This window comes from Priestia flexa (assembly GCF_021441905.1).
Taxonomy (GTDB): Bacteria; Bacillota; Bacilli; order Bacillales; family Bacillaceae_H; genus Priestia; species Priestia flexa.
Genome location: NZ_CP090431.1, coordinates 1,956,331 through 2,071,673, shown reverse-complemented (window position 1 = coordinate 2,071,673; position 115,343 = coordinate 1,956,331). Strand labels below are relative to the sequence as shown.

Annotated in this window: 110 protein-coding genes, 1 pseudogene and 2 riboswitches (2 of these 113 only partly in view); of the genes and pseudogenes, 91 read left to right on the top strand and 20 right to left on the bottom strand. The window is 38.6% G+C overall.

The genetic code is table 11. The features are described from left to right. Window positions 1-383 carry the end of a polysaccharide biosynthesis protein gene (locus LZP85_RS10630; protein WP_061786638.1) on the top strand. Its footprint begins 949 nt before the window's first position, so 383 of the gene's 1,332 nt are visible here — the last part of the coding sequence; its start codon lies beyond the left edge, outside the window; its stop codon occupies window positions 381-383. Between the two features lie 316 nt (window positions 384-699). Here LZP85_RS10630 and LZP85_RS10625 read toward each other — a convergent pair whose 3' ends face one another. Beyond that, window positions 700-2,484 carry a transglycosylase domain-containing protein gene (locus LZP85_RS10625; RefSeq protein ID WP_119543421.1) on the bottom strand — a complete coding sequence of 595 codons (1,785 nt, stop codon included), beginning with the start codon at window positions 2,482-2,484 and terminating at the stop codon, window positions 700-702. 783 nt (window positions 2,485-3,267) lie between these two features. On the opposite strand from LZP85_RS10625, the gene LZP85_RS10620 reads away from it, so the two are divergent. The 24 genes from LZP85_RS10620 to LZP85_RS10505 all read left to right on the top strand — a co-directional run bounded on the left by LZP85_RS10620 (window position 3,268) and on the right by LZP85_RS10505 (window position 24,379). Continuing rightward, window positions 3,268-3,882 (top strand): alpha/beta hydrolase, encoded by a 615-nt coding sequence (locus LZP85_RS10620; protein WP_119543420.1) that lies wholly within the window; start codon window positions 3,268-3,270, stop codon window positions 3,880-3,882. A 243-nt stretch (window positions 3,883-4,125) separates the two neighbouring features. Beyond that, a complete protein-coding gene (locus LZP85_RS10615) occupies window positions 4,126-4,860 on the top strand; it encodes a polysaccharide deacetylase family protein (protein WP_206782712.1) in 735 nt (244 codons plus the stop codon). After that, window positions 4,851-5,447 (top strand): DedA family protein, encoded by a 597-nt coding sequence (locus LZP85_RS10610; RefSeq protein ID WP_119543418.1) that lies wholly within the window; start codon window positions 4,851-4,853, stop codon window positions 5,445-5,447. Before LZP85_RS10615 ends, LZP85_RS10610 begins: the two co-directional genes overlap by 10 nt. After that, a complete protein-coding gene (locus LZP85_RS10605; protein WP_119543417.1) occupies window positions 5,444-6,574 on the top strand; it encodes an MGDG synthase family glycosyltransferase in 1,131 nt (376 codons plus the stop codon). Before LZP85_RS10610 ends, LZP85_RS10605 begins: the two co-directional genes overlap by 4 nt. A 79-nt stretch (window positions 6,575-6,653) precedes the next feature. Then, window positions 6,654-7,403: an oxygen-insensitive NADPH nitroreductase gene (nfsA, locus tag LZP85_RS10600; RefSeq protein ID WP_025910051.1), complete on the top strand. Its 750-nt coding sequence runs from the start codon at window positions 6,654-6,656 to the stop codon at window positions 7,401-7,403. Window positions 7,404-7,683: 280 nt separating this feature from the next. Further along, window positions 7,684-8,550: a 3D domain-containing protein gene (locus LZP85_RS10595; RefSeq protein WP_025910052.1), complete on the top strand. Its 867-nt coding sequence runs from the start codon at window positions 7,684-7,686 to the stop codon at window positions 8,548-8,550. 332 nt (window positions 8,551-8,882) lie between these two features. Then, window positions 8,883-10,124: an urea ABC transporter substrate-binding protein gene (gene urtA / locus LZP85_RS10590; protein WP_025910053.1), complete on the top strand. Its 1,242-nt coding sequence runs from the start codon at window positions 8,883-8,885 to the stop codon at window positions 10,122-10,124. Between the two features lie 76 nt (window positions 10,125-10,200). Further along, window positions 10,201-11,103 (top strand): urea ABC transporter permease subunit UrtB, encoded by a 903-nt coding sequence (gene urtB / locus LZP85_RS10585; RefSeq protein ID WP_100347947.1) that lies wholly within the window; start codon window positions 10,201-10,203, stop codon window positions 11,101-11,103. Window positions 11,104-11,116: 13 nt separating this feature from the next. Next, entirely contained in the window at window positions 11,117-12,187 is a 1,071-nt protein-coding gene (urtC, locus tag LZP85_RS10580; RefSeq protein WP_206782710.1) for an urea ABC transporter permease subunit UrtC, read from the top strand. After that, window positions 12,162-12,914 (top strand): urea ABC transporter ATP-binding protein UrtD, encoded by a 753-nt coding sequence (gene urtD, locus LZP85_RS10575; RefSeq protein ID WP_119543415.1) that lies wholly within the window; start codon window positions 12,162-12,164, stop codon window positions 12,912-12,914. Before urtC ends, urtD begins: the two co-directional genes overlap by 26 nt. After that, a complete protein-coding gene (gene urtE, locus LZP85_RS10570; protein WP_025910058.1) occupies window positions 12,908-13,609 on the top strand; it encodes an urea ABC transporter ATP-binding subunit UrtE in 702 nt (233 codons plus the stop codon). The genes urtD and urtE overlap by 7 nt, the downstream gene beginning before the upstream one ends. A 14-nt stretch (window positions 13,610-13,623) precedes the next feature. Further along, window positions 13,624-13,926 (top strand): urease subunit gamma, encoded by a 303-nt coding sequence (locus LZP85_RS10565; RefSeq protein ID WP_076512394.1) that lies wholly within the window; start codon window positions 13,624-13,626, stop codon window positions 13,924-13,926. A 12-nt stretch (window positions 13,927-13,938) separates the two neighbouring features. Continuing rightward, the gene (locus LZP85_RS10560; RefSeq protein ID WP_078989606.1) at window positions 13,939-14,262 is read left to right on the top strand and encodes an urease subunit beta; all 324 of its coding nucleotides are present in this window, start codon (window positions 13,939-13,941) and stop codon (window positions 14,260-14,262) included. Between the two features lie 7 nt (window positions 14,263-14,269). Continuing rightward, a complete protein-coding gene (gene ureC / locus LZP85_RS10555) occupies window positions 14,270-15,979 on the top strand; it encodes an urease subunit alpha (RefSeq protein ID WP_025910061.1) in 1,710 nt (569 codons plus the stop codon). A 14-nt stretch (window positions 15,980-15,993) separates the two neighbouring features. Next, window positions 15,994-16,440: an urease accessory protein UreE gene (ureE, locus tag LZP85_RS10550; RefSeq protein ID WP_025910062.1), complete on the top strand. Its 447-nt coding sequence runs from the start codon at window positions 15,994-15,996 to the stop codon at window positions 16,438-16,440. Continuing rightward, window positions 16,433-17,119: an urease accessory protein UreF gene (locus LZP85_RS10545; RefSeq protein ID WP_119543412.1), complete on the top strand. Its 687-nt coding sequence runs from the start codon at window positions 16,433-16,435 to the stop codon at window positions 17,117-17,119. Before ureE ends, LZP85_RS10545 begins: the two co-directional genes overlap by 8 nt. A gap of 47 nt (window positions 17,120-17,166) precedes the next feature. After that, window positions 17,167-17,781 (top strand): urease accessory protein UreG, encoded by a 615-nt coding sequence (gene ureG, locus LZP85_RS10540; protein WP_025910064.1) that lies wholly within the window; start codon window positions 17,167-17,169, stop codon window positions 17,779-17,781. Between the two features lie 35 nt (window positions 17,782-17,816). Next, complete coding sequence (locus LZP85_RS10535) at window positions 17,817-18,593, top strand: urease accessory protein UreD (RefSeq protein ID WP_224840330.1); 777 nt, start codon at window positions 17,817-17,819, stop codon at window positions 18,591-18,593. 175 nt (window positions 18,594-18,768) lie between these two features. Further along, complete coding sequence (locus LZP85_RS10530; RefSeq protein WP_025910067.1) at window positions 18,769-19,233, top strand: hypothetical protein; 465 nt, start codon at window positions 18,769-18,771, stop codon at window positions 19,231-19,233. Between the two features lie 263 nt (window positions 19,234-19,496). Next, a complete protein-coding gene (locus LZP85_RS10525) occupies window positions 19,497-20,261 on the top strand; it encodes a carotenoid biosynthesis protein (RefSeq protein WP_224840325.1) in 765 nt (254 codons plus the stop codon). Next, on the top strand, window positions 20,258-20,971 hold the full coding sequence (locus tag LZP85_RS10520) for a lysophospholipid acyltransferase family protein (RefSeq protein ID WP_206782709.1): 714 nt from the start codon (window positions 20,258-20,260) through the stop codon (window positions 20,969-20,971). The genes LZP85_RS10525 and LZP85_RS10520 overlap by 4 nt, the downstream gene beginning before the upstream one ends. Next, on the top strand, window positions 20,947-22,074 hold the full coding sequence (locus LZP85_RS10515) for a glycosyltransferase family 2 protein (RefSeq protein WP_234561719.1): 1,128 nt from the start codon (window positions 20,947-20,949) through the stop codon (window positions 22,072-22,074). Before LZP85_RS10520 ends, LZP85_RS10515 begins: the two co-directional genes overlap by 25 nt. Beyond that, window positions 22,071-23,516, top strand: a complete 1,446-nt coding sequence (locus tag LZP85_RS10510) for a phytoene desaturase family protein (RefSeq protein ID WP_234561717.1) — start codon at window positions 22,071-22,073, stop codon at window positions 23,514-23,516. Before LZP85_RS10515 ends, LZP85_RS10510 begins: the two co-directional genes overlap by 4 nt. 140 nt (window positions 23,517-23,656) lie before the next feature. Continuing rightward, window positions 23,657-24,379, top strand: a complete 723-nt coding sequence (locus tag LZP85_RS10505) for a hypothetical protein (RefSeq protein ID WP_025910069.1) — start codon at window positions 23,657-23,659, stop codon at window positions 24,377-24,379. Window positions 24,380-24,704: 325 nt separating this feature from the next. Here the strand turns inward: LZP85_RS10505 and LZP85_RS10500 are convergent, their stop codons facing one another. After that, window positions 24,705-25,511 carry an ABC transporter permease subunit gene (locus LZP85_RS10500; protein WP_206782706.1) on the bottom strand — a complete coding sequence of 269 codons (807 nt, stop codon included), beginning with the start codon at window positions 25,509-25,511 and terminating at the stop codon, window positions 24,705-24,707. Then, complete coding sequence (locus tag LZP85_RS10495; RefSeq protein ID WP_206782705.1) at window positions 25,508-26,395, bottom strand: ABC transporter ATP-binding protein; 888 nt, start codon at window positions 26,393-26,395, stop codon at window positions 25,508-25,510. Before LZP85_RS10495 ends, LZP85_RS10500 begins: the two co-directional genes overlap by 4 nt. Before the next feature lie 159 nt (window positions 26,396-26,554). Here LZP85_RS10495 and LZP85_RS10490 point away from each other — a divergent pair, with 159 nt between their 5' ends. From LZP85_RS10490 to metE, 5 genes are all read left to right on the top strand, one after another. Continuing rightward, window positions 26,555-27,142 (top strand): TetR/AcrR family transcriptional regulator, encoded by a 588-nt coding sequence (locus LZP85_RS10490; RefSeq protein ID WP_206833756.1) that lies wholly within the window; start codon window positions 26,555-26,557, stop codon window positions 27,140-27,142. A 228-nt stretch (window positions 27,143-27,370) separates the two neighbouring features. Further along, a complete protein-coding gene (locus LZP85_RS10485) occupies window positions 27,371-28,591 on the top strand; it encodes a dicarboxylate/amino acid:cation symporter (RefSeq protein WP_119543506.1) in 1,221 nt (406 codons plus the stop codon). 129 nt (window positions 28,592-28,720) lie between these two features. Continuing rightward, window positions 28,721-29,689, top strand: coding sequence for a DHH family phosphoesterase (locus LZP85_RS10480; RefSeq protein WP_119543507.1), 969 nt, complete (start codon window positions 28,721-28,723; stop codon window positions 29,687-29,689). 24 nt (window positions 29,690-29,713) lie between these two features. Further along, window positions 29,714-30,463: a glucose 1-dehydrogenase gene (locus LZP85_RS10475; protein WP_076512386.1), complete on the top strand. Its 750-nt coding sequence runs from the start codon at window positions 29,714-29,716 to the stop codon at window positions 30,461-30,463. Window positions 30,464-30,640: 177 nt separating this feature from the next. Continuing rightward, window positions 30,641-30,827: riboswitch (cobalamin riboswitch) on the top strand. Window positions 30,828-30,968: 141 nt separating this feature from the next. Then, window positions 30,969-33,245 carry a 5-methyltetrahydropteroyltriglutamate--homocysteine S-methyltransferase gene (gene metE / locus LZP85_RS10470; protein WP_119543509.1) on the top strand — a complete coding sequence of 759 codons (2,277 nt, stop codon included), beginning with the start codon at window positions 30,969-30,971 and terminating at the stop codon, window positions 33,243-33,245. Between the two features lie 47 nt (window positions 33,246-33,292). Here the strand turns inward: metE and LZP85_RS10465 are convergent, their stop codons facing one another. Both LZP85_RS10465 and LZP85_RS10460 read right to left on the bottom strand, forming a co-directional pair. Next, complete coding sequence (locus tag LZP85_RS10465; RefSeq protein WP_025910077.1) at window positions 33,293-33,616, bottom strand: winged helix-turn-helix transcriptional regulator; 324 nt, start codon at window positions 33,614-33,616, stop codon at window positions 33,293-33,295. 176 nt (window positions 33,617-33,792) lie between these two features. After that, a complete protein-coding gene (locus tag LZP85_RS10460) occupies window positions 33,793-34,359 on the bottom strand; it encodes a YdcF family protein (protein ID WP_025910079.1) in 567 nt (188 codons plus the stop codon). Between the two features lie 193 nt (window positions 34,360-34,552). On the opposite strand from LZP85_RS10460, the gene LZP85_RS10455 reads away from it, so the two are divergent. The 5 genes from LZP85_RS10455 (at window position 34,553) to LZP85_RS10435 (ending at window position 40,489) form a co-directional block, all read left to right on the top strand. Then, window positions 34,553-34,831: a YhdT family protein gene (locus LZP85_RS10455; RefSeq protein WP_025910081.1), complete on the top strand. Its 279-nt coding sequence runs from the start codon at window positions 34,553-34,555 to the stop codon at window positions 34,829-34,831. Further along, on the top strand, window positions 34,828-36,288 hold the full coding sequence (panF, locus tag LZP85_RS10450; RefSeq protein ID WP_025910083.1) for a sodium/pantothenate symporter: 1,461 nt from the start codon (window positions 34,828-34,830) through the stop codon (window positions 36,286-36,288). The genes LZP85_RS10455 and panF overlap by 4 nt, the downstream gene beginning before the upstream one ends. Beyond that, a riboswitch (cobalamin riboswitch) is annotated at window positions 36,287-36,471 on the top strand. It overlaps the preceding gene by 2 nt. A gap of 107 nt (window positions 36,472-36,578) precedes the next feature. After that, window positions 36,579-38,069 (top strand): cobyric acid synthase, encoded by a 1,491-nt coding sequence (locus LZP85_RS10445; protein ID WP_175406238.1) that lies wholly within the window; start codon window positions 36,579-36,581, stop codon window positions 38,067-38,069. 99 nt (window positions 38,070-38,168) lie between these two features. Beyond that, window positions 38,169-39,218, top strand: coding sequence for a FecCD family ABC transporter permease (locus LZP85_RS10440; protein WP_119543510.1), 1,050 nt, complete (start codon window positions 38,169-38,171; stop codon window positions 39,216-39,218). Further along, window positions 39,215-40,489: an ABC transporter ATP-binding protein gene (locus tag LZP85_RS10435; protein WP_234561716.1), complete on the top strand. Its 1,275-nt coding sequence runs from the start codon at window positions 39,215-39,217 to the stop codon at window positions 40,487-40,489. Before LZP85_RS10440 ends, LZP85_RS10435 begins: the two co-directional genes overlap by 4 nt. Before the next feature lie 32 nt (window positions 40,490-40,521). Here the strand turns inward: LZP85_RS10435 and LZP85_RS10430 are convergent, their stop codons facing one another. Then, the gene (locus LZP85_RS10430) at window positions 40,522-41,001 is read right to left on the bottom strand and encodes an Hsp20/alpha crystallin family protein (RefSeq protein ID WP_119543512.1); all 480 of its coding nucleotides are present in this window, start codon (window positions 40,999-41,001) and stop codon (window positions 40,522-40,524) included. Window positions 41,002-41,276: 275 nt separating this feature from the next. Here LZP85_RS10430 and LZP85_RS10425 point away from each other — a divergent pair, with 275 nt between their 5' ends. From LZP85_RS10425 to LZP85_RS10415, 3 genes are all read left to right on the top strand, one after another. After that, on the top strand, window positions 41,277-42,419 hold the full coding sequence (locus tag LZP85_RS10425) for an acyl-CoA dehydrogenase family protein (RefSeq protein WP_119543513.1): 1,143 nt from the start codon (window positions 41,277-41,279) through the stop codon (window positions 42,417-42,419). A 189-nt stretch (window positions 42,420-42,608) separates the two neighbouring features. After that, window positions 42,609-42,878, top strand: coding sequence for a hypothetical protein (locus LZP85_RS10420; RefSeq protein WP_119543514.1), 270 nt, complete (start codon window positions 42,609-42,611; stop codon window positions 42,876-42,878). A 20-nt stretch (window positions 42,879-42,898) separates the two neighbouring features. Beyond that, entirely contained in the window at window positions 42,899-43,102 is a 204-nt protein-coding gene (locus tag LZP85_RS10415; RefSeq protein ID WP_119543515.1) for a hypothetical protein, read from the top strand. Window position 43,103: 1 nt separating this feature from the next. Here the strand turns inward: LZP85_RS10415 and LZP85_RS10410 are convergent, their stop codons facing one another. Further along, a complete protein-coding gene (locus LZP85_RS10410; protein ID WP_119543516.1) occupies window positions 43,104-44,351 on the bottom strand; it encodes a glycosyltransferase family 2 protein in 1,248 nt (415 codons plus the stop codon). Window positions 44,352-44,577: 226 nt separating this feature from the next. Here LZP85_RS10410 and wecB point away from each other — a divergent pair, with 226 nt between their 5' ends. From wecB to LZP85_RS10385, 5 genes are all read left to right on the top strand, one after another. Continuing rightward, window positions 44,578-45,669, top strand: coding sequence for a non-hydrolyzing UDP-N-acetylglucosamine 2-epimerase (gene wecB, locus LZP85_RS10405; RefSeq protein WP_119543517.1), 1,092 nt, complete (start codon window positions 44,578-44,580; stop codon window positions 45,667-45,669). Beyond that, complete coding sequence (locus tag LZP85_RS10400) at window positions 45,662-46,648, top strand: polysaccharide biosynthesis protein (protein ID WP_119543518.1); 987 nt, start codon at window positions 45,662-45,664, stop codon at window positions 46,646-46,648. The genes wecB and LZP85_RS10400 overlap by 8 nt, the downstream gene beginning before the upstream one ends. Continuing rightward, window positions 46,649-47,476 carry a dTDP-4-dehydrorhamnose reductase family protein gene (locus LZP85_RS10395; protein ID WP_025910098.1) on the top strand — a complete coding sequence of 276 codons (828 nt, stop codon included), beginning with the start codon at window positions 46,649-46,651 and terminating at the stop codon, window positions 47,474-47,476. After that, window positions 47,458-48,363 carry an NAD-dependent epimerase/dehydratase family protein gene (locus LZP85_RS10390; protein ID WP_206833754.1) on the top strand — a complete coding sequence of 302 codons (906 nt, stop codon included), beginning with the start codon at window positions 47,458-47,460 and terminating at the stop codon, window positions 48,361-48,363. Before LZP85_RS10395 ends, LZP85_RS10390 begins: the two co-directional genes overlap by 19 nt. A gap of 76 nt (window positions 48,364-48,439) precedes the next feature. Then, on the top strand, window positions 48,440-49,159 hold the full coding sequence (locus LZP85_RS10385) for a sulfotransferase family 2 domain-containing protein (protein WP_206782692.1): 720 nt from the start codon (window positions 48,440-48,442) through the stop codon (window positions 49,157-49,159). 11 nt (window positions 49,160-49,170) lie between these two features. Here the strand turns inward: LZP85_RS10385 and LZP85_RS10380 are convergent, their stop codons facing one another. Continuing rightward, window positions 49,171-50,967, bottom strand: a complete 1,797-nt coding sequence (locus tag LZP85_RS10380; protein WP_224840323.1) for a glycosyltransferase — start codon at window positions 50,965-50,967, stop codon at window positions 49,171-49,173. A gap of 155 nt (window positions 50,968-51,122) precedes the next feature. Here LZP85_RS10380 and LZP85_RS10375 point away from each other — a divergent pair, with 155 nt between their 5' ends. Beyond that, the gene (locus tag LZP85_RS10375; protein ID WP_119542700.1) at window positions 51,123-51,533 is read left to right on the top strand and encodes a hypothetical protein; all 411 of its coding nucleotides are present in this window, start codon (window positions 51,123-51,125) and stop codon (window positions 51,531-51,533) included. Window positions 51,534-51,580: 47 nt separating this feature from the next. On the opposite strand, the gene LZP85_RS20825 is transcribed toward LZP85_RS10375, so the two are convergent. After that, window positions 51,581-53,308, bottom strand: a complete 1,728-nt coding sequence (locus tag LZP85_RS20825) for a glycosyltransferase (protein WP_119542699.1) — start codon at window positions 53,306-53,308, stop codon at window positions 51,581-51,583. 175 nt (window positions 53,309-53,483) lie between these two features. Here LZP85_RS20825 and LZP85_RS10360 point away from each other — a divergent pair, with 175 nt between their 5' ends. Further along, window positions 53,484-54,197 (top strand): glycosyltransferase, encoded by a 714-nt coding sequence (locus LZP85_RS10360; protein WP_226638929.1) that lies wholly within the window; start codon window positions 53,484-53,486, stop codon window positions 54,195-54,197. A 43-nt stretch (window positions 54,198-54,240) separates the two neighbouring features. On the opposite strand, the gene LZP85_RS10355 is transcribed toward LZP85_RS10360, so the two are convergent. Then, window positions 54,241-54,882 (bottom strand): BMQ_0737 family morphogenetic spore coat protein, encoded by a 642-nt coding sequence (locus LZP85_RS10355; protein WP_234561714.1) that lies wholly within the window; start codon window positions 54,880-54,882, stop codon window positions 54,241-54,243. A 151-nt stretch (window positions 54,883-55,033) separates the two neighbouring features. Between LZP85_RS10355 and LZP85_RS10350 the strand changes: the two genes are divergently transcribed. The 3 genes from LZP85_RS10350 to LZP85_RS10340 all read left to right on the top strand — a co-directional run bounded on the left by LZP85_RS10350 (window position 55,034) and on the right by LZP85_RS10340 (window position 66,822). After that, window positions 55,034-65,236 carry a tandem-95 repeat protein gene (locus tag LZP85_RS10350; RefSeq protein WP_206782688.1) on the top strand — a complete coding sequence of 3,401 codons (10,203 nt, stop codon included), beginning with the start codon at window positions 55,034-55,036 and terminating at the stop codon, window positions 65,234-65,236. 65 nt (window positions 65,237-65,301) lie between these two features. Continuing rightward, entirely contained in the window at window positions 65,302-65,844 is a 543-nt protein-coding gene (locus LZP85_RS10345) for a GrpB family protein (protein WP_119543112.1), read from the top strand. Window positions 65,845-65,877: 33 nt separating this feature from the next. Then, window positions 65,878-66,822, top strand: a complete 945-nt coding sequence (locus tag LZP85_RS10340) for an alpha/beta hydrolase (RefSeq protein WP_119543113.1) — start codon at window positions 65,878-65,880, stop codon at window positions 66,820-66,822. Between the two features lie 38 nt (window positions 66,823-66,860). Here the strand turns inward: LZP85_RS10340 and LZP85_RS10335 are convergent, their stop codons facing one another. Next, a complete protein-coding gene (locus LZP85_RS10335; RefSeq protein ID WP_076512373.1) occupies window positions 66,861-67,028 on the bottom strand; it encodes a YflJ family protein in 168 nt (55 codons plus the stop codon). 395 nt (window positions 67,029-67,423) lie between these two features. Here LZP85_RS10335 and LZP85_RS10330 point away from each other — a divergent pair, with 395 nt between their 5' ends. Both LZP85_RS10330 and LZP85_RS10325 read left to right on the top strand, forming a co-directional pair. Next, window positions 67,424-67,963: a hypothetical protein gene (locus tag LZP85_RS10330; RefSeq protein ID WP_226638926.1), complete on the top strand. Its 540-nt coding sequence runs from the start codon at window positions 67,424-67,426 to the stop codon at window positions 67,961-67,963. Between the two features lie 66 nt (window positions 67,964-68,029). After that, on the top strand, window positions 68,030-68,317 hold the full coding sequence (locus LZP85_RS10325; protein ID WP_224840319.1) for a hypothetical protein: 288 nt from the start codon (window positions 68,030-68,032) through the stop codon (window positions 68,315-68,317). Window positions 68,318-68,532: 215 nt separating this feature from the next. On the opposite strand, the gene LZP85_RS10320 is transcribed toward LZP85_RS10325, so the two are convergent. After that, a complete protein-coding gene (locus tag LZP85_RS10320; protein ID WP_182840834.1) occupies window positions 68,533-68,937 on the bottom strand; it encodes a GNAT family N-acetyltransferase in 405 nt (134 codons plus the stop codon). Between the two features lie 253 nt (window positions 68,938-69,190). Here LZP85_RS10320 and LZP85_RS10315 point away from each other — a divergent pair, with 253 nt between their 5' ends. Beyond that, window positions 69,191-70,099 (top strand): hypothetical protein, encoded by a 909-nt coding sequence (locus tag LZP85_RS10315; RefSeq protein WP_119543115.1) that lies wholly within the window; start codon window positions 69,191-69,193, stop codon window positions 70,097-70,099. 1 nt (window position 70,100) lies between these two features. On the opposite strand, the gene LZP85_RS10310 is transcribed toward LZP85_RS10315, so the two are convergent. After that, entirely contained in the window at window positions 70,101-70,391 is a 291-nt protein-coding gene (locus LZP85_RS10310; protein ID WP_025910259.1) for a hypothetical protein, read from the bottom strand. 191 nt (window positions 70,392-70,582) lie between these two features. Here LZP85_RS10310 and LZP85_RS10305 point away from each other — a divergent pair, with 191 nt between their 5' ends. Both LZP85_RS10305 and LZP85_RS10300 read left to right on the top strand, forming a co-directional pair. Next, the gene (locus LZP85_RS10305; RefSeq protein WP_061784859.1) at window positions 70,583-71,077 is read left to right on the top strand and encodes a GyrI-like domain-containing protein; all 495 of its coding nucleotides are present in this window, start codon (window positions 70,583-70,585) and stop codon (window positions 71,075-71,077) included. Window positions 71,078-71,106: 29 nt separating this feature from the next. Beyond that, window positions 71,107-71,400 carry a hypothetical protein gene (locus LZP85_RS10300; protein ID WP_025910263.1) on the top strand — a complete coding sequence of 98 codons (294 nt, stop codon included), beginning with the start codon at window positions 71,107-71,109 and terminating at the stop codon, window positions 71,398-71,400. 324 nt (window positions 71,401-71,724) lie between these two features. On the opposite strand, the gene LZP85_RS10295 is transcribed toward LZP85_RS10300, so the two are convergent. Beyond that, window positions 71,725-72,930, bottom strand: a complete 1,206-nt coding sequence (locus LZP85_RS10295) for a DUF418 domain-containing protein (protein ID WP_144593800.1) — start codon at window positions 72,928-72,930, stop codon at window positions 71,725-71,727. A gap of 205 nt (window positions 72,931-73,135) precedes the next feature. Between LZP85_RS10295 and LZP85_RS10290 the strand changes: the two genes are divergently transcribed. The 20 genes from LZP85_RS10290 (at window position 73,136) to LZP85_RS10195 (ending at window position 92,210) form a co-directional block, all read left to right on the top strand. Continuing rightward, the gene (locus LZP85_RS10290) at window positions 73,136-74,032 is read left to right on the top strand and encodes an NAD-dependent epimerase/dehydratase family protein (RefSeq protein WP_025910265.1); all 897 of its coding nucleotides are present in this window, start codon (window positions 73,136-73,138) and stop codon (window positions 74,030-74,032) included. Window positions 74,033-74,137: 105 nt separating this feature from the next. Then, entirely contained in the window at window positions 74,138-74,587 is a 450-nt protein-coding gene (locus tag LZP85_RS10285) for an OsmC family protein (protein ID WP_025910267.1), read from the top strand. Between the two features lie 451 nt (window positions 74,588-75,038). Continuing rightward, window positions 75,039-77,897: a 2-oxoglutarate dehydrogenase E1 component gene (sucA, locus tag LZP85_RS10280; RefSeq protein WP_025910268.1), complete on the top strand. Its 2,859-nt coding sequence runs from the start codon at window positions 75,039-75,041 to the stop codon at window positions 77,895-77,897. Window positions 77,898-77,913: 16 nt separating this feature from the next. After that, window positions 77,914-79,194, top strand: a complete 1,281-nt coding sequence (odhB, locus tag LZP85_RS10275; RefSeq protein WP_025910269.1) for a 2-oxoglutarate dehydrogenase complex dihydrolipoyllysine-residue succinyltransferase — start codon at window positions 77,914-77,916, stop codon at window positions 79,192-79,194. A 235-nt stretch (window positions 79,195-79,429) separates the two neighbouring features. Beyond that, window positions 79,430-80,200: an alpha/beta hydrolase gene (locus LZP85_RS10270; RefSeq protein WP_119543119.1), complete on the top strand. Its 771-nt coding sequence runs from the start codon at window positions 79,430-79,432 to the stop codon at window positions 80,198-80,200. A gap of 47 nt (window positions 80,201-80,247) precedes the next feature. Further along, entirely contained in the window at window positions 80,248-80,448 is a 201-nt protein-coding gene (locus LZP85_RS10265) for a DUF6501 family protein (protein WP_025910272.1), read from the top strand. A 229-nt stretch (window positions 80,449-80,677) separates the two neighbouring features. Continuing rightward, on the top strand, window positions 80,678-80,860 hold the full coding sequence (locus tag LZP85_RS10260) for a DUF8096 family protein (protein ID WP_025910273.1): 183 nt from the start codon (window positions 80,678-80,680) through the stop codon (window positions 80,858-80,860). Between the two features lie 229 nt (window positions 80,861-81,089). Then, window positions 81,090-81,560, top strand: coding sequence for an inner membrane protein YiaA (gene yiaA / locus LZP85_RS10255; protein WP_025910274.1), 471 nt, complete (start codon window positions 81,090-81,092; stop codon window positions 81,558-81,560). Window positions 81,561-81,693: 133 nt separating this feature from the next. Next, window positions 81,694-82,074, top strand: coding sequence for a DUF4181 domain-containing protein (locus tag LZP85_RS10250; protein ID WP_119543120.1), 381 nt, complete (start codon window positions 81,694-81,696; stop codon window positions 82,072-82,074). 147 nt (window positions 82,075-82,221) lie between these two features. Then, window positions 82,222-83,463, top strand: a complete 1,242-nt coding sequence (locus LZP85_RS10245; RefSeq protein ID WP_025910276.1) for a dicarboxylate/amino acid:cation symporter — start codon at window positions 82,222-82,224, stop codon at window positions 83,461-83,463. 127 nt (window positions 83,464-83,590) lie between these two features. Next, a complete protein-coding gene (locus tag LZP85_RS10240; protein WP_025910277.1) occupies window positions 83,591-83,932 on the top strand; it encodes a DUF1033 family protein in 342 nt (113 codons plus the stop codon). Between the two features lie 62 nt (window positions 83,933-83,994). Next, window positions 83,995-84,642: a VC0807 family protein gene (locus tag LZP85_RS10235; protein WP_025910279.1), complete on the top strand. Its 648-nt coding sequence runs from the start codon at window positions 83,995-83,997 to the stop codon at window positions 84,640-84,642. A gap of 131 nt (window positions 84,643-84,773) precedes the next feature. Next, a complete protein-coding gene (locus LZP85_RS10230) occupies window positions 84,774-85,040 on the top strand; it encodes a hypothetical protein (RefSeq protein WP_025910280.1) in 267 nt (88 codons plus the stop codon). Window positions 85,041-85,160: 120 nt separating this feature from the next. Continuing rightward, window positions 85,161-86,108 (top strand): DNA-binding transcriptional repressor DeoR, encoded by a 948-nt coding sequence (locus LZP85_RS10225; RefSeq protein ID WP_206782686.1) that lies wholly within the window; start codon window positions 85,161-85,163, stop codon window positions 86,106-86,108. A 121-nt stretch (window positions 86,109-86,229) separates the two neighbouring features. Continuing rightward, entirely contained in the window at window positions 86,230-87,531 is a 1,302-nt protein-coding gene (locus tag LZP85_RS10220) for a pyrimidine-nucleoside phosphorylase (RefSeq protein WP_076512365.1), read from the top strand. 113 nt (window positions 87,532-87,644) lie between these two features. Further along, window positions 87,645-88,319, top strand: coding sequence for a deoxyribose-phosphate aldolase (gene deoC / locus LZP85_RS10215; protein WP_119543122.1), 675 nt, complete (start codon window positions 87,645-87,647; stop codon window positions 88,317-88,319). Window positions 88,320-88,407: 88 nt separating this feature from the next. Next, a complete protein-coding gene (locus tag LZP85_RS10210) occupies window positions 88,408-88,809 on the top strand; it encodes a cytidine deaminase (RefSeq protein ID WP_076512364.1) in 402 nt (133 codons plus the stop codon). A gap of 99 nt (window positions 88,810-88,908) precedes the next feature. Next, a complete protein-coding gene (locus LZP85_RS10205) occupies window positions 88,909-90,090 on the top strand; it encodes a NupC/NupG family nucleoside CNT transporter (RefSeq protein WP_206782685.1) in 1,182 nt (393 codons plus the stop codon). Between the two features lie 133 nt (window positions 90,091-90,223). After that, the gene (locus tag LZP85_RS10200; RefSeq protein WP_061785876.1) at window positions 90,224-90,835 is read left to right on the top strand and encodes an AmiS/UreI family transporter; all 612 of its coding nucleotides are present in this window, start codon (window positions 90,224-90,226) and stop codon (window positions 90,833-90,835) included. A 142-nt stretch (window positions 90,836-90,977) separates the two neighbouring features. Next, window positions 90,978-92,210 carry an aminopeptidase gene (locus LZP85_RS10195; RefSeq protein ID WP_226638924.1) on the top strand — a complete coding sequence of 411 codons (1,233 nt, stop codon included), beginning with the start codon at window positions 90,978-90,980 and terminating at the stop codon, window positions 92,208-92,210. 56 nt (window positions 92,211-92,266) lie between these two features. Here LZP85_RS10195 and LZP85_RS10190 read toward each other — a convergent pair whose 3' ends face one another. The 3 genes from LZP85_RS10190 to LZP85_RS10180 all read right to left on the bottom strand — a co-directional run bounded on the left by LZP85_RS10190 (window position 92,267) and on the right by LZP85_RS10180 (window position 93,907). Next, window positions 92,267-92,566: a hypothetical protein gene (locus tag LZP85_RS10190; protein WP_226638922.1), complete on the bottom strand. Its 300-nt coding sequence runs from the start codon at window positions 92,564-92,566 to the stop codon at window positions 92,267-92,269. Window position 92,567: 1 nt separating this feature from the next. Further along, window positions 92,568-93,122, bottom strand: coding sequence for a hypothetical protein (locus LZP85_RS10185; RefSeq protein ID WP_119543127.1), 555 nt, complete (start codon window positions 93,120-93,122; stop codon window positions 92,568-92,570). Between the two features lie 290 nt (window positions 93,123-93,412). Continuing rightward, window positions 93,413-93,907: a hypothetical protein gene (locus tag LZP85_RS10180; protein WP_224840216.1), complete on the bottom strand. Its 495-nt coding sequence runs from the start codon at window positions 93,905-93,907 to the stop codon at window positions 93,413-93,415. Between the two features lie 352 nt (window positions 93,908-94,259). On the opposite strand from LZP85_RS10180, the gene LZP85_RS10175 reads away from it, so the two are divergent. The 5 genes from LZP85_RS10175 (at window position 94,260) to brnQ (ending at window position 98,481) form a co-directional block, all read left to right on the top strand. Then, window positions 94,260-94,664 (top strand): hypothetical protein, encoded by a 405-nt coding sequence (locus LZP85_RS10175; RefSeq protein ID WP_025907931.1) that lies wholly within the window; start codon window positions 94,260-94,262, stop codon window positions 94,662-94,664. A gap of 366 nt (window positions 94,665-95,030) precedes the next feature. After that, complete coding sequence (locus LZP85_RS10170) at window positions 95,031-95,369, top strand: PadR family transcriptional regulator (protein ID WP_025907930.1); 339 nt, start codon at window positions 95,031-95,033, stop codon at window positions 95,367-95,369. Between the two features lies 1 nt (window position 95,370). Continuing rightward, entirely contained in the window at window positions 95,371-95,715 is a 345-nt protein-coding gene (locus LZP85_RS10165) for a DUF1048 domain-containing protein (protein ID WP_119543128.1), read from the top strand. Between the two features lie 298 nt (window positions 95,716-96,013). Then, the gene (locus tag LZP85_RS10160; protein ID WP_061786361.1) at window positions 96,014-97,024 is read left to right on the top strand and encodes a glycine-rich domain-containing protein; all 1,011 of its coding nucleotides are present in this window, start codon (window positions 96,014-96,016) and stop codon (window positions 97,022-97,024) included. 152 nt (window positions 97,025-97,176) lie between these two features. Further along, window positions 97,177-98,481 carry a branched-chain amino acid transport system II carrier protein gene (gene brnQ, locus LZP85_RS10155; protein WP_206782683.1) on the top strand — a complete coding sequence of 435 codons (1,305 nt, stop codon included), beginning with the start codon at window positions 97,177-97,179 and terminating at the stop codon, window positions 98,479-98,481. Between the two features lie 81 nt (window positions 98,482-98,562). Here brnQ and LZP85_RS10150 read toward each other — a convergent pair whose 3' ends face one another. Continuing rightward, window positions 98,563-98,895: a helix-turn-helix domain-containing protein gene (locus tag LZP85_RS10150; RefSeq protein ID WP_206782682.1), complete on the bottom strand. Its 333-nt coding sequence runs from the start codon at window positions 98,893-98,895 to the stop codon at window positions 98,563-98,565. A gap of 226 nt (window positions 98,896-99,121) precedes the next feature. On the opposite strand from LZP85_RS10150, the gene LZP85_RS10145 reads away from it, so the two are divergent. The 11 genes and pseudogenes from LZP85_RS10145 (at window position 99,122) to LZP85_RS10095 (ending at window position 112,415) form a co-directional block, all read left to right on the top strand. Beyond that, a complete protein-coding gene (locus tag LZP85_RS10145) occupies window positions 99,122-99,700 on the top strand; it encodes an HAD-IA family hydrolase (protein ID WP_119543895.1) in 579 nt (192 codons plus the stop codon). A 65-nt stretch (window positions 99,701-99,765) separates the two neighbouring features. Beyond that, the gene (locus LZP85_RS10140) at window positions 99,766-100,590 is read left to right on the top strand and encodes a thermonuclease family protein (RefSeq protein WP_061786363.1); all 825 of its coding nucleotides are present in this window, start codon (window positions 99,766-99,768) and stop codon (window positions 100,588-100,590) included. 311 nt (window positions 100,591-100,901) lie between these two features. After that, window positions 100,902-101,021, top strand: a pseudogene (locus LZP85_RS10135) (arsenate reductase); the annotation flags it as partial. 337 nt (window positions 101,022-101,358) lie between these two features. After that, a complete protein-coding gene (locus LZP85_RS10130) occupies window positions 101,359-104,346 on the top strand; it encodes a substrate-binding domain-containing protein (protein WP_234562216.1) in 2,988 nt (995 codons plus the stop codon). Further along, entirely contained in the window at window positions 104,321-105,031 is a 711-nt protein-coding gene (locus tag LZP85_RS10125) for a LytR/AlgR family response regulator transcription factor (protein WP_025907923.1), read from the top strand. Before LZP85_RS10130 ends, LZP85_RS10125 begins: the two co-directional genes overlap by 26 nt. Window positions 105,032-105,224: 193 nt before the next feature. Further along, window positions 105,225-106,226: a LacI family DNA-binding transcriptional regulator gene (locus tag LZP85_RS10120; protein ID WP_025907922.1), complete on the top strand. Its 1,002-nt coding sequence runs from the start codon at window positions 105,225-105,227 to the stop codon at window positions 106,224-106,226. Between the two features lie 317 nt (window positions 106,227-106,543). Beyond that, complete coding sequence (locus LZP85_RS10115) at window positions 106,544-107,365, top strand: sugar phosphate isomerase/epimerase family protein (protein ID WP_025907921.1); 822 nt, start codon at window positions 106,544-106,546, stop codon at window positions 107,363-107,365. A gap of 131 nt (window positions 107,366-107,496) precedes the next feature. Further along, window positions 107,497-108,678 carry a levoglucosan dehydrogenase gene (locus LZP85_RS10110; protein ID WP_025907920.1) on the top strand — a complete coding sequence of 394 codons (1,182 nt, stop codon included), beginning with the start codon at window positions 107,497-107,499 and terminating at the stop codon, window positions 108,676-108,678. Window positions 108,679-108,861: 183 nt separating this feature from the next. Further along, a complete protein-coding gene (locus tag LZP85_RS10105) occupies window positions 108,862-110,040 on the top strand; it encodes a Gfo/Idh/MocA family protein (RefSeq protein WP_119543892.1) in 1,179 nt (392 codons plus the stop codon). Next, window positions 110,037-111,008: a sugar phosphate isomerase/epimerase family protein gene (locus tag LZP85_RS10100; protein WP_119543891.1), complete on the top strand. Its 972-nt coding sequence runs from the start codon at window positions 110,037-110,039 to the stop codon at window positions 111,006-111,008. Before LZP85_RS10105 ends, LZP85_RS10100 begins: the two co-directional genes overlap by 4 nt. 129 nt (window positions 111,009-111,137) lie before the next feature. Next, window positions 111,138-112,415, top strand: a complete 1,278-nt coding sequence (locus LZP85_RS10095; protein WP_025907917.1) for an MFS transporter — start codon at window positions 111,138-111,140, stop codon at window positions 112,413-112,415. A gap of 667 nt (window positions 112,416-113,082) precedes the next feature. Here LZP85_RS10095 and hxlB read toward each other — a convergent pair. Together hxlB and hxlA are read right to left on the bottom strand one after the other, a co-directional pair. After that, window positions 113,083-113,640: a 6-phospho-3-hexuloisomerase gene (hxlB, locus tag LZP85_RS10090; protein WP_206833815.1), complete on the bottom strand. Its 558-nt coding sequence runs from the start codon at window positions 113,638-113,640 to the stop codon at window positions 113,083-113,085. Window positions 113,641-113,647: 7 nt separating this feature from the next. Beyond that, window positions 113,648-114,295: a 3-hexulose-6-phosphate synthase gene (gene hxlA, locus LZP85_RS10085; RefSeq protein WP_224840224.1), complete on the bottom strand. Its 648-nt coding sequence runs from the start codon at window positions 114,293-114,295 to the stop codon at window positions 113,648-113,650. 223 nt (window positions 114,296-114,518) lie between these two features. On the opposite strand from hxlA, the gene LZP85_RS10080 reads away from it, so the two are divergent. Together LZP85_RS10080 and LZP85_RS10075 are read left to right on the top strand one after the other, a co-directional pair. Continuing rightward, complete coding sequence (locus LZP85_RS10080; protein WP_234562214.1) at window positions 114,519-114,881, top strand: transcriptional activator HxlR; 363 nt, start codon at window positions 114,519-114,521, stop codon at window positions 114,879-114,881. A gap of 211 nt (window positions 114,882-115,092) precedes the next feature. After that, a protein-coding gene (locus LZP85_RS10075) for a YitT family protein (protein ID WP_206833630.1) crosses the window boundary here: on the top strand, window positions 115,093-115,343 show its start. It continues 601 nt past the right edge of the window; the window shows 251 of its 852 coding nt (coding positions 1-251); its start codon is at window positions 115,093-115,095; its stop codon lies off the right edge, out of view.

The following is a 115,343-nucleotide window of genomic DNA, read 5'->3' as shown; positions in this document are numbered from 1 at the left end:
TTATTTACGGTATTCCATCTGTTTTGGCTATGTATATTTTTGCGGAGCCATTAACGAGCTTATTCTTTCATTCCACAGAAGCTGTTTTTTATCTGCAGGCACTGTGGCCATATTTTCTGTTTCATTTCTTTGCCATTCCGCTTCAAGCCTACTTAATTGGGTTAGGGTACGTGAAAGATGCGCTATTTCATACGATTTGGTCTCACGTTGTTTCCTTTTCACTTATGTTTGTACTCGGTTCGCAGCCAACGATTGGTATGACAGGAGTTATTATCGGTATGAATGCTGGTATCGTTGTATTGACGCTTTTACACTACGTCACAATCTGTCGAGTCATTAACGTTTCGTTTTTTTCGCTTAAAAAACATAAAACAATTTTATAAAAAATGAGGGTGGGACATAACAAAACAAATTTTCAAAAAAGACGAACAATCCCTTTTCTCACCTCTTTACGTTGTCAGAACACGTTCGTTCCATTGCGCTACGGTCACTCGCTTTCCGCGGGGAGGAACCTGAGCTTGCGGGATCTCAGTTTTCCTTCTGTTTCCCGCAGGAGTCGAGTATCCTACGATCCATTCCACCCTGTTTCCAACATTGTTTGCACAATCAACAAAAAACCTGAACGATTGAAAGTGAGGAGCTCTCAACCGTTCAGGTTTAACATTGGCTGAATTACTGATGTCCCAGCCTCTTTTAGATTTACCAACTATCCATAATAGATTTAAATAATTTAGCAGGGTCTTCGCCACCACCGCTTGTTAATTTCTTTCTTTTCTCATCAGTTTTCTGTTTTTCAAACCCTGTATGAATAGAGATGACAGCTTCGTCCGTATAGCCAACAAACCAAGCGTCTCCATAATCTTGGGTTGTACCAGTTTTACCAGCGGCATCCTTAGAAGAACGAGCGTTAGCTCCTGTACCATAGCTTTTTTCAATAACATCTTCAAGCATGGACGTCATTGTATCCGCGTTTTGTGGACTCATGACTTCTTCTGTTTCAATCTCTGGTTCTTGTTCTTCGCCACCGCGCATTTGAATCTTTTTAATCGCATAAGGCTTCGTCATTTTCCCTTCGTTTGCAAAGACTGAGTAGCCTTGCGCTAATTGAAGAGGAGAGAAAGTCGTTGTGGTTCCTCCTAAAGCTAGCGATAAGTTTCGATCTTTATCAGTTAAAGGAAGTCCAGCTTTTTCCATAAAGCCGAACGAATCTCTAAAGCCAATGTCGTTTAAAAGCGATACGGCTGTTGTATTGACTGAACGAGCAATGGCTTCTCGCATCGGTATTTCTCCAAGATAGCGACCGCTTGCGTTTTGAGGCTTATAGCCATTAAAGTCTACCGGCTCATCCACAAGAGTAGTTGTTGGGCTGTAGTCGCCAGTTTCAAGCGCAGGGCCATAAACAGCAAGTGGCTTAATAGCTGATCCAGGCTGGTAACCGATTGTAGCTCGGTTTAGTCCGTTTGTTTGATAATTTCGCCCACCGTAAATAGCTGATACACCGCCTGTTTTTGGATTGATAGCGGCGATTCCAACTTCTACTTTGTGTGATGCCGTATCGTCTGCAAACACGTGATTAGTTACGGAGCGATTAATGGATTCCTGTAGAAGTGGGTCGAAATCAGTATAAATTTCGTAGCCGCCTTTGTATAAATCTTCTGCCGTAACACCATACGTTTTCTCAGCTTCACGAACAACATAGTCTACGAAAGCTTGATGACTATTTCGTTGCTTAAACGTTACGTCAGGCTTGACAATTCGTTCATTGATAGCTTGATTATACTCATCTTGCGTAATGACTTCTTGGTCTAACATAAGCTGGAGAACGACGTTTCGACGCTTGGTTGCTTCTTCTGTGCTACTAGCAGGTGAGTATGTGCTTGGCGCTTTTGGAAGTCCAGCTAGCAGTGCCGCTTCACCAACACTTAATTGGGATACGTCTTTGTTAAAGTAAAGCTGAGATGCGGCTCCAATACCATATACGCCGCTACCAAAATATATTTGATTCATATATAGTTCTAAAATTTGATCTTTTGAAAACTGCTTTTCAAGTCCGATTGATAAAAACATTTCGTCAAACTTGCGCTTAAACGTTTTATCGTTAGATAGATATAAGTTTCGTGCAAGTTGTTGGGTGATAGTACTTGCACCCTCAGCTTTGCTCATCGTGATGACATTTTTAAACACAGCACGCGCAATTCCCTGCATGTCAATTCCAAAATGGTCATAAAAGCGACGGTCTTCTGTTGCAACAAATGCCATTTTGACATGATCAGGCACTTCGTCAATGGACACATTTTGTCTTGGAACCGTCTTATATAATTCATCAAGTGGTCGATTATTTTTGTCGTAAATGACAGTGCTTTGTACAGCCTGCAGCTTGCTGTATGATAAGCTAGCTGTTTGTTCAAATTGCTTTAACACATAAGTGACACCAAGAAGGATCACTAGAATAACGGTTAAAACAGCGAGAATAAATTTTCTCATGGTTTCTCACTCCACACTAATTAATAATTCCGTGTTCAATAAGATAGAGCTTTAACTTCTATCCTTATGGTAAGTTAGCACATAGAGTGTAAGCTTGAAGAGAAAGGGTTTTTGATAACCTTAATCATGGCATGTCCTTTATGTAGCTTATTGACAACGGTGGTTGTTTGTTTCACTAGAGATGGTTTAACTAGTTACTCTTTTTAATTGTTAAGGTTGGTTTACACTTTTACGCATACTTATTGAAGAGGTTGCCTATACTTATCGGCATAATCTTATTCAATAGTACAGTCTTCTACAACAAAAGAAGTTAAATTTTTCTTGTTTACAACAAACTTAAACAAGACGGATACATCTTGCATTTAGTGTACCCATAAATTTTGGTTTGTCAAATAAAGCAATATCTAACACGCTAGGTATTGCTTCTTCATGCTTTATTTTAAATAGTAAAAGTAATCGTTCAACACTAGGTCATTTACTACTATCGGTACAATATAGAAAATATTAACAAGAGAAAGGGAGTTTATTACAAAAAGCTGTGAAATGTTGAGCAACAGTAAAATTAAAAGATAAGAGAAAACCTTGTAATGAATAATTAGTCATGCGATGTATGGACTATTCAATGCGTAATTGATAAGAATTTGCCGTTTTAAGTGCTTGTTAGTATGTTCAATTTATTTAAGGTTATGCATTGAGCAACACCTTTACATTTATAAGAAGAGTTCGTATAATGATAAATATCTTTAATTCGAGATATTTATATGAAGAGGAGTGAAGAGAGAGATGAAACATATCTTTAAACAAGGAATAAATAGTAAAAAGCCAGTTTTGCTAATGCTTCACGGAACGGGTGGAACAGAAGAGGATTTGTTGCCAATTGCAGAAATGATTGACCCTGAAGCGTCTGTGTTATCGGTTAGAGGGAGCGTATTAGAACAAGGGATGCCGAGATTTTTTAAGCGTTTAAGAGAGGGTGTTTTTGATATAGAAGATTTAGCAGTTCGAACAAAAGAGCTGAATAATTTCTTAGACGAAGCAGCTGAAGAATATGCCTTTGATGGGAAGAATATTATAGCAATCGGTTATTCAAACGGTGCTAATATTGCGGGGAGCTTACTGTTTCACTATGAACAGTCATTAAAAGGTGCAGTGCTTTTCCACCCGATGGTACCAAGAAGAGATATTAAAGTACCTAATGCACAAGGTATTCCGATTTTTATTGGTGCAGGAGTAAACGACCCAATTTGTCCAGCGGACGAAACGAAAGAATTAACAACACTTCTTCAAGGTGCAGGAGCTACTGTCGACGTTCACTGGGAGTCTTTTGGTCATCAGCTTACGCGAACAGAAGTAGAAGCGGCAAAAGCATGGTATAGACGCACTCATGAAAGTAAATAAAAAGAAGCTGAGACATAACTATTTCATTTAATGATAAATCCGAACTAGTAAGAGTTAGCTCTTTTATGGTTCGGATTTTTTGTTGATTCGTCTTTAAGAAGAGCTCATTTAGTTATATCCCATCCTTTTTTTTTGAGTTGCACAGTACTATCAAGCTTGTTAGGATGAAAATGTTTAAAAAATGAAACAAAAGACTTAGAAAAACGTTATAATGAAAGAATATTAAAGATGAGGTAATTTGGAATGATTGTAATAAAATGGTTTTTGATTGTTTCATTAGTAATTGGATTTTGTTGGCTTTTGTATGCAGTATTCCCAACCTATTTATACCGGTGGTTTCATCCAAACGTATATATAAATGTAAAGAGAGCTCAATCATTTGCTTTAACATTTGATGATGGGCCTCACAGAGAATATACGGCTCAGATTTTAAATTTGCTAAAAGAACATGAAATGAAAGCAACTTTTTTTGTAGTAGGGTCAATTGCAGAAGAACAACCCGACCTACTTAAACGAATGGTCATGGAAGGGCATGAAATTGGTATCCATCATTATAATCATGTAAGTGCCTGGTTTTTAACACCAGCTCGATTAAAGAAAGAAATTCAAATGTGTAAAGATGTTATTATAGAAGCAGCTGGAGTAGAGCCCATATTTTATCGTCCGCCATGGGGGCACTTGAATTTATTTAGCATTTGGTGTGCAAGACCTTACCGTACAATTATTTGGTCTAATATATTTGGAGATTGGTCGCTTAAGAAAACAAAAAGAGCATTAGAAGCTGAGATGAAGAGTAAATTAAAACGTGGCGCAGTCTATGTGTTGCATGATAATGGAGAAACAAAAGGAGCAGATGAAAAAGCACCAGAGCATACAATTGGTGCTTTGAGAGAATTCATTCCATATGCCAAGCAGCACAAGATGAATAGTAAGACGCTCTCTGAATTACAAAAGGAAGGAACAAGCACGTGGAATTAACAATGGTGTCGCATTATATTAATGCATTTGGTTATATCACAATATTTTTAATTTTATTTTGCGGGATTGTTGGTATTCCAGCTCCTGAAGAGTCATTCTTAATTATTCTTGGAATGTTTATTGCAAAAGGCCAGCTGTTGTTGTATTCATCAACAATCTATGCCTGCCTAGGTGTTATCGTTGGTATGCTGGTAGCTTATGCGCTGGGTAAATATGCAGGGGTCCCATTCTTTAGTAAGTATGGAAAGTATGTTGGACTAACTGAACCAAAATTAAAAGCTGCTCGTGAGAAGTTTCATAAGCATGGAAAGTGGACAATTTTATTTGGCTTATTTGTTCCTGGCCTTCGGCAAATTAGCCCGTACCTTGCAGGAATTAGTCATTATCCTTTTTTATTATATGTTTGTTTTTCCGTAATAGGCGGAATTGTATGGGTACTATCTTTTTTATTACTAGGCTATTTTGTTGGAGATCAAGTTCATATTTCAATTATTGTCGGGGGAGCCATTTTATTTTTTGTTGTTTACGTTATACTACAGCTGCGAAAAAAGCGAAGCACCCGCTTTAAAGGGAGTGATCATTCATGAAAAAGATTTTATTTTTGCCCTTGTTTAAGATGGCATCTGGACATCATCAGGTAGCGGATGCTGTAATGGAAATAATCGTGGCAAATTATAAGCAAATTTCTGTGAAAAAGATTGATTGCCTAAGTTACTGGAGCAAACCTCTTGAACAGTTAATTTCATCTTTATATATGAAATGGATTTCTATGTTTCCAAAGCAGTTTGAGAAATTTTATCACGAACACGTCTATAAAGTGGAGAATCATACATGTGATGATTTTGTTGTTAAGAGCTGGCCGATTATTGAATACAATATGAAGCGGTTAGTTGAGTCTGAGAAGCCAGACGTTATTGTTTGCACCCACAGCTTTCCTTCGCGTGTCATTAGCGGATTGAAAGAAAAAGGAATCATTGATACACCCCTTGTTAATATCTATACCGACTTTTTAGTAAGCGATGTGTGGGGGAAAAATGGTGTAGATATTCATTGTGTACCTGATAAGGAAACAAAAAACTTTTTAGAAAGTATTCACGATGTGCCTGCTCGTAACATTTATGTGACTGGAATTCCAGTTCATGCTGCTTTTACGAATAAACGAATAGACTCAAAATCTGAAAAGATGATTCTAATAGCTGGAGGGAATGCGGGGCTTGGTAATGTAAAACAAATGCTTAGCTCTGTTCCCTACGATAGTATTTATCAATATGTGGTACTATGCGGAAACAACAAAAAGCTATTTCAAGAGCTCGTAAAGTTAAATCATCCAAGCATTACACCCCTTCCGTATATTGCTTGCAGAAAAAGAATGAATTGCTTATATGAACAAGCTAGTGCAGTTGTGACAAAAGCGGGTGGTGTTACCATTAGTGAAGCTTTACGTAAACGCCTACCGATTTTTATTCATTCTTCACTTCCAGGACAAGAACAAATTAATATTCAAACGTTAAAAAGAAAGGGTTTATTGATGCCTCTTAACAAAGCACAGCTGCTTGAAGATCAGTTGGTGGAAGTGCTTGAAAATGATGTGCAGCGCAACCGGCTACTACGAAGAATGGATGAATATATTGAAAGCATTGAGTACTCGGTTTCTGACGTATTGGCGAACCAGTTTCATCTATATGAATACGAAACAACAAAGAGTCGGTTATAAAGCAGAAAAATATTGAAAAAAGAAAATGTTCGTTATACTAAGAAGCGAATGAATTAAAATGAAAAAGGAGTTCTGAAAAATGAACGAAGTTATTGAAACAATTTTAAGTCATCGCTCTGTTAGAAAATACCAGGATAAACCTTTAACGAATGAGCAAATTCATAAGATCGTAGAAAGTGCCCAAGCAGCGTCCACATCAAGCTATATACAGGCATATTCAATTATTGGAGTTAAAAATCAACAAACCAAGAATCGCTTAGCTGAATTAGCGGGTAATCAACCGTATGTTGCTCAAAATGGTCACTTGCTTATTTTTTGTGCAGACCTGCATAGGCATGATGTTATTGCTCAAATAGAAGGTAAAGATTTATCTGAGTCCCTTGAAAGTGCCGAAAAATTCATGGTTGCTTTAATAGACGCAGCTTTAGCAGCTCAAAATGCTTCGGTTGCTGCGGAGTCAATGGGCCTTGGAATTTGTTATATTGGCGGCCTTCGAAATCAACTTCAAGACGTTCAAGAATTATTAAAGCTACCTGGTCGCGTACTGCCTCTATTCGGTTTAACGATTGGATATCCGGCTGCTGATACGGATAAAAAGCCTCGTTTACCTCAAGCTAATGTGTATCATGAAGAAGTATACGAGCAAGATCAAAATAAGTTTATTGAAGAATTAAAAGCCTATGATGAACAAATTTCTTCTTATTATAATGAGCGTACGAATGGAAAAAGAAACGATACGTGGACTGGCCAAATGGCTCATATGCTATCGAACCCAACGCGTATGTATATGAAAGAGTACGTAGAGAAGCAAGGCTTTAATAAAAAATAAATAACCAGTTATATGCAATTGATGAAATGCACCCTAGTTGTTAGAGATTTCTAGCAATTAGGGTGCATTTTTTATGAATAAAAAGGAATAGGAGGGTTTGTTTGTAAAAAACAACAAATAAATAGAAATTGTTGAAGCATATGGACAAATTATCAGAAATATTACAGTTTCATGTTAAAAAAGCGTTATTTTTGTAATGGAAGTTGAATGTTCCTGTAATGGCTGTGCAATCTCTAGGTGATATCATTCAATCATTGAGTAAATAAGGAGGTATTCGTAAATGAAGAAATTTATATTTACTCTAGGAACAACAGCAATCCTTTCAGCAGGATTTGCAGGTGGAGCATCTGCAAGTGGAAACGACACGTATCAAGTCCAAAAAGGTGATACGTTATGGAGCATCGCTCAAAACCACGATGTGAGCGTTGACGAATTAAAAGATGCAAATAACTTAACATCAACGATTATTCATCCAGAACAAAATTTAAATGTATCAATCATAAAAGAAATTACACATAAAGTTGAGCGCGGCGATACATTATGGTCAATCAGCCAAAAGTATGGCGTAACAGTAGAGCAAATTAAAGCTTGGAACGGATTAGGAAATGATCTTATCATTCCAGGTCAGGTCTTTGCTATTGAAACAAGTGGAGGTTCACAAGCTGTAGCACAACCAGCTCCAGCACCAAAAGCTGAACCAGTGCAAGAAGCTGCGCCGGCGCCTAAAGAAGAACCAGCCGAACAACCGGCACCAGAAGCTGAACAAAAACAAGAGCCAGCTCAGGAAGCTGCTGCACCAGCGCCACAACCTGAGCCAGCTAAAGAAGAACAACCTGCTGAACAATCACAACAGAGCGGTAAGCAGTTAACAGTTGAAGCAACTGCTTATACAGCTAGCTGTGAAGGATGTAGCGGTGTAACTGCTACGGGAGTAGATTTGAAAGCAAATCCAAACCAAAAAGTAATTGCTGTAGATCCTAGCGTAATCCCATTAGGTTCAAAAGTATATGTTGAAGGCTATGGAGAAGCAATCGCTGCTGATACTGGCGGAGCGATTAAAGGTAATAAAATCGACGTATTTGTTCCTGCACAAGCTGATGCAGAGCAATGGGGTCGTAAAACAGTTAACATTACAGTATTAGATTAATAGTGTATAAGAAAAAAGAGATGTCTGATTTCAGGCATCTCTTTTTTTTATGATTACACACAGAAAACGAATAATCTACAAAAAAACACCTTTAATGTTAGCGCTTTCTGGAAAAGGTTTCAAAAAACACCTTGATTTTGTCAGAAAATTTATTATAATTAGAAATATCATCAAATGTGAGGAAAAATAACATGATGATGTGAAGGGAGGGTTATACATAAAAAAGCTTCTCATGGCGGTGAGAAGCTTGAATTGGGCATAACAAATTGGGGTATGTATGCCTAATTCTAATTATAACACAAATAATTAGAATGTGATAAGGAGTGGCACAATTGAAACCAATCAGTTGGAAAACAGTTTTATCAGCTATAGCAGTCTCAACGCTTGTTCTTGCAGGTTGCGGGAAAACAACTAGTACAGAAGGGCAAAAAGCGATGATAGATACATCTGGGGACACTGTGAAAGTGGGGGTTTTACATTCACTAAGTGGAACCATGTCTATTAGTGAAGTTTCATTGCGCGATGCAGAATTGATGGCCATTGATGAAATAAATGCATCAGGAGGAGTGCTTGGTAAAAAAATTGAGCCTGTAATTGAAGATGGAGCTTCTGATTGGCCTACGTTTGCTGAAAAGGCAAAAAAACTTTTGCAAAAAGATCAAGTAGCAACAATCTTTGGAGGATGGACGTCAGCGAGTCGTAAAGCGATGCTGCCTGTAGTTGAACAAAATAACGGCTTGTTATGGTACCCAGTCCAATATGAAGGAATGGAGTCATCACCTAACATATTCTATACGGGCGCCACAACTAACCAGCAAATTGTACCTGCTGTCACATGGTTGCTTGAAAATAAAGGAAAAAAAGTTTTTCTAATAGGTTCAGACTATGTGTTTCCACGAACAGCTAACAAAGTCATTAAATCTCAGTTGAAAGCAGAAGGAGGCGCGTTAGCTGGGGAAGAGTATACACCTCTTGGGCACACAGATTATAGCACGCTAATTAGTAAAATTAAAGACGCGAAGCCTGATGTAATATTCAATACATTAAACGGTGACAGTAATGTTGCTTTCTTTAAACAATTAAAAGATGTTGGTATTACTTCTGCTGATATTCCGGTACTATCTGTAAGCGTAGCAGAAGAAGAGATAAGAGGAATTGGTGCCTCTGTATTAGAGGGGCATTATGCATCTTGGAATTACTATCAAACAACAGACACTCCCGAAAATGAAGAATTTGTAGCAAACTATAAAAAGAAATACGGAGATGACCGCGTAACTGGTGACCCAATAGAAGCTGCCTATACAGCAGTATATTTATGGGCCAAAGCGGTGGAGAAAGCAGGAAGCTTTGAGATTGATAAAGTGAAGAAAGCAGCTGATGGAATTGAATTTAATGCGCCGAGTGGAGTAGTGAAAATAGAAGGAGCTAATCAGCATATCTGGAAAACGGCTCGAATCGGTCAAGTGCAAGCTGACGGTCAGTTTAAAGAAGTATGGAAATCTGGTGAATCGATTAAGCCTGATCCATACCTTGAAAGCTATGAATGGGGAGCTTCACTCAGCAATAAAAAATAGTGATTACTAAGCTTTCAAAAGATAAGATGTGCTAAGTATACATCTTATCTTTTGAAGATGGAGAGGAGTCATTTTATTGTCCATTTTTATTACACAGCTCTTTAATGGATTAAGTTTAGGGTCAATCATGCTTCTTATTGCGTTAGGACTTGCGATTACGTTTGGACTAATGAATGTAATTAATATGGCGCATGGCGAATTAATTATGGTGGGTGCCTACACTACTTATGTGGTACAACAAATTGTTTCTTCATATTTACCTCAGCAAATGCTTGCTTATTATTTTATTCTAGCAATTCCTTTAGCATTTTTAATCAGCGCAGTATTAGGAATAATCATTGAAAAGACCGTCATTCGTTTTTTGTATGATCGTCCGTTAGATAGTTTGCTAGCCACGTGGGGAGTGAGTTTAATTTTACAACAAGCGGCTCGTTCTATATTTGGAGCGCCGAATGTAGCAGTTAAGACACCCGATTGGCTAGACGGTGGATTTAGTATTCTTGGGGCAACTCTTCCGTATAAAAGGCTTTTTATTTTAGCATTAGCTGTTTTTAGCATAGTTGGCCTTTCTTATTTCCTTTATAAAACAGCAGTTGGTCGAAAAATGAAAGCCGTTATGCTTAATCGAGAAATGGCTTCTTGCTTAGGGGTTTCAACCAAGAAGGTAGATAGCTATGCCTTTGCGTTAGGTTCAGGTTTTGCGGGCCTTGCAGGTTGCGCACTCACAGTTATTGGACCAATTGGACCTTCAATTGGTACCAACTATATTATTGATGCGTTTATGATTGTAATATTAGGTGGGATTGGCAAGCTGACAGGAACAGTGATTGGTGCCTTAGGAATTGGGATTTTAAGTACAACGATTGAATATACAACGAGCGCCACTATTGCAAAAGTAATTGTGTTTGCACTAATTATTGCATTTTTACAATGGAAGCCGTCTGGCCTTGTAAGTATGCGAACACGCTCATTGGATTAAAGGAGGATTATCCATGAAATTTAATCGCACATATGCTTTATATATCGTTGTACTTATTGGCTTTCTAGTAGCACCACTTTTCCTGCAAGAGTTTCGTTTGGGTTTATTAGCGAAGTTTTTATGCTATGCCATTGTGGCAATAGGAATTTCTTTAATATGGGGCTATACAGGTATTTTAAGCTTAGGGCATGGCGTGTTTTTTGGACTAGGAGCTTATTGCATGGGCATGTATCTAAAGCTAGAAGGTTCGACTACTGGTCTTCCAGATTTTATGGAGTGGAGTGGCGTTACGACTCTTCCTGCTTTTTGGAAGCCGTTTACGAACCCTGTATTTGCAATTGGTGCAGGGATCATAGTACCAATGCTGTTAGCAACAGTTCTTGGTTACTTTACGTTTAAAAATCGCATCCGTGGGGTTTATTTTTCGTTAATTTCTCAAGCAGTTGTTGTCGTTGTAGTCACTTTATTTATTGGAAAACAAGATTTAACAGGAGGAACAAATGGTCTTACCAGCTTTTATACATTTTTGGGGATGCCATTAGCGGATTCTTTTGTTCAACAAATTCTTTACTTTGTCACAGTAGGTGTATTGGCAATTGTTTTTGCACTTTCCATCTGGCTAACTAAAAGTAGAGCTGGGAAAGTATTAATGGCTATACGAGATGGTGAAAACCGCGTTCGTTTTCTAGGTTTTAATCCAACTTCTTATAAAGTGTTTGTATATTCTTTATCAGCTGCTTTTGCTGGTGTAGCAGGTATGTTGTTTGTTCTTCAGGTAGGGATTATTTCACCTGCAATGATGGGCATAACGCCATCTATCGAAATGGTTTTATGGGTAGCGATTGGAGGGCGACATTCTCTTCTTGGTGCTGTGTTTGGTGCTATCTTTACAAATGGTGCGAAAAGTTTATTTAGCGAGACATACCCAGATATTTGGCTAATCCTTTTAGGTTTATTGTTTATTGTAGTCGTGTTGTTCTTACCGAATGGTATGGCTGGACTTGTTCAATCAATACAGAACAAATTTAAAAAGCTTAAATCTAGAAAGGAGAAATCTCATGAGCCAGATACTATGGTGCGATAATGTTATGGTTGATTTTGATGGATTCAAAGCCTTGCAGGGTGTGGACTTAATGATTGAACCGAATGAAGTGAGGTTTTTAATTGGCCCTAACGGGGCTGGGAAGACAACAATTTTAGATGTCATCTGTGGGAAAACAAAAGCAACATCTGGAAGAGTTTTGTTTGAAGAGGTGGTTAACCTTGGAAGCCTTCAAGAACATAAAATTGTTCAAAAGGGAATTGCAAGAAAGTTTCAAAACCCTTCTATCTTCTCACAGTTAAGTGTGTTTGAAAATTTGGAACTATCAATCAGGCAAAAAAGAAATCTCACCTCTGTTTTATTTGCCAGAATGACTGGAGAGACAAAAAATCATATTGAAAAAGTACTTGAGCAAATTGGTTTGCAAGACTTCGTATACAAGCAAGCTGGAGAGTTATCACATGGGCAAAAGCAATGGCTAGAGATTGGAATGCAGCTCATGCAAAACCCAAGCTTGTTACTTCTAGATGAGCCCATTGCTGGAATGACTGGGAAAGAACGAGAAAAAACGGGTGAATTAATGCATGAGATCTCCGCGTCATGTTCTGTACTTGTAGTGGAGCACGATATGGATTTTGTCAGAAAGTATTCTAAGCAAGTTACGGTCATGCATGAAGGGAAAATACTTTGCGAAGGTAATATGACAGATGTTCAAGAAAATGAGCGCGTTCAAGAAGTATACCTTGGGAGGAGGAAGCAAACATGCTAAATGTAGCAAATCTACAAGCGGGGTATGATGAAACCACGATCTTACGTGATGTTTCAATTAAAGTTGAAAAAGGAAAAATTATTGCAGTTCTTGGGCGTAATGGAGTTGGAAAAACAACGTTAATGAAAACACTAATGGGTTTACTGAAGCCGAGTGCAGGAGATGTTGTTTGGAGAAATCACTCCGTAAAAGGTCTTAGACCAGAGCAGCGAGCAAAAAAAGGGATAGGTTATGTTCCTCAAGGAAGGGATATCTTTTCAACATTAACAGTAGAGGAAAATTTATTGTTAGGTCTTGAAGCGCTTCAAAAAAAACCAAAAAAAGACGTTATTCCATCACATGTGTTTGAGCTGTTTCCAGTTCTTCATGAAATGTTACAGAGGAAAGGAGGTGATTTAAGCGGTGGTCAACAGCAGCAGCTTGCGATTGCCCGTGCTTTAGTAGGGAATCCTGAACTTTTGTTGCTGGATGAACCAATGGAAGGAATACAACCCTCTATTGTTCAGCTTATTGAAAGGGTCATTATTAAAATTGCTAGAGAACAAGGTGTTGGCATCGTTTTAGTAGAGCATAACGTAGATTTAGCACTAGCTTGTTCGGATTTTTTTTACATTTTAGATCATGGTCGAATTGTTGCACAAGGAGATTCAAAAAATGTGAACTTAGAAGCTATTCAAAAGCATTTAGTAGTATAGAAAGGGAGGTTTAAATGAAACTCACACAACGAGAGCAAGAAAAACTTATGGTGGTTGTCGCTGCAGACCTCGCGAGGCGTAGGCAAAAGCGGGGGCTAAAACTGAACTATCCAGAAGCAGTTGCCATTATTACATATGAAATAACAGAAGGCGCCAGAGATGGTCGAACTGTTGCCGAATTAATGCAGCTCGGAACACAAATCTTGTCACGAGATGATGTAATGGAAGGTATTCCTGAAATGATTCATGATATTCAAGTAGAAGCAACGTTTCCAGATGGAACAAAGCTTGTGACGGTACATGATCCAATTCGATAGGGGGGAGAAGAAGTGATTCCCGGAGAATACAAGTTACGTAAAGATGAAATTGTTTGTAACAAAGATAAGGGTATAGTCGAGATGTTAGTAACCAACCGAGGTGATCGTCCTATTCAAGTGGGATCTCATTTTCATTTCTATGAAGTTAATTACGGATTAGAGTTTAACCGCAAAGAAGCGTTTGGCTATCACTTGAATATTCCTGCTGGTACGGCCGTTCGCTTTGAACCAGGTGATCCTAAAAATGTACAGCTTGTACTCTTTTCAGGATCACAGCATGTATATGGATTAAATAATAAAACAAATGGACCCACGGGGCAGCTAAAAGAGGAGTAGGTCGAACATGAGCTTTAAAATGTCAAGAAAACAGTATGCAGATATGTTTGGGCCGACGGTTGGAGATGCTGTAAGGCTAGCGGATACCGACCTTTTTATTGAAATTGAACAGGACTTTACAACCTATGGTGATGAAGTGAAGTTTGGGGGAGGAAAAGTCATCCGTGATGGGATGGGACAGCATCCTCTTGCGACAAGAAGTGAAGCAGCAGATCTTGTTTTTACGAATGCCATCATCATGGATTATACGGGGATATACAAAGCAGATATTGGTGTAAAAGATGGCATGATTCAAACCATTGGAAAAGCGGGAAATCCACTATTAATGGATGATGTTGATCTTGTTATTGGGGCTAGTACAGAAATTATTGCTGCGGAAGGAAAAATTGTGACGGCTGGAGGAATTGATGCGCACATTCACTTTATCTGTCCACAACAAATTGAAACCGCCTTATCGTCTGGAGTAACAACAATGATTGGAGGAGGGACAGGTCCTGCAACGGGAACAAACGCGACGACGTGTACACCTGGAGCGTGGTATATCGAGCGGATGCTAGAAGCAGCTGAGGCTTTTTCCATGAATTTAGGCTTTTTAGGTAAAGGGAATGCATCAGCAAAAACGCCTCTTATCGAACAAATTGAGGCTGGAGCGATTGGCCTTAAGCTTCATGAAGATTGGGGTACCACCGCATCAGCAATCGATACAAGCCTGCAAGTTGCGGATGAATATGATGTACAGATTGCGATTCACACAGATACGCTAAATGAAGGTGGGTTTGTCGAAGATACGATGAGAGCAATTGGAAATCGTGTTATTCATACGTATCATACGGAAGGAGCAGGTGGTGGACATGCACCTGACATTATGAAGATGGCAAGCTTTAAGAACATTCTGCCGTCATCAACGAATCCAACTAGACCGTATACGATTAACACTCTAGAAGAACATTTAGATATGCTGATGGTTTGTCATCACCTAGATCCTTCTGTACCAGAAGATATTGCATTTGCAGATTCCCGTATTCGTAAAGAAACGATTGCAGCTGAAGATATTCTGCATGACCTTGGAGTTTTTAGCATGATCTCTTCTGATTCGCAAGCAATGGGCCGTGTTGGTGAAGTGATTACGAGAACGTGGCAAACAGCAGATAAGATGAAAAAGCAAAGAGGAAAACTAAAAGGTGATAACGGTATTGGTGATAATGAACGGATTAAGCGATATATCGCAAAATATACAATTAATCCAGCTATCACCCACGGCATTTCAGAATACGTAGGTTCAGTAGAAGTTGGTAAGCTTGCAGACTTAGTCGTTTGGGATCCAGCGTTTTTTGGTGTAAAGCCAGAGTTGATTATTAAAGGCGGAATGATTGCTCACAGTCAGATGGGTGATCCTAATGCCTCTATACCTACTCCTCAGCCGGTTCTATATCGCCCGATGTTTGCTTCTTTCGGGAAAGCACGCAGCAAAACGTCGATAACATTTATCTCGCAAGCTGCATATAACCGAGGAGTACATCGAACCTTGGGATTGGAGAAACGGATTAAGCCTGTAAAAGGGATTCGTTCACTAAGTAAAACGGACATGAAGCTAAATGGTGAAATGCCTAAAATTGATGTGGATCCACAAACGTACGAAGTGCGAGTGGATGATGAATTAATTACGTGTGAGCCAGCAGAAGTATTGCCTATGGCACAACGATACTTTTTATTTTGAGGTGAAAACAAACAATGTTAATTGAGCAAATTGTTGGAAATGTCGCTACGCTAGAAAAGAAAGCGCCACATATTGAAAAAGTGTATTTAGAAAGTGATCATCTATTAAAGCGCGTGCAGCGAGTTGTGACCGATCACGGTAAAGAACTAGGAATTCGTTTGAAAGACAATCGTGAGCTTGTAGATGGTGATGTGCTTTATATGGATGAGAAGAATATGATTGTTATTCAAGTAATAGCAGATGACTTATTAACGATTCAACCCACAAGTATTAAGCAGATGGGGGAGATTGCTCATCAGCTTGGAAACCGGCATCTGCCAGCTCAATTTGAAGAAAACGAAATGCTTGTTCAATATGATTATTTAGTCGAAGAGCTTCTTAACGAGCTAAGCATTCCGTATAAGCGTGAAAAAAGAACGGTTCAAAAAGCATTTAGACATATTGGACATAGTCATGACTAATCAACTGCTAGCGCTTGTACAGCTGTGTGATTCAAACTTTCCATCCGGCGCTTTTTCACATTCATTTGGCATGGAAACCTATATTCAAAAAGAGCGAATTATAAATGCCGTTACGTTTTCAGAAGCTCTTAGTACGTATGTTGAAACACAGCTTACTTATACAGATGGGTTAGCTTGCCGACTGGCATATGAATTTGCTTCAGAAGGGCACCTTCAGAAAATAAAGGAATTAGATCAAGAGCTGTATGCACTGGCGCTAGCAAAAGAAACAAGAGAAGGGACAAGGAGAATTGGTCAGAGAATGGTCAAGCTTTGCGTCGATCTGTTTGGTGGGAAGCTTTTAGAATTCTACGAACAAGAGATTCAGCGGAAGGAGTGTTTTGGTCATCCATCAATTGTTTTTGCCATTATAGCTGAGCAATTACAGGTGTGTAAACAAACAGCTGTTTCTACGCATTTGTACGCCACTGTGTCATCGCTTATTCAAAATGCAGTTCGTGGTATCCCAATTGGACAAACAGATGGTCAACGAATTTCGCTTGCTTTTCATGAGAAAATTGACCAGGCAGTAATGAATATTCTTCAAGCGGATTCAAGTGAGCTTGGTGCAATGACGCCCGGTCTTGAAATCGCTCAAATGCAGCATGAACGTCTGCACGTTCGCTTATTTATGTCTTAATACAAAACGATATAAGGGAGGGAAGCCTTTGTGGCGAAGGCGAAAAAATGAATGCAATGAGAATTGGTATTGGAGGTCCTGTAGGGGCGGGGAAAACGATGCTTGTAGAAAGACTAACGAGAGCACTGCAAAGTGAGCTAAGCATGGCCGTTATTACAAATGATATCTATACAAAAGAAGATGCTCAGTTTTTAGTGAAAAATAGCGTATTACCTCAAGAACGCATCATTGGTGTGGAAACAGGAGGTTGTCCGCATACCGCTATTCGAGAAGATGCTTCTATGAACTTTGCGGCAATCGATGAGCTGGTTGAAAGACATCCTGACGTTGAGCTGATCTTTGTGGAAAGCGGTGGAGATAATTTAGCAGCAACGTTTAGTCCAGAACTTGTCGATTTTTCTATTTATATTATTGACGTCGCTCAGGGTGAAAAGATTCCGCGTAAAGGTGGACAAGGAATGATTAAATCAGACTTGTTTATTATTAATAAGACGGATTTAGCTCCGTATGTTGGTGCAAGCTTAGATGTAATGAAAGAAGATACAATTGCAGCCCGAGGTAAGAAGCCTTTTGTATTTACAAATTTGAAAAAGGATCAAGGACTGGATGAAGTAATTCAGTGGATCAAAAAAGAAGTATTGCTTATCGGCATTAAATCATGAGCTATACAGGCTATTTAAAGCTTGAGTCGCACAAGGTGAAAGGTAAGACGGTTGTTTATAACACATATCATGACGGAGCTTTTAAGGTAGCTCGCCCAATTTACATGGAAGAGCATACCCCAACAATCTACCTTCTACATGTAGGAGGTGGATATGTTGGTGGAGACCGTTATAAAGCGTGTATTACGGCTGAAGAGGGTGCACATTTATGCTTGACGACACAGGCTGCAACAAAAGTATACCGAACGCCAAACGCACCTGTAGTTCAGGAAACAGAGCTGCTCTTAAAAAAAGGAGCAGTGATTGAATACCTTCCAGATCCGCTCATTTTATACGAAGATGCGCAGTTTATACAAGAAACAACTGTACATATGGAAGAGAAAGCAACATTTTTTATCTCTGACGTTATTACGCCAGGCTGGTCACCTAATGGAGAGATATTTAAGTATGATTCACTGCGTTCGAAGCTCAAAGTTTATCAAAACAATCAGTTAATGGTGTTTGACCATTTGTTTTTATCGCCTCATGAAGACATCCATGCGATTATGAAAATGGAGGGCTACACACATTTCGGTTCTTTTTTAGCAGTGGCTGAAGGAATTATCGATTCGGTCATTGATGAATTGTATGATGAAGTAATAAGTGAAGAGCAGCATGGATATATAGGGATTTCAAAATTAGCGATTAATGGATGTGCCATTAGAATTTTGGGAAATGATACAAAAACGCTTGAAAGTATTATTAATAGATGTTTTCAGTTCCTGAGAAAGCGCCTGTTAGGCTTAGAGGTGGTTCATCTTCGTAAATATTAAGAGCTCCCTTTGAGTAATGGTTCTAAGTGGCCTTACAGAAAATTACATTTCGGGGTATAAATTTTTCTCCTTTACTAAAACTATTGGTAAATCAATGCGAGGTAGATAAGGATGAAAAAACAATTACCATGCCAAGTGCCCCCCGTACATATTCTAAATTGTGAGAACCAATTTTTTGACTAGGCTAGAAGCAATCCTGTGGAATATTGCCCTACCAGGGTTTAGTCAATTATTAAACAAGCAGTACGTAAAAGGGATTGTGTTTATAGTATTAGAATTTTTAATCAATATGGGCGCACATTTTAACTCTGCAATACAATTAAGTTTTTTAGGTGAAACTGAACAGGCGTTAGCAACTGTAGACATGCAGTGGATTATGTTTTACCCATGCTTGTATTTTTTTGCAATGTGGGATGGTTTTAAAGATGCAGAAGCAGATCCCCCTCCTCTTTACTCGTTTATACCGTTTGCATGCTGTGCTTACTTTGTAACAGTAGGCATCATGTATGCTTCAGTTGTGAAAATTAACGGAGTACTGCTTGGGCCGATTTGGCTACCGATGCTGTCTGTGATTCCAGGACTGATAGTTGGATTGCCGATTCAGCTTTTACTAGCTAAAAAAGCAAATGCTACGCCATAGACATGAAATGAAAGTTGAATTCTTCAGCTTATCTTTCATGTCTATTTTTATGTCAAATATAGATATGGTTGTACATAACATAGTAAAGAACATATTGAAAATAGAGCATAAGAGGTTAAGCATTTATAATAATGAAGTCATAGCATGAAGAAGAGAGTGGGAGGGTATAAAGTACAATAGACGTATCAGAGAGAAAAAGTTTTCTTTAGTAACGACTAGCTACATTCGGTAGTTGGTGAAGAAAGTGAGAGGAGGAAGAAAGATTGACAGAGAAGATTTATCAATTTTTTATTATTTGGTACATATGTGGAGTTGTCCTGCTTGCCTTTGATTGGTTACCAACATGGCTTGAGTGGGCAAACGTAGTATTTTTACATCTAAGTGGCTTAATTGCGTTTATCTATATGGCAAAAACATATCGAATGGTGACCGGAATGCTCGTCGCAAGCTTCGTAATGCTTGCAACAATTGTTATTGAAAGCTTAGGTGTACACTATGATTTTTTATTTGGGTCGTATGACTATGAGAAAGATTTTGGTACCAAAATTTTAGGTGTACCGCTCACAATTGGTTCAGCTTGGCTAATGGTGATTGTGACTAGCCGTGTACTTGCACTTGGTATTATGAAAAGAATGGAATTACCTTATCTTGTAAAAGGGCTAGTATACGCAACGATCTCATCTATATTTGCAGTTATTATGGATTTAGCGATTGATCCAGTAGCTTATGTAGTAAAGCAGTACTGGGTATGGGAAGGAAACAGTTTTTATTATGATATTCCACTTTCTAATTTCTCAGGCTGGTTTATTCTTTCATTTTTTATTCAATTTATCCTCTATTTCTGGCTAGAAGCTTTAGAAAAAAAAGAAGAGCTAAAGTGGGAAAGTCGAATGGTTGTTTTATATAGTTCCATTGTTTTAATGTTTGTCATTGTGGCAACGGTTAACGGCTTGTGGTTAGTCGTATTTATGACGTTGACTCCATACAGCATTCTTTTTGTTTTATACCAAAAGGAGAAAAGAATATGATTTACCCTGAGAAAGATAAGCGATTTGAAAGAGTTCTGCAGTTGTTTGTACATTACCAGTTGAAAAAGCAGTTCTATCGTATTTATATCGATATGGAGGAGGTTGAAAACAACAAACCGGCTCTATTTATTGCCAATCACTCAAGCTGGTGGGACAGTTTAATAAGCTTTTATGTAAATCGAGTGTTACTTAAGCATGACAGCTACGCGATGATGTCTGAAGAAGGTATGAAGTCTTTTCCATTCTTTAAAAAAATTGGAGCATTTTCGGTTAATCAAGCCTCGCCAAAGCATATTATGAAATCGCTCCTGTATGCAAGGGAATTGTTAAGAGAAAAAAAAGGGGTGTGGATTTTTCCACAGGGAAAGGAAGAACATTTAGAGAAGCGACCTCTGCAATTTTCAGACGGCCCATCTTTTATCATGTTAAAAGAAAAGGGTGTACAAGCTATTCCAATTGCATATTACTATAGTTTTCGTCATGATCAGCGTCCAGAGCTATTTATTAAAGTGGGTAAACGTATAGAAGTAAATACAGAAACAAGTCGAAGTGAATTAACTCATAAGCTAGAGCAGGCCGTAACTACTGAGTTAGATAGCATTAAAAGTAAGCTTGTTAGCGAGGACCTTTCAACATTTGACGTGTTTATGACGGGTAGAAAAACGTTGAGCGAGTGGCTAACTTGGTGGAAAGAGAAGGTGAAGCGATGATTTATTATAGTGCTTTATTTATCCTAATGGTAATAGGTACTATTATTAACATATTTGCAATGCCACGTTTAGCGAGCTACCAGCTTAATCAAAACAAAGCTGCTCCACTTGTCTCTATTTTAATTCCTATGCGTAATGAAGAACGAAACGTTGAGCGCATCATTCGTTCATTAAAAGGACTTACCTATCAGCGAGTCGAAGTCATTATTTTAGATGATCAATCAACTGATCGAACTCGACAGCTTTTGGAACAAGAAACAAAAGGCGATAAGAGGTTTTCGATTATAGAAGGAAAATCTTTAAGCGGAGAATGGGTCGGTAAAGTGCATGCTTGTCATCAGCTTTCAAAACGAGCAAGCGGTGACTACTACCTATTTATTGATGCAGATGTTGCTTTAAAGCAGGATACGATTGAACAAGCGTTAGCCTTAGCTAGAAAAAAGAAAGCCAAGCTAGTGACCGGATTTCCAAGGTTTCCGGTAAAGAAGCGGATAGAATCGCTCCTCGTCCCACTTCAGCATGTTGTGGTGTTTTCATATTTACCAATCATCATTGCAAACGGAGGGAAATATCCAGCTGCAACTGCGGCACACGGCGCGTTTATGTTTTTTAAAAAAGAAGCATATGAAAGCATAGGAGGACATGAAGCTGTCAAGAGTTCCCTAGTCGAAGACGTGCATATTGCAAGAGCTCTGAAAGAGAAAGGTGAAAAAGTGATTTTGGCTAACGTGACGTCGCATGTAAACTGCTATATGTATGAAAAAGACGATGAAGTATGGAATGGCTTTGCAAAAAATGTGTATACAGGATTAGGTCGGTCAATCAATAGACTCGTTATTCTTATGGTGTTTTTTACTGTTTACTATATCCTTCCTGTACCGCTATTTTTATATGGCGTTGCATCTGGACACTTACTTTTTCTTTTGCCGTTACTGCTTCTTTTTCTTCAACGATTACTTATTGACCTAGCAGCTAAGCAAAAATGGTATTTGTTTATTGCCATGCCTGTTGCTGCAATTGCTTTACTATTTTTAATGAACCATTCGATGAAACAAAGCATACAGCACAAAGGTTATCAATGGAAAGGAAGGCATTATAAATGAAAAAAATTATCATTGTGGGAGCTGGTTTAGGAGGATTAGCCGCGGGCGTGTTGTTACAAGTAAGAGGGTTTGACGTTACCATTGTCGAAAAGAACGGACACGTAGGTGGGAAGATGATGCCGATGAACCTAGGCGAATATTCCTTTGATTTTGGACCGAACACGATTACAATGCCGCATGTTTTTCAACAGGTGTTTAAAGAGGCAGGAGAAAACCCCGACGATTATATGCGGCTTATTAAGTTAAATAATCATACAAAAAATTGGTTTAATGATGGTTCAACATTTATGATGACAACGAATCGAGATGAGATGATTCACCAGCTGGAACAACTAGATCCTAATGGGGCAAAGAACTATGAACATTATCTTGCCAGCGTTAAAAAGCTTTATACCATTGCACAAGATCAGTTCTTTTATCGAACGTTTTCATCGTGGAAAGATTATATGAACCCGTCTTTGTTTACGAGCCTTCTTAAAGTGAAGCCATTTGAAACAATTGATTCTTTTCACAGGCGTTTTTTTGAAAATGAAAAAGTGATTAACGCATTCAATCGTTACGCCACGTATATAGGCTCTTCACCATACGTTTCACCTGCTACCTTTTCATTAATTGGTCATTTAGAAATGAACGAAGGAGTTTACTATGTTCAGGGGGGGAACTCTAGAATTGCTGAAGGGTTTGCTAAGGTATTTCAAAAAGCAGGAGGAACTTTAGTGCTGAATGAACAAGTAGAAAAAGTGCAGGTGAAGAACAAGAAAGCAGTGGGAATTAAGCTTGAGAGTGGTGAAAAACTGCCCGCAGACTCAATTATTGTTAATGGTGACCTACTGCAAGCCTACCCGTTTCTGGTAGATGAAGCGGACCGCCCGCATTTTACAAATAAGATGGTTAGTAAATTTGAACCCTCTATTTCAGCTTATGTCATTTTAGCTGGAACAAAAAATAGAAACGACTCGCTTATTCATCACCAAGTATACTTTGCAGAAGATTATAAAAGAGAATTCTATGAACTGTTTGAGAAAAAGCAGCTTCCAGCAGATCCAACAATCTACATTTGTAATTCTTCTTATACAGATAGAAGCGTAGCGCCTGGTGATAACTTATTTATTCTTGTCAACGCACCAGCAGGAATGAGTAATGATAATGGGTACGAACAAGTTATCTATGAAAAGCTAAAGAGGTTCGATATCGATATTACATCTACCTTATCATGTCAAAAAATCATTACACCAAGCTGGATTGAAGAGCAATTCGGAGCGTATAAAGGGGCTCTTTACGGTATTAGTGCTAATCGGAAAATGGATAGCTTTCTACGGCCCAGCAACGTGTCCAAAGACGTAAGAGGGCTTTATTTTGTCGGTGGAACAACTCATCCAGGAGGTGGGTCACCAATGGTTACAATCAGTGGTATAAACGTGGCCAACTTAATTTCCACATAATATTTTCATTGTAAATAACTTCATATATTTGATACTATAGGAAAAGGAAATCATTGATAAGAACAGCTGCTTTTTTGTATAAGAAACCATACGGAAAGTTGATTACATAATGAAAAGTGAAAAGGTGATTAAAGCGGTTTATGATTGCATTTACTTGTTTAGTCGTGATCATCAGTATTGTTCGTCCTTATTTTGAAAGTATTATGGTCAGACGAATAATATCTGAAGAGAAAAAAGTTCGATATTATAAAGAACAATCGTTTTTTTATGTTCTTATTTTACTTCTTTACGTAGTCATTATGCTGTACTATGCGCTACCAGTAGAGAAGTGGGGTCTTCAAACGGTATACTTGGATACCATACAGCAAAAGAACATGTTTCCAGCCTGGGTTGAGTACTTATTATTGCTTATCTTTTTAGGGTTTATTGTATTGTCAATTATGCTTCAATGGATGAAAGATCATGGAGAAACGGTATTTATGGAACAGGAGATGCCTACTTCAATTGAGGCAACGGTTCCAAAAACGAAACGAGAACGCAAGTGGTGGCTTACATACAGTGGAACTTCAAGCGTAGTAGAAACGCTGGTATATTTTCCAAGTCTTTATATCTATATTCATGATGTTCTACAAATTCAAAATAGCTGGGTATTAGCCGTTTTAATCGGTTTAGGTTATTTCATGTCACAGTTAGCGTTTCAAAAAGATCGTTTAAGCCTTCAGACATTAGTTGTTGGAGTTGGTTTGGGCGCTATGTATATCATGTCAGATTCGATTGCAATTATTGCATTTTACTACGCATTTAGCTTTTTAGTTTATGACATTTACCAACAAGACCGCAATATACCTATGAAAGCAGGATGAAGAAAGAGGCTGGGACATAAGTAATTCAGCCAATGATAAACCTGAACGATTGAGAGTTTCTCACTTTTAATCGTTCAGGTTTTTTGTTGATTGTGAAAACAATGTTGGAAACAGGGTGGAATGGAGCGTAGGACACTCGACTCCTGCGGGAAAGAGAGGAAAACGTGAGATCCCGCAGCACAGCGAGGAAGCTCAGGTTCCTCCCCGCGGAAAGCGAGTGGCCGTAGCGCAATGGAACGAACGTGTTCAGACAAACCAAAAAGATTGGAACAGCTATTGTTCGTCTCTTAGAAGCAATCATTTTGTTATGTCCCAAACTCTTTTTTTATAGAGGCAGGTCGCGTTTTGAAAATAAGACAGTACCTATTGCATATAGCAGTACACCAGCTATTCCAAATAGCAAGCACGTGACAAAAATATCTTCGTTTCCACGTCCGATTTCGATTGGGTTAAAATAGTAGAAAATCGAAGCGTAACGAAGAGATTCCAGCTTCTCAGATAGCTTACCTACAAGGTCAACTCCGTAAAATAAAAGCGTGATAGCTGTTGGAATGCTCCATGCTTTTTTTGAGTCATTGCATACGCATGAACATAGAAAGCAATAGCTAGAAATAAAGAAAAATAATAAGAAGACAACAATATTCATCTTCATAAAGCCCCATACATCAAAATCGCTGATTGATGTGAAAAACTTTGTGACAATGATTCCGCAAGTTGTTGTTATAAAAATAATAATAAACAACCCAATCACTCCAACAATAGCTTGAGTAAGGACAACGGTCATTCGTGAAGCCGGTGTTGTTAAAAGGTATGCCATAGAACCATTGTCAACAAGCTTTGCAACAAGAGAAGCAGATGTTAGGATACAAAAAATACTTAGCAGCACCAATAATAATAAGCCGTAATACTCTCCAGCTATAAAATCGCTTAAAGACGATAACCCGTTTTCAATGCCAAATGTTTTCAACAAACTTTCTGGCATTGATTTTATAAGGTCGTTTAGTCCTTCTACTTGGGAGATTGAAGGATAAATATAAATGATGAGAAGCAAGTAAAAAGTGGAACCAAATGTGTAGCTAAAGATTGATTTTGATTGACTTCTTAGCATCGTTGTAAATAAGGGTCCGTTCATATTGATTCTCCCCCTTCTTGGTAATAATTCATAAATAAATCTTCTAATCTTTCACTTTTACTTTTAAAGCTTATTACGTCCATTTTAGATAACAGCTGGAATAAATCCTGGAATGAATCCGTCACAACGACTTGTACTTCAAGCTCTCCAAGCTGCGTTGCCTCCAAATGAGAACGAACGATATGCTGTACTTCTTCAGGTGTAGAGACCGTTATACTAAATGTATGGCGCTTGTTTTTTTGAACCTCTTCAATAGGTGCATTTTTTACAATTCTTCCATCTTTAATAATCGCAATTCTATCGCAAACTCTTTCAATCTCTGAAAAAATATGAGAAGACATAAAGATGGTTGTGCCCATCTTTTTATGCTCAATGAGTAAATCAATAAATATTTGCTGCATGAGCGGATCGAGACCAGACGTTGGTTCATCTAGGACTAAAACGTCAGGGCGGTTCATAAAAGCAGTAACAATTCCTACTTTTTGTTTCATACCTTTAGACATTTTTCGAATGGAAACCGTTGGGTCAAATTGAAGAAGCTCAATCAGCTGATTGCGATAGGTAGTGTCTTTTATCCCTTTCATTTTCGTCATTAACTCTAAAAACTGTATGCCACTCATATCGTCTAAAAATGAAATTTCCCCAGGGAGATAACCTACGATTTCTTGCACTTTATTGGCTTCCTTCCATGTATTGAGCCCATTTATAAAAGAACTCCCTTGGTCTGGCTGAATGAATCCCATTAAATGTCGAATGGTAGTAGATTTTCCTGCTCCATTAGGGCCCAAAAAGCCAAACACTTCACCTTGATTTACATGTAGTGAAACATCAAAGATGCCTTTTTGATTTGAAAACTGCTTGGTTAAGCGTTCTAAATGAATCATACATATTAACTCCTTTGTGTGAAAAGTTAATTTTGAAATATTATTAATAAAATATTTCAAAATTATTGTATGCTGAATCGAAATAACTTGCAATACTTTTTGAAATAATTACTTATATATATTTCATATTTTTGATAAAATAAGCTTGGTGATGTAAAGATGAATGGGTTTGAAAGAAGGAAGAAGCAAAAACAGCAAGATATACAAAGCGCGACGCTAAAACTATTTAATCAGTATGGTCCAAGCGGTATGAATATCGCTAAAATTGCTAAAGCAGCAAAGGTATCGCAAGTAACGATTTATAATCATTTTGAAAACAAAGAGCAGCTTATTCGAGAAACAATTAAAGCTTATCTTATGGAGCAGTTTGAATTATATGAACAGCTCCTTTTAAGCAATTCAACGTTTGAAACAAAGCTGAAGAATATTATGTTTGAAAAAGCTAAGTCATTTAAAACAATTAATCCCCAATTTTTGCAAGAGTTGATTTTGCAAGATGAACCGTTGCAAAGATGGTTTCACTCTTTCTATAGTGAACAATCTTTGCCTTTGCTAATTAAGTTTATTAAAACTTCTCAACAAAAAGGAGAAATTAATCCAGAGCTATCCGTTGATACAATCTTATTTTATATCCAGGCTTTAAAGACACAGCTAGATCAGCTAGCTCCTCATGAGATAGCTACATTTGATAAAAATAAGTCGCTGGAAATTTTACATATTTTCTTTAAAGGGATTTCTCCCAATTGATTTTAAAAAAACGAACAAAGATGACTATTCTCATTTTTTTGTTCGTTTTTTTAGTTTTTTGAGGGTTGACACGTGTCTTTATGGAGAATAAGATGGTAGTGTGATAAACGGAATGTGTATAGTATGCAGTGAACAAAATATGTATAAATATGCAAAAAAGGGGAGTTACTGCGTAGCAGTTAAGGCGATGGGATACAGCGGGAATATCATTATGAGGAGAGAACAACTATGAAAAAACCATCGTTACTAACGCAGGTTTTAGTAGCATTCGTCGTAGCTGTTGCGCTCGGACTCATCTTTGGAGACAAGATGTCTGTCGTGCAGCCGCTTGGCGATTTGTTTCTAAGGCTCATTAAGTTTATTATGGCGCCTTTGATTTTAACGACGCTCATTGTAGGCGTAACAAGTTTACAAGATACCAAGCAGCTTTTTAGTATGGGAGGGAGAACGATTGTTTTCTACCTCTTTACAACGTTGATTGCTGTGACGATTGGTATCGTATATGCTGTGATTTTATCACCTGGTACAGGAGCTAACGTGTCGTTACCGCAAGGAGCCACTGCGCCGAGTGGAGAAGCACCAACGCTTACGGAGACGTTGCTAAACATGATTCCGGAAAATCCATTTGCAGCGTTAATGGAAGGGAATATCCTACAAATTATCTTTATGGCAATTGCAATTGGTTTAGGGATTTTATTTGTAGGAGAGCCAGCAAAGCCAATTCAAAAGCTATTTGAATCTTTTTCCACAGTCATGTTTAAAATTACAAGTGGTATCATGGTCATTGCACCAATTGGTATCTTTGGAATGGTAGCACCAATTATTGGTGAGTATGGTTTAGCTGTTTTAGCACCTCTCGCTAAGGTGATTATTGCTGTAGCATTAGGTTGTTTAACGCAGCTTCTCGTTGTGTATTCTCTTGCGGTTAAAGGCTTTGCTGGGATGAGTCCACTTACATTTTTAAAAGGAATAGCACCAGCCGGCCTTGTAGCTTTTAGTACAGCAAGTAGTGGTGCAACGCTACCTGTTTCAATGAAAAACGTTCAGGAAAACCTTGGCGTTTCAAAAGAAACAGCAAGCTTTGTTTTACCGTTAGGTGCCACAATGAATATGGACGGTAGTGCGATTTACCAAGGTGTTGCTGCGCTATTTATTGCACAATTTTATGGAATTGATCTCGGTATGAGTGAAATTTTACTAATCATGTTTACAACTACCATTGCATCAATTGGTACTGCGGGCGTGCCAGGTGCAGGGATGATTATGTTAACAATGGTACTAGCAGCCGTCAACCTTCCAGTTGAAGGAATTGCTTTAATTGCAGCAATCGATCGTATTCTTGATATGTTCCGTACGTCGGTTAATATTGTCGGAGATGCTGCAGCTTCTGTTGTTGTAGACTCATATGAGAAGAAATCAAAAGAAAAAGCGAATCAGCAAGCATCGTGAATTTTTGTGCGTACATCCTTATGAAAGGTGAGGATGTACGCATTTTTTTTCATTCCTTGCTATAATGGAAAAAGATTCACGCATACTAAAGTGAATGAGTAATTGATAACGATTTAAAGGAGTTTTTTGATGACAAAAGTAAAGTTAATTTCACATAATGATTTAGATGGGGTAAGCCCAGCTTTATTAGCTCGCTTAGCATTTGGTGATGAGAACCTTGATTACGACACGGTAGGAATCGGACGCATAAACGATACGGTGCTGCATTTTATAGAAGAAGATAATGATGGACAAGACTTATACATAACGGATATTAGCGTAAATGATGAAGTAGCAGCTAAGCTGGATGAACTTGTGAAAAATGGTCAAAAGGTTACGCTTATTGATCATCATATTTCTGCACTTCCTCTTTCTGAAAAATACGATTGGGTCCATGTGATACCAGAAGATAAGAATGGGACGAAAACAGCAGCTACATCGCTTTTTTATACATATCTACTAGAAAACAAGATGTTGGAACGTACGAAGATGCTGGATGAATACGTAGAGCTTGTACGTTTATTCGATACGTGGGATTGGTTTCACGAGAAAAATGAAAAAGCAAAAAGACTTAATCACCTTTACTACTTAATTTCTCATGAAGAGTTTAAAGATACGGTTTACGAAACGCTACAAGCATCTTATACTGGTGCCAGTCAAAGCTTTGAATTTACAGAAAAGCACGCGATTTTACTTGAAGCTGAAGAGAAGCGAATTGAAAAATATATCTATGACAAACAAAAGCAAATGATGCAAGCAGAAGTAGAGATTGCAGAGCAAAAATACAAGGTAGGGATTGTGTTCGCAGATACATATCAGTCAGAGTTGGGAAATGCATTATGCCTAGAGCATGAAGAAATCGACTTTTCAGTAATGGTTGATATGGGAAGGAAAAAGCTAGGGTTTCGAGCGGTGAAAGATAAGATTAATTTAGCTGAAATCGTGGGTCACATTGGTGGTGGAGGCCATCCAAAAGCATCCGGCTGCAAATTAACGAGCGAAACCTTCAAGCTATTTGTAACCGATCACTTGTTTCAACCAGACGAAAAAAGTGAATAAACTAAGTGTAGAGGAGGGATGACTTTGACATTTGAACGTGAGGTTGTTGTGGTAACTGGTGGCGCAAATGGAATTGGAAAAGGTGTGGCAAGCGCCTATGCCAAAAAAGGTGCCAAAGTGATAATCGCAGATATTGATGAAGAACAAGGGGAGAAGCATGCTAAAACGCTGCGTGAAGCAGGTGCACAGGCAATGTTTATTCACACAGATGTAAGAAAAGAAGAGGATGTTATCAACCTCATGAAAGAAACTGTTTCAGCTTATGGTACGATTACTATTCTGGTTAATAATGCTGGAGTAACAAAGTGGAAGTCTCCGTATGAGTTAACGCTAGATGAATGGGATGATATCATAAATCTTAATTTACGAAGCGTATTTTTATGCTCAAGAGAAGCTGCCAAAGTGATGCGAAATAACAAAATAGGTGGTTCAATTGTAAACTTAGCTTCTACGCGTGCCGTTATGTCAGAGCCACACACCGAAGCATACGCTGCTACAAAAGGTGGCATTGTGGCGCTAACGCATGCTCTTGCCATTTCACTTGGACCAGACAAGATTACCGTCAACGCAATTTCTCCTGGCTGGATTGAAACTCAGCAATATGAGGAGCTTCGAGATGTTGATCATGCTCAGCATCCGTCTAACCGAGTTGGCACTCCAGCAGATATTGCAAAAGCGTGCCTTTACCTGACGCATCCAGACAATGATTTTGTAACGGGGACGAACGTAGTTGTCGATGGTGGAATGACGCGCAAGATGATTTATGAACATTAACTAAAGTAAGCAGGCTATAGGCTATACCTATAGCCTGCTATTTTTATTTTGTATAAAAACACAGTTATATGAAAGCGTATTCTTTTTAAAATTTAGAAAAATCAGACTTGATTTACTTATCGAAATCATGTATCGTTATGTTCAATTCCTAATTGAAAAGGAATTAGTGTATAAAGTGAATATGTTCATGCAAAAGGTGCTAAGACACTTGTTTTAGCTTAAAAGGGAAGATCGGTGAAAATCCGACACGGTCGCGCCACTGTAAGGAGGAGCCTATTATCAGTAAACCACTGTTTATGAAACGGGAAGGTGATAATAGGTGATGATTCTAAGTCAGGAGACCTGCCTGTTGTTTGCACTCACAACCTACGCGTAATAGGGAGAGGTGATTAGCTTGGTATTGAAACAAAAGTATATGTTGTTCAATACTTCTTAAAGCTGTCGTCTAACTCTCTTTCCAGAGAGTTTTTTATTGCAGAAAAATAGACGAAACGAGGAGATTGAAATGACAGTGAATACAGCAACAATTGGGTATCCAAGAATCGGTAGAAACAGAGAATGGAAAAAAGCAATTGAAGCTTATTGGAAGCAGGAAACAACGGAAGCAGAGCTGCACAACCAACTTCATGAGTTGTATGTTAATCAGCTTCGTATTCAAAAAGATAAGGGGATTGATTTTGTTTCAGTAGGTGACTTTAGTTATTACGATCACATGCTTGATACGGCGGTTATGTTTAATATTATTCCAGCTCGTTTCAAAAAGCAAAATCTATCCGCTCTTGATACATATTATGCAATGGCAAGAGGGAACAAAGAAGCAGAGGCATGTGAGATGACTAAGTGGTTTAATACCAACTATCACTACATTGTCCCAGAGTTTACTGACGTAACGCCGGCATTGAATGAAAACAGACCATTAGCATATTGGCAAAAAGCAAAGGACGAATTGGCACTTAACGGTAAGCCTCTTCTAATTGGGCCAGCAACCTTTATCTTATTAGGCAAAGGATTTAAACAAGAAGAAGTATCGAGCTTATTTGCTCAATTAACTCCGCTTTATATTCAAGTGATTAAGGAGTTACATGAAGCGGGAGCAGAGTGGATTCAAATTGATGAACCAATTTTTGTAACGAATAAAGCAGAAGGGTACTGGAAGGAGGTTGAGGCATTTTATCAGCGTATTTCAGAGGAAGTACCTGGTGCTAATCTTATCATCCAAACGTATTTTGAAGCATTAGATAATTACCAATCTGTTGTGAACCTTCCTGTGAATGCTTTTGGGTTGGATTTTGTACATGATGAGAGAAAAAATAGTGAAGCGATAAAAGCACACGGTTTTCCAAAAGGGAAAAAGCTTTTTGCAGGCGTTATTGATGGTCGTAACGTGTGGAAAAGTAACTTAATTGAAAAAGCTGCACTTGTAAGTGAATTGCAAAAATTAGTGGGTAAAGAAGAGGTAATTGTTCAGCCATCTAGTACACTGCTTCATGTCCCTGTAACAGTAGAAACTGAACAAGAGCTAGCAGCTGATATTCGAGCAGGCTTAAGTTTTGCTGAAGAAAAGCTGACTGAGCTAGAACTTTTAAAGGACCTTTTAAAAGGGGATAGCGAAGCAGTAAAAGCACATCAGCAAGAGATTGAGGCATTTTCGAAGGTTGCAAACCGCGTTCACACGAAAACGAGAGCAGAGCTAGAACAGATTGATGATCAAGCCTTATCTCGTGCTTCTGTGGCTGAGCGCCAGCGTTTGCAAAAAGAAAAGTTTGATTTACCGCTTTTACCAACTACAACAATTGGAAGCTTGCCACAAACAGCAGAGGTTCGTTCGAAGCGCTTAAAATGGAAGCAAGGTCAGTTAACGAACGAACAGTATGAAGCGTTTATAAAAGAAGAAACAAAGCGCTGGATTGAGGTTCAAGAAGAAATTGGTATTGATGTGCTGGTTCACGGTGAGTTTGAACGTACGGATATGGTTGAATTTTTTGGTGAGCGCTTAGGCGGAATGTTAACAACGAAAAACGGTTGGGTTCAATCATATGGTTCACGCTGCGTAAGACCACCTGTTGTATACGGAGATGTCTATTTAGTCGAGCCGATGACGGTTAAAGAAATTGTCTATGCACAAAGTTTAACCGAAAAAGTCGTAAAAGGAATGCTGACGGGGCCAATTACCATCTTAAACTGGTCATTCCCACGTACAGACATCTCGAAGTATGAAAGCATGAATCAAATTGCATTAGCCATTCGAAAAGAAGTTAAAGCGCTTGAAGAAGCCGGTGTTCACATGATACAAGTAGATGAACCTGCGCTGCGAGAAGGATTGCCAATTCGAGCTGAAAAGCAAGACGCGTATTTAAATGCTACTGTTGAAGCGTTCCGTCTAGCAACAACGGGTGTAGAAGATACAACGCAAATTCATACGCATATGTGCTATTCGAAATTTGATGACATGATTGACACAATCTCTGCACTAGACGCAGATGTCATTTCAATTGAAGCATCCAGAAGTCATGGCAATATTATTTCTTCATTCGAGCAGTATTCATACGATAAAGAAATCGGGCTTGGCATTTACGACATTCATAGCCCTCGTATTCCAAGCTTTGAAGAAATGACAAATAATCTTGACCGTGCTCTTCGCGTGTTAAACCCAGCACAATTTTGGGTTAATCCAGACTGCGGTTTGAAAACACGAAATGAAAAGCAGGTAATCGATGCTTTAACTCAAATGGTAAACGTTACGAAGAAGTATCGTGAAAAGTTAGCAGCAGTCGCACAATAAAATGAAACAAAGAAAACCCCCTTTTATATGGGGGTTCTTTGTTTACGTTATGACAAATTATCTTGTTCCAACCATTGCTGCGACCATTTTTCAATTTCTATCATAATAGGTTCAAGCGCTTTTCCTTTTTCCGTCAAGGAATACTCGATGCGTACAGGCGTTTCTGGAAAGACCTCACGCTTGACAATCCCTTGTTGTTCAAGGTCTTTCAAGCGTTCTGATAGTACGCGGCCGCTTACTGAAATGGATGATTCGATGGCACAAAAACGCTGGGGTCCAGACAGAAGCTTATAAATAATGAGCCCGGTCCAGCGCTGACTTAAAATCGTCATTGCTTTTTCAAAGCGTGGACATAAGGTTGATTGATTCATTTGTTTCACTCCTATAACACATATTATAGCACAAAGCATTAGGTGCTACACTTCTTAAAACTTCACGACCAAAGAGAAGAACCTTACATAAAGTAAGCGAAAGGAGTATTGAAGTAAAGCTGTTGAGAGAAACTAGTTAATAACCAATTACTTATCTATCTAAAAAACGAAATGGCTTATTCACGATCAAATAGCCAAGTTTTAATAATTGCCGCATACTCACGACCATATGATTGAAGCTTCACGACGTTTGGTGTTTCTGCACCTAATGGGTATACGTTATATCCTTGTCTTTTGGCAATCAGTGATGCGCGGTATAAATGAAACTGGTTGCTGACGAGTACAATATGTTTGTCATTGATATCAATAAGCTTTTTGGTATAGAGAAAGTTTTCATAAGTGGAAGTAGATTGATTTTCTTGTATAATGCGAGCAGAGTCAACGCCGTGATCTACTAAAAAAGTAGACATCGCTTCCGCTTCAGAGATGTCTTCATCATCACCTTGTCCACCTGAGACAATAGCAATTGTTGAAGGATTATCTTCTAAATAACGCAGCGCAGTAATCATGCGCTCTCGTAAACTTAAAGATAGCTCTTTTCCATTTACCTTAGCTCCAAGAATCATAATGTAGTCTGCGTTTTTTGGAGGAGGTGAACTAGCTGCAGAATAAATATGATACGACGCAAACAACACGTATCCAATTAGTAAAGAAGTAAGTACGTAGATAAATTTTCTTTTCATAAGCTACTCCCATCGTTTATTCCTATTTAGTATAATGCAGTAATTGGTATAAAAAGTAGTATTTATTTAATATTTAAGCGGTAAATAGGAAAAAATGTCATGAATTTAGCAAAAGGGATAGCTTCATATGTTTTGGAACGTTATAATCATAATGCACATCTTCTGCAACATTTCAAAGAAGGAGAGAACGAACATGAAGAAAAAAGCCGATTGGCGTTATCGAATCGCACATAAAGAAGCTTTAATCGGTATCGGCCTGGCTCTTTTCCACTTTGCATGGTGGTTTGGTTTTGCGTACGGACTTGGCTCAAAGCCCGTATCAGAGTATACATACATATTGGGGTTTCCGGCCTGGTTTTTTTATAGCTGCATACTTGGAATCCCGCTCATTATTTTACTGGTCTGGATTATTGTTCGCTTTTTCTTTTCAGATCTTCCTTTAGAAGATGAAGAAAGAGGTGAGAGCGAATGAACTGGGCTGTTGTTGTTCCTCTTGTTGTGTTTGTTCTATTAATTTTTGCGATTGGCTTTATCACCGCTAAAAAAACAAGCACGGCAAGTTCATTTATTAATGATTATTTTCTAGGAAGCAGAGAGCTTGGAGGGTTTGTTCTTGCCATGACGATGGTCGCGACGTACGGAAGTGCGAGCAGCTTTATTGGTGGTCCTGGTACAGCATATCAAACCGGACTTGCTTGGGTACTATTGTCCGTGATTCAAGTTGTAACAGGTTACTTTGTTCTCACAACTCTTGGCAAAAAATTCGCCATTGTTTCGCGAAAGATGAATGCCGTTACGCTTGTTGATTTTTTGAAAAAGCGATATGAAAGCAATATTGTTGTGATTGTTTCTGCTGTAAGCATTGTCCTTTTTCTATTTGCTTCTTTAGCTGCTCAGTGGGTTGGAGGAGCTAGATTAATTGAAGGTTTTGTAGGCATTTCATACAAAAGTGCGCTTGTCATCTTTGCAGTCACCGTACTTGTTTATGTATCAATTGGTGGGTTTCGTGCTGTCGTACTAACCGATGCCCTGCAGGGAATTGTAATGCTTGTAGGGACGATTATTTTACTAATTGCTACTATTTATGCTGGCGGCGGTGTCGAAGCAATCATGAAAGACTTAGTGAATGAAAATCCAAATCTTGTGAGCCCGTACGGAGCAGATCGTTCATTAACACCGCTTTATGTGTCATCATTTTGGATTTTAGTTGGAGTAGGAGTTGTGGGACTGCCACAGGTGGCCGTTCGAGCGATGTCTTATAAAAACTCGAAAGCGATGCATCAAGCCATGCTTATCGGTACGGTAGTAGTTGGTGTGATTATGTTAGGGATGCATCTTATTGGTGTGTTTGCTCGTGCTGTAATTCCAGGAATTGAAGTGGGAGACACTGTGATGCCGACGTTAACCCTTGAAGTATTACCACCTTGGTTAGCAGGAGTTGTACTTGCTGCGCCGATGGCAGCCATTATGTCGACGGTAGACTCTATTTTATTAATCATTAGCTCTGCTATTGTAAAAGATTTGTATTTAAACTACGTTAATCCGAAAGCAAAAGAGCAGCAGGTGAAAAGATGGAGCTTCTTAACAACAATGATTATTGGAATTTTAGTATTTTTGTTTGCTATTAACCCACCTGATTTACTCATTTGGTTTAACTTATTTTCATTTGGTGGACTTGAAGCAGTATTTATTTGGCCAATTGTGTTAGGATTATATTGGACAAAAGGAAATAAATATGGAGCAATTTCGGGAATGGTGACGGGGCTTTTAGTGTATATTTTAATTCACACATACGCTCCTAACCCATTTGGCATGCATACGGTTGTGCTTCCCGTTGTTCTGTCTTTATTGGTTTTTGTAACTGCAAGTATAATGACACAATCAAAAACAAAGAACCTACAAGAACAGCTTCGTAAAAAATATTTATAAACGATTATGTTTTAAAAGTGCCTTATGCGTTTAAGGATAATAGGGAAATCGGTGGAAATCCGATGCAGCCCCCGCTACTGTAAGTGTGGATGAACCTGCAACAAACCGCTAGCAATGAGCTAGGAAGGTGCAGAAGTAAAGTGAAGCACAAGCCAGGAGACCTGCTTTTAAACATTAACTCTTATTTTTCGGCGGGGAAAATAGGTGACGTGCACATCAAAAGAATGAAGATGTTGTCATGAAGCCTTGGTTTTTAGCCAAGGCTTTTTGCTATGAAAGGCGTGATACAGATGAAAAAAGCAATTCCTCTTATGATTCAAGGAACGCACTCGGACGCTGGAAAAAGTTTACTTACAACTGCTTTTTGCCGAATTTTTGCAGAAGATGGTTTCAAAACAGCGCCGTTTAAATCACAAAATATGGCACTTAACTCTTATATTACAAAGGATGGAAAAGAGATTGGACGTGCTCAAGGAATTCAAGCTGAAGCTGCTGGAGTGGAAGCAACGACCAATATGAATCCGGTTTTAATCAAACCGACAAGAGAGTATGAGGCGCAGGTCGTCGTTCATGGTGTTCCTTTGCAAAATATGTATGCGTACGAGTATAGGAAAGATTTCTTTGAAACCGGACGTGAGATTATCACCAAAGCGTATGAAGAGCTTGCTTCTGAGTACGAGTATATTGTCATTGAAGGAGCAGGGAGTCCTGCTGAAATTAACTTAAACGACCGTGAACTTGTGAATATGCGAGTAGCTGATATTGCACAGTCTCCCGTTATTTTAGTAGGAGATATCGATAAGGGAGGCGTTTTTGCTAGCTTAGTAGGAACAATTCAGCTGCTTCCAAAAGAGCATAAGTCAAAAGTGGTAGGTGTGATTATTAATAAATTTCGAGGTGACTTGTCGCTGTTGCAACCAGGGCTTGATTGGTTTGAAGAGTATACGGGACTTCCTGTTCTAGGCGTCGTTCCTTATCTGGATGATGTGGAGATTGATGCAGAAGATTCACTTGCTTTAACTACGTACCCTACTCTTCCAAATCCAGCTAAAGAACTTGATGTTGCCGTTATTTCTTATCCTCGCATGTCGAACTTTACAGATCTAGATCCTATTCGTTTTGAAGATGATTGCCACGTAAGGCTTGTGACAAAACCTTCTCAGCTTGGAACGCCTGATTTAATCATTTTACCTGGGAGCAAGAATACGTTAGAAGACGCAAAGTACTTGTATGAAACAGGCTTAGCAGAAGCTATTTTGACAAAGAAGAATAAGGTGGATATTGCTGGAATCTGCGGTGGGTATCAAATTTTAGGTGAAGTGATAAGTGACCCAAATGAAGTGGAATCAACCCAAAAATCTGTTAAAGGGCTAGGTCTTTTACCTATTGAAACTGTAATGAAAACAAAGAAGCGAACAGAACGGGTAACGGGAAGGGCTATTTTACACGATGAGTCCTATCAAATTGAAGGTTACGAAATTCATATGGGCGAAACAACGTCTACCAAGCCAACTGTACATTTTGCTGAGCTAAATGGTATAAAAGAAGGAGCAGTTTTTGGTCGCGTCATTGGTACATACATACATGATGTTTTTCATAATGATGGCTTTCGACGTGCATATTTAAACGACATTCGACAGCAAAAAGGATTAGTGCCGATTAAGAAAACGTTTAATAGTAGGGCGCGAAAGGAAGAGTCTTTTCAAAAGCTGGCTGCACATGTACGAAAAGCAATTGATATGAAACAAATTTATGAAATCATGAGTGAATATAAAAAGTAATTCACTATCAAACGGTTGGGGCGTGCTATCTGTAAAAGATTCTTTACAAAAAGGTTAAAATCCCGGCCCTCGGTTTCCGATAGAGGGAGTTGATGCAAGATGAAAAAAATCGTAAACAAAATTGTCTTATTTTATGTCTTTAGTATAATCCTTGTTTTAACTACAGTTATTACTGGTGTTTTTGTAGGTACCGTGTCTTTAACCGTTACAGACGTTATTAAAATTATTGTTCAAAACATGTCTGGATTATCTTTATATCATGGCCCCAGTAACATGGAGCTCATTATTTGGGAAATTCGATTTCCACGCGTAGTCGTTGCCTTTTTAGTTGGAGCAGCTCTTGCCATTGCGGGGGCAGCTTTTCAAGGCTTGCTTCGAAACTCATTAGCGGACCCGTATACCATCGGGGTGTCTTCTGGAGCCACTCTTGGCACGGTGCTTGCTATCTTTTTTAACTGGCAGCTATTTGGGATGCATACCTATACGCTACCGATTATTGGGATTGTATCTGGCTTTTTAACGCTTTTACTCGTATTTGGTATTACAAAGTTAGCGAGCGGGACATTAGCTAACGAAACTATTATTTTAGCAGGTATTATTTTGTCATCGTTCATGAGCGCTATGATTTCTCTTATGGTTGCATTATCATCAGAGCAAGGAGTGCGTGAAATTTTGTATTGGCTGATGGGAAGTGTGTCAATGAGAGGTTGGGGACATGTTCAGCTTTTACTCCCGTTTTTCATCATCGGTACGGTCGGCTTACTTGCGAATACCCGCGAGCTAAATGGCTTTGCGTTTGGCGATCAGTCTGCACAGTTTATGGGAATTAACGTAAAAAGCAGAAAGCGTATCATTTTGGTATCGGCAGCTATTTTGACAGGTGCATCCGTATCTGTCTCTGGAGCAATCGGCTTTGTTGGACTTGTCATTCCTCACTTAGTAAGGTTGGTGGTAGGTGCAAACCACAAGCATGTGCTTCCTCTTTCTATTCTGATTGGAGGCAGCTATCTTGTGTTGGCAGACCTTGTAGCACGAACCATTCTAAACCCACAGGAGCTTCCAATTGGTGTGGTAACTGCGCTCATCGGCTCACCTATTTTTACGCTGTTGCTTATTAAAGAAAGGATTAGGAAAAGAGGGATTGAATGATTGAGGTTTGTAACGTAACTGGTGGGTATAAAAAGCATAAGCCTACTGTAAAAAGCGTAGCTTTCACCGTGGAAAAAGGCTCATTTTGCACGCTTCTTGGACCAAACGGGAGCGGAAAGACCACGCTCATTCGCTTGATGATGGGCGTGCTACCGCTAACAGCAGGAGAAATTAAGTTAGAACAAAAGTCAATTTCCTCCTATTCAGCTACGCAGTTAGCGCAAAAAATAGCGGTTATGACGCAGGAAAACCAAATCGGTCTAGAGTTTACCGTTCGTGAAATTGTGGCGCTTGGTCGCTATCCTTTCCAAACGAAACGGTTTTTAAATAGTGAATCACCTTATGATAAAGAAGTGATTGAAAGAGTGATGAAAAGAACGGATGTGTGGCGATATTGTCATCACTCATTCAATGCTTTGAGCGGTGGGGAAAAACAGCGTGTTCTTTTAGCTAAAGCTTTAGCGCAAGAACCTGAATATTTGTTGTTAGATGAACCGACAAATCATCTAGACGTAAAGCACGCAATGGAACTGCTGCATTTATTAAAAGAGCTGCAGCGAGAAGAAAACTTAACCATTGTGGCGATTTTACATGATTTAAACATTGCAGCACTATTTGCTGATGACGCCATCTTGTTAAAAGATGGAGAGGTTTATGCAAGAGGTATTGAAGAGATTTTTAGTGACCAGCAAACTCTTCAGCACGTCTATGGAGTTGATTTACACGTACTTTATCATCCTGGAGTCCATAAAAGGCAGCTTGCATATGTCCCCCCGAAAGAAGAGAAGGTACTACAAGCTTTTTCCAACATATATACGCTCATAGAAAATGAACGTTGTCTGTCAGTAAGCTTTGAACATTCCCTGCGCACCCTTTCTACGGGAGATAGCGGAAAGGGTATCCATTGGTGTAAGCAAATCGTTCAGTACACAGACGAAGAGAAAAGCAGCGATTTACTTTCGTGGTCTGGGATCGATCATCGCTTTACACGAATTTCATTTTACGAAGATGGAGTATATACGTGGCTATTCTTGTTTACAAAAAGTAAGGAACAGGTGAACGTCGTAGTTGTTACGGATATGCCTCTTAAAGATGAATCACTTTTAGAAACAGCAATGGAAGTAAGTGCTCAGCTTGGAGGGTTGGGAATCAATCGAGGGAATTTTGCAGCTTGTGCTGTTAGAAATACGGATACAAAAGCAGTAGATGCTAAAAAAATTAAAGCTATTATAAAACGAGAAGTTGATAAATATCAGCTTGTTATGCAATGAAAAAATGCTCGCCGTGTAAACAGCGAGCATTTTTAGTCAAAGCGATGAACATCAATTTCTGTTTCAGGTAAATTTGTATACTTTATGAGCTTCACTTCAAGAATGCCGTTTCTGCACGTAGCTTTACTTCCTTTTCGGCTGACCGTACAAGGGAGTTGACACTCTTCTGTGAAAGGTTCACCATCATACGTACCCGTAATCGTACATGAGTAAGGTGTATAGGCAACCTTGACTTCTTCAATTTTATTAGGTGTTGGAAAAGAAAGTTGGACGATACATTCATCGTGCGTTTGAAAGACGTTTGATGTTAATGAACTTCGCTGTTGCTCAGAAGAAAGCGGCTGATTGTACATTTGATGTGCTTGCTTAAAGAAGTCGTTTTCTTTCATATATTGTGGAAAAGACTGACCCATTGCGTTGGATAACACTTGCTGTACATATTGATCGATATCTTTCATATTCATCTTTCCAAATCCATTTTCTTTAAAAGGTGATTTTCCAAACGGAAACATAGCGAACCTCCTTTAGCGACAAATGCCGTTTATGTAGCTTATGAATGCAATAAAAATAGGTGCATATCACAAATGAAATCGCCTTTTCCATATTTGGAAAAAGCGATTGAGAGAGAGGATTAATTATACATATGTTACAAATGCCTAATAGGTGCTTATACTTCTTTTCGTAATAATGAGCATCCAAAGTGCATCATAGAAAATAGATGTGCTATGATAATAAGTATTAAACCGATGGGCGTAGTAGAGATTTAATGAAAAAGGAGCGGTTGATAGTGCACAATTCATTTATCACGGATTCAAACAAAGAATCGTACCAAAAGCTTGCAGCTCTCATTCCAGCTTTTAAAGAGCGTGCTCAAGAAATTGATGAAAAAAGTAGCTTTCCCTTCCAAAACATTGAAGACTTAAAAAATGTTGGTTACACAACATGGTCATTAAGTGAAGCGAATGGAGGGGAAAACTTATCTCTGTATGACTTTCTATTGTATCAAGAGTTAATTGCTCAAGGTGATTCGTCCACGGCGTTAAGCATTGGCTGGCATATGGGCATTACGATGGATCTTCGTGATAAGCAGCCGTGGAAGCCAGAAACGCTTGAATTTTTATTTGGAAAAATTCAAAAAGGAGCGCTTGTTAACAGTGCGGCAACGGAACCGAAAACAGGGAGCCCTACGAGAGGAGGCCTTCCTGAAACCAAAGCAGAGCGTACAAAAGATGGCTGGGTGTTAAATGGCCGAAAAACGTTTACAACGATGTCACCTGTACTGGATTATTTTTTAGTTAAAGCTTTTGTGCCAGAAGCAAATCAGGTAGCACAGTTTATTATCCCAAGAGATACCCCTGGACTTTCGATTGAAGAAACATGGGATATGATTGCAATGAGAGGAACTGGAAGTCATGACTTAGTGCTGGAAGACGTTTGGATTCCCAAAGAATATTTAGCTGAATATATTGGTGGTAGTAAAAAGCCTGGCGCAAACGGATGGTTATTGCATATTCCAGCATGCTACATTGGCATTGCTATCGCAGCGAGAGACTACGCAGTAGAGTTTGCTAAAACCTACTCACCAAATAGTATAGAAGGAACAATCAGTGAACTTCCAAATGTGCAAATGCAAATGGGAGAAATTGAGCTTGAGCTTATGAAAGCACGTTACTTCATGTATAGCGTTGCGCGCAAATGGGATGAAGGACAAAAGCGTGAAGAATTGGCAGGAGAATTAGCTGCTGTAAAGCATGTGGTCACAAATAGTGCATTTCAGGTAGTAGACAAAGCAATGCGAATTGTTGGTGCACGCAGCTTGCAGCGACAAAATCCTCTTCAGCGCTATTATCGTGACGTGCGAGCGGGTCTTCATAACCCGCCGATGGACGATATGACGCTCATTAATTTAGCAAAACAAGCGTTTAAATAATCATACTAAGAAAACGGCAAGAGTGGAATTAAGTAAAAATCCGCTCTTGCCGTTTTTTTACAAATATTTATTTTTATAGGTCAAGCATCTATGCATAACATGTTTAAGCTACATAGACTGTAGAGAATATTTAGTGAAAAAGCCAAGGTTTTTTGCTGAATATCAAGAGATGAAAGGAGACGATTTTTTATGAAAAGAGCAGTTGCACTTCGTGCTATTTGCTGTAATGGAGGAACAACTCCGGAGCCTGTTGAACCACCTACTTCCCCAACACCACTTTTAGGTACTTTATTAGCGCTAGTAAATGAGCGCGTAACATTAGAAATTTCATCAGGTATCGAACCAACAATTACAGGTGTTTTATCATTTGTAGGTACAGACTATGTAGTTGTTGTTGAAGACGATTTATCCGTAACATTCGCTTTAGTTTCTCAAGTTGAAACGGTAACACCACTTTAATTAAAAGGAGGAATAATGGTATGTTTGAAAGCTTATTACTTTCTCAATTGGCAAGATATGTTGGTCAGCGAGCTGAAATTGGATTAGATACTCGAATCATTGATGGAGTTATTACGCTTGTTGGTCCTGATTATGTCACGGTTGTTGAATCGATGGGGTATGGTGCTACGCCTGTATTTGTTGCCCTAACTTCTATTAACACAATTCGATTCTTCACTGTCTAAACTAATCTAAATTTTTAATGAAATCGCTCCAATTGGAGTGATTTTTTTTTGTGATGCTTTTTACGTGATCACGAACGTTGTATACAGTGAAATCTCGGTAGCATACCGAATAATGCTTCATTAGCTCATTTAAGACGCTGACATCTTCGTACATACGCCCATCTAAAAAAGAAAGAACGGGAAATCCTCCAATTGCTTTTAGAAAAGACGTACGATAAATGCGTGGCCCCATCGGAAATGCGTAGCCTAAAAGCTCATTTTTTGAACGAAGGGATCGTCCGTTCGCAACACCCCTTGGCTTTAATCCATTGTGTGGTGTTTCTTTCCACCTTCGTAAATTTCCATACAAAATAGCAGCGTCTAAAGGAATAGAAGGTAAGTGATTTGAAATAACTGATAAAGCGTTGGGATCAAGCCAGTCGTCTGCATCAAGCTCTAGTACGAATTCTGTTTCAATTAAAGGTAGAAGGGTGTTTAGAGCGCGTGCTTTTCCTCCATTTTCTTTTTGAATGAGCTGAAATCCTAGCTGTGATTGAAGAAAAGCTAAGTCTTCAGCAGTTCCATCCGTAGAGCCATCGTCAACTACAAAAAGTTGTTTCTTTTGAAAAGGAACGCTTTGAATGAAGCATGAAGAAACGGCTGTATGAATAAATGGCTTTGCGTTATAAGCTGCTAGCATAATTGATAGAGGAGAGCTGCCTTTATGCTCAGTAGTAAACTGATAGAGTTGGCTAGTTTCTAAAAAAGCAGAAGCAAGGCGGGTTTCTTTTTGAATTCCCATTTTCACCGCTTTTTTTGTATCCACAGGTATGCATTGATCTGAAGGAAGGGTGCATACCCAATATGCAAACATCGCTTCAACAAAAGGAAATGCGTGTATTTCAGAAAATGGAAATAATTTTAAATCGGCGCTTTTAAAAAACAGAGGTAGTTTTAACTCTTCATCTGTTAATGGATAAGTGTATAGCTTCATTTTATCTAGCGTTTGCTTTTTTAAAAGTGGAAGGTTTACGTCGTCTCCTTTAAATAAAAACAATACGTGCTCCTCATTTAAACGTTGAACTCTTTGGTTAAGCTCGCTTCCTATACAACTAGAAAGAGATATAGTATCCGCGTGGTGCGGAATCAATTGCAGAACTTCTGACTTGGCAATGACGGTAACCGACGCACCGTCGCTCAGTTTGGCTAAAAGCCGCTGAATTACATGCGGACTTTCATGCCCACAAAGAAAAATGTGCATATTTGTCATAATACTCTCCTTTTAACTTAGTCAATTATAGGCTGAACGCTAGTTTTTTAAAAAATTTCCATGCATACAAAGTATATATATTCTATGAGGTTTGGATTCATGTTGAGTGGTAGGTTAATAGCATAAAGATAATAATCTCGCCTATAGCAAGTCTTACTTCCCGGCATAGAGTAATAAGAGGATACAGCGAAGACGGAGTCTAAACTATGTATAGGATGTGTAAAGAATGAAAGTGATGACCATTTTAGGTACGAGGCCTGAAATTATACGTCTAAGTTTGATTATTGACAAATTAGACCGCTATGCAACTAAGCATATTTTAGTTCATACAGGTCAAAATTTTACCGCTTCCCTTAGCGACGTGTTTTTTCAAGAGTTACAGGTTAGAAAGCCAGACTACGTGCTTGCTAATCAGCAAGCCACGTTAGGACAGCAACTTTCAACAATGTATGCTCAGTTAGAAACAATTTTTTTGAAAGAAAAGCCTGATAAAGTTTTGGTGTTGGGTGATACAAATAGCGGACTAAGTGCAATTCTAGCAGAACGTATGGGAATTACAGTGATGCATATGGAAGCTGGAAATCGTTGCTTTGATCTCGAAGTACCCGAGGAAAAGAATAGAAAAGTAATTGACGCTATTTCAAGTATTAATCTTCCTTATACCCCTCAAAGTAAAGAAAACCTTATTCGAGAAGGTGTTCCAAAGAACCGAATTGTGGTTTCAGGAAATCCTATTTTTGAAGTGTTAAACCATTACGCTCCTCAAATTAACGCAAGTTCTATTTTAGAAGCACTAAGCATCAAAAAAAATGATTATTTCTTAGTCACGATACATCGTGCTGAAAATGTTGATTATGAAGACCGTTTAGTTGAAATTATGAATGGTCTTAATAAAGTGGCCGAATCATTTCAAAAACGTATTATTTGCAGCATTCATCCACGAACAAAATCACGCATTGATAAGCATCCTTCTCTTCAAATTCATCCACTTGTTGAGTTTCATGAACCATTCGGCTTTTTTGACTTTGTGAAGCTTGAAAAAAATGCGCTTTGTGTTTTAACAGATAGCGGTACCGTTCAGGAAGAATGTTGCTTGTTTCATGTTCCAACAGTAACGGTTCGAAAAACAACAGAACGTCCTGAAACGATTGATTGTGGAAGCAACATGCTATCAGGCTTAAACGGGGATCAAATTGTAAACTGCGTCAAAGTCATGGTAAATCAGTCAAATAGATGGTCTTACCCGGAAGGCTACGATCATCCGGATGTTTCAGATAAAGTAATAAAAGTAATTTTAGGAGGACTTAACAGTGTTTAAAAACCAAACGATTTTAGTTACAGGTGGCACAGGCTCATGGGGATACGAATTAGTAAGGCAGTTATTAACGCTTGACCCAAAGGAAATTAGAATTATTTCACGCAATGAATCCAGTCAATTTACAATGAAGCAAGAGTTTGACAACGATCCAAAGCTTCAATTTTTAATAGGGGATATTAAAGAAAAAGATTCATTGATTGAAGCATGCCAAGGCGTGGATTATGTGTTTCATCTTGCAGCTTTAAAACATGTTCCCGTCTGTGAAGATCAGCCGTTAGAAGCATTAAAAACAAACGTACACGGTACGCAAAACGTTATTGACGCAGCCATCATTTGTAATGTGAAGCGCGTAATTTACATTTCAACTGATAAAGCGGCGAATCCATCGAATTTCTATGGGCTTTCAAAGGCCATGGGCGAACGTTTAATTATTCATGCGAATACACTAAACACGAAGACAAAATTTGTATGCATTCGCGGTGGAAACGTACTTGGAACAAACGGAAGCGTTATTCACGTATTTAAAAAGCAAATTCAAGAAAAAGGAAAAGTAGGAATTACTGATTTAGACATGACGCGCTTTTTCTTAACGCTAGAAGATGCAATCAAGCTTGTCTTTAAAGCAACATTTGAAAGCCTTGGCGGTGAGATTTTCGTTATGAAAATGCCAACATGCAAAATCATTGACCTTGCTTATGTGTTAATTGATGCTTCAAACAAAGAAAATGTCGATATCGAAATACTAGGCATTCGTCCTGGTGAAAAAATTCACGAATTGCTTCTGTCGGAATACGAAAGCACAACAACGATTGCTTATGATGAAGAATATTTTGTCATCTTACCGCCAATTCATATTCCAGGTTTAAAAGAGCACTATGCAAACTTTAGGCCTGTAAATCTTGTGAACTATAATTCTAGCAAAGAGTTAATGACGAAAGAAGAAATTAAAGAGATGTTAGAGAAAGGACGGTTTATCTAAATGAAAATACTAATCCTTGGTGGAAAAGGAATGGCTGGTCACGTTATCACTTCTTATTTTAAGCAAAAACCTCAGTACGAAGTAGTCTATACATCAAGGGATTTAGATGACAAAGAAGGATTGTATGTTGATGTAACAAACGCAACTGATCTTGAAAAGTTAATGGAACAAGAAAAGCCGGATATTACGATTAACTGTATTGGTATTTTAAATCATCATGCGGAGCAGCATAGTAAACTTGCTTTCCACGTTAATAGCGTTCTTCCCCATCAGCTCGTAAAATTAACGGAGCGCTACCAAGGGAAGCTTATTCATATTAGTACAGATTGCGTCTTTTTAGGGGACAAAGGCAACTATACGGAAAGTGATGCTCCTGACGGGACATCCATTTATGCTCAATCCAAGCAGTTAGGTGAAATTATTAGCGATAAGCACCTAACGGTTCGAACTTCAATCATTGGACCTGAGTTAAAAACCGACGGAATTGGCCTATTTCTATGGTTTATGAAGCAAACTGGAAAAATCAAAGGCTATAAGCGAGCGCTATGGAACGGTGTCACAACAATAGAGCTTGCTAAGGCAATTGAAGTGTTTATTCAACAGGACGTGACGGGACTTTATCATCTTGCAACCGAGCCGAAAATTTCCAAATTCGACCTTCTTCAGCTCATGAAAGAAGTGTTTCAAAAAGATGATGTTACGATTGAAGAAGATGAAGTATTTGTGTTGGATCGCACCATTAAAAATACGCGAATAGACCATATTTACACGCCGCCTACTTACCGAGTCATGCTGGAAGAGATGAAAGATTGGATTCAAAAGCAATGAGAAAGCGCATCCTTATTACCGGAGCAAGCGGTTTTACAGGGAAGCACGCAGTCGCGCATTTTATGAAAAAAGACTATGAAGTAACTGCTGCAATGCGCAAGGAAATGTCTTGTGAAGGTGCAAGCGTAGTTAGCTGTGATTTAGAAAACGAAGACCAGGTCATGAAGCTCGTTGAAGACGCAAATCCTCATTATATTCTCCACCTTGCTGGCCAAAATCATGTGGGTAGCTCATGGGAACAGCCTTTATCTTACGTTAACAGCAATGTAATTGGAACGCTTCATTTATTAGAAGCAGTGAGAAAAAAAGTGCCTACTGCTCGAATTGTAGTAGCCGGATCCGCGCTCCAGTATAATCCTTCAGATAGTTCAACACTGACTCATCCATATAGCTTTTCAAAAACGATGCAGATTCTAGTCTCAGAGGCATGGGCAAAGCTCTATAATCTCGATGTGGTTACTGCAAAGCCTTCAAATTTAATTGGACCTGGGCATTCCAACGGTGTTTGTTCGATTTTTGCCAAAAAAATTGCTGCTATGGAAAAAGGCGATGAAAAGAAAGAGCTTCACATTAGCAATTTAGAAGCCAGGCGCAATTTTATTGATGTGAGAGACGCCGTGACAGCGTATGAATATTTATTTTTATTTGGCCAAAGCAGAAAAGTCTATGAAATTGCCGCGCCTAGCTGCCATTCATTAAAAGAACTTGCCTCTATGCTGAGAACGTTCACTCACATAGATTTCCAGATTACGAATGATGAAGCGAAAGGTGAACCTCTTTTAACACCAGATACGTCACCACTTCAACTCGTAGGGTGGAGACCAAACTATACGCTCGAGAATTCGCTTATAGACATCCTGACGTTTCAGCGGCAAACTAGGTATTAAAGTAGTACGCGTTTTCATATAAATGAATAAATAAAAGAAAGCTGTCTAAGAAGGCAGCTTTTCTTTTTACAAGGAGATGATAGTTATTAAAGATCGCTTTCTTATTTTTATGCACATTCCAAAAACAGCTGGTTCAACATTAAACAAACTGTTTCAAAAGCAGTATAAACAAGAAGAATTACTGATTCATTTACCAGAGAAACAGTTAAAGGAGAAACTACAGCAAAATCCAAGTGGCTTAAAAGGGATTGGTGGCCATTATGAATTCGGCCTCCATAAATACATCACTAAGCCTGTATCTTATTTTAGTATGGTTAGGGATCCAGTGGATCGTATTATTTCTCTCTATTATTTTTTATCTACTTCACCAGACTATATCCTCTATGAAAAGTTAAAGGAAACGAGCTTAGAGCAGTTTATTGATGAAAATAAGCAGGTGGGAAACCACCAAACGCTTTTTTTCTCGAGTGGAGGAAAGGTGGATTTGGACGAAGCTATTGAAAATATTGAAAAATATTTTTCAATTGTTGGGGTTACGAATCGTTTTAATGAATCTATTTATCTCATGAAGAAAGAATTTGGGTGGGAGGATTTATCTTATCAGAAGGTCAATGTTACAAAAAAAAGACCGTCTTTAAAAGAAGTACCTACTGACATTATTCAAAAGATAAAGGAAAAGAATGAATTAGATATAAAGCTTTATGAATATGTGAATAAACGCTTAAGTAAGCAAGTCAAACTGCTGACTAGAGAAGAGCAAGCAGAAATAAAGAAAAATAACCAACAGGCACAGTGAAGTGTGCCTGTTTATTTGTGTACATTTTGTAAAAAGGAGTAGCATGCTTTTTCAAATGCAGCCACGCTGTTTGACAGCTGCCACTTTTCAGCTTCTTGCTGTCCGTTAGCCTTTAGCTTAGCAAGTAAAGCAGAATCTTGAATTAATCGACTAATGTCTTCTCCGAGTCGATTTTCATAACGGTAAGACATTAAGCATGTTTCTTCATGACGGCCGTATTCGGTATTTCCTCCTGCATAGACACATACGATTGCCGCGCCGCATTTCATTGCTTCAAGCCCCGGTAAAACAGCTGTCTCATAGATGGAAGAAGTAACAAAAATATCTGCTCGGTTGTAATAAGCGCAAAGTTCATAGTCATCTTTTGGTGAATAAAATAAAAAGCCTTCTTTATTTTGCAAGTCTTGTAGAGTGGGAGACTGAGCGAACTCATTTGGTGGACATATTAGATTAATTCGCACGCTTGGAAACTGTTTTTTTACAGCTTTTAATTGCTCAATTAAATAGTTTTGATCACGCTGCCAAGAATATCCGCCTTCTGGTATTCTCACAATAGCAGAGATTGTGAGTGGTTTTCTTTTATTGGATAGTGAAAGCTTTGAAAAGTTAGGGTTGACATAAATAGGAATATGTTCACCTTTAATCCCATGAAGTAACGAGATTAATTCTTGCTGATACCGTGAGATGACAAGCAAATAGGGTGTTGTATTGTAAGACTGAAAAGAAACGCTTTGTTCAGGAAGAAACACGGGCTCGTAGCATAAGCTAAAGCGCGCGTGGACGCCTTTTCCTTGAGCGCTTGCAGCTGCAGCAGAAGGAATGGTTGAGTAAAAGTTTGAGATGATTAAGTCACTTTTTGGATAGTCTTGCTCCGTTATCATTGCACCGGGAGTTCTTGTAATCTTTGCTCTTACGTCATACTCTATGTCACCTTGTGGGGGCATTAAAATGGTTATATTATGCCCTAAATCAACAAGACCGTTACTAATATCAGCAAGCATGCGCTGAGCACCGCCTTTGCACAGCGTTAAAATAGGAAACGTAATGTTTAAAGGCGTATTTAAAGAATGAGTTGTTAAAGAGTTAGCCTGAGCAGATGAATTCTTTTCAAGATTTACCATGTTGGCTAACACGGGACGATGAGCTTCTTGAACTGCTTTTACTTCAAGATCAATTTCCGACGTATGTTTTTTTGTTCCCATCTCATCATGCACGCGGTAGTGAACAAGCGGTTCGTTGAAGTAATAAAACTCATAAGCAGGAACGCAGCGCAGCCAGTAATCATAATCTTGGGTAAATCGAAGAGCTTCATTAAATAAGCCAAGCGTAGTGAATACCTCCATTTTCATCATGATTGTACAGCCGTTAATGCTACACCCAATTTGAAGATGTTCAATAAAATCTAGCTTGCGGTCAAAATAAACACCGGCTAAAGGCACAGTTACTTCACTGTTGTTATTAATAAGTGCATAGTTTGAATGACTAATATAAGCGTTATGTGCTTTCATAAAGTTTAGCTGCTTTTCTACTTTATCATGAACAAACAAATCATCCGAGCTAAGCCATGCAAAATATTCGCCCGTTGCGTGCTGAATACCCATGTTTAAAGCGCTGGCAGTTCCTCCGTTTTGCTTTTCTACATAGCGAATTTGATTTAAATAAGGCGTGATTTTTTCAGTATGCATCGTTGATCCGTCATTTACTACAACCACTTCGATGTTTGGGTACGTTTGTCCAAGTGCGCTTTCAATTGCTTGATTAACATAGGAACAATTATAAAAAGGAATAATAATTGATACTTTTTCCATTTTAAATCCCTTCTTTCTTTCATGCTTAAAATGAAAGGCTTGTTATAAAATTTGAAAGAATAAAACAGTTGAAAAATAGTTTTATTGTCCAAGCACTTTTAGATAAAATTCATACAATAAAATGTAAGTATATTCCAAATTAGGGAGAGAATAAATTGAGACCTATTGATGACTTTAGTGCAAGCGTGCCAAGTAACTTTAACAATAGTTTAGATCGAGTCATTCCGACTAGCGGAACTGTTGTTTTAGCTGAATTCGGACTAGCTGTTCCTCGTTCTGGTTCCAATGTTTTGTTAGAAGGGACCGTTGGTATTCGCTCTTTCTTAGGGTTACCAAACATCTTAGTTAATGTGTTACGTGACGGTGGTATTATCGGATCTGTTCAGGTAAGTACGCTGGCAGTAAATGAAATTCGACTTGCTGCATTTCAAATTGTAGATGCAAATGCTCCTGTTGGCTATCATGCATACACGATTACTGCTGAGTTGTTAAATCCGCTCCTAACACAAGCTCGTGTTACCGGTCCTCTAACGTTTACTGGCACTACAATTGGCCCTGTTTCATAATATGAACTCCTTCTATTCGTTAACATTTAGCGGACAGAAGGGGTTTTTTAAAGCTGAGAGAGCATTTGTTTAAAGTGAACCGCATATTCCTGCGGTGAAAAATGCTGAATAATATGCGTAATACCTTGATTTCGGATAGTTTCACGCAAAGCTTTATCTGTAAGAAGCTCGATGCCTTCTCTGACTGCTTCCTCAATATTACCTAGGGTGAAAAATTTTCCTGTTTGATTATGAATAATAAAGCTTTTGACACCGTCAGAATCCGTTGATAAAACGGGGCATCTACATACCATGGCTTCTAATACAGCATAGCCGAAACCTTCTACTTTAGAAGTTGAGCATAAAAATCCTCCAGAATCCCCAATGGTTGAAAAATACTCTGCCATTTTGGCATGAGGTTGATTGGCGTAAATAGTTAAATGACTTCTAAGGTTGAGCTGGTCAAGCAAACGCTCAAACGCTTCACGTTCAGTTGGAGTTGAAAGCGTATTGTCTTCGAACATCCAAAGCTTGATATCAGAAGAATGTTTTATAATATCAGCTCCAATGCGAAGGAAATCACGCCAGTTTTTATTATCCTCAAGCCTTCCTACCCACCCGATAATTGGTGTAGGATGCTTTGGTAGCGGTTGATAATGAAATTGCCTTGTATCAAAACAGTTATGAAAGCAAAACTGTGATTTTGAAGAGAAATATTGCTGAAAAGCATTGATAAGGTGAGGGGTGTTAGGATATAGAATGGCATCGCTATAGTTTTTAATATAAGAATGTGCATGCCCTTTCAAATAAGCATTTGTGTACTCTTTATCCGTTCCTAATCCTTGCACTTCATAAATCAAATGCCCCTTATAACCTAAATGTCTCAACCTTTTTAAAAGAAGATAATCTGTATTAACAATAATAGCGTCATAGCTTCCTTTTGAAATAATTTCTTTTATTTTTACATCTTCATTCGTCACAAATACAGAAGCGTTTACTTTGTTTTGCAGACCGGTTCCAGACTGCGTATATAAAAAATCACATTGGATATCTGATTCAGACAAAGCGTAAAAGCGCTGTCGATTTAGCGTTTCAACGCCACCGCTTGGAATATAAAACGTAAATAATAGTTTTTTTCTATCTGAGTCTACGGGTGTTACTGTAGTAGGAAAGGATGCTTTAATGACAGGCTGAGCAGTTGTTTCTTTACAAAGTGGCCAGTACCTAATCATATGATCTTCTACATGTTCAATGGTTTTTTGGAAAAAGGCTTGGATAAGCGGTTCTGTTCGTACGATGTTCCAAAGCCTAACCTCTTGTAAATCACCTTGGAAGTAGCCATATGAAGGATGGCCACCGAAGCAAAAATGTGGAACTACTTTTCTTCGACGGCTTAAAATTCCTTTTTTGACAAATTTTCCATTCATATACAGAGAAGGAATACGATTGTGATAAACGAGTGCAAGGTGCGTCCATTCTTCCACTACACAAGGAAAGACAAGCGTTGGTGTAAAATGATTTTTCCCCACTTCATAAATAGAGATGCCGTTCGTTCCAACGGAAATGGCAACGGACGCTTCAGTATTGTTGAGAACTTGGTCATCATCAGGCGCAATGACAAACGGCTGGTTTTTAAAGGTAGAGATACCTGAGCGAGCCTCGTTTTCAAGAAACTGTTCCTTTGAAGGGCGTACCCAAAATTCAATCGTAAATGTATTCGAAATAGGAACAGAAGTCGGTGGGTCTGCTTTAAGTTGTTCACTACCTGAAAATGATGCGTAAGAAGAGTGAAGCATTGGAAAGGACCTCCTCTTTTTAAAATTTTACATATAAGCATACGTTTCCATTTCATTCATGCTATTTCATACATATATGTTAGAGCGGGAGTTTATGTTCATTTGACATAAAAACTCTCAATAAGCACGGATTTATTATTGGTTCATACGGTAATGGAAAGGAGGAGTTTAGATAGTGAAAAAAGTATCAATTATTATCCCTTTTTATAACTGTGCCTACATCAATCAAGCACTTGATAGTGTGTTTAAGCAAACGTATCCACACATTGAAATTATTGTAATCAACGATGGGTCCACTGAACACTATGAGAAAATTACCCCTTACTTAGATCGAATCATTTACATTGAAAAGGGAAACGGAGGGACGGCTAGCGCATTAAATATGGGGCTGAGTCGTGCGACCGGAGATTATATTTGTTGGTTAAGTTCAGATGATATGTACTCCACAAATAAAATTGAAAATCAGCTGGCATACATGCTTAAAACTAACGCGTCTTTTTCCTATACAAATTATCATTTAATTAATAAGGCAGGGGCAATTACGTCTAGAGGAATCGGTATTTACTACCCTACTCGACTTCAGATACTAAAAGAGATGAGCAAAGGTAATTTTATTAACGGCTGTAGCGTTATGCTTAAAAAAGAAGTATTCGACCGGGTAGGGATATTTGATGAAACCTTACCGTATACGCATGATTATGATATGTGGCTGAGAATTATCGAACAGTTTTCTGTTTACTATATTGATGAGCCGCTTCTATACTATAGAATTCATGAGAAGATGGGAACTATGCAGCATGCGCGAACTATTAAAAAGGAAGTAAAACGTGTGAAAGCTGCTCATAAAGATTCCATACAGCAAGTGATTGCACAAGAACAAGCTAAATAAAAAGAGCACTGTTTCAGAGTCCGAAACAGTGCTTTTGATTATGTTAATAGTGGCTATGTTTACAATGACTGGATTGAAGTTCTTCTCTTGGATGAATGTAAGCACCTTCGAGTTGGATGGTTTTACTGCAACCACTTGTTACGTTTTGACAAATCCTTACTTCTACGCGAAGCTCTTGCTCACGGTTTATGCATGAAGGAGTTACGGTAAACTCGACGCTTATCACGTCACTTTGAACAGTTGTACCTGTCGGTGCATAAAGGTATACGGTTTCTTGAATGGTAAAGGGAATGGGGTTAGATCGACAAATTTGACCAGTTGTTTGATCAACTAGCTTAAGCACATAACGTCCTTGTTTTTGCATGACTGCCCGATAAAGAGAGGAGCAATTATCTTCGTCATTTACTTTCTTTTTCGTACGCATCATTGAGTTGGTTAGTTCAGTCGTAGTAATGCCGCGTTCTGGTGAGGCTGGACATCCATTTTCATCTACAATCATAGCTTCAATAAAAAAGCGATTGCGCTGTAACAGAAGTTCGCATAAATTAATGCCGTTAATAATTTCATCGGTTCCATCGCTTTTGAAGACGTCTAGCTCACCCTCGTACTTTTTTTGTACCCAATCATAAAGGTGAAATGCATTTACACAATGAGTTTGGTGAGAGGATGACACTGTTATATTCATTCCTTTCTAGTAGAATCTATGAGTTAGTATACTCAAGTTCCTATAGAAAGTGTGTTAGGTAAACGTCTTAGTTTTTTATGCATTTTAGGAACATTTTGTAAAAAGGGGTTATATACTTTTAAGTGTATTTAAAAAACGAGGTGAACATACTGTGCCATATATTAATCGGTTTTTAGGGAATGCAAACGGGGCTATTACATTTACGGGAAATACCTTTGGCCTCAGTAAGCAAAACAATGCAAATACCCCCGGTACTGCCCATTCTATTGGAACCTTTTTTAGCGCAAATGCAAGCTCAGTGGATGGATCTTATCCAATTGGTACAACGGCTGACTGGCGGCAAAATGCTTCAAGTACCATATTGCGGTTGCCATCTACAACAACTAGAATTTTATACGCTGAACTAATTTGGGGTGGTTTGTATACATCCACAGATGAAAACGTCAGCGCCTTTATTAATAATTCAATTACGTTTCGCACACCTTCAGGAAGTTTTACTATTGCACCTGACACCGCTACGCGCTCAACGCTAACCGTATCTCCGAATCTCTTTTATGTACGAAGTGCCAACGTAACGAACTTAATCACAACTCCAGGAACGTATACAGCTCTTGGAGTTCCAGGTACACAAGGAAACTTAGACAATACGCTAAACTCAGCGGGATGGACACTTGCTGTTGTATACGAAGACCCACTGCAAAGATCTCGGAATCTATCCCTTTTTGTTGGAGCTGAGCTAACGAGTAGTGCCGGGACTTCAACGGCGACGGTATCTGGTTTTGGTACACCTGTAACTGGAGCTGTCAACGGACGTCTACTAATTAGTTCAATTGAAGGGGATTCAGTCATAGTTGGAGACCAATTTTTATTTGGTCCAACTCCAACAACGCTTCAAGCAGTATCAGGTCCTAATAATCCACTTACGAACTTTTTTGCATCTCAAATTAATAATGATGCCGGTACCCTCGATACGTCAGGTACGTTTGGGAACGTCAACCATCCTATTGGAACCAATATTTCAGGTGCTCGTCAAGGGTGGGATATTACAAACATTGATGTATCACCGTGGTTACAAAACAATCAATCGACTGCGGCAGTCCGAGGAGCCACTAGTGGAGACACGTATGTCGTCAATACTTTGGGGCTTCAAATTGATATTAATGCACCTGTCTTTACAATTAATAAAACAGCTAACGTGTCATCAGCAAGAACTGGAGACGTTATTACGTATACCGTTACGATTCAAAATACAGGAACAGCAGCAGCAAACCTGGTGGTTGCGACAGATGCGCTGTCCAATGCGACTACCTTTGTACCGAATAGCTTATTTGTGAATGGAGTGCAACAGCCTAATACGAATATTCAAAGTGGAATTTCTCTTGGTACAGTAGGCATTAATCAAACCATTACTTTAACTTATCAAGTTCAAGTAGCTGGGCCGTTAACAAATGTTCCGCAGCTGTCCAATCAGGTCTTTATTGAATATCGATTTGAAAGTACACCTGGAAACACGTTGACAGGTGCATCATCTTCAACAATTAATAATGTAACAGCTGTCAATACGCCTCCAACAGTACCCAATTATACCGTGACAAACCCAGAAGATACGCCAGCAATTGGCCAAATAGTAGGAACTGATGTAGACGGGAATCCACTGATATACCAATTGGGAACAGCACCCGTAAACGGAATTGTAACGGTCAATCCGAATGGTCAATTTGTCTATACGCCAAACGCAAATTTTAACGGAACAGATAGCTTTACTGTTGTTGTAAGCGACGGTCAAGGAGGAACAGCCGTTTCAACAGTTACTCTTATTATTACACCGGTCAACGATGCGCCAGTTACGCAAAATTATTTTGTTCAAACGCTAGAGGACACCCCGCTTACGGGGCAAATTTTTGCGACGGATGCAGATGGGAATCCGCTGACGTTCAGCTTACAAACAGCACCAGCAAATGGCGTAGTTACGCTCAATGCTGACGGAACTTATACGTATACACCCAATATAAACTTTAACGGAACGGATCAATTTGCAGCCTTAGTGAGTGATGGTCAAGGAGGAACAGCTGTTTCAGTCGTTACCATAACGGTTATTCCTGTGAATGACTCACCTGTTGTGCCGAACTATGCGTTTACAACGCAAGAAGATTCAGCAGTAATAGGAGCGGTTGTAGCGGTTGATCCAGATCAGAATCCGCTAACTTATCAACTTCAAAGTTCTCCTGCAAATGGTGTGGCGGTTGTTAATCCGAACGGGACGTTTACGTATACGCCAAACCTTAATTTTAATGGGACAGATGTGTTTACAGTATTAGTAAGTGATGGTCAAGGAGGTACAGCCGTTTCAACTGTTACCATTAACGTTTTACCAGTGAATGATCCACCAGTTACAGGGAATTTATCATTTACAATCAATGAAGATACTACGTTATCAAATCGCGTGACGGCTACAGATCCTGATGGAGATCCTTTAACGTTTTCCCTGCAAAATGCACCAACAAATGGAACGGTACTTGTCAATGCAGATGGCACGTTTACGTATACACCAAACCCGAATTTTAATGGAACAGATGTCTTTACTGTGTTGGTGAGTGATGGCCAAGGGGGAACAGCGGTATCCACAGTAACCGTTACGATTCTACCTATTAATGACCTACCAACGGTACCCAACTATACGTTTAATACACAAGAAGATGTATCTGTTGTTGGAACCATTGTAGGAAATGATGTAGACGGAAATCCTTTAACATACACACTTCAAACCCAAGGAAGTAACGGAACGGCAATTGTGAATGCAGATGGTACGTTTACGTATACGCCAAACCTAAATTTTAATGGAACAGACGTGTTTACAGTATTGGTGAGCGATGGTCAAGGAGGGACAGCGGTCTCGACCGTCACAATTAATGTGTTGCCAGTGAATGATCCACCGATAACAGGAGACTTATTTTTCACTATTCCTGAGGATAATTCACTAGCAGGGCAAGTAACAGCAGCGGATGTAGATGGAGATCCACTAACGTTTAGCTTACAAAACGCACCGGTGAATGGCACGGTACTTGTCAATGCAGATGGAACGTTTACGTACACACCGAATTTAAATTACAATGGTAGCGATCAATTTACAGTATTGGTAAGCGATGGCCAGGGAGGCACCGCTGTTTCGACTGTCTTTATTACCATTACTCCAGTAAACGATGGGCCAGTGATTCCGAACTATACGTTTACGACGCAGGAAGACGGACCGGTAATTGCTAATGTTGTGGCAATTGATGTAGATGGAGACCCACTTATCTATACGTTGCAGACACAAGCAACAAACGGTGTGGCGGTTGTGAATGCAGATGGAACGTTTACGTATACACCCAACCTTAATTTTAATGGAACAGATGTGTTTACCATTTTGGTAAGTGATGGCCAGGGAGGGACTGCTGTTTCGACGGTGACAATTAACGTGGTGCCAGTCAACGATCCCCCTGTTACATCTGATTTGTTTTTAACCATTGCAGAAGACACGGGGATATCTAGTCAAGTTGTGGCTTTTGACGTAGACGGAGATCCGTTAACCTATGCGCTACAAAATCCAGCTTTAAATGGAACAGCTATTGTCAACGGAGACGGGACATTTACGTACACGCCAAACCCTAATTATAACGGAACGGATCGTTTTACTGTCTTAGTAAGTGACGGTCAGGGAGAAACAGCGGTTTCGACTGTTAATATTACAATCGTACCAGTGAATGATCCGCCAACGGTTCCAAACTATACGTTCTCGACGCAGGAAGATGCGTCAGTAGTTGGTGCTATCGTAGGTTTTGACGTGGATGGTAATCCTTTAACTTATATGTTACAAACGCAAGCTGCAAACGGAGTAGCGATTGTCAATGCAGATGGCACGTTTACGTATACGCCGAATTTAAATTTTAATGGAACCGATGTGTTTACGGTGTTGGTAAGCGACGGCCAAGGTGGGACAGCGGTTTCAACGGTAACGATTAATGTTCAGCCGGTCAACGATCCGCCAGTGACAGTAGACCTAGCGTTTACAATCAATGAAGATAACGTTATTTCAAATCAAGTACCTGCTAGTGATCCAGAAGGAGACCCGTTAACGTTTAGTTTGTTAAACGCACCTATCAATGGGACTGCAGTTGTCAACGCAGATGGGACGTTCACCTACACGCCAAACCTTAACTACAACGGAACAGATACCTTTAGTGTTCTTGTATCAGACGGTCAAGGAGGAACAGCAGTTTCAAATATTTCTATTACAATCGTATCAGTCAATGATCCGCCAGTTGTTCAAGACCGAACGATCACAACAACGGTTAATATTCCAATTTTAAGTAGTGTGCCAGCTTCAGACCCAGAAGGAAATGCGTTAACTTATACAGTGGAACAGCCACCAACAAACGGTACGGTTATATTGAACGGAGACGGGACTTTTACGTATACACCGAATCCAGCATATGTTGGCGGAGATTTGTTTACAGTTCTTGTCACTGATTCAGAAGGAGCGACAGCACTCTCAACAATAACTGTTACTGTATTAGCGACCAATGGAAACACAACGGCTCAAGACGCGCAGTTAACGACGCCAGAAGATATTCCTGTGCAGGGGCAAGTGGTAGCGACAAACGTATTAGGTAATCCGCTTGTCTATACTCTTCAAGGTTCACCTGCTTTTGGAACGGTTACGTTAGATAGCGCCACAGGAGTATACACCTATACGCCCAACCAAAACTTTAATGGCAAGGATTCATTTACCGTATTTGTGACGGATAACGCCGGAGGAAACGCAATTTCTTCTCAAGTGATTACGGTTACGCCAGTGAATGATCCGCCAGTCGTACCAAACTATCAGATTACAACGCTTGAAGACACGCCTATTGCGTCAGTGGTTATCGCAACAGATGTAGACGGTAATTCACTCACATACTCACTTCTTGTTGCGCCAACAAACGGAGTAGCTTTGGTAAATACGGATGGCACCTATACGTATACACCGAATCCAAACTTTAATGGAACAGATCAGTTTACAGTTCTCGTTGATGATGGTCAAGGAGGAACAGCAACATCCATTATTACGGTCACAGTCGTTCCAGTGAATGATCCGCCGGTTGGACCAAATGAAATCTTCGTTACAACGCTTGAAGACACTACGCTAATTGGTCAAATTATTGCAACAGATCCAGACGGGGATGTATTGACCTATGCTCTTGAAAATGCACCAATAAACGGAACAGCCGTTGTTAACCTGGACGGAACTTATACGTATACGCCGAACCTTAACTATAACGGCAAGGATTCATTTACGGTGCGAATTAGTGACCCATCTGGAGCATTTATTATTACGAATGTAATGGTCACCGTTATTCCAGTAAACGATCTGCCAACCGTTCCGAACTATGCTTATACGATTCTAGAAGATACCGCTTTGAATAGCATAGTTGTTGGGACAGATGCGGATGGAGACCCGCTCACCTATTCACTAGCAGCTCCACCTGCTAATGGAACCGCAGTCGTTAACCTAGACGGCACGTTTACGTACACGCCAAATCCAGACTTTAACGGGCAAGATAATTTCTTTGTGAACGTACAGGATCAAAACGGCGGCACCGCTATCTCGGAGATTGTCATTACCATTGTACCTGTCAATGACCCACCAATTGCGCCGAATGTAATTACGGTTACAACGAATGAAGACGTTGCGGTAGGAGGCACAATTAACGCAATTGATCCAGACGGAGATCCATTGACGTATACGCTTGAAGACGCTCCTATTAATGGAACCGTAGTAATTGACTCACAGGGCTCGTTTGTATATACGCCCAACTTGAATTTTAACGGAACGGACACGTTTGCGGTTCGAGTAAGTGATACAAGCGGAGCATTTATAGTTGTGAACGTACAGGTCACTGTGAGCCCAGTTAACGATGTGCCAACCGTACCGGATTATCAGTTTAGTATTAACGAAGATACTGTGCTAACAAACCAAGTCGTTGGTACAGACGTAGACGGAGATCCGTTAACGTATAGCTTGTTTTCACCACCTGTTAACGGGACCGCTGTAGTTAATCCAGATGGTACGTACACCTATACGCCAAATGCAAACTTCAACGGTACGGATAACTTTTTTGTACTCGTAAGTGATTCAAATGGAGGGCAAGCGGTATCAACTATCACAATAAACGTATTACCAGTAAACGACCCACCGATTGCACCAAACGTAATTGAGGTTGTAACGAATGAAGATACGGCTATTACAAGCGCTGTAAATGCTGTTGATCCAGACGGAGATCCATTACTGTATACGCTTGAAAATGCGGCAGTAAACGGAACGGCAGTGGTGGATCCACAAGGTTCATTTTTATACACACCAAATCTTAATTACAGTGGACCGGACACATTTACAATCCGAGTAACCGATACGGCTGGGAACTTTATTATTGTAAATGTTAACGTCACGGTTGTACCGGTAAACGATCCACCGATTGTACCAAACTATCAGTATACGATTTTAGAAGATATAATTCTTATTAATCAAGTGTTTGCAACAGATGTGGATGGAGACCCGCTAACGTATTCGCTAGCTTACCAAGGTAGCAATGGTGTAGCCACTGTAAACGCAGACGGAAGCTTCACGTATATTCCTAATCCTAATTTCGTTGGGGAAGATAACTTTGGCGTGACGGTTAGTGATGGGCAAGGAAGCACAGTTTTATCCATCATTACGATTACGGTCACACCTGTAGACGACCCACCAATTGCGCCAAACGAAATAATGATCTCTACGCCGGAAGAAACAACGGTTACAAGCAAAATCGTCGCAACAGACCCAGAAGGATTACCTTTAACGTATATAATTGAAGATGCACCACTTAACGGGACAGTCACCATTGATAATAACGGAGTGTTTACGTATACGCCCAATGAGAATTTTACGGGTGGAGATACGTTTACCGTTCGAATTACGGACGCAGGTGGAAACTATGTTATTACGACCGTACTGATGATGGTAACGCCTGTTGAACAGCCACCGGTTGTGCCGAACTACTCAATAACAACCCTGCAAAATCAAAGCATAACCGGCACGGTTGTTGGAATGGATCCAAACGGAGATCTCATTACGTATAGCTTGGGGCAACCCTCTCAAAATGGGATTGTAACAGTTAGTCCAGATGGAAACTTTATTTATACGCCAAACACTGATTATGTAGGAAGCGATTTATTCACCGTCATCTTAGAAGATACAACAGGATTAACTGCTACTTCATTTGTTAACGTAACAATAACACCAGTAAATCGTACGCCTGTTACAAATGATTTTACCGTTAATACACCTGAAAATACGCCGGTAAGCGGGCAAACGCCAGGGGTTGATCTAGATGGAAACCCAATTACCTATTCTATATCAGGACCTCCATTTAATGGAACCCTAACGGTAGATAGCGTGACAGGTGTATACACGTACACGCCAAATTCAGGCTTTGTAGGTATTGATTCGTTTACAATTGAGCTTCGTGATAATGCTGGCGGCGTTGCTCAATCTCTTGGAACAGTCAATGTTATTAGTACCAATCTTCCACCAACTGTAAATGACTTGTCCATTGCAACGCAGCAAGGGTTACCAGCAACGGGTCAATTGATTGGAACAGATCCGGACGGAAACCCAATTCGTTTTAGGTTAAACCTGGAACCTTTAAATGGAAGCGTAGTGGTCAATAGTGACGGAACGTTTACGTATATACCGAATATTGGATATATTGGTACCGATAACTTTTCAGTTATCGTAGAGGATACGCGGGGAGGGCGAGGATTTGGAACAGTGAACGTAACGATTACCCCAAATCCTCCACCGTTTACCGTACTTGGTGCAGAAGTGACAACGCTTATTAATCAACCAGTTAATGGATTAGTTGCTGTTAATGATCCTGAAGGCGATATTGTGTCTTATCAAATTAGTGCCCAGCCTCAAAATGGAACGGTTATTCTTAATCAAGACGGGACGTTTACGTATACCCCGAATCAAAATTTTGTTGGGGAAGGTTTCTTTGACGTCATTGTTACGGATGGCAATGGTGTTCAAGGGATAGGTACGGTTATTATCAACGTACTGCCGTCTTCAAGTATAATCGTGGTTATAGATTCTGAAATTTCCCTTGAATTTAACACGCCCATAGACGGGCAAGTTATGGCGACAAGTACGACAGGACTTCAGCTATTGTATACGCTCCAAACGCTGCCGCAAAATGGGACGGTAACCGTCAACCCAGATGGTACGTATGTTTATGTACCAGCAGCTGGATTTTTTGGTTCAGATCAATTTTCAGTACTTGTAACTGATTCAGAAGGAAATGCAGAAATAGCGAATGTAGTTGCTGTCGTTCAAGGGCCGGTTGCTCAGCAGCCGATTGTTACGGATCAAACGATTCAAACGATTGAAGAACAGCCTGTAGCGGCAGCTGTTATTGCGATTGATCCAAACGGTCACCCGTTAACCTATACGCTCCTTGGAAGTGGAGCAGCCAATGGAACTGTAGTATTAAATCCAGATGGTACGTTTACGTATACACCAAACGCAGGATTTGTTGGAAATGACGCGTTTAGCGTACTGGTAGAAAATCCACAGGGGCTAAACGCAACTACTACGATTGCAGTTGTAGTAACGCTATTGCCAAATCAAGTTGTTGCAGAAAACCTTACGATTCGAACGATACTTGGTCAGCCAGCAACTGGTCAAATAGTCGCAAGAGATCAACTAGGTAGACCATTGACTTATTCGTTAAATACGAACCCATTATACGGAACAGCTATAGTCAATCCAGATGGAACTGTTGTTTATGCACCAAATTCTGGATTTAGCGGTCAAGATCAGTTTAGTGTACTCGTTGTGAACGACCAGGGAGATCAAGCGATATCTCAAGTGACGGTTGTTGTCGATAACCCAGCAAGCACAATCGCTGTTTCAGATACAACGGTTCAAACGGTACAGAATCAAAGTACGCAAGGAATCGTGCTAGCAACAGATTCACAAGGACGTCCGCTACGCTATTCCCAAGGGTCTACACCGACAAACGGAACGGTTGTGGTTAATTTAGACGGCACGTTTACGTATACGCCAAATCTACAGTTCTTCGGAACGGATTCGTTTACGGTATTTGTGCAAAATGACCGAGGGAACTCATCGTCAGGAGTAGTAAGGGTTGTTGTTGAAGAACTTCAAAGTGAAATCACGGTAGAGCCACTTACAGTGTCTGGTCAGCAAAATCAGCCGGTTAGCGGTCAAGTGGTAGCAACAGATGCGCTTGGACGCCCATTAACGTACGCTGTCGGCATCGGACCAGCAAATGGAACGCTTCTCTTTAACCCAGACGGCACGTTTACCTATACGCCAAATCCAGACTTTGCAGGCATTGATAGCTTTACGGTAATTGTTCGAAATGATTTGGGTGATTCAGTCATGGTGGTTGTATCGGTAGTTATTGCTAGTGCTGGAAGTCAAGTAACAGCAGATGACCAAAACGGAACGGTTGTCGCAGGACAGGTGCTTCAAGGGCAAATTGTAGCAAGTGATTCACAAGGACGCCCGCTCACTTATACGGTAGCGACAACGCCGAATTCAGGAACGGTTGTTGTAACCGCAAGCGGTGCCTACACGTATACGTCAAATCTTGGTTTTGCTGGAAGGGATCAGTTCACTGTTGTTGTTCGAAATGATTTAGGGCAAGAAGCATTTTCGGTTGTGACTATAGACGTAACCCCATCAGCCAACGTTATCACAGCAAATGATGTCACGTTACAAACAACTTCTGGAACACCTGTAAACGGCTTGTTTACAGCAAGCGATACGCAAGGGCGCCCATTAACGTTTACGCTTCGCACGGTACCAACGAACGGTCGAGTGACATTAGGTGCAAATGGTCAATTTGTCTATACGCCAAACGCAAACTTTGTAGGGACAGATTCATTCTCCGTACTAGTAATTGATGACACGGGCGCAGCAACTACGGCAACCGTAACAATTACAGTGATTGAAAATCAGCCAGACGCACCAATTATTAAAGATCAAGCGTTTACGCTAAACGTCAATGAAACGATTCAAGCTCAAATTGTTGCCAGGGATTCACAAGGATTACCGCTGGCCTACAGAATTGTCACTCCACCGCAAAACGGAGTAGCCTTCATTAATCAGGAAACGGGCGTAATCACGTACACGCCAAATCCAAATTTCGTCGGAACGGATTCTGTTGTGGTGAGCGTGACTAATAGTGCTGGTGTAACATCGACAGCAACCATCACCTTTATCGTCCAGCGCGGTATCAGTTTTAGGTGTTCAATTATTTTCTAAAGAATTCTCAAAAATCCTTTTGTATAGTACGCTATACAAAAGGATTTTTTAAGAGGAGGCTCGTCATGAGGGAAATAAAGGTAGTGCCGTACAAAACAGAATGGCAAAATCAATATGAAATAGAAAAACGATTATTAGAAGCGATTTTTGGTGCCGAAATTCTTAGTATTCATCATATCGGCAGCACGTCCGTACCTGGCTTAGCAGCAAAGCCGATAATTGATATTTTAGTTGAAGTTAAACAAATTTCGTTGATTCATACATATAATAATGAAATGGTAAAGATGGGCTATGAGTGTAAAGGAGAAAATGGAATAGAAGGAAGACGGTATTTTCAAAAAGGAGGAGAAGATAGAACTCATCATGTTCACATGTATGAACAAGGTCATCCTGAAATAGGTAGACATCTGCGTTTTAGAGACTACTTACGAAAGCATGCTGATGTGGCGTGGGAATATGCCCGTTTAAAACAAGAGCTTGCCAAGAAGTATCAGTTTAATCCAGAAGCATACGTAGAAAGAAAAACGTCTTTTATTCGGAACGTTGATGAGATGGCGTTTGAAAACGATGATGTGCCTTTTATCTCTAAACAGAATCGTGTACAATAACCTTTGTTAGTAAAAGAGAAGGAGAGTGCCCGCTTGAAGCCCGTTATTAAACAAACTCAGGTTTCGAACAGCCGAAGAAAAAAAATGATGTGGATTGGAAGTTTTTCATTAATTTTGCTAGTGATTGTACTATGTATAGCAATTTCAATTTATGTGGGTCTTAGCTTGACCAAAAAAGAGCGACAGCCTGTAACAGAAAATCCAAGTACGTATGGTTTAACATATCGCGATGAAGTATTTACAAGCAGAGATGGAGAAACGAAGCTTAAAGGGTGGGTGATGGAGCCACAAAGTTCTCCGAAAGCTACTATTATTATGTCTCATGGCTACGGAGGAAATCGTCATGATTTAAATGGAGGCTTTCTTCCTTTGAGTAAAAGTTTAATAGAAGCTGGATATCGAGTGGTGACCTTCGATTTTCGAAATGCTGGAGAATCACAAGGAGATCAAACGACAATTGGTGTAAAAGAACAGCTGGATTTACTGGGAGTCATTGATCGAGTGAAAGAAGAAACAGATGAGCCCATTGTTCTATACGGAATTTCAATGGGAGCAGCAACATCACTGTTAGCAGCTGGTCAAGAAGAAGCTGTCCAGGCAGTCATTGCGGACAGTCCGTTTAGTGATTTAAAAACTTATCTCGAGGATAATCTATCAGTATGGTCAAAGCTTCCGGACTTTCCGTTTACGCCACTTACGCTGGCAACGGTTCCGTATATTGCTGATTTAAATCCTGAAGATGCAAGTCCAATACAAGCAGTTGAAGAAATTTATCCTCGTCCTATCTTATTTATCCACAGTAACGGAGATACGGCTATTCCGTATACAGAAAGTCAAAAGATGGTCAAAACACACCCCGATGAATTTGAGCTTTGGGTGCCTAAAGATGTACCGCATGTAAAAGGGTATAGTGAATATCCTACTGAATATGTGAAAAGGGTGACGGAGTTTTTGGATCAATCTTTATCCCTTCAATAACAGCCTTTGAGTGAAAGCTCAAAGGCTGTTATTTTTGTTTATTCAGATGATAAAGGAGCTTGAATTGTGCCATCTTCTACGAGCTCAAGATAGAGATTACGAAGGATATACGTTTTGAAAACCTCAAGCTTTCTTCCCTCAATCTTTGTCACGTTTACTGCTTTTAGTTCTTTAATAAACCAGCCTTTAGAATAAAGATGAGCCATATAAGTTCCCTCCGTAATTAGAATAGAAATGCTTTTATTATCTATGCTGCAGAGTGCTTGAACTATGTGATGAGAAACCGAAAAAGTTTTTTTGAGAAAAAGTGATCCAAGCACAAGAATTGTCCGTTTATCTAGTAAGAACAACTTATTTAAAAAAATTTAAAAGAAGGTGATCCAAACTGATAATGAATTCGTTAGGTAAGTAACGAACGCACTTAGAATAAAAAATTCAAAAGAGTGTGATCCAAATTTAAACTTCATTCGTTAGGCAAGTAACGAATATAGGTCACAGTCAAAAAAGAAAAAATTTTTTAGGAAAAAGTGATCTAAGAATAAAAAAATTTCGTTACGAAAATGTAGAAGAAAAAAACAAAACTAGAGGAGAGTGTTTTTAAATGAAAATCAGCAAAAAATTAATAGCCCCAGTACTAGGTGCATCACTTCTTGTTCCCACGATGGTAAGCGCAGCAGAACCGGCACAAATGCAGCCGACAGTTGTGACACCAGCAGCAGATTTACGTTCCACTCTTGATCAGCTATTGTCTGAACATTTCGTTTTAGCAGTAACTGCAATGACGAAAGCTTATGATGGTGCAGAAGATGCAGATAAAGCGTTTAAAGCACTAGATGAAAACGCAGCTGACATGACGCCAGCTATTGCATCTGTATATGGTGACGAAGGTGCGAGAGAATTTGAGCGAATTTTCAGAGAACACAACAACTATACGGATGATCTTGTAAAAGCTGCGAAAGAAAAAGATGAAAATGCCCGAGCAGAAGCTGAAAAAGAAGTACAGGAATTTGTTGATGAATTTTCAGCTTTCTTAGGAACAGCAACAGAAGGTAAACTTCCTGAAGACGCAGCGAAAGAAGCGGAAGCAGCTGCTCAAGAAAAGCTGAAAAAGTTTGCTGATGAATTTGGAGCATTTTTATGAGCGGCAACTGAAGAAAACCTACCGTCTGACGCAGCGAAAGAAGCCGTGTTAGCACATGAGCAAACAGTGATCAAAACGTTTGAACAATATGCTTCAGGTGACTATGCTGGAAGCTATGACACATTCCGTGAAGGGTATAAGTTAATGTTTGGTGTTGGTCAAGCGCTTGGTGATGCAATCGTTAAGCAATCACCAGACAAACTTGCAGAAACACAAATGCCAACAGATATGCCGAAAACTGGTTTGGGTGGAGCTTCTGAAGCAACAACAAATCCATTAACATTGGTAGTGTTTCGGAGTATGAGCGAAAAACATTTGAAGATAAGAATACAAAAGGAGCTCGCTATTATGTAACAGCTGTTAATGAGTACGGGAAAGAATCTGGTCCTTCTGTGTTAGCAAAATAATAAAAGAAGCTGGAATATCAGTCTTTTCGTTAATAATCTATCCGAACTATTGAAGGTTACCTCCTTTATAGTTCGGATTTTTTGTAGGTTTAGAAAACAAGTAAAAAAGCGAGTGTCTGCAGCGCAATGAAACGAACTTGTTCTCAAAAACCTAACTATTTTTTATATGAGTGATTTCGTCATATAGTAGTTTGTATACGCAATCTCTTGCACTTTCTTTAGCTGCTTCTTAACAATATGAAAGCCACGCACTTCAAAAAATGGTTCCGCTGTAATGCTAGCTTCTGTTTGAAGAGCAGTGAGGCCGAGAGTATAGGCTCTTTCTTCTACTGCTTTCAACAGTGCAGTAGCAACGCCTTGGCGCTGAAAGTTTTTATGTACATATAATAAGTCGATTAAACCATCATCTTTCATGGTAATAAATCCAACGATATACGTTTGGATAGTGGCGACGAACGTAACATCTTGTTCTAAGCGATTTATCCAGCCTGCTTGACCTGACCAGATATCAAGCTGCTCAGTTGAATAGTGCTCGCGGTTAATCGTTTTAATCGTTTGTTGAAACAAATCTAATAAAATATCTGCATCAGCTTATTAAGCGAGTTGAGTCGCTAGAAGCAGCGAAAATGAAAGAAGATAAAGTAAACGAAAATCTTTGAGAAGCGTATTGGAAATCCTGTACGCTTTTTTAATGGGCATTTCTTGGTTTTTATTATCTTATTTTTCGGAATAAAAAAAGTTTTTTAGGGAATTGATAAAAATATGAAACTTTTTCTAATTTGTCACGTTTAATAAGGTAGTAGAAAAAGGGGGGATGAACGTGGCACCAACGAAAACAACGTATCTAAGAGATTTATGCTTAATGTATCAAGAGGCAAGTTTTTATGCAACATCCATTCCACGTTCATGCGAAAAAGCGGCCGTAAAATATTTTCAAATGAAAAAGCAAGAAAAGGTAATTGCATACTTAGATACGTCTTTAATCGGATTTTATGGTAAGAGAGGATTTTACTTAACGACCGACGGACTTTATTGGAAGTGTTGGCGTAAAAAGAAAGGATCGATAAGCTGGAATGAGTTTCAACAGCTTACATCTATCTCCCTCAGAGGAGAACATATTATCTGCTTTAATGATAAAGAGATTTTTCACCTAAATGAAAATGCATATTCTGCTAAGAAGTTAGTAGACTTATTGCAAAAAATTCAGCAGCTATTGTGTCACCATTCACACGAATTTATGTGCAGAGAACATACATATCCATCAATTTCGTTAGAAGAATTAACATCGATTTGCGCATCTTTTCAAGAGCATAACCCGCTACTAAAAGCAGAGCAAGTGTTGGCAACAACAGATCAGCTAGGCATAGAAATGACCAAGGAAATTAAAAACCGCTTACCTGTAGCCAAAACAAATCACATTGTTGCGCATTTAAGTACATATCCCCATCAAAAAACCGAAGGAATTACGATATGTGCAGAGGGAATTTATTTTTCAAAGTCGTTTACAACGCTCTACTATCCATGGAACCTCTTTCGATATGTTCCAATATCAGTAGGGGCTGAGGAGCTTCGAGTGGCCAATAAGTACTCGTTATCATTAAATCATGCGTTTATGTCAAGTGGTGAAGTGATGTCATTCTTAAAACAAATTAAGCGCCATATTCACAAAACCTATGAAAAAGACAATACGAGAAAAATTGATAAACAAACGTTAAGTCTATTTGTATAAGCTAGCAATTAGCCATGTGAAGGAAAATTTCTTTAATTGAAGCTGGCAGATGAAGGTTACAATATAGTTCATAGATTGAATCGGCGTTATGGTCATATGAAGCCCAATATTTCTTTTCCTTTTTCAGGTAAATAGAAAAAGAAATAACTTGCTGTTTGGTTTGACTTGTTTTTAAGGAGATATGAATAACCGGGTTAGTAATCGTATATTCAGTATAAAGCTCTTCTGGAAAATGCTCTATAGCAGTGAGCTCACTATGCTTAATAATGTTCGCTAGTTCAATAAGTTTCATCAGTTCACCTCTATCGATTTACTCGTTTGTATCCTATACCTATTGAAGAAACTTTAAAAATAGACTCTTTTTTTATAAGAAGAGTGAACTTGACTAGTTGACGTTTTGTCTGAATACAAATAAAATTCATATAAAGAAGTAATTCCCTCATTTAGAGATTAAAAGAGTTTGGAAGTGACAGGGGGGTCGTCATGTTGGCGAATGTAGTGGTAGACCAGCGGAAGGTTTATATTGATGAGCTAACCGTAGTTGGGGTTCCAATTCGTACAACGGATCGGGCAGAAGAAAAAGGAACGGGGACAATTCCAGCCCATTGGGACATGTTTTACAAGCAACAAATGGCAAATAAAATTGCTAATAAGGTAACTGGAAAGATGTTTGCGTTATATACAGATTATGAAGCGTCGAATCCGATTGAATTTACGTTTGCACTTGGATATGAGGTCACACCAGGTGGAGAGTTAAGAGAAGAAATGCGAGAGTTTACTATTCCTGCTGGTGAATATATGGTGTTTACAACTGCTATCGGTCCGGCGAAGAAAGTAGTTTTAGATGCTTGGTCGTATATATGGGAGTGGTCGAATAGAAACGAGCGAGCGTTCGTTTTGGATTTTGAGCTATATGATGAGCGCTGCATTGACCCTAATTTCAGTCAGGTTGATATTTACGTCTCGATAAAATCGTAGTCGTTTTAAATGTCTAAAGGAGTAAAGTTGTGATTAGCAATGATTTATTACAAGCGTTAAAGGATGGGTATAAACAAAGAATTAAATGGGTATTTGCCGTTCAGCTTACTTTGTTTTTAGTTGTTGCTACTTTGCTTATTATCAGCTTCATAACAAAGTTTACCGTAAGTCAGCTTAGCTTTATTTTAGCCTGTGTAAGTGCAAGCTCATTTCTTTCTGCAATCGAACATATTATTTTAAAACGAGAGAAGTGGCAGTGGACATTTGAATTCATTCTTTCACTTTTCTTTTTAGGCCTTGCTTTGTTTTTCTTTCTTCATTAATAAAAAGAGGCTGAGACATAAGTAGTTCAGCCCGACTATACCTGACCGATTGAGAGTTCACAACTTTTAATCGGTCAGGTTTTTTGTTGATTGGGAAAAACCAGTTTGGAAACAGGGTGGAATGGAGCGTAGGACACTCGACTCCTGCGAGAAATAGAGGGAAAACTGAGATCCCGCAGCGCAGCGAGGAGCTCAGGTTCCTCCCCGCGGAAAGCGAGTGGCCGTAGCGCAATGGAACGAACGTGTTCAGACGAACCAAAGAGATGGGAACAGCTATTGTTCGTCTTTTAGAAGCAATCATTGTGTTATGTCCGACCCTCTTTTTTAGCTTGCTTTTGATTGGCGTCTAAGAGGAGAAATATGTCCATAAGTGAACGTACGCCATAGCCATTCCATAGGGCCAAACTGAAACGAGTTAAACCACGCTTTGCTCCATGCTGCTTGAGCAATAAAGATCACGATGGCAATTGCTGTACCCAAGCTCAAACTAACGTGATTGTATAAGTTGAAAATGTTAAATAAAGTAAAACAGATAACGGTTTGCGCCAAATAATTAGTTAAAGCCATGCGACCGACAAATTGAAGCCAGCTAAGTCGCTTTTTCCAAGCATCTAACTGCAGTAATCGAGTTAAAGTAGCCATATAGAAAAAGCAAAGAGAAAATCCACTTAGGTTTTTAAAGAGATCAGTAGCAGCCGATTTGTACACACCGACATCCCATAGGCCTTGCAGTAATAAAAATAAGCATATAACAAAAGGGATGCTTAGGGTACCGGTTACTATCTGCACCTTTTTAATAAAAGGAGCGTAAGCAGAACCTTCAAAAATCCCTTTTTTCCCAGCATATAAGCCGAACAAAAAGAACGCAAACACGGGTATTAGCGTAAATGGAATATTAATCAAAATTGGAATGACCTCAACTTTTATTCGGTAAGAAAGCCATTCTAGGTAAGGAGCGCTTTCATACATATAAATGTATGTGGGCAGCACATCATCTGCATTTCCTAGTCCAAGTTCGTCCATCATATCAACTGGAATGAAAAAAGTCATGGATAGAAGAGCTAAATAAATAGCTAACAGACTGAAAGCCCATTTAATGAGAGTTTTAGGCATGCGGTTATAAAAAGCTACTAATAAAAAGCCTCCAACTGCGTAAAGGTGTAGAATGTCTCCAAACCATAAAAAAATTAAATGAAGCAACCCAATGATTAATAGAATAGAAGCTCTTCTAAAAAATAAGCTTTTCATCCGTAATCCCTTTGCTTCAGCTCGCTTCATAAACAAATAGAAACCTACTCCAAATAAAAATGAAAAAATGGTAAAAAATTTAACTTGAACAAAAAGCTGCAGAAATGCATATACAACTGCGTCTAGGCCTTCATAGGGTACGTCTACACTGTATAGCTGATTGATGAAATTAGGTGAATGAAAAGCGGGCATATTGACGAGCAAAATGCCAAATAGCGCAAAACCTCGAATGACATCTAACATAATGATTCGCTCACTTGGTTTAATCGGTGAACCTTTCAATCATGATTCAACTCCTTTTCAATTAATAATGTAGCGCAAAAGTCTACGGTTTTACATAACAATATGGCTATCTTATCATGAACAAATAAAAAAAATGACAAAATATCCATTGAAAATGATAAAAAAGTTTCACAACTAAAAAGTGCGCAACTATGGATAATAATGGTATGATAAGAAAGAAGATATTATGAAAGGTGGAGAAAAGATGAAAACAGCACTTGTTTTAGGCGGTACACGTTTTTTTGGCACGAATCTCGTTGAAGAATTGCTCGCGAAAAAAGTACAGGTTACCATTGCAAACCGTGGACAGCGTGAAGATTCGTTTGGTGATCGAGTAGAGCGAATTAAGTTGGATCGCGTTGAGAAACAATCCATTATAGAAGCAACACGCGGGCGCAAGTGGGATGTGGTTTTTGATCAAATTTGCTATTCATCTCATGGCGCTTTAGTAGCTGTAGACGCTTTTCGAGATAGTACAAACCACTATGTACTAACATCTACCTTATCTGTATATGGCTCTTCAAAAGAACATTTTCACGAAGAAGATTTTGATCCATATACGTACCCAATATCGTATGCTAGAAAAGAAAATATCTCTTATCAAGAAGGAAAGCGACAAGCTGAAGCCGTACTCTTTCAAAAAGCACCTTTTTCAGTAACTGCTGTACGCATTCCGATTGTATTAGGTGATAATGATTATACGAATCGTCTTCGCTTTCATATTGATAAGGTGATGCATCAAGAAGAAATAGGTTTTCCTGATATTGATGCACAGCTCAATTTTATTTCACGAGAAGAAGCCGGAGCGTTTTTAGCATGGTGCGGAGAGCAAAAGCTAAAAGGACCGATTAATGCATGCTCTAACGGCGTCATTTCGCTAAAAGAGTTAATGAGTTTAATAGAAACTGAAACAAACCAGCAGGCGAAAATTACGAAAAGAGTAACGGATGAGAACGCGTCACCTTATGGGCTAGATCATTCGTGGACCATGAGCAATGAAAAGGCTAGTTTTTGGGGATATGAATTCTCTGATGTGCGCCAATGGCTGCCGCCTTTAATTAAGAAAAAAGTAGCTGAAGCAAAAATTGTTCCGTTATATTAAGAAAAGACTGCGGGTTCGTAGTCTTTTTTTGATGAGCAAAATGATGTTAACATACCAACAGTGGCGTTATACTAGAAGTAATTATAATGAAGGAAGTGGAACAAAGTGGCGAAGCATCATTTTCATTTAAACGCAAATTGGCCAGGAGGACGCAATGAAGTAGGCGAAATTCATTCTGGTCAGTTAAAAACACAAATCTCAATCCCACCAGAAATGGATGGACCTGGAATCGGTACAAATCCTGATGAAATGCTGCTTGGAGCAGCTGCAACATGCTATATTATTACGCTTGCTGCAATGCTTGAAAGAAGCGGTATTTCGCAAGCAGCTCTTACAATGGATTCAGAAGCAGTCGTGGACGTCACCAAAGGTGTGTTTACCTATGAAAAAATCATTCACCGTCCACATGTTGTGTTAGATTCAAAGGACATGGAGAAAAAAAGTCGCGTGCAGCGCCTCATGGAAAAAGCGGAGACCTCCTGCATGATTTCACGAGCAATTCAAGGGAACGTAAAAATTGAATTAGAAGGTACGATAGAAGAAAAAGAAGCTTAATTCAATGTAAGCTTCTTTTTTTTCGTTTGACGAGCAAAACTATGACTGAAAGAAATGAGAGTTATAGCGTCTAGTTATTATATCTGAAATTTAATTTTAGGCAATTAATTTGTATGGATAGTTGTGTGATAACCAATCATTAAGACTTATTTTGATAAGTAATTCACTTTACTTATAAAGCGCTTTCAAAAAGTCGTAAGACTATTAAAAAAGTAAAAAAAATTAAAGAAATATAGCGATTTCATTTTGATTGACAGGCTTAACAGTGGTAAAATAGAGACAGATATCAAATACAAGTACTGGAAGAACATCCAGCTTGTAAAGATGTCTGACCATAAGGCAATCAGTATTTTGAAAATGCGAAATCAATCACTTTTAGTACTTTAATTCTAGTAAGACATTAAAAGTTGAATAAAGATTTCACTTATTATAACTCGTTGGGGGTTTTTAAATGGGTAACGAAACGTCAAACAGAGGTGAGCCTTGGAAAGGGTTTTTGGGCCCAAACTATGGCTATGTATTAGAACAGTATGAGTTATATGAAGAAAAGTCGGATTTAGTAGATCCAGAACTAAAAGAACTATTTGATTATTGGGGTGCACCGCCATTGCTTGATAGCAGCTATGCTGAAGCGGGAGATACACAGCCTGTTCCAGCAGCTAATACGGCTAAGATTGCCGCTGCCATTAAGCTAGCAGAAAATATTCGTGCATACGGTCATTTATATGCATCAATCAAACCGTTAGAAAGCGGTAAGAAAGATCCTGTGCTTCTACATCTAGAAGACTATGGATTATCAAAGGAAGATTTAAAAGCAGTACCGGTTGAAATTCTTTGCGCAAATGCGCCTGCACATGTAAAGGATGGTCTGGCTGCAATTGAGTATTTAACCGATGTATACACGAAGACAATGGCGTTTGAATTCCATCATGTACATAACATGGAGGAGAATAAGTGGCTTACTGAAATGGTGGAGTCAGGAGCAATTTTTCAACCTCTTTCTGATGAAAAGCGTATTTCAGTATTAAAGCGTCTAACGGAAGTAGAAGGATTTGAGCAATTTCTACATCGTACATTTGTCGGACAAAAACGATTCTCAATTGAAGGCGTAGATATGCTTATTCCATTAATTGATGAGCTAGTTGCACGCTCTGTCGAAAAAAGTCCGAAAACAGTTAATATTGGAATGGCGCACCGCGGACGTCTAAATGTGTTAGCACATGTACTAGGCAAGCCGTATGAAATGATTTTTGCTGAGTTCCAACATTCACCGAATAAAGAGCTTGTACCATCTGAGGGTTCAATCGGCATTAACTATGGTTGGACAGGAGACGTAAAATATCACTTAGGTGCAGATAAGCAAATTAAAGCTGAAAACACAGTTCGAGCTCGTTTGACATTGGCAAGTAACCCGAGTCATTTGGAATTCGTTAATCCAGTTGTGGAAGGGTTTACAAGAGCTGCTCAGGACGATCGCCAAACAAACGGTTATCCAAAGCAAGACATCACGAAATCTTTTGCGATTCTAATTCACGGTGACGCAGCGTTTCCAGGTGAAGGAATTGTTCAAGAAACGCTAAACTTAAATCAGCTTTCTGGGTACCAAACGGGTGGAACTATTCATATTATCGCTAACAATATGATTGGATTTACAACGGAAAGCGTAGACTCTCGTTCAACGAAATACGCGAGCGATCTAGCAAAAGGATTCGAAATTCCGATTGTCCATGTAAACGCAGACGATCCAGAAGCATGTCTGGCAGCGGCTTACTTTGCATATGAGTATCGTCGCCGCTTTAATAAAGACTTTTTAATTGATCTGATTGGATATCGTCGATTTGGTCACAATGAAATGGATGAGCCATTTGTAACGCAGCCGAAGATGTATGAAATCATTACAAAGCGTCCAACGGTTCGTGCGCTTTACGCTGAACAATTGGAGAAAGCACAAGTGGTTACTAAAGAACAAGTGAATGAAATCAGTGAGCAACTTCAAAAGAAATTGCAGACTGCTTATGATAAAGTACCACCAAAAGCAGAAAAGCGTCATCAAATTATGGAAATGCCAAAAGCAGTATTTAATGGTATTCCAACTTTAGATACGTCTGTGCCAAAAGAAGAGCTTTTAGAAATTAACCGAGAGCTTGTGACGTATCCAGAAGATTTTAAAGTATTTCCAAAATTAGACCGTATTTTGTCAAAACGTGCGAAAGCGTTTGAAGAAAATGGTAAAGCAGATTGGTCACTAGGTGAAGCATTTGCATTTGCAAGCATTTTACGTGACGGTACGCCAATTCGTATCACAGGACAAGACTCAGAACGTGGAACATTCGCTCATCGTCACCTTGTATTGCATGACTATGAGACAGGGGATGTATACTCACCACTGCACACAATGAAGAACGTAAGCGCTTCCTTTGATATTCGTAACAGTCCTCTTTCTGAAGGGTCAGTGTTAGGATTTGATTACGGATATAATGTGTTTGCACCAGAAACACTTGTGATTTGGGAAGCTCAGTTCGGAGACTTTGCAAATGCTGGTCAGGTTATCATTGATCAATTCATTTCAGCAGGTCGCGCGAAGTGGGGACAAAAATCAGGTATGGTTCTCTTACTTCCACACGGACATGAAGGCCAAGGTCCAGAACATTCAAGCGCAAGATTAGAACGTTTCTTACAGCTAGCTGCTGAAAATAACTGGACGGTGGCAAACGTAACGAGCGCGGCGCAATATTTCCACTTATTACGTCGTCAAGCGGCTGTTTTGAAAAAAGAAGAGGTGCGTCCACTTGTTGTAATGGCACCAAAAAGCTTGCTTCGAAGTGCGTTTAGTGTATCAAATATGGAAGAGTTCACAAACGGTTCTTTCCGCTTAGTTGTCGAACAACCAAACTTAGGTGAAAAAACAGAAGAAGTTGAGCGTATCGTTTTATGCAGCGGTAAAATTAGCGGAGATTTAACAGATCGCATCCAAAAATCTGATAAGTCGCTAGATTGGTTACACGTACTACGCCTTGAGCAGATCTATCCATTCCCAAGACGAGTTGTAGCTGATTTATTTGCTAAATATCCAAACTTAAAAGAAATTGCGTGGATGCAAGAAGAGCCTGAGAATATGGGTGCATGGAATTATGTTGAGTCTAAGCTTCGCGAAGTAGCACCTGAAGGCGTGAGCGTTGATTACATTGGACGTAGAAGACGTTCAAGCCCAGCAGAAGGAGACCCAACCACTCATAGACAAGAGCAAGAGCGTATATTACAAGAAGCATTAACGAAAACACAAATCGCTAATGATGTAGTGACACGATAAGGAAGGGGAATGAACAATGGGAGAAATTAAAGTACCGGAATTAGCAGAATCAATTTCAGAGGGAACAGTAGCACAGTGGCTTAAGCAGGTAGGAGACTTTGTTGAAAAAGGCGACTATATCGTTGAATTAGAAACTGACAAAGTAAACGTTGAGATTACAGCGGAAGATTCAGGCGTACTAACGGAGCTTCTAGCAGGTGAAGGAGATACGGTTCAAGTGGGGGAAACAATTGCTCGCTTAGCAGCCGATGGTCAAGCGCCAGCGCCAAAAGCAGAAGTGAAGGAAGAAGTAAAAGTAGAAGAGCCTGTTCAACAAAAAGAAGCAAAAGAAGAGGTAGCACCTGCGGCAGAAGCGAAGGAAGAGGTTCCGCAAAAGCAGTGGTTAATTGCATCTCCAGCTGCGCGTAAAGCTGCAAGAGAGCGAGGCATTAAGCTTGACGAAGTGCCAACGGCAGATCCGTTAGGCCGCGTTCGCAAGCATGATATCGATTCATTTGCTAGCCAAAAAACAGCAGAGCAAAAAGCTGATGCAAAAGCTCAAAGTGCTCGTCAATCTAAGCCGGTACCTTCTCCAACAGTAAGTGAGAACAGTGATAAACCAGTTGAACGTGTACGCATGTCACGCCGTCGTCAAACGATTGCAAATCGCTTAGTTGAAGTACAGCAAACGGCTGCGATGTTAACAACATTTAACGAAGTTGATATGACAGCTGTTATGGAACTTCGTAAGCGTCGTAAAGACAAATTCTTTGAACAGCATGATGTAAAACTTGGCTTTATGTCATTCTTTACAAAAGCCGTTGTAGCAGCGCTGAAAAAGTATCCATTATTAAATGCTGAAATTCAAGGCAACGAGCTTGTTATTAAAAAGTTCTATGATATCGGTATTGCCGTATCTGCGCCGGATGGGCTTGTTGTACCAGTTGTTCGTGATGCAGACCGCAAAACGTTTGCAGGTATTGAAGGAAGTATCCTTGAGCTTGGGAAAAAAGCGCGTGACAATAAGCTAGCTCTAGGTGACCTGCAGGGAGGAACATTTACGATTACAAACGGTGGAGTATTCGGTTCATTAATGTCAACGCCAATCTTAAATGGTCCACAAGTAGGGATTCTAGGAATGCACAAAATACAGACTCGTCCAGTTGCAATTGACGAAGACCGTATTGAAAACCGTCCAATGATGTATATTGCCTTATCTTATGATCACCGCATTGTTGATGGAAAAGAAGCCGTTGGTTTCCTAGTAACAGTGAAAGAACTGTTAGAAGATCCAGAAACATTATTATTAGAAGGTTAATGAAAAACGAGGCTGGGACATAAGTATTTTAGTCAATAATCTATCCGAACTATTGAGAGTTAACGACTCTTTTATAGTTCGGATTTTTTGTTGATAATGAAGCGCTAGAGACATACTCTGATGTTTTTTGACAATTCTGTAAAAAATAAAAACCCAGTTGACTTATAGGAATTATAGGTGTATTATATAAATAATCAATCTTGTCAGAAAATTTGAGCGTAAAGGGTGAAGAATAATGGAACGTTATGATGTTATTCAAGGAGCGGAAGCTTTTTATCATAAAGGGAATGAAGTTGGTATTTTAGTCTCTCACGGATTTATGGGAACGCCACAAAGCATGGAACATATCGGCCAAGGCTTGGCAGCTAAAGGCTATACGGTTTATGGAATTCGTCTAACGGGCCATGGAACTCACTATCGAGATATTGAACAGGCAACCTATGAAAATTGGAAAGCAGACTTTTTAGAAGGCTATCGCTTTTTAAAAGAAAGATGTGAGCACGTCTTCATCCTAGGGCAATCGATGGGCGGAACGTTAACCTTTCATACCGCAAGTCAAGGATTAGACCTGTCAGGCGTAATTGCTATTAACCCAGCAATGAATTCAATTCCTTCAATGAAAGCTTACAGAAATGCACATACACTTCGCTATGTAAAAGAAGATAAGCCGGATATCAAAGATCCTAACGTACATGAAATTACGTATGATAAGGTACCCGTTCGTTCAATGCGCGAGCTATTATCTTTAATGGATGAAGCGGAGGAACGCTTATCTTACGTAACGTGCCCAGCGCTAGTTTTAACATCCACAGTCGATCATGTTGTACCACCAAGCAACTCAGCTTATATTCTGGAGCATATTCGTTCAAAAACAGCTCATCAAGTTATGCTTCCTAATTCGTATCATGTAGCGTCCATGGACTATGATAAAGACCAAATTATTCAACATACGGCACGTTTTGTTAAAGCGACAGTTGCGAAAAAAAAAGCAGTTGGGGTAAAATGAACGAAGGGCAAAGTTAACGTCCAATCGTTCAAAAGGAGAGACCAAATATGATTCATTTAGAGTGGAATGATCGTCCAACCATCAAACAAGTAAAATGTGTACATACGAATGCGAAAAAGTACATGGTAGAAAACGTGCTAACAGCAGGAAAAGTATACGATGTAAAAAATGAAACGGAAGAGTTTTACTTTGTAGTCGACAACACAGGTCAAGTTGGTGGCTTTTACAAAGAATATTTTGAAGCGTAAGATGAAAACCACTGCGGATGCGGTGGTTTTTTTATGAGTGTGTGTCAACGCATCTAAGTATCTAAAAAAACTATATTCTAAATAATAAACATAAAGTAAAACCAGCAGCTAAGAACAAGTGTATGCTGTAGGTAGCTACTCCGAGAGAAAATAAAGAAGGCGTCTTTTATTCTTAAATTAATATTGGTATGATATAGAAGCAATCTCAAATGAAATCGGAGTGTTTAAGGTGGAAGAAAAAGAAGGTTTATATGCCAATATTGATCTGGACAAAGTATATGAATACAAAGATCTCCCTGATAAAGTTGCGGGTCGCTGCGACAACTGCGAGAGCGTTCATTTTAAAAGTAGTGTAGGAGAAGGGAAATTTTTGCGAGAATGCGTTAGCTGTGGCATGAAAAAGAATATTTAAGCGTTAAAAGCGTCGTACGTAGAAAAGAGATGGCTCATGAAGCTGTTTCTTTTTTTGTATAAAAAACAGAAGTGTATTTATTTATTTATTTATTTATTTTGAGCATAAAGTCTTATTAAAAGATGACAAAAATACCTATTAATTTAACCTATTTTCTATATAATGGTATAAGTGAACGTACAATCGCGTATTTGTTTAGATTAAGAGAGAAGAGGAGGCGAAAACCTAAATGGCGAATGAGCATGAACTATTTCCAGAGAAGCGAAACCAAGATGAGCCAAAGGTTAAGGTAGAACGAAAAGAAGGAGAGCCAACTTCAGCTTTTAAAGGAGCATCTTGGGGAGCGCTACTGATTGGAGTTGTAGCTTACTTGGTTGGATTATTTAACGCAACGATGGAGCTAAATGAAAAAGGCTACTATTTTGCTGTTTTAGTATTTGGACTTTATTCAGCGGTATCTCTTCAAAAAGCCGTTCGAGACAAAGAGGAAGATATCCCTGTTACAGGTATTTATTATGGAATTAGCTGGTTTGCACTTATTGTATCGATTTCATTAATGGTTATTGGTTTATATAACGCAGGTAGTATTACGCTAAGCGAAAAAGGCTTCTACGGCATGTCATTTGTGTTGAGCTTGTTTGCAGTAGTGACAATTCAAAAAAATATTCGAGATACGCAACGAGCAAAAGAGCGAGATTAATAGCTCTTTTGCGTACATAGAACCCTCTGCTTTTTATTTTGAAAGCGGAGGGTTTTTTATACAAATAATTACATTTAACTCTTTAATTATGATATTATCTTAATATACTACAGCTTGCTAAAGGGGAATTTAAATGAGTTCTGAGGGTTTAATAGGTGTCATTCTTCTTTTTATACTTTACTTTTCAATTAGCCATTACTATTTGAAAAAGAGGTTAAATATTCAAGAAAAGCGTGTAAGTCTGTTTTCCAAAGATAGAAAGAGGCTGTATAGGGTGATTGAAGGTATCATAGTAGTATTGTTCATTTATTTTCTTGGTGTTGTCACGTTTTCAGAGAGAAGCGATGAGTTTCCCATCTGGATTCGAGCACTGCCAGTGTGTGGCTTTTTTATTTTAGTAGATACTTTGCGAGGAATTGAGCATTGGATGACTGATAAAGAGTCAAAGAGCTATGTTTATGAATTCCTTGGAGTAGTATTTATGCTAGCACTGCTTGTTATCATATCTTTATAATTATTTGGAAAAGTCGGAAGTATACAATTTGTTAAAAGGGGCTAAAGCTGGATTGACCAATTTTAAAACTATAGTAAAATCAAAAAAGTGACAGCGCGCATGCTGTCGCTTTTTTTTGTGAGCGTTTTAATTAGAAGGAGGATGTTTATGTACGCGTTAAAACCATATCGCTTTCCGCTCATTTTACTAGCATCTATTTTTGCTGGTGGAGCAGTAGGGTTCTTTGCTGGAGAGAAAGCAGAAGTGTTAAAGCCACTAGGGGACATTTATTTAAACTTAATGTTTATGGTTGTTGTGCCGCTCGTGTTTTTTAGCATTGCAGCAGCCGTATCAAACACTGCGAATATGAATCGCTTTGGAAAAATCATTGGCTCAATGTTTGGCGTTTTTATTTTGACTGGCATTATTTCATCTTTATTAATGCTTTTTGCAGTTAAGGCATTTTTATCAGTTGATGCGTCACCAATTACAATTGAAAAGCCAGATCAGGTAGAAAATATTAATATTGCCGATCAGTTTGTACAAGCATTTACAACGTCTGACTTTGTGGATTTACTGTCTCGTGAACATATGCTTGCACTTATTGTTTTTGCCGTACTTTTAGGATTATCAGCAACGCTAATTGGTGAAGCTGGAAAGCCGTTTGTGAAAGTACTACAATCAGGTTCACAGGTGTTTATGAAAATGGTAACGCTTGTGATGTACGTGGCACCAATTGGGTTATTTGCTTACTTCGCGTCGTTAGTTGGTGTATTTGGTCCTGATTTATTAGGAACGTATGCAAAAGCAGTAGCCGTATATTACCCGGTAGCTCTTTTATACTTCTTTGTTGGCTTTACGCTTTATGCCTTTTTAGCAGGAGGAAAAGAAGGGATCGTTCGTTTTTGGAAAAATATCTTAACGCCAGCGGTTACGGCTTTAGGGACAGGGAGCAGCGTAGCCAGCGTGCCTGTTAACCTAGAGGCAGCTAAACAAACGGGCGTTCCAAAAGATGTGCGAGAAACGGTCATTCCAATTGGAGCAACCGTACATATGGACGGGTCTTGCTTGGCTGCAATCTTAAAAATTTCATTTGCCTTTACGCTATTCGATATGGATTTCAGCGGCATCGATACGTTTGTGAAAGCCGTTGTTGTTGCTATTTTATGTGGTGTTGTCATTGCGGGTCTACCGAGCGGAGGCGCAGTTGGTGAGATGTTGATTTTAACGATGTTTGGCTTGCCAATTGAAGCACTTCCGGTTATGGCCGCGCTAGGCATGATTGTCGATCCACCTGCAACAATGGTGAACGTAACGGGAGATAACGTATCTTCTATGCTTGTGTCACGCATTGTAGAAGGTAAAGGTTGGCTGAAAAAACAAATAGATACAAAGCGAATCGCTTCGTAGCAAACGTGAAAGCGCATCAGCTCAAAGATAGCTGGTGCGCTTTTAGCGTATTACTTGATTCGAGGGTGTTTTTCTTGAATAATAAAAGAGTAAGCATCCTGCAAGAAGAAGTAAGGAGCGAAGTATTATGAATGAAAAATGGAAAGTCCATAAAATTAAAACTGACTGTGAACCGTGGCTTTTTCTAGATGGTTGGGAAAAAGACATTATTGAAACGATTGAATTCGACCATAAAAAAGAAGCGCTTGAGCATTATACAAGGCTTATTCATGAACATCAAGCGAGTTATCGCCACGTTCATATGAAAAAGCTATCTCTTTTTACCTTTTGGAATGACTGTGAGAAAGAGTTTTGTGAAGCGTGTGATGATGATCTTCAAATTTTCCACGGCGTCTTGTTTATGAAAGGTGAAGACGTATATGATCTAAATGAAAACGAGGAAGGCTTTTCGTTTCTGCAAATGAAATAACCTTTTCTTCTACATCATTTTCCCATATAATTACACTAACAATAGTGGAAAAGGAGAGCGCTATGAACAATTCAAAACGAGTATGGTTTGACTTGCTTTTTTACATTGCAATCCCGTACCTTATCTGGAATCAGGGAAAAGATCTTATCGGTGATTATTACGCCATTTTATTATCGACAGCCCCTGCATTCTTCTATACCATCTATACGTTTATTAAAGAGCGTCAATTTAACGTAACGGGACTGTTTCTTGTTATTACCTTGCTTGCGCGAACAATTGTAGATTTATTGTCGGGTAATGCAGAAACCATGCTGGTTAATCAGGTTTATTTTATGATTGGACTAGCTATTTTTACGTTTATAACGATTTTAGTGAAGCGTCCAATTGGGCTATATTTCTTTGTTGATACGGCCTATTTAATGGGATATAAGCGTGAAGATTCAAAAAAGCTATTCTTTGAGCAAGATCTCTTTAAAATGATGAACTGGTTAACCGTTTTATTTGCGGGGCGCTATGTGTTTTTAGCCATTGTAAAATACGTTCTTATTCAAAAGTACGGTGTTGAAGGGTATGGCAACATGATTGTCTTTCGCCAAGCAGTGACGTGGGCGTTCTCAATTTTGATCGCCATCTATACGTACTTTATTTATAAAAAGATTCAAGAGAAAACAGGAATCGATAATCCGGTGAATCCAAATATGAATGAATAATAAAAGCGCTTCCCAACATGGGAGCGCTTTTGTTACAAATACGTGAACAGTACATCAAACGTTGACACCTGCTCGCGAAAAAATAGTAAAATAAGTTGTCATAGAACTTGGATAAAGGGTAGGTGTGCAATTTGAAACTGTTAGTATGTAAAAAACAGCCGTATATAGCATTAGAAATGATCATGGTATTTTTTACAGCCATTTTTTTGATTTTAGCTTTTTTTGATTATCGTCAAACATTCTTTTTATTTTTTACACTCGGAATCGTGTTTGCTATCCGAGGCTTTGAAATGCAAGAAGGAGAGAAGAAGTCTCAGGGAACAAAGTGGCTCCTTGCGGGGGTTGCTCTTATTATGTTGAATATTGTGTTGTTTGTCGTATATGCCGTCAACCGCTAAGCCTTTCTTCGAGTAGAAGAGAGGTTTTTTTGAAAAAATGTTCAGGTAGTATTATAAAAATGTTCATTGTTTGGTAAGATAGAAAAATGAAAACGCTATACTGACGTAAAGGGGATGCTTATGGAAAGCGACAAGTTAACGAAAGCAATCGAAGCAGCAAAGATGTATTATCTGTTTGACTATAATCAAAATGAAATTGCTAAAAAGCTTGGAGTTTCAAGGCCAACTGTTTCACGCTTACTGCAACAAGCTAAATCTGAAGGCATTGTACAAATTAAAATTATCGATTCTACCATCGATGTGAAAGAGCTATCAGCTCAGCTAGAACAAACGTTTAAACTAAAAAAAGCAATTGTCGCATCTATACCTCATGAAGATCGAAACCTTGTAAAGGAAGGTTTAGGAGAAGCAGCAGCAGATTACCTTGATAAAATTGTAAAAGATGGAGATATTATTGGCATAACGTGGGGAACAACGCTTTATCATGTAGGGATGAAGCTCAAAAATAAGCGTGTAAAAGATGTGAAAGTTGTACAGTTAAAAGGTGGAGTTAGCCATTCTGAAACCAACACGTATGCTTCTGAAATACTGCATCTGTTTGGAAATGCTTATAGCACCGTTCCTCTTTATTTACCGCTTCCGGCTATTGTTGATCATGTTGTAGTAAAGCAGGCAATGGAAGCTGATCGTCATATAAAAGGAATATTAGAGCTTGGCAAAAAAGCAAATATTGCGATCTTTACGACGGGTCCTATTAAAACAGATTCTTTGCTGTTTCAGCTAGGTTATTTCACAGAAGAGGATTTAAAACAGCTAGATCCGCACGCAGTCGGTGATATTTGTTCGCGATTTTTCGATGAAAATGGGTGTATTTGCAACCCGAGCTTAAATGAACGCACGCTTGGTTTAGATTTAGAAGAACTTAAGCAAAAGGAACATTCGATCCTCGTAGCGGGAGGGGCGCACAAGGTGGAAGGTATTTACGGTGCGATAAAAGGCGGGTATGTTAATACACTAGTCACAGACCCATTTACAGCTCAGCAGCTGCTTGAAAAAGTGACATCATAAAAAACATTGAACAAATGTCAAAATAAATATTTACATTTGTTCAATGTTGAGATATAGTGAAGATGTAAGTTGTTGAAAGCGTTATAATTTTGAAAAGAAAGCGCATGGGGAGGCCATATCAATGAGAGTTGTAGATCTAATTGAAAAAAAGCGAAATGGCTTAGAATTAACAAAAAGTGAAATTGACTTTATTATTACTGAATATACAAATGGTAACTTGCCTGACTATCAGATGTCCGCACTAGCAATGGCAATTTATTTCCAAGATATGACGCAGGAAGAGCGCGTTCATTTAACTACAGCGATGGTAAACTCAGGTGATCAAATTGACTTAAGTGAAATTGAAGGCATTAAAGTAGATAAGCACAGTACAGGTGGAGTAGGAGATACAACAACGCTAGTACTTGGACCACTTGTTGCAGCGGTAGGCGTACCGGTCGCTAAGATGTCAGGTCGCGGCCTTGGTCATACGGGTGGAACAATCGATAAGCTAGAAGCTGTCCCAGGATTCCACGTTGAAATTACGAACGACGAATTTATTCGTCTAGTAAACACAAACAAACTAGCGGTTATTGGACAAAGCGGTGACTTAACGCCAGCTGATAAAAGTTTATACGCACTACGTGACGTAACGGCAACAGTTGATTCAATTCCACTGATTGCAAGCTCAATTATGAGTAAGAAGATTGCAGCGGGTGCAGACGCAATTTGTTTAGATGTTAAAACTGGAAACGGTGCGTTTATGAAAGACTTAAAAGATGCAGAAGCATTAGCACAAGCAATGGTTGAAATCGGAAAAGGTGTTGGACGAAACACAAAAGCTATCATTTCTGATATGAGTCAACCGCTTGGATTTGCGGTTGGAAACGCGCTAGAAGTGAAAGAAGCAATCGATACGTTAAAAGGTGAAGGGCCGGAAGATTTAACAGAATTATGCTTGACGTTAGGTAGCCATATGGTTATGCTTGCAAAGAAAGCAAGCAGCCTTGAAGAGGCGCGTGCGCTATTAATAGAAGTGATCGATAACGGACAAGCACTTGCAACATTTAAAACATTCCTTGAAGCACAGGGTGGAGATGCATCCGTAGTAGATGATCCATCACAGCTTCCGGATGCTTCTTATAAAATTTCGGTTCCAGCAAAAGCAGATGGCTATGTATCAGAAATTGTTGCTGAGCAAATCGGCGTAGCAGCAATGAAACTTGGTGCAGGTCGCGCAACAAAAGAATCAGTGATTGATTTAGCTGTTGGTGTAGTACTGCACAAAAAAGTAGGAGATGCTGTTAAGAAGGGCGATACGCTTGTAACAATTCATAGTAACTCTGAAAACGTGGATGAAGTAATGAACGTTATTTACGATTCTTATACAATTGTATCTGAACAGGTAGATGCACCAACGCTCATCTACAAAGAAATTCATTAATTCTAGTGCGCCTAAAGGCCACGATGGTTCAACTAGGTATTCAGTGGAAGAGAAATAGAGCTTCTACAGGTTAAAATTTTACTTTATAAGAGGATTGAAAGGAAGAATTAAACATGAGCAACGAAATTACAAAAATGATTGACCACACTTTATTAAAAGCTAACGCAACAGAAGAGCAAATTACAGTACTTGCACAGGAAGCAAAAGAATATTCATTTGCATCTGTATGTGTGAATCCAACGTGGGTTAAAAAAGCTGCTGAGTTATTACGCGATGCACAAGAAGTAAAAGTATGTACGGTAATTGGTTTTCCACTAGGGGCAAGCACACCAGAAGTAAAAGCATTCGAAACAACAAATGCAATTGAAAACGGTGCAGACGAAGTTGATATGGTCATTAACATCGGTGCGTTAAAAGACAAAAATTACGATCTAGTAGAGCGTGATATTAAAGCAGTTGTTGACGCTGCAAAAGGTAAAGCATTAGTGAAAGTAATCATTGAAGCATGTCTATTAACAGACGAAGAAAAAGTAAAAGCTTGTGAACTATCTGTTAAAGCAGGTGCGGACTTTGTTAAAACATCTACTGGCTTCTCAACAGGTGGCGCAACGGTTGAAGATGTTGCGTTAATGAGAAAAACAGTTGGACCAGACCTTGGCGTAAAAGCATCTGGTGGCGTACGAGGATTAGAAGACGCTAAAGCGATGATTGAAGCAGGTGCTACGCGTATCGGTGCAAGCTCTGGTGTTTCAATTGCTAAAGGCGAAATTAGCAACAGCTCATACTAATTCGATTAGAATCTGAAGAGAATGTCTAGCAGGTTAGCTCATACACTGAGCTAACCTGCTTTAAACCATGAAAAAGGATGATGAATGAATGGAGCCGAAAAAATTAATTGATGAAGCAATTGTTGCAAGTAAACAAGCATATGTTCAATATTCAAATTTTCATGTAGGTGCAGCTCTTTTAACAAAGGATGGAAAACTATATCACGGATGTAATATCGAGAACGCTTCCTATGGTTTAACAAACTGCGCAGAGCGCACGGCGATTTTTAAAGCTGTTTCAGAAGGTGAAAAAGAGTTTCAAGCAATCGCAGTTGTTGGGGATACAGAGGGACCAATTTCTCCATGTGGAGCTTGTCGTCAAGTTTTAGCTGAGTTCTTTTCACCAGACACAGTCGTGATTTTAGCTAATTTAAAAGGCGATCACGTTGTGACAAACATTAATGAGTTGTTACCAGGGTTCTTTTCATCAAAAGATTTACACAAAACGTAAAGAATTGTTTTGAAAAAAACGCTCTCGGCAGCAGCTGTTTAAGGCCTATAAGGATAGGATTTAAATGGGAATTTATACAACTAGTGGGGAGTCTATTACATGCAATACTTAATTGGAATACTAGGGTTATTAATTGTGTTTGGTTTAGCATTTTTAGCAAGTAACAATAAAAAAGGCATTAAGTATAAGCCAATCCTTATTATGATTGTGCTTCAACTGCTGCTTTCAATGCTTCTATTAAACACAAAGTTTGGTTTTATCATCATTGATGCAATTGCAACAACGTTTAATAAATTATTGGAATATGCTGCTGAAGGAATTGAATTTGTATTTGGTGGCTTAGCGAACGACGGAACAGCTCCATTTTTCTTAACGGTTTTGCTTCCAATCGTATTTATCTCTGTATTAATTGGGATTCTACAGTACTTTAAGATTTTGCCTTTCATCATGAAGGGTATTGGTCTTGTTTTAAGCAAAATTAACGGAATGGGAAGACTTGAATCTTATAACGCAGTAGCTTCTGCGATTGTAGGTCAATCAGAAGTATTTATCACAGTAAAGAAACAGCTGGATAAACTACCTCCAAACCGTCTATATACATTATGTGCGTCTGCAATGTCAACGGTTTCAATGTCAATTGTTGGTGCGTACATGACAATGATTGAGCCAAAGTACGTAGTAACAGCAATCGTTATTAACTTATTTGGTGGTTTCATCATTGCGTCGATTATTAATCCGTATACAGTAACGACAGATGAAGATATTTTAGAAGTGCAAGATGAAGAAAAACAAACGTTCTTTGAAATGATTGGCGAATATATCATGGATGGATTTAAAGTAGCCATCATTGTAGGGGCAATGCTTATTGGATTCGTTGCGCTAATCGCAGCCATTAACAACGTATTTGAAATGATTCTTGGAATTTCGTTCCAAGAAATTCTTGGCTATGTATTTGCACCATTTGCCTTCATTATGGGTATTCCAGGTTCAGAAGTGGTAGCTGCTGGTGGAATTATGGCAACAAAGCTTGTAACGAATGAGTTTGTGGCGATGATGAGCTTAGCGGATATGTCTGGACAGTTTAGTGAGCGTACGCTAGGAATTGTTTCTGTATTCTTAGTGTCATTCGCAAACTTCTCTTCAATTGGTATTATTTCTGGAGCTGTTAAAGGCTTAAGTGAAAAACAAGGAAACACAGTGGCTCGCTTTGGATTACGCTTATTGTACGGTGCAACGTTAGTAAGTGTGTTATCAGCGATTATTGTAAGCTTTATTTTATAAAACAAATGAAGAAGGAAAAGCATTTCTGCTGCGGGCAGGATTGCTTTTTTCTTTTGTGGGAAGATAAGAATCATACAGTACTTCGAGCACATATAAAGGAGGTAGTAAAGAGTCTAGTATTCTTTACGACAACATGGACAGCATTGGATTATTACTATCAGGAGCAGCGCTGTTTTTAAACGGGCTGATGCTTTTAGGAAAAGCAAACGATAAAAACGTCGGGGTGTTTAACCTATTTGTCGGCGTCTTTCAAATGATTGCGCCGTTTTATTTAATTATTGTTTCAGATCAAACAAACTGGGTGCTTTACGAAAAAGCCGCTATTTTCTTATTTGGCTTAACGTATTTGTATGTTGGTGTAACCGTTATCAAAGGAATGGAAGGAACAGGCCTTGGCTATTATTCGCTTTGGGTATCGATTTTAGCTCTTGTTTATATGACCATCGCTTTTACAAGATATGGTGACGTTGTAAACGGCTTAACGTGGTTGCTGTGGGCATTTCTTTGGTTTCTATTTTACTTTATCAACACGCAGGAGCGGGATATTACAGAATATGTGGGAAAAGTCGCCGTTGTCCAGTCGTGGATTACGCTTACCATCCCGGCACTCTTTAACTTAACAGGCGTATGGGGAGCAGAAGGTCTTTACTACATGTGGATTGCTGTGCTGTCAGCTGCCATTTTATACTTTATCTACCTAGGTTATAAGTTATTCTTTAATGAGCGACGCGTGCTGATGAAATAAAAAAAGTCCTAATCGATGTGATTAGGACTTTTTTTATTTTCTGTAATTTTATTATGTAAACTAAAAACGCAAATATTATCATTGCGCTATTCGTTTATGCTAAAATAACAGTGGAAGAATTTTTTAGTAAAGGGGACAGATTATGTTAAATTTTGAACGCAATATTGAAAAGTACGCTGAGCTAGCGGTTAAGGTTGGCGTCAATATTCAACCAGGGCAAGTTTTACATATTTCTGCTGATGTTGCATCGGCATCATTCGTACGTGAAGTAGCTAAAAAAGCGTATGAAGCTGGCGCAAAGTCAGTTGACGTTGATTTTAAAGATGATTATCTTGTTCGCTTGAAGTATGAAAAAGCAGCGGATGAAGTATTTGAAGAATTCCCAGCTTGGCGAGTTCAAGAACGCGAAGTGCTTGTTGAAAATGGAGGAGCTGTTTTATCCGTTATCTCAAGCAGTCCCGATCTATTAAAAGGCGTAGACGGAAAGCGTATCGCAACGTTCCAACGTGTAAGCGGTCAAGCGATGAAAAAGTTTAGAGAAGCCATTCAATCTGATAAAATTAGCTGGTCAATCGTAGCCGTACCATCAAAAGAGTGGGCGGCAAAGGTATTCCCTGACGCACCGGAAGATAAGCAAGAAGAAAAGCTATGGGGAGCGATTTTCAAAGCGGTACGTGTGGACCAAGAAGATCCGGTAGCTGCTTGGACAAAACATAACGACAATCTACATGAAAAAGTGGATATCCTAAATGAAAAGCACTTTGCAAAACTACACTATAAAGCACCAGGTACAGATTTAACAATTGAACTACCTGAAAAGCATATTTGGGTAGGCGCTGGAAGCGTGAACGAAAAAGGGCATGACTTCATGGCGAACATGCCAACAGAAGAAGTGTTCACCGTTCCGAAAAAAGACGGTGTGAACGGCCAGGTGACAAGCACAAAGCCATTAAGCTATGCAGGTAACCTGATCGAAAACTTTACGCTTACGTTTGAAAACGGAAAAATTACAGGCGTTAAAGCAGAGCACGGAGAAGAAACGTTAAAGCAGCTAATTGATACAGATGAAGGAGCAAAATATTTAGGTGAAGTGGCGCTAGTACCGCATAACTCACCCATTTCCCAGTCTGATATCATTTTCTACAACACGCTGTTTGACGAAAACGCATCAAATCACTTAGCGATTGGCAGCGCGTATTCTTTCTGCTTAGAAGGCGGAAAAACAATGTCAAAAGACGAGCTAGCTGAAAACGGAGCAAACGACAGCATCACCCACGTTGACTTCATGGTTGGCTCAGCTGAAATGGACATCGACGGCATTAAAGCTGACGGTACAAGTGAGCCTGTGTTTAGAAAAGGGAACTGGGCGTTTTAATCAAAGCAAAACCACACCGGTTATAGGTGTGGTTTTGTTTTGGTAAACTAAATAGGTTAAAGCTTTTCTAGCCAATGCTTCAGCCATTGAACTGGTATTTTAATCAAGTCTAAGTTAAGAGTTTGTAACTCAGATAGCGTGAACGTATTTGAAAGAAACAACTCCCACTGAGCGTCTATATCTAGGATCACATCTATTGCTTTATCATTCAACAAAAGGTTTTGATTATCACCTTCATCGGTTTCATGTATGTAGAGAGAGCACCAATCCACCAACGTTTTGTGAGAGAGTTCTTGATTTACAGCAAGCGTAATAAGAATATGTAAATTTTGAGATGAAAACTCATGACGATTCATATTATAAAACGCTCGCTGCCTCATTAATTCTCATTACGGGATCTTGATCATGAAATCCAATACAAACGTTCACTTTAGGAAAAGCATTCACCTCATTGTAAGCTCTCATGTATTCTAAAACTGTCCGTACAATGAGATAAAGTGTTGAGCCTATGGGTTCGTTTGTATCGTCGAAGCCATGAGATTCATATAAATTGCCAAACGTTGCTAGACTTGGTCCATTTATTTCATCAACCCATTCACATGCCCACTCATCATCGTCCTCTTCAAGTGGCTGATAATCTTCACAGATAAAAAGCGTACTATCCCAATCATTATCTAAGTCGTACTCAAAGTAAATGGCTTTGGCACCTTCAGAATATGCAACTGTTAAACCTTGAGCCAAGAGATCTTGTAATGCCTCTTGGTAGTCTTTTAATGAAACGAGCTGAATAGCTTTTGCTATATCAGTTCCGCAAAGTTTTGTGCAAATATCAAAATAGCGCTGTTCAATTTCTTGTATAGGAGAAGTTTGTATATCTTTTTGTAGTAGGTCTAAATAATCATAAATATCCATTTGCACCGCTCCGTTCAGTGTAGGGTATACTTATTTTACCATACTTAAACAAATGAATAAGCACAAAAAAAGCAGTACTCAATCCGTACTGCTTTCTTTGTCTTCTTTTTTATTTCCTTTAAACATATGATAATACGTAAATGCTAAGCACCCTGCTCCGGCGAAGGAACAGAAGTACTTTAGGAATTGAATTGGATCGATGATGAAAACCTCCTTAGATTGGGTATGTATATGATATAGCTTGTGCAATAAAAGGAGGTTTATGATACCGATAAGAAAAAAATACCAGATTATAGTTCGTAAGGCTCGCGGAACGCAAGGTGATTTTGTAAATCTTCAATACCTAACGCTTTGTTAAGCGTCTTTTTCATTACATCATATTGATAGATATGGTGAAACTGATTCTTTTTTGGCGTGCTGCAAACAATTGACGCTTCCGCTCCATTTTTATCTGTGAAATGGATTGTCAGTTCTCCAAAATAACGCTGGACAGGTGCACCTTTAACGCCTTTTTCATTTTTGACGTGCTTGATAAATTCAGCACGCTGAATGCGGTGGAGAGGAATCATGGCAACTTGGTTAATTAATAAATGCTCTTCATACATTTCAATTTTTGAAATGGCAACCTGATCAATTCCTTCTGCTGATTTTACTTGCCCAGTAACTGAAACGATAGGCTTATGAACAGTTTGGTCATCCGAGCGTGGATTGGTTTTTAGAAACCAAAGTCTTGCCAGTAATGCAAGAACAGCTGCTGCTAAAAAGCTGATGATTAGTAAGTTCATTTCGTTCCCTCCCTTTTCACTTCAAAAAGCATATTACGTGACGTCAAGTAACAATATGATTACAATTTATGTATAGGTTCGACAAGAAAACCAGACAATCCTTCTTTATCCAATAATTTTAGCCACATACGTTAAATAACTATAAAACCCTGCATTATCAACGATAAAATAAAGAAATGGTGCATTTTAAGCAAGAGTTTTATGGTAATGTATGGTTAAGTGTTTACATAGGTACTTTCTCATATTTTGATTATGTTACAAATTTTACACATATTTTTGAGTCGTTATCGTGTATAATCACTTTTGTGCAACATGATCACGATATACATAAAGGTGTAAGGAGGCACACATTTTGTCTTTAGGAGTAAAGAAAATTATATTACTTATTTTACTTGTGGTTTGTTTAGGCTTACTTGTCGTGCAGTTTACGAATCGAGGAACAACGCCAACTGCCAAGCAAGCTGAAGAAACGTTAGATAAATTACCAGCGCAAGAAACTGTTAACGAAAAGGTGAAAGGCGATAAAGAAGAGCGTAAATACCGAGTTTACTATATTACAATTGATAAAGTAGAAGATGGACGCTACTATGGAACGACAAAAGAAGGAACTGGTATTTCATTTTTGGAGGCAAAGGTAAACGAACCGCTGCCAAAAGGGCTTGAAAAAGGTGATATCGTCAAAGCGTATTTTGATCTGGAGTTCAGTACAAACGGTATTGTGAAAGTTGAAGAGGTTGATGAAATTCCAGAAGAATAGGGTTTAATAAAAATAAGCTGAATGGCAAACAAGTCGTTTCATTGAAGAGACATAGGGAATAGGCTATTAAGTAAAAGACCAAATCGCATATGATTTGGTCTTTTCTTTTATCTTATATAAAAACGATTAGTCATGATTAAAATGAAAAGATAGCTATTGATACTTAACCATTCTTGAATAGGAGGGTCAGTCTAAATAAGTTAGAAGGTCTTATATCTCATAAGTAAACATTGCTTGTTTCTTGACTAATCACTAATATGTGATACTATATAGTAGTAGTTAGTATTACTTATTAGTGAGTTATAAAACATCTTTTATGTAAGAGTTTAATCAAAATAATGTAAAGTACCAATGGAGGGTGAACATTTGGAAAATATTACAGAAATGCTAAAAGGGGTGCTTGAAGGCTGCGTCCTTGAAATTATCAGCCGAGGCGAAACGTACGGATATGAAATTACGCAGCAATTGCGTCAGCTTGGCTTCACTGATGTAGTTGAAGGAACAGTGTATACGATTACTATGAGGCTTGAGAAAAATAAGCTTGTAGACATCGAGAAAAAACCATCCACTATGGGACCACCTCGAAAGTTTTATACACTTAACGCAGCGGGACAAGAGCATCTTGAAGCATTTTGGACGAAATGGGATTTTGTATCAAGCAGAATAAATGAGTTAAAAGTGAAAAGTATAAAGGGAGGTAAATAACATGAATTTCTTTGAGAAAATCATTGGAAGTTTGGATGAAAAAAGAGAATGGCGAGCGATGGAATCTCGTGCAAAAGCACTTCCAACCGAGTATCGAAACGCTTATAAAGCCATTCAAAAATATATGTGGACAGCTGGTGGTGGTCCAACCGATTGGGAAGGAAGCAAACGTATCTTTGGCGGAATTATCGACCTTTTTGAAGAAGGAGCAGCAGAAGGGAAAAAAGTGACGGATCTCACAGGCCAGGACGTAGCTGCTTTTTGCGATGACCTTGTGCAGGATGAGCAAACATGGAAGGATAAATACCGAAAAAGATTGAACGATACCATCGGTCGTGGTGAATAAATATCGTTAAAGTAAAGACGCTTTCATAAAATAAAGGAATACAAAAACGCTAGGGAATCACATCCCAAGCGTTTTTTATTTGTGAATTTCTAGAGTTAATCGGTTAGTTGAGAAGTCTTCTTAAGCTTCTGAACAAGTGAACTCCAACATTCGGGGTTCTTTTTTGAATGAAAATAAACATTATTCACCATATCTATTGTAGTAAAAAAGATAGTTACCTTGACATATTTGATATATGGTAAAATATACAATATAGGTAAGAGATAGAGATTGAAGAGTGAGGAGAGAGAAAATAAAAGTGGGAGTTCTAATTATTGTAGCAGCAGTTATTATTGCTGTAATTATTATTGTGAAATCAACAAGGAGCCAAAAACCAAAGCGATCATTTCTTTATGACCGAGAAGTGCCAAATCACCTCGGTATTCGATATGGGGAAAAAGGAGCTGCACTCGAAGAGAGTTTCGAAAGCTCTTTATCTACTTCATATATTGAACAGGTGAAGGAAAGAGTGGCGAAAGAGCACGAGATGAAGCCTCATGAAATGGAGTGGGCGACCTTTGAGCTTAAGCGCTACTTTGTAATGAACGCTATTATTAAGAATGTACCCATGTTTAGCTCCAAAGTAGATGATGTGTGGCATGAAATGATTATGTTTACGATGGACTATGAGCGATTTACAAAAGAATTTTATAGCCGGTTCTTACACCATCAGCCCAATACGAACAGCGAAGCAAGCTCTGAGCCAGGGAAGCGTGCGTTCTTTGACTGGTTGTACACGCATTTGTTTGATGTAAAAGATAATAGTCGCCTTCTATGGGGGAGGTTTTTCCAACATCCTATTCCGCGTTCTATACTGAAAGATTTTCATCAACTATCCGAAGAAAAGCTAATTGATAAATATTTTACGCCTTCCGACGAATGGGATGAACTTAAGACAGCGCTTATTCGTCAAATGAAAGGTGAAATTAAGCAAGCTGAACATCTAAAGCAAAATGCTAAAAAAGAGCCGTTCTCTAAAAAGTCAAAGAAAGTAACAGAAGCTACGCTATTTCAAGCCTTTATTTTTTATTCCTTATATGCAGCTGAAGACTTTGGCTATTATATGGATATGTTGATGAAGCGGCCGGAAGCATCAGATAGTGGAACATACTCCAGCGGCTATGCTTGTTCCACACCCATGGATGATTACGACCATAAGCACGGACACGGCGGTCATGACAACAATGATTCGTTTTTTGACGGTGGGGGAGATAGCGGAGGATCAAGTTGTTCGAGTTCAAGCTGTGGCAGCGGATGCGGTAGTTCGTAACGAATTTTTTGAAAAATAACAATATACGTATTGACAGTTTGTTTGTTGTTCGTTAAAATTACACTTTGTGTATGAAATATCTACATTTTTCGACAATACACTCGTCTCATTCGAGAGGCGAGTTTTATTGTGTAAAAGGAGCATATAACGAAATGAAACAAGTAACTGTTAAAGACAATATCGTAATTGGTTTCATGCTGTTTGCGCTGTTTTTTGGAGCTGGAAATCTGATTTTCCCTCCTTTTTTAGGGCAGGAAGCAGGAGAAGCATTTTGGCCAGCGATGATTGGCTTTGTTTTAACAGGAGTAGGACTTCCAATACTAGGTGTGATTGCAATTTCCACAGTGGATAACGGAGTTCAAGCACTAAGCGGTAGGGTACACCCGATATTTGGACTTATTTTTACAACCGTATTATATTTGATGATTGGACCGTTTATGGGAATTCCACGCGGTGCGAACGTAGCTTATGAGATGGGACTAGCACCATTTTTAGGAGAGAACGTAGGTGGTGTATCTCTAGCGCTTTTTTCAATTGCCTTTTTTGCACTTGTATACTGGCTTAGCTTAAACCCAGCGAAAATCGTAGATCGAATTGGCAGTTTGCTAACGCCATTTTTATTACTGACAATTGCTTTAATTGGTTTTACAGGATTATTCAATCTTGAACCGTCCTTCAGTAACGTAACGGAAAAGTATGAAAGTGCCCCATTTTTTACAGGCTTTATGGAAGGGTATTTAACGATGGATACCATTGCTTCATTAGCGTTTGGAATTGTGGTGATTTCGGCAATTAAAGCCAAAGGTATTACGGCGAGAAAAGCCATTATAAATACGACGATGAAAACAGGTATCATTGCAGGTATTGCCTTATGTAGCGTGTACATACTCATTGGTGTATTAGGAGCGAGAATGGGAAGTGTGTCCACGTTCCAAAACGGAGGCGAGCTTTTAACAGCAGCAGCAGAGCAATTTTACGGAGCTGCGGGTGTTATTTTATTAGGAGCTACTGTAGGGGTTGCTTGCTTTACAACGTGCGTTGGGCTAATTACAGCTTGCGCTCAGTATTTTACAAGTATTCTTCCAAATGTTTCTTATCAGAAAATTGTTACAGTACTAACGATTGGGAGTTTACTGCTAACAAATGTGGGACTTAACCAGATCATTTCTCTATCTGTTCCGATACTAACTATGATTTATCCGCTAACGATCATGCTTGTTGTGCTTTCGTTTTTTCACTCTTATTTTCAAGGGTCAAACGTTATCTATATTAGTACGCTTTTATTGACAGGAATCGTTAGCGTATACGACGGACTTGTATCAGTAGGATTGCCGTCCATATTTGCTTGGTTACCTTTATACGCTCAAGGGTTAGGGTGGATTGTACCAGCAGTGATTGGCATTGTGATTGGTTTATTATTTATCCCAAAAACAAAAAATTCTTCTCGTTTAACTTAATTGTCAGAATATTTTGTTCAAATTAAACTGAAGACATATAAAAAGAGCGAAGGGGAGAATACTACCCCAACGCTCTTTTTATTATTTCAGCCATTCTTTATTTTCTCGTTTGAGTTTGATCGCTAAATCAGCAATAATATTTTCTAAATCTCGTACTTTTTGTTTTAGCGCCTGATTTTCTTGTTGAAGATTCATCATGTGTTTGTCGGTTTTTGATTCGATTTTCGTTTCTTTATCGTTTTTTGAAGCGAAATCATTAGAAAGTTTTCGGTTTTCGTTTTTAACAGTTATTTCTTTTTTCCAGTTGTAAATCGTTGAGATATGAACATGAAGCTGATCGGCAATGTCTTTTGGTTTCATTCCTTTGGCTAACAGCGATTGTGCTAGTAAGCGTTCGTCTTCTTTCGTATTCAACGTAGCTCCTCCTCTAAAAGGTAACTGTATGTAAAACCGAGGTGTTTCTTCTATTGTAAATGACATTCGCTTACATCCACAACATTATTTTCTAAAAGCGAATAACTAAAGTCGAAAAACGAAAATGACAAGAAAATGATAATTAAAAACGAATTCGAAATTCAAATGACATCGAGCCAAAAGTTTGGTATGATTAGAACGGTTTTGAAAAAGAGAGGTTGATAAGATGAACATTTTATGGGATTTTGATGGTACCATTTTCGATACATATCCAACAATAGTAAAAGCATTCAAAAAGCTTGTAAAAGACGATTCCGTTACGGAAGCTGAAATCTTGAAACAAATGAAGATTTCATCGGAAGTTGCGATTAAGCACTTTAATGTGGAAAAATCAGTGTTTGATGAAAATTTCCATGTGCTTGAGCATCAGCTAAGTCCTGAAGACAAGCCGGCATTTCCCCATGTAGAAGACGTACTAAAGTGGGCTGATAAAAACGTGATTGTAACGCATAAATCACGCGAGTCTACTCTTGCTATTTTAGCGTACTTTGGGATGAAGGACTATTTTACAGAAATCATTACAAAAGACGATGGATACAAGCGTAAGCCGGATACAGGAGCTTATGCGTATCTTCACGATAAATATCATCTTGATTTAGTTATTGGTGACCGTGAGTTAGATTTAAAGCCTGCGCGTGAGCTTGGTATTAAAACGTGTGCTTTTCAAAACGATGCGCTTGAAGCAGATTATCATTTAACGTCATACGATCAATTTTTTAACAAAGTTATAGACAAAAACTCGTGATAAGCGATTCGCGAGTTTTTTGTTTTTTATGCATAAATGGAAGCAAAAGTAAGAGGTGGAATGAATTGAATAGGTTACAAAAGACGCTTGGTTTTCTCTTGATTTTAATACTCGCGGTTCTAAGCGGGTGTGGAACAGAAACAAGTGAATCAAACGAAAAGAAAGCAACGCAGCCGACAGAAGAAGAAACAAATGTAAGTCAGTCCGGAGATGAAAACGAGGTGGAGTCTTCACTGAAGCGTGAAGACGTTATTGGAGTAGCAGCAAAGGTTACGAGAGTAGTGGATGGAGACACAGTCAAAGTAGAACTTTTAAATGGAAAGGAAGAAACGGTACGTCTCATTCTCGTAGACACCCCTGAAACAAAGCATCCGCAGCTAAAGGTTCAACCGTTTGGACCAGAAGCATCTGACTATACAACAGAGCACTTAACAAACCAAGAAGTAACGCTTGAGTTTGATGCAGAAGAGCGCGATCGCTATGGCCGTTTGCTTGCGTACATATGGGTAGACAGCAAGTTGTTTAATGAAGAGCTTGTGGCAAAAGGTCTGGCACGCGTAGCGGTCTTTCCTCCCAATACGAAATATGTGGACGAATTTCGTAAAACGCAGGACCAAGCTCGAAAAAACAAGCTGGGTATCTGGAGCATTGAAAACTATGTAGAAGAAAAAGGCTATAACTCTGAAGTAGCCAGAGGTATAAAAGAAAAAGAAGAAGACGAATCAGCGGAGCTAAACGAGCGCTGTGAAAATAAAATTAAAGGCAACAAAAATTCAAAGATTTACCACGTCCCAACTGGTGCCCACTATGACCAGAAGATGAACAACGTGCAGTGGTTCTGTACGGAAGAAGAAGCAGAGGAAGCTGGTTATCGTCAGTCAAAGAATTGATGATTCTAACATTAGATTGTTTTTAGGCTGTTGAGATGAAATTGCTCAGCAGCCTATTTTATGCTCTTTGGAAAATACCAAGACAAAATCCTCCTTTCACCCTCATTTTTCATCGTCTCCGCTAAATAAACGTTGTATGTTATTTCAGCCCACATAGCAGTAGTTGCCCATAGAGTTTTAGTAATCAGGTTCTTCAATTCAACAGAAGGTCCGACGAAGTGGGCGATTGAAGACGAAGGCTTCGGTGGCGAACAAAGTATCTCATTAAAACGTACATCGACAGGACAAGCAGTGGTTAATATTCAACAAGATTAGTTGTGACACTATGCGGACACGCAGTAGAGTATTGATTTGTAACTTTTCTACATGTGAAACAAGTTCACTGGGGTTTTGATGACTCGTCAAAAGCAGAAGGAACAGATGAAGAAAAATGTCATTCATAATTCTATGCTTTTATGTAACGCTCCATAGACGAATTAACGAAATAAATATCTTTCCTTTTAGTAATATCAAAAAGACGAGTCCCTGTTTTAATCCATTCCTTCTTTAATAAAGGCCTGGCAGCCTGATGGGTAAGTATTGTTAGACTAATCAATATAGTCAAGCTTATAATAAGAAAAGTATAATTTGTAAAGCGATTACAATAATCATTAGAAATAAATAATTGATTCCAAATTAATTTTCAAGTATTGTAAAAAAAACTTAAAGTAAGGGATTCATCATATAGAATCCATATTATATTTTTTTAACTAACTAGGGGCGAAACAAATGAAGGATTCCAAATATATTTCACAACCAGGCTTTGCTGATACTGGGATGATTTTTAAGTTTGTACAAAAAAGCAACGAATTTATTCATACTTTTTTCGAGGGAGAATTACTGTATAGATTGGGAATTAATCGAGAGGATATGGTAGGAAAGACGCTTCATGATTTTTATTGGGATGATATTGAGACTGCCAATTTACTAGATGGTTATTACAAAAAAGCATGGGAAGGACATTACATTGAATATGAAGGTAAATTTAGAGGTATCTATTATGTAACTTATTTAAGACCTTTATTTCATAAGGATAAAGTAGCTGAAGTAGTCGGAACTTGCGTGGACATTACTAACAAAAAGATTATGGAAGAGGACATTCTTCAAAAAGAACAAGAACGAAAATTAATGAATTCCTATGCATTCCAGCGTAGTTTGATTGACCGGTTAGATAGTGGGATTGCACTAACAGATTGCAATAAAAAAATAAGGCTCTTAAATAGGAAATTTTACGAGCTTTTCCAGTTGAAGGGGGAAATTGATTGCCATATTGGGATGCATGCTTCGGATTTACATTACCTTTTTGATAAAGAAATCAAGAAAATTAAGCTCGAAAATACAGAAAAACGAACGAGAACTACGAAAGAAATTAAAATAGATACAGGTATGACACTACGCTACAATTGTTTTCCTTTAAATGAGGAAAATGATTTTGTAGGCTACTTGTGGGAGTTTGAGGATATCACAGAACAAAAAAAAATGGAAAGAGCCATTATTCACGCAAAAGAAGAAGCTGAAAAAGTGAATATGGCCAAATCAAGTTTTTTGTCTAAGATGAGTCATGAACTGCGTACGCCGCTGAATGGAATTCTAGGTTTTGCTCAGTTATTGGAGATGGATGAATCTTTAAATGAACAACAGCGTGATTTTGTACAAGAGATTTTAAGTGGAGGAAGCCATTTATTAAGTTTAATTAATGATATTTTAGACGTGTCAAGAATAGAAACAGGAAATTTAAAAATTTCTGTAGAGGAAGTTCATCTTCTAACTGTCATCAAGGAATGTATCAATATTGTACAACCACTGGCTAAGAAGAAGAATATCAGTATTTATAGCCAATTGGATCAATGGGAAGATATGATCGTTCTTGCTGACCCTATACGTCTTAAACAAATCTTGCTGAACCTACTTGATAATGCTATTAAATACAATCAAGAAAATGGAAAAGTCATCGTTTTCTGTCGTTTACAAGAGAATAAGCAGTACATTCATATCGTAGATACAGGTGTGGGTTTTTCTGTAGAGGAATATACTAAAGTGTTTGTTCCATTTTATCGAATTGAAAGTACAAAAGAAGAAGGTACAGGCATTGGGTTATCTTTAGTTAAACAGCTGGTGAATCTAATGGGAGGGGAGATTAATGTAACAAGCAATAAAGGAACAGGAAGTGAGTTTTGCTTTAGCCTTCCTCTTCCCAATGATTTAAAGACTGTCATACAATGGGGTGAACAAACTGAGTTTCCTCCCACAAATAATAGGAAGGAAGATAACTATCGTTTGCTATATATTGAAGATAACGAATCCAACTTGCACTTAGTAAGTAATATCATTAAATCGCAGCCTTCCTATACGCTCTTATCAGCTCGTACAGGAAAAGAAGGAATAGAAATTGTAGCAAACGAAAAAATAGATTTGGTTCTTCTAGATATTAACCTCCCAGATATTAACGGATATGAAGTATTTGAAATTTTAAAAGCAGGCAAAGAAACCAAAGATATTGCTGTCATCGCTGTAAGTGCAAATGCAATGCCAAAGGATATTCAATATACATTGGATAAAGGATTTGATAACTATTTAACAAAGCCCATTCATGTACAAGAGTTTTTGACAATCCTAAGTGAAACGCTAAACAATACAATTAATCAAAATATTCCAGATCATAAAATTTTAAGTACAGGACCACATGGCGAGGAAGCTGTCTCAGCAAAAACACTTCGGTTATCTTTGGAAGAGCTAAAAAAAATTAAGAAAAAGAAATATAAGGCTGCTATTGCTATGCATTATACTGGAAGTGATTGGTCAAGGTCTCAATTGGAAGGAATGCAAACTACTTTTGAGAAAATGGGCATCGAGATAGTAGCTATGACAAATGCAGAATTTAAATGGAAAAAGCAAGTAGCTGACATTGAAAGCATTTTAGACAAAAAACCGGATATCCTGGTGAGCATTCCAGTTGATCCAGAATTGACTGCAAACGTATATCAAAAAGCGGCCCAAGCTGGTGTGAAGCTGGTGTTTATGGACAATATACCGAATGGTTTGCAGCATGGGAAAGATTATGTAAGTATTGTTTCTGCTGACAATTATGGAAATGGCATTGAATCGGCCAATATCATGGCTGAGAAGTTAGATAGAAAAGGTAAGGTTGGGATTATCTATCATGAGGCTGATTTTTTTGCAACCAAACAAAGAACGGAAGCATTTGAAAAAACTATAAAGGAAAAGTACCCTAACATTCAAATTGTCGATCGCAGGGGAATTACTGATTCGAATGATGGAGAAAAAGTGGCATCTGCTATGATTGCTGAACATCAGGATTTAAATGGTATTTTTATTGTATGGGATGTACCGGCTGAAGGAGCTTTGAGGGCAACTCGTACTGCAAAAAAAAGCAATTTAGTCATTACGACAATAGATTTGGGTATGAATGTCGCCTTGGAAATTGCACAGGATGGACCTATTAAAGGACTAGGTGCCCAGCTACCATACCAGCAAGGAGTCGCCGAAGCGATTCTAGCAGGGTATGCCCTGCTTGGAAAACAAGCGCCATCTTATGTAGCCGTTCCGTCTCTAAAAGTAATGAAAGAAAATGTAATTGATGCTTGGCAGCTCGTTTATCATGAAGATGCTCCAGATATTATTCAAAGTGTTGCGAAATCAAGAAACGCTAGGGAAAAGGGGGAACAACAAGATGAAAGTATTGATCGCAGACGATGATGTTACCTCAAGAAAATTGTTAAGGTACTTTATTGAGAGTTTATCCAAATATAAAATTGTCGGAGAGGCCGCCAACGGTGAAGAATTGATACACTATGTTACGAAAGAAAAACCGGATCTTGCTTTAGTAGATATCGGAATGCCCTTATTGAATGGGATGGAAGCGGTTAAAGCATGTAAAGAACTTCTCCCGGCTTTACAAGTTATTTTTATTACTGGCCATGATGATTATGCACTTGAGGCATTTAACGTAAAGGCAGTGGACTATATTTTAAAGCCAATTGATAGAAATCGTTTATATAGTGCTTTAGAGAGAGCCTCCCAAGCGTCTATTTCACTAGTTGATAAAGAACATTCATTTAAAAAGGATCTAATGATTAAACAGCAGAAAAATATAATTTTTATTCCATTAGAAGAAATTATCTTTATTGAAAGACTTGATCGGAAATCTGTCATTCATACTAAAAATGGTAAATTCGAGACAAATGAAGCTTTAACTAGCTTGGAAGGTGCCGTTGATTCTAGGTTTATGATATCTCATAGATCTTATATTATAAATGTGGAACTTTTAACAAGAATCGAAGCAACGGGTCAAATGTATAAAGCCTATTTTAAAGATTATAAGGAAACTGCAAGGATTTCCAAGCATAAAGTAGACAATCTGCAAAGGTACAAATTATTATAAAACATGGAGCTCAGCAATAAGTGCTGAGTTTTTTTAATTTGTTGTTTTTTTGTTTATATGGATAAAAACGACGCTTAAAAGGAAATTTAAAGAGTTTGAATCTCAGAAAATGTTGTCTGAATCCAATTAGACAATATTTTTGTATGCGATTACAATTCTGTTATAGAAAAGAACAAGAAAAGAGAGTCGTAAAATGGTGCGAATAATAGATGTAGCAAAAAAAGCAAATGTTTCAACTGCTACAGTGTCAAGAGTACTAAGTAAACCTAACACTGTAACGGAAGAAACGACTGAGAAAGTATTACAAGTAATTAAAGAATTAAACTATCAGCCAAATGCATTAGCTCGCCAGTTAAGAACATTAGAAACCAAAACCATTCTAGTCATTGTACCTGATATAACAAATCCTTTTTTTTCTAAAGTATTAAGAGGAATTGAGTCTGTAGCCGTCATAAACGGATACCAAGTTCTGCTTGGGGATACGGGCAATGATTTGGAAAGAGAAAATGGGTATTTAAACATACTTCTCCAAAAAAAAGCTGATGGAATGGTTTTACTAACAGCGAGAATGAAATCGAAGAACATTGAGGAAATGGCTCTCAAATATCCTGTAGTTTTGGCATGTGAATATATAGAAGGTTCAGCCATCCCCACCGTTTCTATTAATAATATCAGTGGGGCTCAAAAAGCAACAGAATATTTGGTTAAGTTGGGACATAAAAGGATAGGATTTATATCAGGTCCTCTAGATGGAGTGATAGGACAGGATCGATTAAAAGGATTTTATCAGACAATGGCACGATACAACCTGACAGTTGAGTCCATTCTAGTGCAGGAGGGTAATTTTTCTTATGAAAGTGGTTTCAATATAATGAATCAATTTTTGGGTCTTAATCATCCTCCAACAGCCGTGTTTGCAGCAAATGATGAGATGGCATTTGGAGCTATAAATGCTATTTCTTCAAAAGGATTAAGTGTTCCACATGATATTTCCGTAGTAGGATTTGATGATATAAAATTTTCATCTATTTTCAAACCGGCTCTTACAACCATCTCACAGCCAGCTTTTGAGATGGGCACGATGGCAATGAAATTACTTATAAAGTTGATGAATAAGGAAGAAATTGAAAGACATCAATACCTAATGGAAAATCAGCTTATCATACGTGATTCATGCTCAACACATATTTCATAAGGGAATAAGAGTTCTTTTGAAAATGTATCTGATGATTTAAATCTTCTTGTTTTTTAAAAAATTAAGATGTAATCGATTACAAATGGATTTTTAGTTTAGATTTCTGATAGGTATAATCGAGTACAAGTACAGATAGTAAAAACACCTTCTTCTTATAATAAATTAAAAAATACAATCTTTGTCTAGAATACTTTGTAATCGATTACATGTATTTTGGTCCAATTATTTCTTATCTAAATTAATTTAGGGAGGTGATGAAATTCCAGTATTAATACACCATATACGCATAAGGAATTTTTAAAGATAGGGGAGAAACCATGAAACTAGGATATCAGACAAATACGTGGGGTGGGGTAGTAGGGCACCCTGCCGGAGTCACTTCGATAAAAGACCTTTATTACCTTGCAAATGGATCAACAGAAGAAGCTTTAAAAGATATTGCAGAAGTTGGATATAAAGGATTTGAAATATTTGACGGAAATCTAATGGAATTTAAAGATAGAAAAGAAGAGTTTAGAGCATTGCTGAACCGTTACTCTTTAGACTTTATTGGAGTTTACACTGGAGGGAATTTTATTTTCCCGGATATTTTGGAAGAGGAATTATTAAAAATTGAAGAGGTTGCAGCTCTTGCTTCTGAACTAGGAGCGCAGCATCTAGTAATTGGCGGAGGAGCTATCCGTACGAATGGTATTTTAGAAAGCGATTACGCTGATTTAGGCAATGCTCTTAATCGAGTAGTAGTAATTGCAGAGAAATATAATCTTATTCCAAGCTATCACCCGCATTTAGGAACAAACGTAGAGGCCCCAGACCAGCTGGACAAGTTAATGGCACTAACAACGATTAATTTATGTCCGGATACAGCGCATATCGAAGCAGGTGGAGGGAATCCGGTAGAAGTAATTAAAAAATATGCAAATCGCATTAAATATATTCATTTCAAAGATTATTATAATGGAGAATTTCTTCCTTTAGGAGAAGGACATCAAAAGTTTGACCAGATGATCCAAGTGCTGAATGAGATTGGGTATGATGAATGGCTTACAGTAGAATTAGATAGCTATAATGATCCGAAAAAAGGAGCAGAAATCAGTTTTAATTTCTTATTAAGTTTTGAAACGGCAAATAAGTCTTAAGATCAAGAAGAAAGTAGCAGAGATAATATATTAGGAACTTGAAGCCTAATTTACCATAACGATATAGCAGATGTTATTTAAAAGATAGTAGATTCGAATAAATAGACTACTTTCATAGGAGGAGAATAAAAATGAAAAAGTTAAACGTAGGTATGATTGGCGGAGGATTTATGGGGAAGGCGCATGCACTTGCTTATGCAGGTATGCCAATGTTTTTTTGGCCAGCACCAGCAATTCCTCAACGACACACAGTCGTTGATGTGACCGAAGAGTTAGCAAAAGATGCAGCAGAACGTTTAGGGTTTGAAAACTATTCATCTGATTGGAGAAAGGTAGTAGAAGACCCTGAAATTGATATTATTGATATTGTAACACCAAATGACTCTCATGCAGAGATTGCCATTGCAGCTGCCAAAGCAGGTAAACATATCATTTCAGAAAAACCGTTAGCACGAACTGCAGCAGAAGCAAAAACAATGCTTGACGCAGTAAAAGAAGCAGGTGTTAAACATATGGTCGCATTTAACTATCGCAGAACACCAGCCGTTGCTCTAGCAAAAAAATATATTGAGGAAGGAAGAATCGGAAAGATTTTAAACTTCCGAGGCACATACCTTCAAGACTGGTCTGCGGATCCTAACTCGCCTTTATCATGGCGCTTCCAAAAAGAACGAGCTGGTTCAGGTGCATTAGGTGATATTGGAACACATGTGATTGACTATGCAAGATATCTTGTGGGTGACATTTCAGAGGTAATGGCTATTGCAAAGACATGGATTGGTGAAAGACCGATTCAAAGTGGCGGTGTAGATAAACTAGGAACTGTAAAAGCAGAAGCTGATGTACCAAAAGGTAAAGTTGATGTAGACGATGAGTTTTCAACTTTAATTAAATTTGATAACGGCGCAGTTGGAAGTATTGAAGCGACTCGTAATGCCTGGGGTCGCAACAACTTCTTAACATTTGAAATTCACGGAGAGAAAGGTTCATTATACTTTAACTATGAACGCCGTGATGAGCTTCAAGTATGTTTCTCCGATGATCCAAGTGACAGCCGCGGATTCAGAACGGTTTATACAGGACCTGCACATCCATATGGAGAAGGTCTATGGCCAATCCCAGCATTAGGGATTGGCTACGGGGAAACAAAAATTATTGAAACATATGATTTCCTCAAATCAATCGTTGAAGATACAAGCGTATCACCAGATTTTGAAGACGGTTATCAAATCGCCGTTATTTCAGATGCTATCCTTGAATCAGCTGAAAAAGGTATATGGATTAATCTTACAGAAAATTTAGTGAAAGCTTAAATATTAGTTTAGTAGAGGCTAGTCCTAGTAGACTAGCCTTTATTAGAAATGGAGTTGTTGATTTGTGATTCGGATCAATAGAGACAAGTCAACAAACGGCTATAAAGGTTTTAATTCTCTTTTTAGCTACTACGGAAGTAACAGAAATCATGGAAAATACAGTTTATTAAGGTGGAGAAAGAAATGGAAAAAATAAAAGTTGGAGTTATTGGGACAGGGTTTATTGGGCCTACTCATATTGAGGCTATCAGAAGACTCGGTTTTGTAGAAGTAGTTGGATTAGCAGAACATGGTCAGGAAGTAGCAGAAAAAAAAGCGGTTGAACTTGGAATTCCGAAAGCTTATGGGGATTATCGTGACATGTTAAAAGACAGTGATATTCAAGTTGTTCATAACTGTACACCTAATCATCTTCACTTTCAAATTAATAAAGAAATTATTCAAGCAGGCAAACATGTGTTATCGGAAAAACCATTAGCTATGTCTAGTGAAGAGTCTGCCGAGCTATTGAAATTAGCTAAAGAGCACCAGGTCGTACATGGCGTAAACTTTAACTACCGCCAATTTCCGATTGTAAAACAATTAGAAACGATGATCAGAAACGGTGAGTTAGGGAAAGTCAACTTAGTACACGGAAGTTATTTACAAGACTGGTTATTGTTCGAAACAGACTTTAATTGGCGTTTAGCTCCCGAAGTCGGAGGGAAATCACGAGCGGTAGCAGATATCGGTTCTCATTGGTGTGATACAGTTCAATATGTAACAGGTAAAAAAATCGTCGAAGTTTTTGCTGATCTAGCAACTGTTATACCAGTAAGAAAAAAATCTACTTCTCAAGGATCTACTTTTGGGGGACAAAAAGGACAAGAAGAAACATATGAAGATGTTCCGATTAACACAGAAGACTATGCATCTGTTCTTGTACGTTTTGAAGACGGGGTAAAAGGCTTATTTACTGTGTCTCAAGTAAGTGCAGGGCGAAAAAATAGGCTAAGCTTTGAAATCGCTTGCAGTCAAAATTCTGCTTTTTGGAATCAAGAAGAACCAGAAAAGCTGTGGATTGGCTATCGAGATCAACCAAATCAAACTCTTCTTGCAGATCCTACTTTATTTAATCCTGAAGCAAAATCGTCCATTCATCATCCAGGGGGCCATAATGAAGGCTGGCCAGACGCATTAAAAAATGGATTGTTGAATTTCTATACCTTTATTCGAGAAGGTAAAAATCCTTTAAGTGATAAAGCCACTTTCGCGACATTTGAAGATGGACATATGTCCATGTGCATTACCGACGCCATTTTAGCAAGTCATGAACAACAAAAATGGATGAAAGTGAAGGTAAAGCAGGAGGTACGTGCATGAGATTAGGGGTGTTTACAGTTCTTTATCAAAATTTACCTTTTGAAGAGATGCTGGACAAACTATGTGAAATGGGTGTAGAGGCCGTTGAATTGGGCACAGGCAATTATCCAGGAAACAGTCATTGTAATCCCGATGAATTACTAGAGAACCCAGAGAAATTAAAAAGATTTCAAGTTGCCCTTACAAGTAGAGGACTTACAATAAGTAGTCTAAGTTGTCATGGCAATTTACTGCACCCAAATAAGATGGTTGCCAAAAAGGCTCATGATGTGTGGAGAAAAACAGTTTTATTAGCTGAACGTTTAGAAGTGCCGGTGATTAATGGATTTTCTGGGTGCCCGGGTGACCACCCAGGTGCCAAAAATCCGAACTGGGTAACCTGTTCTTGGCCGCCGGAATATACGGAAATCCTAGATTGGCAGTGGAATGAAGTAGTCATTCCTTACTGGAAAGAGGAAGTGAAATTTGCAGAGTTACACGGTATCCATCAAATTGCGCTTGAAATGCACCCGGGGTTTGTTGTGTATAACCCTGAAACTCTCTTGAAATTAAGAGAGCATGCTGGGCCAAGTATTGGAGCTAATTTTGATCCAAGCCATTTGATTTGGCAAGGGATTAATCCAGTAGAAGCCATTAAAAAACTTGGTCGAGAAGAGGCTATTTTTCATTTTCATGCAAAAGATACGTATTTGGATCAGGCAAATATTAGTGTTAATGGAGTATTAGATACAAAACATTACAGTGATACTTTGAATCGTTCGTGGACATTTAGATCCGTAGGATATGGGCAAAACGAAAAAGTATGGAAAGATATGGTGAGTGCGCTTCGTGCGGTAGGATATGACTATGTGATATCCATTGAACATGAAGATCTGCTAGCTTCGTTAGATGAAGGATTAAGTAAGGCCATCTCTTTATTAAAAGGCGCACAATTTAAAGAACAATTAACTGAAATGTGGTGGGCGTAACAGTATATTTCCTATGTAGTTAATGATAAATACCTGGTTGGGTATTTATCATTAACCATTGAAGAGAACCATCTAATGAGTAAATGTGACTATCAGCATTGTTAAATATATAATTTTGAGGTGATTAAAATGAATGCGATTTCAAAAAGAGAGCAAAACACCAAAGGTATTCCATCAGCTATGATTTGGGGCTATATCGCAACTCTAATTTTTATGGTAGGAGATGGTCTCGAACATGGTTGGCTTTCACCGTATCTTATTGAACAGGGCTTAACTGTTCAACAATCTTCTACTCTCTTTGCAGCATACGGAGCTATATTAGCAATCGCCTCCTACTTTTCGGGTGTCCTTACAGAAGCATGGGGACCAAGAAAGGTTATGATAGCAGGCTTGGTTATCTGGTTAATAGGTCAAATTCTTTTTATTGAATATGGTCTAAAAACGCATAATTATGCAGTTATGTTACCGACTTATGCTATTCGAGGATTTGGTTATCCTTTATTTTGCTATTCGTTTTTAGTTTGGATTACCTATCGCAGTCCTGACCGTATTTTAGCTACGGCAATAGGTCTATTTTGGGCAGCATGGAGTGGCGGTCTTTATGTTGTTGGAAGTTATTTTCCAGCTTATATGATTCCGAAAATCGGATATATCGGATTAATGTGGAGTGCGGTCGTATGGGTGTTAATCGGTGGGATAATTGGAGTTGTTGTTGTAAAAGGCCAAGTACATGAACGTGAGGGTAACGGAAAGGAAAAATTGAAAAGTTTACTCAGTGGACTAACTATTTGTATTGAAAAGCCAAAAATCGCAATAGGAGGAGTTGTTCGTATAATAAACTCGACCGGCGTAGGTGCTCTTCCAATCTTTTTCCCTCTATACTTGTCCTCTGAATATGGATACAGTACAGAAGAATGGTTACAAGTATGGGGAACTATGTGGGTGGCCAATATCTCTTTTAACTTAGTCATTCCCTATATCAGTGACAAATGGTTAGGTTGGCGAAAAACAATTATGTGGATTGGCAGTGTCGGTTGCGGTGTAATGACTCTGGTTATGCTTTATACTCCTCAAGTGTTCGGGCATAATTTTTGGGCATTAACTGTGGTAGGCATATTTTTTGGAATCGTTCTATGTGGTTATGTACCACTCTCTGCTCTAGTAAGTTCACTAGCACCTGAAAAGAAAGGCTCAGCTATGGCTATTGTAAGTTTTGGGGCTGGAATGTCTTACTTTATTGCACCTGCAATTGTAGGAACATTCATTGGTAGCATAGGTGTACACGGAGTCATGTGGATATTTGCTGGTTTGTATTTTGTTAGTGCTATTTTGATGGTATTTATGAAATTACCAGGTGAAGAAAAACAAAACAAGAGCAGTTATTCATCTGCGAAACAAGTCGGTTGAAAGTAAGGACAATCAATATGGCAGACAAGCTTTTATACTGTTTTAACGAAGTACTTAAGTGGTAGATATCATATAACAAACATAATAAAAAAGTCCTTGAAATTCAAATAATTTCATGGATTTTTTTATTTTCCTAATGGACAAGTTAACAGGTAAATTCTTTAGAGATGTTAGCAATGCATGAGGTATTTTATACTCCCAGTTAAAGAATCTCTGCCTAAAGTGTATGAATCGAATGAGATAATTGCAGAAATAAAGTATCCATCGTATTAAGGTTGTTCATATGCAAAATTAATAAATAACTCTTCTTTCTTAGCTCTTCTGCTCTAATTCTTAGTCAGCGATTTCCTCCACATTTAATGAAGCAATTACCTATTTGCTCTTGTAGAGTAAAGCCCTCTTTTTTGATGTGTTTCTTCTATGTACGGAAATGCCGGTATTATAAGCGATGTGAACGAGAAGTACTTAAAAGTAAAATTTAAAATAATTGTAGGGGTTTGCGATTTTATATGAATGGGGATGAGCCGCGGAAATTGAACGGAAGCAAGCCCATTTTGACATCATTGTTAATAATAACAAAATGATGTTTTAAAGACTCACCAAAAGACCGCAAAGTTTCTTTAGAATGTCTGCGGTCTTTTGGTTATTACATTCTTAGGACTATGTTTTATTCAAGATTGGCATGTCTGCCATACATCTTATTGGTATCTAATCCCTTTTTCTCCATGAATCTCAAGATGACGGCATCATAAAAAAGTAAAAGAGTCTGCTCAAATAGTGAGCCCATTGGTTGGATGGTTTTATAATCGCCCTCTGATTGGTCTTTCGGTGATCCAGGCAATTTAATGGTGACATCTGCTAACTGCCCAATAGTGGAAGCAGGGAATATCGTGACAGTTGCAATTTTACCACCAATGCTTTTTGCTTTTTCAGCCATGGAGACTAAGCTTTTTGTTTCACCGGATCCCGATCCGATGATTAAGATATCGTCTTTTTCAAAGTTGGGAGTTACCGTTTCACCGATTACATAAGAATCAATTCCCATATGCATCATCCGCATGGCGAAGGATTTGGCCATGAAGCCTGATCTGCCTGCACCGGCGACAAAAACCTTTTTCGATTCAAGTATCCCGTTGACGAGTTTTTCAGCTTCTTCATCTACGATTAAGTCAGCTGAATGATTAAGCTCTTTTAAGATTTCTGCTAAATAGTGAGTCGTCTGCATCTTAGGATTAACCTGCTGTAACCGTTTGTTCTTTGATCATTTGTTGCATTTTGGCAGCAGCAGCTTTTATATCAGCTTGTCCAGTAATCCCGCCACCTACAATGACAAGGTCTGGTTGTACTTTGATGACTTCTGGAAGTGTATTTAATTTAATACCACCTGCGATTGCAGTTTTAGCATTTTTTACAACACCTTTGATGGTTTGTAAATCTTCAAAAGAGTTCTTTCCAACTGCTTGAAGATCGTAGCCAGTATGAACACAAATATAATCAACGCCCATAGCGTCTACTTCTTTTGCACGTCCAGCAAGGTCTTTTACAGCAATCATATCAACAAGGATTTTTTTACCTTGTTTCTTCGCTTCTTCAACAGCACCTTTGATTGACATATCTTCAGCAGTTCCAAGAATAGTGATGATATCTGCACCTGCTTCAGAAGCTTTCATCACTTCATATCCAGCAGCATCCATAATTTTCAGGTCTGCTAATACTTTTAAGTTAGGAAATGCTTCTTTTACTGCCTTTACAGCATGAAGACCTTCATTGATTACAACCGGCGTACCGATTTCAACGATATCAATATGTTCCTCTACTTGTTTTACCAGCTCAATTGCTTCTGGGATGTTGACTAAATCTAATGCTAATTGTAATTCCATCTATGTTCCACTCCTCATCATTTTTTAAATGTGTTGCACAGTAGTAATAATGCCCATTGCTCACTTTCATTTCTCCTGGCAACTGTAACCAATGCTCTTGTTAACAATGGTACAATGTTAGTATAGTATGTATATTAAAAATGTGAAAGTACGTACTTTACTTTTACATAGTGTTAAAAAGTATACTATGTTTATTCTATTTATAGAAGTGGTGGTGAAACAAATGTCATGTATGCAGGACAAAATGTTTAATTGTGAAAAAGAATTAACGCTTTATGTTATTAGCAGTAAATGGAAAATGATGATTTTGTGGCATTTAGGAAAAGAGGGAACGAAGCGATTTGGTGAGCTGAAGGCTCTTATGCCGGGCATTACTCAACGAATACTTGTTAACCAATTACGCGAGCTAGAAGAAGACCTCATTGTTGAACCAAAAGTCTATCCTGTTGTTCCGCCAAAAGTAGAATATTCATTGACCGAACAAGAAAAAAGCTTAATGCCAATACTCGATTCCATGTATAAATGGGGTGAAAACTATATGGAGAAGATGGATACCCCTGCCAATAAAAGTGCGTCTATTAAATAGCAATCGTTCTAAAAAGAGGGGATTAAAACCACAAGTAGACTTTTAATAAGTCAAGACCTGTGGTCTTTTTATTTGCAATGATCCAATGCATAAGAGAAATAAAGGAGTACAATCTGGAAAAAGGTAAATAATATTCCTGTGTTGTAAAGGATTATAGCTGAACTGTTTTATAGTAAGGAATCAAGAATAATACATATTTTGAGGTGAGATGATGAAAAAAATTGTTGAGTATGTTTTTTTAACTTTTGGGGCGTCAATCGTTGCTATGGGATTAGAAACGATGTTAGCACCAAACGGGTTAGTAGATGGTGGTGTAACAGCCTTATCGATTATGGTCAATGCTTTATGGGGAATCCCAATTTATTTTGTATTTTTGGGCTTGAATATTCCTATCTTAATTTTTACAGCTAAAGAAGTGGGTAAAACCTTTGTCATTAGAACTCTATATGCAAATATCATTAC

What these genes read in the sequence shown, in the direction of transcription:
- LZP85_RS10625 (WP_119543421.1), bottom strand. Translation starts at nt 2,484, where the DNA reads ATGAGAAAATTTATTCTCGCTGTTTTAACCGTTATTCTAGTGATCCTT.
- LZP85_RS10620 (WP_119543420.1), top strand. Translation starts at nt 3,268, where the DNA reads ATGAAACATATCTTTAAACAAGGAATAAATAGTAAAAAGCCAGTTTTG.
- LZP85_RS10615 (WP_206782712.1), top strand. Translation starts at nt 4,126, where the DNA reads ATGATTGTAATAAAATGGTTTTTGATTGTTTCATTAGTAATTGGATTT.
- LZP85_RS10605 (WP_119543417.1), top strand. Translation starts at nt 5,444, where the DNA reads ATGAAAAAGATTTTATTTTTGCCCTTGTTTAAGATGGCATCTGGACAT.
- nfsA (WP_025910051.1), top strand. Translation starts at nt 6,654, where the DNA reads ATGAACGAAGTTATTGAAACAATTTTAAGTCATCGCTCTGTTAGAAAA.
- LZP85_RS10595 (WP_025910052.1), top strand. Translation starts at nt 7,684, where the DNA reads ATGAAGAAATTTATATTTACTCTAGGAACAACAGCAATCCTTTCAGCA.
- urtC (WP_206782710.1), top strand. Translation starts at nt 11,117, where the DNA reads ATGAAATTTAATCGCACATATGCTTTATATATCGTTGTACTTATTGGC.
- urtD (WP_119543415.1), top strand. Translation starts at nt 12,162, where the DNA reads ATGAGCCAGATACTATGGTGCGATAATGTTATGGTTGATTTTGATGGA.
- urtE (WP_025910058.1), top strand. Translation starts at nt 12,908, where the DNA reads ATGCTAAATGTAGCAAATCTACAAGCGGGGTATGATGAAACCACGATC.
- LZP85_RS10565 (WP_076512394.1), top strand. Translation starts at nt 13,624, where the DNA reads ATGAAACTCACACAACGAGAGCAAGAAAAACTTATGGTGGTTGTCGCT.
- ureC (WP_025910061.1), top strand. Translation starts at nt 14,270, where the DNA reads ATGAGCTTTAAAATGTCAAGAAAACAGTATGCAGATATGTTTGGGCCG.
- ureE (WP_025910062.1), top strand. Translation starts at nt 15,994, where the DNA reads ATGTTAATTGAGCAAATTGTTGGAAATGTCGCTACGCTAGAAAAGAAA.
- LZP85_RS10545 (WP_119543412.1), top strand. Translation starts at nt 16,433, where the DNA reads ATGACTAATCAACTGCTAGCGCTTGTACAGCTGTGTGATTCAAACTTT.
- ureG (WP_025910064.1), top strand. Translation starts at nt 17,167, where the DNA reads ATGAATGCAATGAGAATTGGTATTGGAGGTCCTGTAGGGGCGGGGAAA.
- LZP85_RS10520 (WP_206782709.1), top strand. Translation starts at nt 20,258, where the DNA reads ATGATTTACCCTGAGAAAGATAAGCGATTTGAAAGAGTTCTGCAGTTG.
- LZP85_RS10510 (WP_234561717.1), top strand. Translation starts at nt 22,071, where the DNA reads ATGAAAAAAATTATCATTGTGGGAGCTGGTTTAGGAGGATTAGCCGCG.
- LZP85_RS10505 (WP_025910069.1), top strand. Translation starts at nt 23,657, where the DNA reads ATGATTGCATTTACTTGTTTAGTCGTGATCATCAGTATTGTTCGTCCT.
- LZP85_RS10500 (WP_206782706.1), bottom strand. Translation starts at nt 25,511, where the DNA reads ATGAACGGACCCTTATTTACAACGATGCTAAGAAGTCAATCAAAATCA.
- LZP85_RS10495 (WP_206782705.1), bottom strand. Translation starts at nt 26,395, where the DNA reads ATGATTCATTTAGAACGCTTAACCAAGCAGTTTTCAAATCAAAAAGGC.
- LZP85_RS10490 (WP_206833756.1), top strand. Translation starts at nt 26,555, where the DNA reads ATGAATGGGTTTGAAAGAAGGAAGAAGCAAAAACAGCAAGATATACAA.
- LZP85_RS10485 (WP_119543506.1), top strand. Translation starts at nt 27,371, where the DNA reads ATGAAAAAACCATCGTTACTAACGCAGGTTTTAGTAGCATTCGTCGTA.
- LZP85_RS10480 (WP_119543507.1), top strand. Translation starts at nt 28,721, where the DNA reads ATGACAAAAGTAAAGTTAATTTCACATAATGATTTAGATGGGGTAAGC.
- metE (WP_119543509.1), top strand. Translation starts at nt 30,969, where the DNA reads ATGACAGTGAATACAGCAACAATTGGGTATCCAAGAATCGGTAGAAAC.
- LZP85_RS10465 (WP_025910077.1), bottom strand. Translation starts at nt 33,616, where the DNA reads ATGAATCAATCAACCTTATGTCCACGCTTTGAAAAAGCAATGACGATT.
- LZP85_RS10460 (WP_025910079.1), bottom strand. Translation starts at nt 34,359, where the DNA reads ATGAAAAGAAAATTTATCTACGTACTTACTTCTTTACTAATTGGATAC.
- LZP85_RS10455 (WP_025910081.1), top strand. Translation starts at nt 34,553, where the DNA reads ATGAAGAAAAAAGCCGATTGGCGTTATCGAATCGCACATAAAGAAGCT.
- panF (WP_025910083.1), top strand. Translation starts at nt 34,828, where the DNA reads ATGAACTGGGCTGTTGTTGTTCCTCTTGTTGTGTTTGTTCTATTAATT.
- LZP85_RS10445 (WP_175406238.1), top strand. Translation starts at nt 36,579, where the DNA reads ATGAAAAAAGCAATTCCTCTTATGATTCAAGGAACGCACTCGGACGCT.
- LZP85_RS10440 (WP_119543510.1), top strand. Translation starts at nt 38,169, where the DNA reads ATGAAAAAAATCGTAAACAAAATTGTCTTATTTTATGTCTTTAGTATA.
- LZP85_RS10435 (WP_234561716.1), top strand. Translation starts at nt 39,215, where the DNA reads ATGATTGAGGTTTGTAACGTAACTGGTGGGTATAAAAAGCATAAGCCT.
- LZP85_RS10430 (WP_119543512.1), bottom strand. Translation starts at nt 41,001, where the DNA reads ATGTTTCCGTTTGGAAAATCACCTTTTAAAGAAAATGGATTTGGAAAG.
- LZP85_RS10420 (WP_119543514.1), top strand. Translation starts at nt 42,609, where the DNA reads ATGAAAAGAGCAGTTGCACTTCGTGCTATTTGCTGTAATGGAGGAACA.
- LZP85_RS10415 (WP_119543515.1), top strand. Translation starts at nt 42,899, where the DNA reads ATGTTTGAAAGCTTATTACTTTCTCAATTGGCAAGATATGTTGGTCAG.
- LZP85_RS10410 (WP_119543516.1), bottom strand. Translation starts at nt 44,351, where the DNA reads ATGACAAATATGCACATTTTTCTTTGTGGGCATGAAAGTCCGCATGTA.
- wecB (WP_119543517.1), top strand. Translation starts at nt 44,578, where the DNA reads ATGAAAGTGATGACCATTTTAGGTACGAGGCCTGAAATTATACGTCTA.
- LZP85_RS10395 (WP_025910098.1), top strand. Translation starts at nt 46,649, where the DNA reads ATGAAAATACTAATCCTTGGTGGAAAAGGAATGGCTGGTCACGTTATC.
- LZP85_RS10385 (WP_206782692.1), top strand. Translation starts at nt 48,440, where the DNA reads ATGATAGTTATTAAAGATCGCTTTCTTATTTTTATGCACATTCCAAAA.
- LZP85_RS10380 (WP_224840323.1), bottom strand. Translation starts at nt 50,967, where the DNA reads ATGGAAAAAGTATCAATTATTATTCCTTTTTATAATTGTTCCTATGTT.
- LZP85_RS20825 (WP_119542699.1), bottom strand. Translation starts at nt 53,308, where the DNA reads ATGCTTCACTCTTCTTACGCATCATTTTCAGGTAGTGAACAACTTAAA.
- LZP85_RS10355 (WP_234561714.1), bottom strand. Translation starts at nt 54,882, where the DNA reads ATGAATATAACAGTGTCATCCTCTCACCAAACTCATTGTGTAAATGCA.
- LZP85_RS10345 (WP_119543112.1), top strand. Translation starts at nt 65,302, where the DNA reads ATGAGGGAAATAAAGGTAGTGCCGTACAAAACAGAATGGCAAAATCAA.
- LZP85_RS10335 (WP_076512373.1), bottom strand. Translation starts at nt 67,028, where the DNA reads ATGGCTCATCTTTATTCTAAAGGCTGGTTTATTAAAGAACTAAAAGCA.
- LZP85_RS10330 (WP_226638926.1), top strand. Translation starts at nt 67,424, where the DNA reads ATGAAAATCAGCAAAAAATTAATAGCCCCAGTACTAGGTGCATCACTT.
- LZP85_RS10310 (WP_025910259.1), bottom strand. Translation starts at nt 70,391, where the DNA reads ATGAAACTTATTGAACTAGCGAACATTATTAAGCATAGTGAGCTCACT.
- LZP85_RS10305 (WP_061784859.1), top strand. Translation starts at nt 70,583, where the DNA reads ATGTTGGCGAATGTAGTGGTAGACCAGCGGAAGGTTTATATTGATGAG.
- LZP85_RS10290 (WP_025910265.1), top strand. Translation starts at nt 73,136, where the DNA reads ATGAAAACAGCACTTGTTTTAGGCGGTACACGTTTTTTTGGCACGAAT.
- sucA (WP_025910268.1), top strand. Translation starts at nt 75,039, where the DNA reads ATGGGTAACGAAACGTCAAACAGAGGTGAGCCTTGGAAAGGGTTTTTG.
- odhB (WP_025910269.1), top strand. Translation starts at nt 77,914, where the DNA reads ATGGGAGAAATTAAAGTACCGGAATTAGCAGAATCAATTTCAGAGGGA.
- LZP85_RS10270 (WP_119543119.1), top strand. Translation starts at nt 79,430, where the DNA reads ATGGAACGTTATGATGTTATTCAAGGAGCGGAAGCTTTTTATCATAAA.
- LZP85_RS10265 (WP_025910272.1), top strand. Translation starts at nt 80,248, where the DNA reads ATGATTCATTTAGAGTGGAATGATCGTCCAACCATCAAACAAGTAAAA.
- yiaA (WP_025910274.1), top strand. Translation starts at nt 81,090, where the DNA reads ATGGCGAATGAGCATGAACTATTTCCAGAGAAGCGAAACCAAGATGAG.
- LZP85_RS10250 (WP_119543120.1), top strand. Translation starts at nt 81,694, where the DNA reads ATGAGTTCTGAGGGTTTAATAGGTGTCATTCTTCTTTTTATACTTTAC.
- LZP85_RS10245 (WP_025910276.1), top strand. Translation starts at nt 82,222, where the DNA reads ATGTACGCGTTAAAACCATATCGCTTTCCGCTCATTTTACTAGCATCT.
- LZP85_RS10240 (WP_025910277.1), top strand. Translation starts at nt 83,591, where the DNA reads ATGAATGAAAAATGGAAAGTCCATAAAATTAAAACTGACTGTGAACCG.
- LZP85_RS10235 (WP_025910279.1), top strand. Translation starts at nt 83,995, where the DNA reads ATGAACAATTCAAAACGAGTATGGTTTGACTTGCTTTTTTACATTGCA.
- LZP85_RS10225 (WP_206782686.1), top strand. Translation starts at nt 85,161, where the DNA reads ATGGAAAGCGACAAGTTAACGAAAGCAATCGAAGCAGCAAAGATGTAT.
- LZP85_RS10220 (WP_076512365.1), top strand. Translation starts at nt 86,230, where the DNA reads ATGAGAGTTGTAGATCTAATTGAAAAAAAGCGAAATGGCTTAGAATTA.
- deoC (WP_119543122.1), top strand. Translation starts at nt 87,645, where the DNA reads ATGAGCAACGAAATTACAAAAATGATTGACCACACTTTATTAAAAGCT.
- LZP85_RS10210 (WP_076512364.1), top strand. Translation starts at nt 88,408, where the DNA reads ATGGAGCCGAAAAAATTAATTGATGAAGCAATTGTTGCAAGTAAACAA.
- LZP85_RS10205 (WP_206782685.1), top strand. Translation starts at nt 88,909, where the DNA reads ATGCAATACTTAATTGGAATACTAGGGTTATTAATTGTGTTTGGTTTA.
- LZP85_RS10200 (WP_061785876.1), top strand. Translation starts at nt 90,224, where the DNA reads ATGGACAGCATTGGATTATTACTATCAGGAGCAGCGCTGTTTTTAAAC.
- LZP85_RS10195 (WP_226638924.1), top strand. Translation starts at nt 90,978, where the DNA reads ATGTTAAATTTTGAACGCAATATTGAAAAGTACGCTGAGCTAGCGGTT.
- LZP85_RS10190 (WP_226638922.1), bottom strand. Translation starts at nt 92,566, where the DNA reads ATGAATCGTCATGAGTTTTCATCTCAAAATTTACATATTCTTATTACG.
- LZP85_RS10185 (WP_119543127.1), bottom strand. Translation starts at nt 93,122, where the DNA reads ATGGATATTTATGATTATTTAGACCTACTACAAAAAGATATACAAACT.
- LZP85_RS10180 (WP_224840216.1), bottom strand. Translation starts at nt 93,907, where the DNA reads ATGAACTTACTAATCATCAGCTTTTTAGCAGCAGCTGTTCTTGCATTA.
- LZP85_RS10165 (WP_119543128.1), top strand. Translation starts at nt 95,371, where the DNA reads ATGAATTTCTTTGAGAAAATCATTGGAAGTTTGGATGAAAAAAGAGAA.
- brnQ (WP_206782683.1), top strand. Translation starts at nt 97,177, where the DNA reads ATGAAACAAGTAACTGTTAAAGACAATATCGTAATTGGTTTCATGCTG.
- LZP85_RS10145 (WP_119543895.1), top strand. Translation starts at nt 99,122, where the DNA reads ATGAACATTTTATGGGATTTTGATGGTACCATTTTCGATACATATCCA.
- LZP85_RS10130 (WP_234562216.1), top strand. Translation starts at nt 101,359, where the DNA reads ATGAAGGATTCCAAATATATTTCACAACCAGGCTTTGCTGATACTGGG.
- LZP85_RS10125 (WP_025907923.1), top strand. Translation starts at nt 104,321, where the DNA reads ATGAAAGTATTGATCGCAGACGATGATGTTACCTCAAGAAAATTGTTA.
- LZP85_RS10120 (WP_025907922.1), top strand. Translation starts at nt 105,225, where the DNA reads ATGGTGCGAATAATAGATGTAGCAAAAAAAGCAAATGTTTCAACTGCT.
- LZP85_RS10115 (WP_025907921.1), top strand. Translation starts at nt 106,544, where the DNA reads ATGAAACTAGGATATCAGACAAATACGTGGGGTGGGGTAGTAGGGCAC.
- LZP85_RS10110 (WP_025907920.1), top strand. Translation starts at nt 107,497, where the DNA reads ATGAAAAAGTTAAACGTAGGTATGATTGGCGGAGGATTTATGGGGAAG.
- LZP85_RS10105 (WP_119543892.1), top strand. Translation starts at nt 108,862, where the DNA reads ATGGAAAAAATAAAAGTTGGAGTTATTGGGACAGGGTTTATTGGGCCT.
- LZP85_RS10100 (WP_119543891.1), top strand. Translation starts at nt 110,037, where the DNA reads ATGAGATTAGGGGTGTTTACAGTTCTTTATCAAAATTTACCTTTTGAA.
- LZP85_RS10095 (WP_025907917.1), top strand. Translation starts at nt 111,138, where the DNA reads ATGAATGCGATTTCAAAAAGAGAGCAAAACACCAAAGGTATTCCATCA.
- hxlB (WP_206833815.1), bottom strand. Translation starts at nt 113,640, where the DNA reads ATGCAGACGACTCACTATTTAGCAGAAATCTTAAAAGAGCTTAATCAT.
- hxlA (WP_224840224.1), bottom strand. Translation starts at nt 114,295, where the DNA reads ATGGAATTACAATTAGCATTAGATTTAGTCAACATCCCAGAAGCAATT.
- LZP85_RS10080 (WP_234562214.1), top strand. Translation starts at nt 114,519, where the DNA reads ATGTCATGTATGCAGGACAAAATGTTTAATTGTGAAAAAGAATTAACG.